The 100,812-nt window shown below is 54.2% G+C and carries 87 protein-coding genes, 2 pseudogenes and 1 riboswitch; of the genes and pseudogenes, 42 read left to right on the forward strand and 47 right to left on the reverse strand.

The annotated features are described in order from the left end of the window. Positions 1-111: pseudogene (locus H6F67_RS07590) on the reverse strand (photosystem II D2 protein (photosystem q(a) protein)); the annotation flags it as partial. Between the two features lie 389 nt (positions 112-500). Between H6F67_RS07590 and H6F67_RS07595 the strand changes: the two are divergent. From H6F67_RS07595 to H6F67_RS07610, 4 genes are all read left to right on the forward strand, one after another. Beyond that, entirely contained in the window at positions 501-1,091 is a 591-nt protein-coding gene (locus H6F67_RS07595; protein ID WP_190764948.1) for a photosystem I assembly protein Ycf4, read from the forward strand. 181 nt (positions 1,092-1,272) lie between these two features. After that, entirely contained in the window at positions 1,273-2,028 is a 756-nt protein-coding gene (locus H6F67_RS07600; protein ID WP_190765108.1) for a peptidylprolyl isomerase, read from the forward strand. Next, positions 2,015-3,583, forward strand: coding sequence for an FAD-binding oxidoreductase (locus tag H6F67_RS07605; RefSeq protein WP_190764950.1), 1,569 nt, complete (start codon positions 2,015-2,017; stop codon positions 3,581-3,583). The genes H6F67_RS07600 and H6F67_RS07605 overlap by 14 nt, the downstream gene beginning before the upstream one ends. 2 nt (positions 3,584-3,585) lie before the next feature. Continuing rightward, complete coding sequence (locus H6F67_RS07610; protein WP_190764952.1) at positions 3,586-4,401, forward strand: SirB1 family protein; 816 nt, start codon at positions 3,586-3,588, stop codon at positions 4,399-4,401. Here the strand turns inward: H6F67_RS07610 and H6F67_RS07615 are convergent. Together H6F67_RS07615 and H6F67_RS07620 are read right to left on the reverse strand one after the other, a co-directional pair. Next, positions 4,398-6,023 carry a glycosyltransferase family 39 protein gene (locus H6F67_RS07615; RefSeq protein ID WP_190764954.1) on the reverse strand — a complete coding sequence of 542 codons (1,626 nt, stop codon included), beginning with the start codon at positions 6,021-6,023 and terminating at the stop codon, positions 4,398-4,400. The genes H6F67_RS07610 and H6F67_RS07615 overlap by 4 nt on opposite strands. A gap of 23 nt (positions 6,024-6,046) precedes the next feature. Next, positions 6,047-6,904 carry a carbohydrate ABC transporter permease gene (locus H6F67_RS07620; protein ID WP_190764956.1) on the reverse strand — a complete coding sequence of 286 codons (858 nt, stop codon included), beginning with the start codon at positions 6,902-6,904 and terminating at the stop codon, positions 6,047-6,049. A gap of 101 nt (positions 6,905-7,005) precedes the next feature. Here H6F67_RS07620 and purN point away from each other — a divergent pair, with 101 nt between their 5' ends. The 3 genes from purN to crtB all read left to right on the forward strand — a co-directional run bounded on the left by purN (position 7,006) and on the right by crtB (position 10,196). Continuing rightward, positions 7,006-7,644, forward strand: a complete 639-nt coding sequence (purN, locus tag H6F67_RS07625) for a phosphoribosylglycinamide formyltransferase (protein ID WP_190764958.1) — start codon at positions 7,006-7,008, stop codon at positions 7,642-7,644. Positions 7,645-7,762: 118 nt separating this feature from the next. Continuing rightward, positions 7,763-9,187 carry a 15-cis-phytoene desaturase gene (pds, locus tag H6F67_RS07630; protein WP_190764960.1) on the forward strand — a complete coding sequence of 475 codons (1,425 nt, stop codon included), beginning with the start codon at positions 7,763-7,765 and terminating at the stop codon, positions 9,185-9,187. An 85-nt stretch (positions 9,188-9,272) separates the two neighbouring features. Further along, a complete protein-coding gene (crtB, locus tag H6F67_RS07635) occupies positions 9,273-10,196 on the forward strand; it encodes a 15-cis-phytoene synthase CrtB (protein ID WP_190764962.1) in 924 nt (307 codons plus the stop codon). 182 nt (positions 10,197-10,378) lie between these two features. Here the strand turns inward: crtB and chrA are convergent, their stop codons facing one another. The 8 genes from chrA to H6F67_RS07675 all read right to left on the reverse strand — a co-directional run bounded on the left by chrA (position 10,379) and on the right by H6F67_RS07675 (position 16,642). After that, positions 10,379-11,566, reverse strand: a complete 1,188-nt coding sequence (gene chrA / locus H6F67_RS07640; RefSeq protein ID WP_190764964.1) for a chromate efflux transporter — start codon at positions 11,564-11,566, stop codon at positions 10,379-10,381. Positions 11,567-11,797: 231 nt separating this feature from the next. Next, on the reverse strand, positions 11,798-11,992 hold the full coding sequence (locus H6F67_RS07645; protein ID WP_190764966.1) for a hypothetical protein: 195 nt from the start codon (positions 11,990-11,992) through the stop codon (positions 11,798-11,800). A gap of 262 nt (positions 11,993-12,254) precedes the next feature. Continuing rightward, entirely contained in the window at positions 12,255-12,677 is a 423-nt protein-coding gene (locus tag H6F67_RS07650; RefSeq protein WP_190764968.1) for a M48 family metallopeptidase, read from the reverse strand. 61 nt (positions 12,678-12,738) lie between these two features. Beyond that, positions 12,739-13,641, reverse strand: coding sequence for a DMT family transporter (locus H6F67_RS07655; protein WP_190764970.1), 903 nt, complete (start codon positions 13,639-13,641; stop codon positions 12,739-12,741). Positions 13,642-13,705: 64 nt separating this feature from the next. Continuing rightward, positions 13,706-14,059, reverse strand: coding sequence for an iron-sulfur cluster assembly accessory protein (locus H6F67_RS07660; protein WP_190764972.1), 354 nt, complete (start codon positions 14,057-14,059; stop codon positions 13,706-13,708). Positions 14,060-14,158: 99 nt separating this feature from the next. Continuing rightward, the gene (gene glmM / locus H6F67_RS07665; protein ID WP_190764974.1) at positions 14,159-15,613 is read right to left on the reverse strand and encodes a phosphoglucosamine mutase; all 1,455 of its coding nucleotides are present in this window, start codon (positions 15,611-15,613) and stop codon (positions 14,159-14,161) included. A 129-nt stretch (positions 15,614-15,742) separates the two neighbouring features. Beyond that, entirely contained in the window at positions 15,743-16,039 is a 297-nt protein-coding gene (locus H6F67_RS07670; RefSeq protein WP_190764975.1) for a hypothetical protein, read from the reverse strand. A gap of 9 nt (positions 16,040-16,048) precedes the next feature. Further along, positions 16,049-16,642 carry a DUF3177 family protein gene (locus H6F67_RS07675; protein WP_190764977.1) on the reverse strand — a complete coding sequence of 198 codons (594 nt, stop codon included), beginning with the start codon at positions 16,640-16,642 and terminating at the stop codon, positions 16,049-16,051. A gap of 501 nt (positions 16,643-17,143) precedes the next feature. Between H6F67_RS07675 and H6F67_RS27625 the strand changes: the two genes are divergently transcribed. The 3 genes from H6F67_RS27625 (at position 17,144) to H6F67_RS07690 (ending at position 20,791) form a co-directional block, all read left to right on the forward strand. Next, positions 17,144-18,670, forward strand: a complete 1,527-nt coding sequence (locus H6F67_RS27625) for an FAD-dependent oxidoreductase (RefSeq protein ID WP_190764979.1) — start codon at positions 17,144-17,146, stop codon at positions 18,668-18,670. Between the two features lie 33 nt (positions 18,671-18,703). Further along, complete coding sequence (locus tag H6F67_RS07685) at positions 18,704-19,741, forward strand: two-component regulator propeller domain-containing protein (RefSeq protein WP_190764981.1); 1,038 nt, start codon at positions 18,704-18,706, stop codon at positions 19,739-19,741. Between the two features lie 126 nt (positions 19,742-19,867). After that, complete coding sequence (locus H6F67_RS07690; RefSeq protein WP_190764983.1) at positions 19,868-20,791, forward strand: nucleoside hydrolase; 924 nt, start codon at positions 19,868-19,870, stop codon at positions 20,789-20,791. A 3-nt stretch (positions 20,792-20,794) separates the two neighbouring features. On the opposite strand, the gene H6F67_RS07695 is transcribed toward H6F67_RS07690, so the two are convergent. Next, positions 20,795-21,598, reverse strand: coding sequence for an SH3 domain-containing protein (locus H6F67_RS07695; protein ID WP_190764985.1), 804 nt, complete (start codon positions 21,596-21,598; stop codon positions 20,795-20,797). Between the two features lie 403 nt (positions 21,599-22,001). Between H6F67_RS07695 and H6F67_RS07700 the strand changes: the two genes are divergently transcribed. After that, on the forward strand, positions 22,002-23,522 hold the full coding sequence (locus tag H6F67_RS07700; RefSeq protein ID WP_190764987.1) for a DUF3370 domain-containing protein: 1,521 nt from the start codon (positions 22,002-22,004) through the stop codon (positions 23,520-23,522). Between the two features lie 80 nt (positions 23,523-23,602). Here the strand turns inward: H6F67_RS07700 and H6F67_RS07705 are convergent, their stop codons facing one another. The 9 genes from H6F67_RS07705 to H6F67_RS07745 all read right to left on the reverse strand — a co-directional run bounded on the left by H6F67_RS07705 (position 23,603) and on the right by H6F67_RS07745 (position 31,316). Beyond that, on the reverse strand, positions 23,603-23,980 hold the full coding sequence (locus H6F67_RS07705) for a DUF760 domain-containing protein (protein ID WP_190764989.1): 378 nt from the start codon (positions 23,978-23,980) through the stop codon (positions 23,603-23,605). A 205-nt stretch (positions 23,981-24,185) separates the two neighbouring features. After that, the gene (locus tag H6F67_RS07710) at positions 24,186-24,623 is read right to left on the reverse strand and encodes a peroxiredoxin (protein ID WP_190764991.1); all 438 of its coding nucleotides are present in this window, start codon (positions 24,621-24,623) and stop codon (positions 24,186-24,188) included. 34 nt (positions 24,624-24,657) lie between these two features. Next, positions 24,658-25,431, reverse strand: coding sequence for an ABC transporter ATP-binding protein (locus H6F67_RS07715; RefSeq protein WP_190764993.1), 774 nt, complete (start codon positions 25,429-25,431; stop codon positions 24,658-24,660). Between the two features lie 164 nt (positions 25,432-25,595). Continuing rightward, complete coding sequence (locus H6F67_RS07720) at positions 25,596-26,441, reverse strand: ABC transporter permease (protein ID WP_190764995.1); 846 nt, start codon at positions 26,439-26,441, stop codon at positions 25,596-25,598. A gap of 9 nt (positions 26,442-26,450) precedes the next feature. Continuing rightward, complete coding sequence (locus H6F67_RS07725; protein WP_190764997.1) at positions 26,451-27,476, reverse strand: ABC transporter substrate-binding protein; 1,026 nt, start codon at positions 27,474-27,476, stop codon at positions 26,451-26,453. A gap of 57 nt (positions 27,477-27,533) precedes the next feature. Next, the gene (hypB, locus tag H6F67_RS07730; RefSeq protein WP_190764999.1) at positions 27,534-28,241 is read right to left on the reverse strand and encodes a hydrogenase nickel incorporation protein HypB; all 708 of its coding nucleotides are present in this window, start codon (positions 28,239-28,241) and stop codon (positions 27,534-27,536) included. Positions 28,242-28,278: 37 nt separating this feature from the next. Beyond that, a complete protein-coding gene (locus H6F67_RS07735; RefSeq protein WP_190765001.1) occupies positions 28,279-29,745 on the reverse strand; it encodes a WD40 repeat domain-containing protein in 1,467 nt (488 codons plus the stop codon). Between the two features lie 2 nt (positions 29,746-29,747). Then, positions 29,748-30,122: a hydrogenase maturation nickel metallochaperone HypA gene (gene hypA, locus H6F67_RS07740; protein WP_190765003.1), complete on the reverse strand. Its 375-nt coding sequence runs from the start codon at positions 30,120-30,122 to the stop codon at positions 29,748-29,750. Positions 30,123-30,125: 3 nt separating this feature from the next. Beyond that, complete coding sequence (locus H6F67_RS07745; protein ID WP_190765005.1) at positions 30,126-31,316, reverse strand: agmatinase family protein; 1,191 nt, start codon at positions 31,314-31,316, stop codon at positions 30,126-30,128. An 87-nt stretch (positions 31,317-31,403) separates the two neighbouring features. Continuing rightward, a riboswitch (guanidine-I (ykkC/yxkD leader) is annotated at positions 31,404-31,503 on the reverse strand. A 318-nt stretch (positions 31,504-31,821) separates the two neighbouring features. Here H6F67_RS07745 and H6F67_RS07750 point away from each other — a divergent pair. The 6 genes from H6F67_RS07750 to H6F67_RS07775 all read left to right on the forward strand — a co-directional run bounded on the left by H6F67_RS07750 (position 31,822) and on the right by H6F67_RS07775 (position 35,963). Continuing rightward, positions 31,822-32,211, forward strand: a complete 390-nt coding sequence (locus H6F67_RS07750) for an Npun_F0494 family protein (protein WP_242020553.1) — start codon at positions 31,822-31,824, stop codon at positions 32,209-32,211. Positions 32,212-32,244: 33 nt separating this feature from the next. Then, on the forward strand, positions 32,245-33,762 hold the full coding sequence (gene cobQ / locus H6F67_RS07755; RefSeq protein ID WP_190765009.1) for a cobyric acid synthase CobQ: 1,518 nt from the start codon (positions 32,245-32,247) through the stop codon (positions 33,760-33,762). Positions 33,763-34,119: 357 nt separating this feature from the next. Beyond that, positions 34,120-34,359, forward strand: coding sequence for a 2Fe-2S iron-sulfur cluster binding domain-containing protein (locus tag H6F67_RS07760; protein ID WP_190765011.1), 240 nt, complete (start codon positions 34,120-34,122; stop codon positions 34,357-34,359). Between the two features lie 5 nt (positions 34,360-34,364). Then, positions 34,365-34,886 carry a 2-amino-4-hydroxy-6-hydroxymethyldihydropteridine diphosphokinase gene (gene folK / locus H6F67_RS07765; RefSeq protein ID WP_199304297.1) on the forward strand — a complete coding sequence of 174 codons (522 nt, stop codon included), beginning with the start codon at positions 34,365-34,367 and terminating at the stop codon, positions 34,884-34,886. Between the two features lie 4 nt (positions 34,887-34,890). Beyond that, entirely contained in the window at positions 34,891-35,439 is a 549-nt protein-coding gene (locus tag H6F67_RS07770; RefSeq protein WP_190765013.1) for an NUDIX hydrolase, read from the forward strand. Next, positions 35,436-35,963: a GNAT family N-acetyltransferase gene (locus H6F67_RS07775; RefSeq protein WP_190765015.1), complete on the forward strand. Its 528-nt coding sequence runs from the start codon at positions 35,436-35,438 to the stop codon at positions 35,961-35,963. Before H6F67_RS07770 ends, H6F67_RS07775 begins: the two co-directional genes overlap by 4 nt. A gap of 16 nt (positions 35,964-35,979) precedes the next feature. Here H6F67_RS07775 and H6F67_RS07780 read toward each other — a convergent pair whose 3' ends face one another. Then, complete coding sequence (locus H6F67_RS07780; RefSeq protein ID WP_190765017.1) at positions 35,980-37,590, reverse strand: radical SAM protein; 1,611 nt, start codon at positions 37,588-37,590, stop codon at positions 35,980-35,982. Between the two features lie 133 nt (positions 37,591-37,723). Between H6F67_RS07780 and H6F67_RS07785 the strand changes: the two genes are divergently transcribed. Beyond that, positions 37,724-38,506: a hypothetical protein gene (locus tag H6F67_RS07785; protein ID WP_190765019.1), complete on the forward strand. Its 783-nt coding sequence runs from the start codon at positions 37,724-37,726 to the stop codon at positions 38,504-38,506. A gap of 9 nt (positions 38,507-38,515) precedes the next feature. Here H6F67_RS07785 and gorA read toward each other — a convergent pair whose 3' ends face one another. Both gorA and H6F67_RS07795 read right to left on the reverse strand, forming a co-directional pair. After that, positions 38,516-39,862 carry a glutathione-disulfide reductase gene (gene gorA, locus H6F67_RS07790; protein WP_190765021.1) on the reverse strand — a complete coding sequence of 449 codons (1,347 nt, stop codon included), beginning with the start codon at positions 39,860-39,862 and terminating at the stop codon, positions 38,516-38,518. A gap of 84 nt (positions 39,863-39,946) precedes the next feature. Beyond that, complete coding sequence (locus H6F67_RS07795) at positions 39,947-40,501, reverse strand: Dps family protein (RefSeq protein ID WP_190765023.1); 555 nt, start codon at positions 40,499-40,501, stop codon at positions 39,947-39,949. Positions 40,502-40,863: 362 nt separating this feature from the next. Here H6F67_RS07795 and H6F67_RS07800 point away from each other — a divergent pair, with 362 nt between their 5' ends. Together H6F67_RS07800 and H6F67_RS07805 are read left to right on the forward strand one after the other, a co-directional pair. Then, positions 40,864-41,220, forward strand: a complete 357-nt coding sequence (locus H6F67_RS07800) for a hypothetical protein (protein WP_190765024.1) — start codon at positions 40,864-40,866, stop codon at positions 41,218-41,220. Positions 41,221-41,289: 69 nt separating this feature from the next. Beyond that, positions 41,290-42,342: a spore photoproduct lyase family protein gene (locus H6F67_RS07805; protein ID WP_190765026.1), complete on the forward strand. Its 1,053-nt coding sequence runs from the start codon at positions 41,290-41,292 to the stop codon at positions 42,340-42,342. 57 nt (positions 42,343-42,399) lie between these two features. Here the strand turns inward: H6F67_RS07805 and H6F67_RS07810 are convergent, their stop codons facing one another. Together H6F67_RS07810 and H6F67_RS07815 are read right to left on the reverse strand one after the other, a co-directional pair. Further along, positions 42,400-43,860 carry a tetratricopeptide repeat protein gene (locus H6F67_RS07810; protein ID WP_190765028.1) on the reverse strand — a complete coding sequence of 487 codons (1,461 nt, stop codon included), beginning with the start codon at positions 43,858-43,860 and terminating at the stop codon, positions 42,400-42,402. Between the two features lie 72 nt (positions 43,861-43,932). Then, on the reverse strand, positions 43,933-44,607 hold the full coding sequence (locus H6F67_RS07815) for a phosphoribosyltransferase (RefSeq protein WP_190765030.1): 675 nt from the start codon (positions 44,605-44,607) through the stop codon (positions 43,933-43,935). 185 nt (positions 44,608-44,792) lie between these two features. Between H6F67_RS07815 and H6F67_RS07820 the strand changes: the two genes are divergently transcribed. Beyond that, a complete protein-coding gene (locus tag H6F67_RS07820) occupies positions 44,793-45,494 on the forward strand; it encodes a uracil-DNA glycosylase family protein (RefSeq protein WP_190765032.1) in 702 nt (233 codons plus the stop codon). Here the strand turns inward: H6F67_RS07820 and H6F67_RS07825 are convergent. The 3 genes from H6F67_RS07825 to H6F67_RS07835 form a co-directional block, all read right to left on the reverse strand. Then, a complete protein-coding gene (locus H6F67_RS07825) occupies positions 45,491-46,264 on the reverse strand; it encodes an exosortase-dependent surface protein XDP2 (RefSeq protein WP_190765034.1) in 774 nt (257 codons plus the stop codon). The two genes, H6F67_RS07820 and H6F67_RS07825, sit on opposite strands and share 4 nt — an antisense overlap. A 146-nt stretch (positions 46,265-46,410) precedes the next feature. Further along, complete coding sequence (locus H6F67_RS07830) at positions 46,411-47,838, reverse strand: NCS2 family permease (RefSeq protein ID WP_190765036.1); 1,428 nt, start codon at positions 47,836-47,838, stop codon at positions 46,411-46,413. Between the two features lie 84 nt (positions 47,839-47,922). Further along, complete coding sequence (locus H6F67_RS07835; RefSeq protein ID WP_313926782.1) at positions 47,923-48,696, reverse strand: DUF429 domain-containing protein; 774 nt, start codon at positions 48,694-48,696, stop codon at positions 47,923-47,925. A gap of 213 nt (positions 48,697-48,909) precedes the next feature. On the opposite strand from H6F67_RS07835, the gene H6F67_RS07840 reads away from it, so the two are divergent. Then, positions 48,910-51,015 carry a hypothetical protein gene (locus H6F67_RS07840; RefSeq protein ID WP_190765038.1) on the forward strand — a complete coding sequence of 702 codons (2,106 nt, stop codon included), beginning with the start codon at positions 48,910-48,912 and terminating at the stop codon, positions 51,013-51,015. A gap of 91 nt (positions 51,016-51,106) precedes the next feature. Here the strand turns inward: H6F67_RS07840 and H6F67_RS07845 are convergent, their stop codons facing one another. The 3 genes from H6F67_RS07845 to cobA all read right to left on the reverse strand — a co-directional run bounded on the left by H6F67_RS07845 (position 51,107) and on the right by cobA (position 53,918). Next, positions 51,107-51,667 (reverse strand): hypothetical protein, encoded by a 561-nt coding sequence (locus tag H6F67_RS07845; protein WP_190765040.1) that lies wholly within the window; start codon positions 51,665-51,667, stop codon positions 51,107-51,109. A gap of 94 nt (positions 51,668-51,761) precedes the next feature. After that, positions 51,762-52,385, reverse strand: a complete 624-nt coding sequence (gene coaE / locus H6F67_RS07850; RefSeq protein ID WP_190765042.1) for a dephospho-CoA kinase — start codon at positions 52,383-52,385, stop codon at positions 51,762-51,764. A 24-nt stretch (positions 52,386-52,409) separates the two neighbouring features. Further along, positions 52,410-53,918, reverse strand: coding sequence for a uroporphyrinogen-III C-methyltransferase (gene cobA / locus H6F67_RS07855; RefSeq protein ID WP_190765044.1), 1,509 nt, complete (start codon positions 53,916-53,918; stop codon positions 52,410-52,412). Between cobA and H6F67_RS28475 the strand changes: the two genes are divergently transcribed. From H6F67_RS28475 to H6F67_RS07870, 3 genes are all read left to right on the forward strand, one after another. After that, positions 53,917-57,543 (forward strand): DUF4912 domain-containing protein, encoded by a 3,627-nt coding sequence (locus tag H6F67_RS28475; RefSeq protein ID WP_190765046.1) that lies wholly within the window; start codon positions 53,917-53,919, stop codon positions 57,541-57,543. The genes cobA and H6F67_RS28475 overlap by 2 nt on opposite strands. 69 nt (positions 57,544-57,612) lie before the next feature. Next, complete coding sequence (locus H6F67_RS07865) at positions 57,613-58,002, forward strand: ChuX/HutX family heme-like substrate-binding protein (RefSeq protein WP_190765048.1); 390 nt, start codon at positions 57,613-57,615, stop codon at positions 58,000-58,002. Continuing rightward, the gene (locus H6F67_RS07870; RefSeq protein WP_396797742.1) at positions 57,954-58,721 is read left to right on the forward strand and encodes a DUF6816 family protein; all 768 of its coding nucleotides are present in this window, start codon (positions 57,954-57,956) and stop codon (positions 58,719-58,721) included. Before H6F67_RS07865 ends, H6F67_RS07870 begins: the two co-directional genes overlap by 49 nt. On the opposite strand, the gene tsaB is transcribed toward H6F67_RS07870, so the two are convergent. From tsaB to miaB, 5 genes are all read right to left on the reverse strand, one after another. Beyond that, a complete protein-coding gene (gene tsaB / locus H6F67_RS07875) occupies positions 58,718-59,353 on the reverse strand; it encodes a tRNA (adenosine(37)-N6)-threonylcarbamoyltransferase complex dimerization subunit type 1 TsaB (RefSeq protein WP_313926783.1) in 636 nt (211 codons plus the stop codon). The two genes, H6F67_RS07870 and tsaB, sit on opposite strands and share 4 nt — an antisense overlap. A gap of 8 nt (positions 59,354-59,361) precedes the next feature. Beyond that, the gene (locus H6F67_RS07880; protein WP_190765052.1) at positions 59,362-61,080 is read right to left on the reverse strand and encodes a WD40 repeat domain-containing serine/threonine-protein kinase; all 1,719 of its coding nucleotides are present in this window, start codon (positions 61,078-61,080) and stop codon (positions 59,362-59,364) included. A 5-nt stretch (positions 61,081-61,085) separates the two neighbouring features. Then, complete coding sequence (gene ychF, locus H6F67_RS07885) at positions 61,086-62,177, reverse strand: redox-regulated ATPase YchF (RefSeq protein ID WP_190765054.1); 1,092 nt, start codon at positions 62,175-62,177, stop codon at positions 61,086-61,088. An 87-nt stretch (positions 62,178-62,264) separates the two neighbouring features. Next, positions 62,265-62,489 (reverse strand): hypothetical protein, encoded by a 225-nt coding sequence (locus tag H6F67_RS07890; protein WP_190765056.1) that lies wholly within the window; start codon positions 62,487-62,489, stop codon positions 62,265-62,267. A gap of 57 nt (positions 62,490-62,546) precedes the next feature. Further along, positions 62,547-63,932, reverse strand: a complete 1,386-nt coding sequence (gene miaB, locus H6F67_RS07895) for a tRNA (N6-isopentenyl adenosine(37)-C2)-methylthiotransferase MiaB (RefSeq protein ID WP_190765058.1) — start codon at positions 63,930-63,932, stop codon at positions 62,547-62,549. Positions 63,933-64,437: 505 nt separating this feature from the next. Here miaB and H6F67_RS07900 point away from each other — a divergent pair. The 6 genes from H6F67_RS07900 to H6F67_RS07925 all read left to right on the forward strand — a co-directional run bounded on the left by H6F67_RS07900 (position 64,438) and on the right by H6F67_RS07925 (position 72,966). Beyond that, positions 64,438-65,334 (forward strand): PEP-CTERM sorting domain-containing protein, encoded by an 897-nt coding sequence (locus tag H6F67_RS07900; protein WP_190765060.1) that lies wholly within the window; start codon positions 64,438-64,440, stop codon positions 65,332-65,334. 199 nt (positions 65,335-65,533) lie between these two features. Beyond that, on the forward strand, positions 65,534-66,991 hold the full coding sequence (gene atpD, locus H6F67_RS07905) for a F0F1 ATP synthase subunit beta (RefSeq protein ID WP_190765062.1): 1,458 nt from the start codon (positions 65,534-65,536) through the stop codon (positions 66,989-66,991). A 70-nt stretch (positions 66,992-67,061) separates the two neighbouring features. After that, positions 67,062-67,469 carry an ATP synthase F1 subunit epsilon gene (gene atpC, locus H6F67_RS07910; RefSeq protein ID WP_190765064.1) on the forward strand — a complete coding sequence of 136 codons (408 nt, stop codon included), beginning with the start codon at positions 67,062-67,064 and terminating at the stop codon, positions 67,467-67,469. 143 nt (positions 67,470-67,612) lie between these two features. Beyond that, positions 67,613-69,997, forward strand: a complete 2,385-nt coding sequence (locus H6F67_RS07915) for a serine/threonine-protein kinase (RefSeq protein WP_190765066.1) — start codon at positions 67,613-67,615, stop codon at positions 69,995-69,997. Positions 69,998-70,325: 328 nt separating this feature from the next. Next, entirely contained in the window at positions 70,326-71,696 is a 1,371-nt protein-coding gene (locus H6F67_RS27305) for a FecR domain-containing protein (protein WP_199304299.1), read from the forward strand. A 76-nt stretch (positions 71,697-71,772) separates the two neighbouring features. Continuing rightward, a complete protein-coding gene (locus H6F67_RS07925; RefSeq protein ID WP_190765068.1) occupies positions 71,773-72,966 on the forward strand; it encodes an outer membrane beta-barrel protein in 1,194 nt (397 codons plus the stop codon). A gap of 57 nt (positions 72,967-73,023) precedes the next feature. Here the strand turns inward: H6F67_RS07925 and H6F67_RS07930 are convergent, their stop codons facing one another. From H6F67_RS07930 to glnA, 3 genes and pseudogenes are all read right to left on the reverse strand, one after another. Beyond that, a complete protein-coding gene (locus H6F67_RS07930; RefSeq protein ID WP_190765070.1) occupies positions 73,024-75,498 on the reverse strand; it encodes an ATP-dependent Clp protease ATP-binding subunit in 2,475 nt (824 codons plus the stop codon). A 549-nt stretch (positions 75,499-76,047) separates the two neighbouring features. Next, positions 76,048-76,158, reverse strand: a pseudogene (locus H6F67_RS07935) (IS5/IS1182 family transposase); the annotation flags it as partial. A gap of 214 nt (positions 76,159-76,372) precedes the next feature. Beyond that, positions 76,373-77,800 carry a type I glutamate--ammonia ligase gene (glnA, locus tag H6F67_RS07940; protein WP_190765072.1) on the reverse strand — a complete coding sequence of 476 codons (1,428 nt, stop codon included), beginning with the start codon at positions 77,798-77,800 and terminating at the stop codon, positions 76,373-76,375. 480 nt (positions 77,801-78,280) lie between these two features. Between glnA and apcB the strand changes: the two genes are divergently transcribed. Further along, positions 78,281-78,790 carry an allophycocyanin subunit beta gene (apcB, locus tag H6F67_RS07945; protein ID WP_190765074.1) on the forward strand — a complete coding sequence of 170 codons (510 nt, stop codon included), beginning with the start codon at positions 78,281-78,283 and terminating at the stop codon, positions 78,788-78,790. 74 nt (positions 78,791-78,864) lie between these two features. On the opposite strand, the gene H6F67_RS07950 is transcribed toward apcB, so the two are convergent. After that, the gene (locus tag H6F67_RS07950; protein WP_190765076.1) at positions 78,865-80,862 is read right to left on the reverse strand and encodes an AarF/ABC1/UbiB kinase family protein; all 1,998 of its coding nucleotides are present in this window, start codon (positions 80,860-80,862) and stop codon (positions 78,865-78,867) included. A gap of 230 nt (positions 80,863-81,092) precedes the next feature. Here H6F67_RS07950 and recN point away from each other — a divergent pair, with 230 nt between their 5' ends. Further along, the gene (recN, locus tag H6F67_RS07955) at positions 81,093-82,919 is read left to right on the forward strand and encodes a DNA repair protein RecN (protein ID WP_190765078.1); all 1,827 of its coding nucleotides are present in this window, start codon (positions 81,093-81,095) and stop codon (positions 82,917-82,919) included. 11 nt (positions 82,920-82,930) lie between these two features. Beyond that, positions 82,931-83,620: a pentapeptide repeat-containing protein gene (locus tag H6F67_RS07960; RefSeq protein WP_190765080.1), complete on the forward strand. Its 690-nt coding sequence runs from the start codon at positions 82,931-82,933 to the stop codon at positions 83,618-83,620. Positions 83,621-83,690: 70 nt separating this feature from the next. Here the strand turns inward: H6F67_RS07960 and cysH are convergent, their stop codons facing one another. Further along, positions 83,691-84,437: a phosphoadenosine phosphosulfate reductase gene (gene cysH, locus H6F67_RS07965; RefSeq protein WP_190765082.1), complete on the reverse strand. Its 747-nt coding sequence runs from the start codon at positions 84,435-84,437 to the stop codon at positions 83,691-83,693. 107 nt (positions 84,438-84,544) lie between these two features. Here cysH and H6F67_RS07970 point away from each other — a divergent pair, with 107 nt between their 5' ends. The 3 genes from H6F67_RS07970 (at position 84,545) to H6F67_RS07980 (ending at position 87,871) form a co-directional block, all read left to right on the forward strand. Next, positions 84,545-84,814, forward strand: coding sequence for a glutaredoxin family protein (locus H6F67_RS07970; protein WP_190765084.1), 270 nt, complete (start codon positions 84,545-84,547; stop codon positions 84,812-84,814). A 24-nt stretch (positions 84,815-84,838) separates the two neighbouring features. Then, positions 84,839-86,329 carry a UDP-N-acetylmuramoyl-L-alanyl-D-glutamate--2,6-diaminopimelate ligase gene (locus tag H6F67_RS07975; protein ID WP_190765086.1) on the forward strand — a complete coding sequence of 497 codons (1,491 nt, stop codon included), beginning with the start codon at positions 84,839-84,841 and terminating at the stop codon, positions 86,327-86,329. Between the two features lie 177 nt (positions 86,330-86,506). Beyond that, positions 86,507-87,871, forward strand: a complete 1,365-nt coding sequence (locus tag H6F67_RS07980; RefSeq protein ID WP_190765088.1) for an ATP-binding protein — start codon at positions 86,507-86,509, stop codon at positions 87,869-87,871. Between the two features lie 38 nt (positions 87,872-87,909). Here H6F67_RS07980 and H6F67_RS07985 read toward each other — a convergent pair whose 3' ends face one another. Then, positions 87,910-88,107: a DUF2949 domain-containing protein gene (locus H6F67_RS07985; RefSeq protein ID WP_190765090.1), complete on the reverse strand. Its 198-nt coding sequence runs from the start codon at positions 88,105-88,107 to the stop codon at positions 87,910-87,912. Between the two features lie 263 nt (positions 88,108-88,370). On the opposite strand from H6F67_RS07985, the gene H6F67_RS07990 reads away from it, so the two are divergent. From H6F67_RS07990 to map, 5 genes are all read left to right on the forward strand, one after another. After that, entirely contained in the window at positions 88,371-88,964 is a 594-nt protein-coding gene (locus H6F67_RS07990; RefSeq protein ID WP_190765092.1) for a L,D-transpeptidase, read from the forward strand. A gap of 65 nt (positions 88,965-89,029) precedes the next feature. Next, a complete protein-coding gene (locus H6F67_RS07995; RefSeq protein ID WP_190765094.1) occupies positions 89,030-89,824 on the forward strand; it encodes a cobyrinic acid a,c-diamide synthase in 795 nt (264 codons plus the stop codon). Between the two features lie 365 nt (positions 89,825-90,189). Beyond that, positions 90,190-93,189 (forward strand): PAS domain S-box protein, encoded by a 3,000-nt coding sequence (locus H6F67_RS08000; RefSeq protein ID WP_190765096.1) that lies wholly within the window; start codon positions 90,190-90,192, stop codon positions 93,187-93,189. Between the two features lie 79 nt (positions 93,190-93,268). Next, a complete protein-coding gene (locus H6F67_RS08005) occupies positions 93,269-95,854 on the forward strand; it encodes a family 10 glycosylhydrolase (RefSeq protein WP_190765098.1) in 2,586 nt (861 codons plus the stop codon). 74 nt (positions 95,855-95,928) lie between these two features. Continuing rightward, positions 95,929-96,720, forward strand: coding sequence for a type I methionyl aminopeptidase (gene map, locus H6F67_RS08010; RefSeq protein WP_190765100.1), 792 nt, complete (start codon positions 95,929-95,931; stop codon positions 96,718-96,720). Here the strand turns inward: map and H6F67_RS08015 are convergent. The 4 genes from H6F67_RS08015 to H6F67_RS08030 all read right to left on the reverse strand — a co-directional run bounded on the left by H6F67_RS08015 (position 96,717) and on the right by H6F67_RS08030 (position 100,484). Next, on the reverse strand, positions 96,717-97,616 hold the full coding sequence (locus H6F67_RS08015; RefSeq protein ID WP_190765102.1) for a DMT family transporter: 900 nt from the start codon (positions 97,614-97,616) through the stop codon (positions 96,717-96,719). The genes map and H6F67_RS08015 overlap by 4 nt on opposite strands. Positions 97,617-97,651: 35 nt before the next feature. Continuing rightward, positions 97,652-99,175 carry an NAD(P)/FAD-dependent oxidoreductase gene (locus tag H6F67_RS08020; protein ID WP_190765117.1) on the reverse strand — a complete coding sequence of 508 codons (1,524 nt, stop codon included), beginning with the start codon at positions 99,173-99,175 and terminating at the stop codon, positions 97,652-97,654. 312 nt (positions 99,176-99,487) lie between these two features. Next, complete coding sequence (locus H6F67_RS08025; protein ID WP_190765104.1) at positions 99,488-99,838, reverse strand: hypothetical protein; 351 nt, start codon at positions 99,836-99,838, stop codon at positions 99,488-99,490. A 97-nt stretch (positions 99,839-99,935) separates the two neighbouring features. Beyond that, positions 99,936-100,484: an HPP family protein gene (locus tag H6F67_RS08030; RefSeq protein ID WP_190765106.1), complete on the reverse strand. Its 549-nt coding sequence runs from the start codon at positions 100,482-100,484 to the stop codon at positions 99,936-99,938. Positions 100,485-100,812 lie beyond the last annotated feature (328 nt).

Consider the following 100,812-nt stretch of genomic DNA (forward strand, 5'->3'; position numbering starts at 1 on the left):
CAGCAAAAGGCCGCTCCAGCCGATGAAGACGAATCTGTCGCGCTTGAGCCAGTCGTCGAGGGCGTCGAACCACCCGCGACCCGCTGCCGCGCGTCCCATTGCTATGGTCATTTCACAACCTCTTAATATTGCATTAAACCCAAACGGGTTCGGTTGTACGGCGATTTCTGAGGAAGTCAGAGCGCCGTGATGGATGAGAGCGAGTTTTAAGTTTAGCGTCGGCGCGATCGCCACCTTTGGCAGAAGCCTCTAGCGGTTGATCTCTCTCGCTTGTCTGATGTAGACAACCGACGGTTCCGTTACCGAGAAGGATTCAACGTTTTTACATGATAGAGAGAGACGCAAAATTTTACAATCCGCAACTTTACTCTCAGGCAAGAATTTCGCCAAATTCGATCGCGATCGCTCCGCTAGCAGTCCGTCCAAACGACGGAGAAGATTGGATAATGGGAGATTGAAGGCATTGCCCTCGATCGTCGTTGCGTTTCACTTTTAACCTCATGGCTGCGTCAACAGCATCTGTTCCTCAAAGCGATGGCTTCGCCTCCTCTGGGCGTGTCCTGCGTCAACCCGTACTCGGTTCGCGCCGATTTAGTAACTACTGGTGGGCATCCGTGATTCTGATTGGTTCGCTCGGATTTGTCCTGTCGAGCATTTCGAGCTACACCAAAATCAATTTGCTGCCATTTTCCAACCCGACTGAACTGCTGTTTTTGCCGCAAGGTGCAGTCATGGGTTTCTACGGCACAGCAGGACTGCTGCTGTCAATCTATCTGTGGCTGCTCATCCTGTGGAATGTAGGAGGTGGCTACAACGAGTTCAATGCGGAAACCGGAATGCTGAAAATTTTCCGATGGGGCTATCCTGGCAAGAATCGCCGCGTGGAAGTGACCAATCGGCTTGACGAAGTGCAGTCGGTTCGTGTCGATATCAAAGAAGGCCTAAATCCGCGTCGTGCTTTGTATCTACGCATCAAAGGCAAAGGTGATATTCCCCTGACCCGTGTTGGACAGCCGCTTTCGTTGACTGCGTTAGAAAGCCAGGGTGCAGAACTCGCCCGCTTTTTGAATGTGCCGCTCGAAGGACTCTAGGCCGTGTGTTAGAAGGCAGTGATCCTCCCCAACCCTCCTTGGCAAGGAGGGAGCCGAGCCGCTCCTCAAAGTCCCTCTTTTCAAGGGGGATTTGGGGGGATCGGTCACACAATTCACTCATTCCATAGCTTTGAAAACACGCACTAGACGGTCTTGTCCCATTTTTAGAAACGAAAACATGATGCAGATTAAGATTTCACGCTGGTTTGCAGCGCTTTTGCTGGTGGGTACGATCGCGCTAACAAGCTGCACAGGCTCCAATACAGGCACGGCGACTTCAGACACGGCAACTGCACCCACTCCAGCCGCGACTGCTTCTGCGCCCAGTGCGATCGCCAGTTTGCCGCGCTTGAACGGAGAAGCCACCGTTGAAATCACTGTCAAAGGTTCGCCAATTCGCATCCGCGTCGATGGAGCAAACGCTCCGATTACCGCAGGTAATTTTGTGGATTTGGTGAATCGCAAAGTTTATGACGGAACATTGTTTCATCGCGTCGTCAGGACACCGCAGCCTTTTGTGGTGCAGGGAGGCGATCCCTTGAGTAAAGACGCGAATGTGCCAGCTCAACTTCTGGGAACAGGTAGTTTTGTCGATCCCAAGACTGAGCAGCCGCGCTATGTGCCTTTGGAAATTAAGCCCGTCGGAGCGCAAGAACCTGTTTATAGTCAAACGCTGGGTCAAGCCGGAATCACGCAGCCGCCCGTGCTGAAGCATACACGCGGAGCAGTGGCAATGGCGCGATCGCAGTTTCCCGATTCGGCTTCGTCCCAGTTCTACTTTGCCCTTGCTGACCTTGCCCCGCTCGATGGTGACTATGCTGTCTTCGGCTATGTAACAGAAGGGATGGATGTGGTAGACCAAATTGAACAGGGAGATGCGATCGAATCGGCCAAAGTTACCAGCGGACTCGATCGACTTGAAAATGGCGGCCAGTAGCAGCGTCGAATCCGTCTTGGCACAAATTTCCAGTAACGCACTGGGCAGTTTGCGCCGTGCGGATGATCTATGGCAGCGTCATCGGACAGGTGAAATTCCCGCAGCGATCGCCGTTCAAACCAGTTCCGAACTCTTGAGCGCGATCGATCTCGATGTCGTAATCTGTGGCGGCACGTTGGGCATTCTCGTCGGCTGCGTTCTGGTTCAGCGCGGCTGGCGAGTTGCGGTTTTGGAGCGAGGTCAGCTTCGCGGGCGCGATCAGGAATGGAATATTTCGCGATCGGAACTCGATGTGCTGCTCGATCTTGATCTGCTGACCGTAGAGGAATTAGAGCAGGCGATCGCCACTCGGTTCGATGCTGCCCGAATCTGCTTTGAGGGCAGTTCGGAATTTTGGGTGAAAGATGTCCTCAATCTCGGTGTTGATCCGGTTTTTCTACTCGACAGGCTGAAGGCGAAATTTCTGCAAGCGGGCGGGCGATTGCTGGAGCAAACGGCGTTTGAGGAGGCGATCGTGCATCCAAACGGCGTCACGATTCAAGCAGGTGAAACCTTGACGGCGCGATTGCTGATTGATGCAATGGGCTATTTCTCGCCGATTGTTCAGCAGATTCGGCAAGGCAAAAAGCCCGATTCGGTTTGTCTTGTCGTCGGAACTTGCGCCCAAGGATTTCCTGAAAGTCAGACGGGCGATTTGTTCGCCACATTTACGCCCTTGCAAAATCAGTGTCAGTATTTCTGGGAAGCATTTCCCGCCCGTGACGGTCGAACAACCTACCTGTTTACCTACCTCGACGCGCATCCCGATCGCCCCAGCCTCGAAGATCTGTTCGCCGATTACCTGCGTCTTCTACCGGAATATCAAGGTGTGGCAATCGATCAACTCACCTTCAAGCGTGCTCTGTTTGGCTTGTTTCCCGGATATCGATCGCGCCTGCGAGTTCCCTGGAATCGAATTTTGCCGATCGGAGACAGCAGCGGCCAGCAGTCGCCGTTAAGCTTTGGTGGATTTGGGGCGATAATGCGGCATTTACGCAGGCTGAGTCAGGGAATTGATGAAGCACTGAGAGTGGATTTGCTCGATCGATCTGCCCTCGCTCTCCTTCAGCCTTACCAGCCGAATCTCGCCGTCACCTGGCTATTTCAGCGGGCGATGAGTGTGCGGATGGATCAGCGTGTGGCGAACGATCAAATTAACGCGCTGCTGGCGGCTGTGTTCCAAGAAATGAGTCAGCTCGGCGATCCGGTCTTGAAGCCGTTTTTGCAAGATGTCGTCCAGTTTTCGGGGCTGTCGCAGACAATGATGTGGACGGCGTTGCGGCATTTCGATCGCGTCCTTCCCGTCATTCCACAAGTTGGTTTGCCGATGCTGATCGACTGGCTGAGACACTATGCAAATTTGGGGATCTACAGTGGATTAGATGCGGTTGCTGGAGCGATCGTCGCGTCCCAGAACGGTATCGCGCCTCGACTGACAAATTCTCAACATCAGTATTACGTTCATCGCTGGCTCGACGCTTGGCACTATGGCGCGGGCGGCGACTATCACGGTTAGATATGGACTTTCCTCGCGCTCGTCAGCAGTTTTTACAGGAAATTCAGCAGCCCGAAATCGATTTGGCGCGGGCAGCACTGTTTTTGGCGCAAGAGGAATATCCCGACCTTGACCCGGACGTGTATCTGAGCCGGATTGATGCGATCGCTGCTCAAATCCGCGATCGTCTCCCTGCCGAACGCTATCCGATGCGAATGATTCAAACGATCAACGGCTATCTGTATGAAGAACTGCTGTTTTCGGGGAATCAGGCGGACTATTACGATCCGCGCAACAGCTATTTGAACGAGGTGATCGATCGCCGCACCGGAATTCCGATTACGCTTTCGCTACTTTATTTGGAAGTGGCGAAGCGGCTCGATTTTCCGATGGAAGGCGTGGGACTGCCGGGACACTTCATCATTCGGCCTGCTCTAGCGGAAATGGAAATTTTTGTCGATCCGTTTCATCGCGGCGAAGTGCTGTTTCCCGAAGACGCACAAGAGCGATTGAGTCAAATTTATGGGCGATCGATTCCCATGCAGCCCGAATTTCTCGAAGCCACCAGCCCGCGCCAATTTCTCGCTCGAATGCTGAACAACCTCAAGGTCATTTACCTGAATGGCGGCGATTTGCAGCGCGGACTGGCGCAGGTCGATCGCATCTTGCTGTTGTTTCCCGATGCGGCTTATGAACGGCGCGATCGCGGCCTGATCGCTTATCAGCAGGGCAACTGGGCACAGGCACGAATCGACCTACAGCAGTACGTGGAACAGATGCCGACCGCATCCGATGCGAATACAATTCGGCAACTGCTCGATCGCATCAACGAAGGTTAGGACGCAGGCTGGCGCGTTACCAATGTCCAGCCGTCGGTTGAACCGAGCTTCTGGGTGCGATCGAGGTTGAGCGACTTGAGCGTTTCAGCATCCAGCAGCAGGTAGGGCTGTTTGGGACGCTGCCACTGTCGCTGAATCTTTTGTCGGGAGGCTGGTTCGACCGAGCGATCGCTATAGAAATTGAGTGACGGTCGGTAGTTGGGATAGGAAGTCAAAATCGTCGCATTGGCGGGCGTATGCTTGTTGATCAGCGCGGCGACAGGCTTGACCGGATAAGTTTCAGATAATTCCCAAATCCAGTGCGGCGAGAGCATCAGCAGCAACAGCGTCACGAACGTTCCCCAAGTCAGGACGGCCAGAAATTCCGGGTCTTGTCGCACGACGAGAATCGCCGTCACGCTGAGGGTCAACGCCATTGCTGCCAAAAGTGATGCCAGCGCAAAATCAGGCTGAGTGCGCGTTCCAAAATAGAAGCTGGCCGCCCAAGCTGCGATCGCAAACAGGCCAAACACAACCACCCACGATCGCGAATAGCCTGGCTCTTTCTGTCGAATACCTGGATGCAATCCTCGCTGCCACAGGGAAGACAGTTGCCAACCGATCGCCAACGCCAAAGCCGGATACAGCGGCAAAGCGTACCAAGGCAGTTTCGTTCCCATCAGCGAAATTGCTGTGAAGTACAAGCCTGCCCAGACGAGCACGAGCTTTGCCCAACTGAGGTTGCGATTTTCCCACGTAAGCTTGAGGGCGATCGGCACAAACAGCACCCAGGGAAATCCATTTTTCGCCACTTCCAGCAGGTAGTACCAGGGTGGGCCACTGTTGCTTTCAACGGATGACCAGATGCGGCTGAACGATTGTTCGACGAGATTGCGATCGAAAAACGCCAAACCGTACTCCTGCCACTGCGCGACATACCACAAGGCGATCGGCACGACTCCCAAAATCATGCCGCCCCACAGATAAGGCAGCTTCAGCAAGCGCGGCGTATCCCAAGCGAGGAAGGCGATCGCGATCGTCCCAAACAGCACACCGAGCATGATTCCCTTCGTCAAGCAAATCAGGCCGAGGCCGATACCGATGCCGATCGCAAAGCGGCTGTTGCGGCGCGATCGCAGCAAACACCAAATCGTCATCAGCAAAAAGCACAAGATCGCTCCGTCCAGCATTGCCAGCCGTCCCTGCCGCACGACCGGAAGCCAGGTAAGATAGACCAGCGCGGCAAACGCTGCCGGAGTGCGACGGTGAAACAGTTCGCGCCCCAAGCCATACAGCAGCGGCACGGAAAGCGCTGTTAGGAGCGCTCCAGGAAGGCGGGCTGTCCACTCGTTGATGCCGCCGAAGTGAAAGGCATTGGCGATCAAGACATGGACGAGCGGCGGCTTGTTGAGATAGGGCTGGCCTGCGATCGAGGGAAACAGCCATGAATCGGTCGATCGAGCAATTTCGCGGGCAACCTGGGCGACGAGTCCTTCATCCCAATCGCGCAAGGGCAGTTCGCCCAAATTGACGCAGTAGAGTACAAGAGCGGCCAGCAGCAGCGATAAGCCCCACAGCCAATCGATCGAACTGATGGATTGCACAATCCAGCCTTGTCTGAAAATAAATGCTTTTTGACTCATGGGTAGAAGGAAGCGAGGAGCGGTCAATCTTCGGGGACAATTTTGAACTGGAGATAGACGAGTCCAAAGGTGAAGGCAAGCAGGACGATCGCCATTGCCGCAGCATAGCCAAAGTCAAACTGAGCAAATGCCTGAGTGTAGATGTAATACACCAGCAGGTTTGTCGAGCCAAGCGGTCCGCCCCCGGTCATGACGTAGGGCTGCTCGAAGCTACGCAGGGTAAAAATGGCCGTTGTGACGATCGCAAAAATCAGGGTAGGCCGCAATCCGGGTAAAGTAATATGCCAAAACTGCTGCCACTGATTTGCACCGTCCAGTTCAGCCGCCTCATAGCGACTGGCTGGGATTGTTTGCAGTCCGGCCAGGAAGACTACTAAGTTAAATCCTAGCTGCTTCCAGATGGAGAGCAAGATCAAAACGGGCATTGCCCAAATCGTGCTGCCCAGCCAGGGGATCGCAGGAAGACCGAGCGAACTGAGCCAGCCATTGACAACGCCCTCAGTTTGAAACAGCCAGCGAAACCCCAGCCCGACCGCAACCAGCGAAGTAATTGAGGGAATGAAATAGGCCGTTCGCAGAAAATCGCGTCCGACGATCGCCCCGTTCAGCCAAACCGCCAGAGCTAGCGGAATCGCGAGACTCGGTAGGACAGTGGCGATCGTAAAATATGCCGTATTGCCGATCACCTGCCAAAAATCCGCATCCAGCAGCAAGCGCCAGTAGTTTCGCACTCCGACCCAGACGGCTCCCGATCGCGTAAAGCTGCCTGCCGTGAAGCTGAGCCAGAACAGGTAGGCGATCGGCCACAGCAAAAAAATCCCCAGCAGCAGCAGGGCGGGCGCGAGAAACAGCCAGGGCGTGAGCGGACGCAGCGATTTCATGAAAGTAAGAAATAATCCCTCATCTACCGTAGGGCATAGCTTCGAGTCATGGTAGGGTAGCTGCGGGAAAATATCGGTATCGGCTGAACAATTTTGACTTTATGAATGCGGAAGCGATCGATAAAACCAGCTTAATTTCGCCACAACTGCCGATGCCGCGCTTTCAGACTCCGCTCAAGTTGGGCGTTCTCGCATCGGGAAGCGGCAGTAATTTTGCAGCCATTGCCGATGCGATCGCCACAGGTGAACTGAACGCGCAAATTCAAGTGTTGATCTATAACAATCCGGACGCGATCGCCGCTCAACGTGCCCAAGCCCGCAACATTCCAACTGTTCTGCTGAATCATCGCGAGTTCGCCACGCGAGAAGATTTGGATGCGGCGATCGCTCAAACGCTGCGCCAGCATTCGGTGGACTGGGTGATCATGGCAGGCTGGATGCGGCGCGTAACTAAAGTATTAATTGGTGCCTTTCCCGATCGCATTCTCAACATTCATCCCAGCCTGTTACCCAGTTTTCCGGGTATTCGAGCGATCGAGCAGGCTTTAGCGGCAGGCGTAAAAATCACAGGCTGCACCGTGCATTTTGTGGAGCTTGAAGTGGACAGTGGGCCGATCGTCCTGCAAGCCGCTGTGCCCGTTTTGCCGGATGACACGGCGGAAACGCTGCATCAGCGAGTGCAGGTGCAAGAGCATCGGATTTTTCCATTGGGAATTGCGATCGCCGCTAGCCAAACCTAGCCTTCTCTGTTGCTGAATCCCTGAATTTGCAACGATTTTGATGTCAGAGTGTAACGGTTTGAAACATATAATGAGGGCAGATCCCATCCTTTCGTGTTTGAGAAGGTAGAACCCCGACATGCGCGTTGCAATCGCCGGAGGCGGCTTAGCAGGTTTGGCCTGCGCCAAGTATCTCGTTGATGCCGGACACACCCCGATCGTCCTTGAAAGCCGAGATGTATTAGGCGGTTTGGTCGCCGCTTGGAAAGACGAAGACGGCGACTGGTACGAAACCGGACTGCACGCCTTTTTCGGCGCATATCCCAACATGCTGCAACTGATGAACGAGTTGGGCATCTCCGATCGCTTGCAGTGGAAGCAGCACACCTTGATTTTTAACCAGCCGGAGAAACCCGGAACCTATTCGCGCTTTGACGTGCCGGATATTCCCGCGCCGATTAACGTGATCATGTCGATTTTGAAGAATAACGACATGCTGACCTGGGAGCAGAAGATTCGGTTTGCGATCGGTCTGACTCCCGCTATTGTCCGAGGCCAAAAGTACGTCGAGGAAATGGACAAGTATTCGTTCCTCGAATGGCTGAAGCGGCAGGGAATTGGCGAAGACATCACCAGCGACGTGTTCATTGCCGCGACGAAAGCGCTGACGTTCATCAATCCGGATGAAGTTTCTTCGACAATTTTGCTGACCGCTCTGAATCGTTTTTTGCAAGAGCGCTACGGATCGAAGATTGCGTTTCTCGATGGTTCACCCACAGAACGGTTATGCCAGCCGATCGTCGATTACGTGATCGATCGCGGCGGCGAAGTTCACCTCAATTCGCCCCTGAAAGAAATTGTGCTGAACGAAGACGGTACGGTGAAATATTTCGCGATTCGCGGCGTGAACGGACAGAGCGATCGCACCCTCACAGCCGATGCTTACGTTTCCGCGATGTCCGTTGATGTGATGAAAGTCCTCCGTCCTGAAGCCTGGAAAAAAATGGAATTTTTCCAAAAGCTCGACGGGCTGGAAGGCGTTCCCGTCATCAACCTGCATCTGTGGTTCGATCGCAAGCTCACCGACATCGATCAGCTTTTGTTCTCGCGATCGCCGCTGCTCAGCGTTTATGCGGACATGAGCATCACCTGCAAAGAATATGAAGACCCGGATCGATCGATGCTTGAACTAGTTCTTGCACCTGCAAAAGACTGGATCGACAAGTCGGATGACGAGATTATTGCGGCGACGATGGAAGAGTTGAAAAAACTGTTTCCGCAGCACTTGACCGGGGAAAATCCGGCAAAATTGCGGAAATTTAAGGTCGTCAAGACGCCGCGATCGGTCTACACGGCTTCTCCGGGACGGCAGGCGTATCGACCGACACAAATTACGCCCATTTCAAATTTCTTCCTTTCGGGCAGCTATACGATGCAGCGGTATCTCGGCAGTATGGAGGGAGCCGTACTTTCTGGTAAGCTGACAGCGCAGGCCATTTGCGATCAGCCGCCAGTCCTTCGGGATCAGCCCGCAGCCAGCAGCCAACCCGTAGCCGCTTCCTAAGCGCGATCGACTTGACTGTTGACTTGGCGGACTCTTTCATTGTGAAATTTTTGCCGATCGTGCCCTCAATTTTGCCTGCGACGCAATGCTGCAACTGCCTGAAACCCCTCGCATGACCACATTGGCCTCTCTGGAGGACGCTTACGAGCTTTGCCGCCAAATCACCGCAAAGTACTCCAAAACTTTCTATCTGGGTACGATGCTGATGCCAGAAGCCAAGCGTCGCGCAATCTGGGCGATCTACGTTTGGTGTCGCCGCACCGATGAACTGGTGGACGGCCCCAGAGCCGAACTGACGACCGAAGACACACTCGACCAGTGGGAACGCAACGTCGAAACGATTTTCTCCGGAGAACCGATCGACAGCTACGATGTTGCCCTGGTTGACACGCTCAATCGGTTTCCGATCGACATTCAGCCGTTCCGCGACATGATCGAAGGTCAGCGCATGGATTTGTATCGATCGCGCTACCAAACGTTCGACGAGCTAAATCTCTACTGCTATCGTGTCGCCGGAACAGTTGGCCTGATGTCTACTGCCGTCATGGGCGTGGATGGCGATCCGACCACGCCTTGGCAATGCAACAAAAGCGGCGATCCGCAGGAAGAAGCGATCGCCCTTGGAGTCGCCAATCAACTGACCAACATTCTGCGCGATGTGGGAGAAGATGCGAGGCGCGGCAGAATTTACATCCCCTTGGAAGAACTGGCGTTGTTTGACTACACCGAAGCAGATTTGATGAAGGGCGTGGTGGACGATCGCTGGCGCGAACTGATGCGCTTTCAGATTGGCCGCGCCCGCAAATTTTTCGCCACAGCCGAAAGTGGAATCAGCCGCCTCAGCCCGGATGCCCGCTTTCCTGTTTGGGCAGCCTTGATGCTCTATCGCCAAATTCTTGACGTGATTGAGCGCAACGATTACGACGTGTTCACCAAACGCGCCTACGTGCCCGGACTGCGGAAGATGCTGTGTCTGCCGATCGCCCGCATCCGAGCCGAAGTTCTCTAGCTGAGTTGCACCAATTTCAACAACGCCCTGAAATCAAGTTCGGGCTGAAAGCTGAAACCCCAGAACGAGTTAAAGCTCCGGCGCACCTGCTGTTCAGTCAGTTTCAACTGACTTGAGCGATTAGCCCAAATTTTAATTCAGGGCGGGTCAGGCAACTGGTGCAAGACCTTAGCTAGCTCAGGCTAGACTAGCGAGGTAAACTGCGCGACAAAGCCGACGATCGCACCTGCCAAAACCAGCCAAGCCGAGTTGACGCGCAGCCGGAAGACGACGATCGCACTAACGATCGCCACAATCGCCGTTAGCCAATCAACCAGAGCCGCCCGACCGAGTTCAAACGTCACAGCAGCCATCAGTCCCAGCGAGGCAGCGTTGACGCCGTTGAGAAAGCTGCTCAGCCAGCGCGATCGCCGCAGACGCGGAACCCAAGGATTTACAATCCCAACTAGCAAAAAGGCGGGCAGAAAAATGCCGATCGTTCCCGCAATTGCCCCCGCATTTCCGGCTAGCAGGTAGCCGATAAACGTGGCAGTGGTGAAAACGGGACCCGGCGTAAGCTGACCGATCGCGATCGCATCCAAAAGCTGCTGAGAAGTCAGCCAAGCGTTGCGATCGACCAGTTCGCGCTGCAAAAACGCCAGCAGCACATAGCCACTGCCATACAGAACCGAGCCGATTTTGAGAAAGATCAAAAAGACGCTCAGCCAGTTGGCTTCAGTGGTGGAAGTGGGTGCAGGGGCGACGGTGGCGATCGTCAGGGGCAGCATTCCCGCCGCTGCCAATCGTCTCGCCTGCTGCGCCAGCATCACCAAACCGCCCGCCAGCAGCAGCAACAGCAGTTCATTGATGCCAAAAAAGTACAGCGCAATTACAGCCGCAGCCGCGATCGCCGTCCAATAATCTTTAATGGCCGATTTACCCAGCTTCCACAAGGCTTGCAGCACGATCGCGATGATCACAGGCTTGATGCCGTAGAGCAGCCACTCAAATTGGGGAATCGCTTGCGATCGCACATACAGCGCGGCGAGTGCCCAAACAATCAGCATGGCAGGCAAAATAAAGCAGCTTCCCGCCACCAATAAACCGCGCCATCCGGCTCGCTCATAGCCAATGTGGATCGCCAGTTCGGTCGAGTTGGGACCCGGAAGCAAATTGGTGATGCCCAGCAAATCCATTAGTTTCTCATTGCTGAACCACTGCCTGCGCTGCACAACTTCATCATTCATCATGGCGATGTGCGCGGCAGGGCCACCAAAGGCGATCGTGCCCAATTTCAGAAAAACGCTGGCGAGTTCTTTGAGGCGATGATTTTGTTCAGCAGGCGGCAGCGATCGAAAATCAGTTTCAACGGGGCGATCGTCTAAAGACACAGTAAGAAATTTCCTTTTGACAAAATACGCAGCGGCTTGACTTTACTCGATCGCAGCAAAAGCTGTCAGGACTAAAGCGATACATTTTCCAGCCGTCTTTTGTATTTTTTCAGGTCGAGATTAGCAAAACATTAAGAATGATAAAAAGCAAAAAATAAGGCCGTTCTCGCATAAAGAACAGCCTTAATTCTTCAATTGCAAAAAGCTTGAAGACCAGTGTTAATGTTCAGCCTAAATCAAATCGTTGATCTGCTCGGTGAGTTCCTGCAAGTTGTCCGGATCGACGTAATGGCAAGTTGCATCATCAATGCAGATTAGCGCCCAGCCCGATCGATCCACACCCATGAATTTATAGTTCGCTTCTTGAACAAAGCAGCCTCTGTGGTTACGAGTATCCGGCTTGACTACGACTTGATTAGTCAACATGGTTCCAACTCCTTGAATTTTAAAAAGACTGAATCGATGGGCGACGATTAGCAACACTAATCATCTAATAAAGAAAATATTATCACCCACTTCACAGGAGAATCATTAAATATCTTGAGTAATCATTACGAACTCTCAATACCAAGACAACAGTACGAAATTACTATCAAAAGCGCGATCGCACTCTATGCAAGCCATTGAAGTTTTGCGGCTGCTTGCCAAAGATCGATCGCGCTTTTAGAGATTTGTTAATTTTTACAAATTAGCTTTCAAACAGCCAAGCCTGCACACGCTGCAACGCCTTCCAGTCTGGTTTGCGCTTCAAGCCTTCTTCAAAATTGCGCTGCACTTCTTCGCGCAGTTCCGGCACGGCCATCACAAGTTGCTGAGCCAGTTCCACATGCTGCCGGACGCCTTTTTGCGCGGTTTCCAGCATAGCGATCGACAAATTCACCCGCGCCTGAGCATCTTGCGGATTCAGCTTCACGGCTTTTTGTCCGGCTTTCATTGCCTGCGTCGGCTTGTTGTCGAGCAGGTAGAGCCACGCGAGGCAAGTCCAAGCTGCACTGCTTTTGCCCGATCGATCGCACACCTGCTTAAAAAGCGGAATTAATTCTGCTGGAGGTTCACCCGCCTGATAGCGCTCGACACCTTGATCAAATAATGCTTCTACCGTTTCCACCATGACCGCGATCGGGGCGATAACTCAACTTCAAAACTATAGCAAATTGGCGATCGACGATCGGCTAGCTGCTGGATTCGAGGCGCGAGATTGCAGTCATGGCAGCGAGGATTAGTGCGGCTCCGATCCACTGAACGAGCGTGAGCTGTTCATGGAGAAATAGAAATGCGCCGCCAATTGTGAAGAGGGGAATGAGTGTGAGAAAGAGGGCAGCGAGACCAGCGGGAAGCGATCGGAGGACGATCGTATGCAGCCAAAAGGGAAGGCCGTGCAGCAAAATTCCAGACAGAGCGGCGAGCAGCCAGATTTGCCAAGGAATTTGCGTCAGGTTTAGCGTAGCTTGCCAGCGCAAACTGAGAAGCCAGATGACGAAAACGCCTGCTAGTCCGATCGCCTGATTGAGCGCAACGAGCAGCAGCGAATTGGTTTTCGGCGCGTGACGCCGCACCAGCACGGTGTAGAGCGCCGCGCAGAAGGTCGCCGCCAAAATCAGCACATTGCCCAAGAGTGAGCTATCTGCGGTCTCTGCGCCTGCGGTGTTGACGAGAACGACACCGACAACGGCGAGACTGGCGAGACTAACGATCGCCGCGCTCACCCGTTCTCCCAACAGGAACCACGCCAGCCCAATAATAAACAAGGTCTCAGTAGACCAAATCAGCGCTTCCACACTGGCGGAAGTCATCGACAAACCAATGAGTCCGAGCGTAAAGGACAATCCGGGCTGAATGAATCCGGGCAGTCCCAACCGCAGCATTTGACGAGGGTTGGGAAGGGAAATCTTTTGGCAAAGGGCGATCGACCACAACAAAAGATTGCTGCACAACAGTTGCACCACCAACAGCGTTAGCGGCGGAAAAAACGCTAATGCTCCTTTGCTCATCACGGTGGAAATGCCCCAGCAGGCAGCGGCTCCGACTCCGGCTAGAAGAGTTTGAGGCGCAAGGAATTTTGCGGGATTTGACAATTTTACAATAAAAATAGCGGCAAACTTTGAGCTTACCGCAAGTGCAACTGAAGAGGCGATCGATTTACGAGAACGATTTGCCGCAGCCGCAGGTTTGATTCGCGTTCGGATTGGTGAACTGAAAGCCACCACCGATCATCGCGTCGCTGTAGTCCAGCACCAAGCCGTAGAGATACAGCATACTTTTGGGGTCACACACAACGCGGAACCCGTCATATTCAAACACTTCGTCGTTCTCGCGAATGTTGCTGGGATCTTCAAAATCCATCATGTAGGACATGCCAGAGCAGCCGCCCTGCCGAACGCCAACGCGCAGACACAAATCTTTGCCTTGCTTGTCGCGGAGAAACAGCACATGCTTCATCGCTGCCTCAGTCATTTGAATGCCGCGAGCTTGAGCTTGAGTTGCTTGAGTCATGAGTGGGATCTCTCGGTCGATCGATTTGCTTCTAGTGTATCAAACGGGTGTCGGCAACTGCCGCAGCCTGCTCGATCGTGCGATCGAGCAGGCTAAAAACTAGCTGGCAGCGTACTCATGGACAGCGGCAACCAGTCGATCCGTCCAATGATTTACCAAATCGGCATTGGCGGCTTCCACCATGACGCGAATCAGCGGTTCTGTGCCAGATGCTCGCACAAGGACGCGGCCTTGATCGCCCATTGCAGCTTCGGCCTGTGCGATCGCACTCGTCAGCAATGCGTCTTGCTGCCAGTTGAGGCGGCGATCGCGATCGTCCACGCGCACATTCTTCAATAGCTGCGGATAAGTTTGGAAGCTGGCATCGACCAGTTCCGTCAGAGGAACGCCTGCTTGCTGCACCAAAGCGGCAAGGTGCAAAGCCGTCAGCAGGCCGTCACCAGAAACGCCGTAGTGCCGACACAAGATGTGGCCGGACTGTTCGCCACCAAGCATCGAGCCGAGCCTGAGCATTTCGGCATGGACGTATTGATCGCCGACTGCCGTGCGAATCAGTTTGCCGCCTTGCTGCTGCCACGCCCGCTCAAAACCAAGGTTTGCCATCACGGTTGAGATGATTGTGTCACCGGGAAGCTGGTCAGCTTGGCGCAGGGCTTGACCCCAAAAATACAAAATGTAGTCACCATCCACGACGCGACCTTGAGCATCAACGGCCATGACGCGATCGGCATCGCCATCAAACGCAAACCCCATATCGGCTTGATGTTCAGCAACGGCAGCTTGCAGCGCGGCCAAGTGAGTCGAACCGCAGTTGACGTTGATCCGATCGCCATCCGGTCGATCGTGCAGACAAATCACAGTTGCGCCAAGCTGCTCAAAGGCGATCGGCGCAACGTTGGCAGCCGCTCCCCAAGCGAGATCCAGCACGATTTTCATGCCTTGCAAATTCCCAGGCAGCAGCGGATTGGCGAGGCTGGCAAGATAAGTTTCAACCAGTTCCGGACGATGGTGATAGCGGCCTTGGCGGGCGGGGACAGGCATCTCGCCCCAGCCATTTTCGCCGCGCAGGGCGGCTTCGATTTGCTGCTGCACCTCGATCGACAGCTTCGAGCCGTTGCCGCCAAAAAACTTGATGCCGTTGTCTTCCGGCGGATTGTGGCTGGCCGAAATCATCACGCCGCCGATCGCCTCTGATGCGTTGGCGAGGTAGGCAACGGTCGGAGTCGGACACAAGCCGAGATTCCATACTTCCAGTCCGGCAGCGGTCAAGCCCGCAGACAACGCGAGCGACAGCATATCGCTGGAGTTGCGCGAATCTTGCCCTAGCACGATCGCTCCTGTCTTGGGTGCGTTGGCCTGCAAGACTTGCCCCGCCCAAAATCCGACTTGCAGGGCAAGCGGTGCGGTCAGCAGTTCTCCGACATGGCCGCGAATGCCGTCAGTGCCAAACAAGCGCGGCGGCAAAATGGGATTAGGGCTGAAGCGATCGCGGCGGACAGGCAGTTGAATCGGTGCATTACTGACCACTCGATCGGACGGAAAAGACAAAACCATAAGACGATTCACTCCACACATCACACTCAAGTGGAGAATAGCACCAATATCAAGAATTTTTATGTCTCTCTAGCGATGGATCATAAGCTTGGTGATAAGATGCCACAGATTTAGCTCGACAGTTGCGGCTTAAACGCCGACTGCTGCCAGCAGCATTTGCATCGCATCCCAATCGATCGCCTGTTGAATGTAGCGCGGATCAGCCGGATTAAACGGCGCTTCTAGCCGATCGATCGTCAAAATCTTGGCGGATTCCGGCAAAACGGGCACATCCGGATCGAAGGCAGTCGATCGTACCAGCGAACTTGAAAATCCTTTGAAAATAGCAATTTGATCCGGTTCGCCGTCAATTTCGGCATTAACTAGCAGCACTTCACCCGGACGCTTGAGCGTGTACTGCTCTAGCCGTTGCGCGATCGATACCATTGGTTACTCCTACTGCTCCAAGGCCGATCGTCCCTGCTTGCCCAGTCGGAAAATGACGAAATACAACAGGCACAGCACATAAACGCCCAGCCCCAAAATTCCCAAAAATCCAAGAAACTGCGGCGTCGATCCGGCATGGAAAAATTGCTTATACAGCAGCGGTGGCTCTGCCCAAACTTGGCAGAACGGCGTGCTGAACGTGGCGCGGGAAAAAGCACACTGCAAAAAGGGCAGCGTTCCCAGCACACCCAACACGCAATAGACCGAAACGGCCCAGCGCCATGCGGTGAAGGCAAGCTTGAGAGGCGATCGCCGCTGTTCCGAAATTTCTTCGTTTAGATCAACCCAAAACCACAGGCTAATCGGAATCAGCACGCGAGCCAACGGGCCAGAGAGAAAACTGACAAGCGCACCGCCAATCAGCAAATACACCGTCACGGCTAGCAGACTGGAAACGCGCCAGTAAATGATCAAAAGCCGCTGTATCGCTTCGTTTTTTTGCACAAATGCCCAGATCAGCAGGACAAGCGGCAAAAGGACGGTGAACAAAACGGCAAGGCGAAAGTCTAGCCACACAAGCGATCGCAGTAGTGCTTCTGACATAAATTCGGCGCGGGTTCAGCCCTAGGATTACTGCTAGCTTATCACTCCCGCTTTGGTTAGAGGCTGTAGCGATCGATCGCCGTTTAGCTTGGGGCAATTTCTTGAACTGTGGACTAGTCGATCGAGATTCGCGGCCACACGGATTCAAAGGGCGAGGATTATCTAATCAGGCACTATCTAAACGACGGGCAACTGCGATTCAGCAGTAGTTCAGTAGGCAAAGTGACATTTCCCTTGCTCAAATGACGACTCAAGGATTCGGTGAAGCAAATCCAATTGCGCCGAATACAAATAACAGATGGCTCGGATAATCCGCAGGGCAGACAGCAGAATCGTCGCGTCGAAATTGTGATGCGCTGAAGCTACTTCGCAAACTTCCTTTGAGCAGATGGCGAATTGATTTTGCCTGCGCTATTCCAAAAGGGTACGACTGCGGCAGTTGTCCAGCACTCAAGTTCTAGTGGATTGGGCAACGTGGCGGCAAAATTAGGAGAATTCACTGTGGTTGGAACTTCAACATCAATTTGGCAGGCGATCGCAGCCCCGACCACTTATCCACCGCTGGCTCGCGATTTGGCTGTGGACGTGGCGATCGTCGGTGGCGGCATTACCGGATTGACAACGGCTCTGTTGCTGAAGCGGGCGGGACTGTCGGTTGCCGTTTTGGAAGCGCTGGAAATCGAAACAAGCGCGACGAGCCACACCACCGGACATATCAGCGAAGTTCCCGACATCGGCTATCGAGAACTGATCGCGAATTTTGGTGAAGATGCTGCACGGCTGGCCGTTCAGTCGAGACGAGCCGCGATCGATCGCATCGCCAGCATTGTGCAGGAAGAACAAATCGACTGCGGCTTCGAGTATCTTCCCGGCTATCTCTACAGCGAATCCTATTCGGATCTTGACTCGATCGACGCAGAAGCCAAAGCCGCCCGCAAGCTGGGCGTTCAGGTCAACACAACCACCAGCCTGCCGCTGCCGTTTCCCACCACCAAAGGCATTGTGTTTCCCAATCAGGCACAGTTTGACGGCGTCGCCTATGTGCAGGCGCTGGCGCGATCGATCGATGGCGGCGGCAGCTATGTTTTCGAGCAAACTCGTGTGGTGGATATCTCCGGCGATTCCCCGACTCGCGTTTACACTCGGCAGGGCACGATCGCCGCGCAAAAAGTTGTCCTCGCCACGCACACGCCGATTCACGACATCACTAAGTTGCAAGATGTCTACCTTGCTGCCGTTCGCGCCATTCCCTATCAGTCCTATGTGCTGGGCGTGAAAACGACTTCGCCACTTGCCGCCGGACTGTTTTGGGACACGGCAGACCCGTACCACTACACGCGCCGATACAACCATCCCGAACTCGGTGAACTGCTGATCGTCGGCGGCGCAGACCACCGAACGGGCGCAGCAGAAAATACGCTCAAGCCTTATGAACAGCTTGAGGACTATGTGCGATCGCGCTATCACGTCGAGTCGATTCCGTTTCGCTGGTCGTCGCAGTGGTTTGAGCCGACGGACGGACTGCCGTTTATCGGCACCGCCGCGCTGCATCCTCACATCTACTTGGCAACTGGATTTTCCGGTAACGGCATCAGCTACGGCACGATCGCCGCGATCACGATTTCTGACAGCATCCTCAACCGCAGCAATCCCTGGATCGATTTGTACAGTCCTGGTCGCATCAAACCAATCGCCACTGCCGCCCGCTTCATCGCCCAAAACCTAAATATTTCCAGCCATTTTGTGCTCGATCGCTTTAAGCGCGATGTCAAAACGGCGGCAGAGATTCCTCCGGGTTCTGGCAAAGTGCTGGAAATCAAAGGCGAACAGATCGCTGCCTATCGCGATGAATCGGGCACGCTGCACGCGCGATCGGCGGTTTGCACCCACTTGGGCTGCATCGTCAACTGGAACGCTGCCGAAAAAAGCTGGGATTGTCCGTGTCATGGCGGACGCTTTACCTGCACGGGCGAAGTGTTGACCGGGCCACAGGTGAAAGATTTAGACGTGAAATCGATTTCCCAATAAGGACAGATTGACGCGATCGCCCCTTCCAAAGCTATGCTGATGCTCAGCTTTTTGGAGGCAGTAGCGGTGCAAGCGTGGCAACTGGGATTCATCGGATTTTTGCTGATGGCAACGCCTGTCTGGGCGCAAGTGCCAAGTGCCGCTCCGGGCGGCTTTGAAGCGCAACCGCCCCCGCCCGCCGTTCCACCCTCGACGCAGCTAGAGCAGGACTACCGCGTCCCTGCCCTTCAGCGCAACGTTCAGGGAAATCTGTGGGTCGGCTCGTGGCAGGGCTTGGCGCAAATTGACCCGAATACTGGACGAGTCCTCAGCCGAATTAATCTGCCCAATCGCTTGATTGGCGCGTTAGCCGAAGATCGAGTCGGACGCATCTGGGTTGGAACCTATCAGGGTCTTCAGCGCGTTGATCCACGCAGCAACGAGATTACCGCCCAAAACTTCGCCTTGCCGTCAAATCGCGTCCTTTCGCTTCTGGTAGACAATCGCGGCTACCTGTGGGTCGGTTCCGATCGCGGCCTTGCCCTGATCAGTCCCGACCAAGGCTTGCTGATGACCACGCTGCAAGACCTTCCCGGCATCAGCGCGAACGCAATGGCACTGGATGCCTTCGGCCAGCTTTGGGTCGGCACGCTCGAAGGCTTGGTGCAGATTGATACGGCGAGCGCTTTGATTCTTCGCCGCGTTGTTGATCTGCCGGGAAGCACCGTGCAGGCCATGACGCGATCGCCCGAAGGGGATTTGTGGATTGGCACTCCGGGGGGATTGCTGGTGGTGGATTCGCTTTCTGGGCAGGTGCAGCGATCGGTCACGGAGTTTCGTGGGCGCAATGTGACCGCTGTGAGCTTCGATCGCTTGGGCAATCTTTGGGTTGGCACGTCCGACGGTCTATTCGTCGTCAACCGCTACAACGGTGCAGTTCTCCGCAGCATTCCGGGTTTACCTTCTAGTCGCGTCCTCGCCATCTCGCCCGATACTGGAAACAAAGTTTGGGTTGGCACATCCGAAGGCTTGGGCTGGGTCAGCCTGACAACAGGCGTAGCGCGATCGAGCCAAGCGTTTAGTCGTCCTTGATTGAGGGTTGGCAAACCGGATTAAGTGTTGACAAACAGCCTTGTGCGATCGCTTCAGTTCTCAGTTTTGAGCAGAACGCGCGATCGAATTGGTGCTATGTTGATTGGCTGAAAATGGAGCACAGCCATGTCAAAACTTTTGATCTTGATGGATCACGATGGCGCGGTGGATGACTACCTTGCGGTGTTGCTGTTGACCACGATGGATCACGTCGAGATATTAGGGATCACGGTGACGCCTGCCGACTGCTACATTGAACCTGCGATCGGCATCACGCGCAAAATTCTCGATCTGGTTGGACAGACGCAAATCCCCGTTGCAGAAAGCCGAGTGCGCGGCATCAATCCGTTTCCACAGCTTTATCGCCGCGATTCGCTTGTGATCGACTGCTTTCCAATTTTGAACGAGCCAGATCAAATCACCACGCCGCTGCTGGAAGCATCGGGACAGGAGTTGATGGTGCGCGTTTTGAGGGAGGCGATCGAACCTGTCACGCTGCTGATGACTGGTCCCTTGACGACGCTGGCGGTTGCGCTCGACATGGCTCCCGACATCGAAGCGAAAGTTAAGGAACTCGTTTGGATGGGCGGAGCGCTGAACGTTCCGGGCAACATCGCGATCGACCTGGAAGCGGGGCAGGACGGTACGGCGGAATGGAATGCCTACTGGGATGCCGAAGCGATCGATCGCGTTTGGAGAACTGGAATTTCGATCGTCATGTGCCCGCTCGATATCACCAACAACGTTCCCGTCACGCCCAACTTTATTCGCAAGCTGGCAAAACAGCGACGCTATCCACTGTCTGACTTGGCCGGACAGTGCTACTCGCTGGTGATTCCGCAAGACTATTATTTTTGGGATGTGCTGGCAACTTCGTATCTCGCGCATCCCGAATTTTTTCAACTGCGCGAATGGGAAACGGAAATTATTACCAAAGGCCGCGCTCAGGGTCGCACGAAAGTTGCGGCGGGTGGACGTAAAGTTTTAGCGTTAGACACTGTGGATGTCGATCGATTTTACGCCTACATTTTGCAGCAGTGGGCACGTTGAAAACTAATCGCCTCCGGGCATATCGAGAAGCTGCCACTGACCATCGACTTTGCCAAAAACTGCACGGGTTCCAAGCGGAAAATAAGCATAGCGATTCGAGACATATCCAGATTTGTCATCTGGCAAAATTACGGGCGTCCAGCCTTCGGGCATTTCAAAAAGCGCCATTCGTTCTTCTTCTGAAAGATTTTCCAGTGTGGCGCGATCGAGTTCCACAATTTCATTTGAGAGCGTATTGATTACGGCGCTATTGCTGTCCGCCTGCTCGTGAACATTAACATTTTCGCCCACAACAATCACACGGCTCATTTCATAAGAAACGCCTTCTGCATCTTTTGGTGGGGGATACTGTCGATAGAATTCACTAGTTGTATTTGGGCAGGTATAAACCAAAGTATTTTCATCAACCGTTGGGTAGTCCTGCGGTACTGAAACGTCGCAGCCGATCGCGATCGCATGTTCTAATAAACTCCACACCGTTTTGCCCACGCCCGTATCAATGTCATCGAATGCCTCTCTTGAAATTGGCGCTCCAAAGCCCAAAGCAACTCCTTGATCTGGAATCAACGCTTTCACAAATTCGACATCCCGATCGCGAACTGCTTGCCGCAAACGCGATCGAAACGCATCAAATTCACTGCCCGGTTCAACGCGATCGGGCAGTGAAATCCGCTGGCGGGGAAACTGATTGTCTGGAGAAGCAATTGGCTGAGGTGTTTCACTAGGCGACTGCGGCGATCGCACACAAGCCAAATTGATTGTTGAAAGAGCAACAATTACCAGCGCTGCAAAATAGTATTTCTTCATGACAAGCCTCACTGCCAAAAACGAGCAATTCACTTCAGTGAATGACGACAAGAAGCAATAGGCAGTTTCCCTAGCGGATTTCATATCGAACAAATGCCCGAAGGGAACAGATCCTCGTGGGAACGCAGCAATGCCATGCCTCAACCGTTTATGCATCTGACTTGTGTTCTCAGGCAAGCGGTATCAAAACGAGCGACGATCGCCGCTTGAGTGACATACTTGGTGCGGTGCAATGACTCAACATTGGTGCAATTATTTGTGCAAAAGTGTCCTGATGGCGTTGCCTGGTTGCGGATCATGCTGGCAATGGTATGGTAAAGGACGGCACATCCGGTTGAAGCCGTGATTCACCCGCCAAACTTCGATCGCTCCTGTCCACTTTGATGTTGATGCGCTTGTCCTGATGTCGCTGCTGTCGCTGTTCTCGATCGCTCAAATTACCCTTCCGATTCCAATTCCGGTTACGCCACCGCCCGCTCCGGCACCGCCACCTGCCCGCGTTCAACGACAAATCGTGCAGCCTCAGCAGGTGCGACCGCTCCCCGGTGGGCTAGACAACATTCCGGTCGTCAACAGCAACAGTCCCGAACTTGTGCTAAACGAAGGAATTTTGCTGTCCACCTTTCCGCCGGACGGAATGCTGGTTCCCAATGCACACCTGAACTATCCACTGTCGGGACGGTTCGACTTTTTTGCTCATCACATCGCCAGAGGTCGCACGCCCGACGATAGCCGTCCGCTGTATCAAGGTGTGATTGTCTACAATCCCGGTCAGCGAACGGTGAATCTCGATGTTTTGCAGGGCGCAAGCTATCTGAGCCAGGAAGCACCGTTCAATAATTTGCCAGCCTATGTCGCCAATCCGCTTGGTACGGTTTTTGCGGGACCGGGAAGTCGCGTCATGGATGACTTGCTGCGCGGCGAACGCCAAAGCTCGTTTCCAGCCAGAATTGTGATTCCACCCCGTCGAGCGCAACTGCTGATGAACGCGCCGATTCCGCTGCGGCGATCGCTGCCCAACGTTACGCTTGCCCCGCCCGAAGCGCTGACGCCTCCGGGTGTGACGCCTGCACCGATTACCGGGCCACTGCCCCTAAATGGGCGATCGACGCTTTTACACCTCAACAGCAGCGGCCCCGTCTATGTGGCAAGCTTGGCGCTGTTCGGTCAACCTGTGCCGAGTCTAAATCCGCTCAATCCCATTCCAACCTTTCGCGCTCCCACACCCCAAGAATGGGTGACGCTGCTCAATCGTGGCGGTTTGGCTGGCCCTCGCGACATCGCACCGACGCCGCCCGATCGCATTAATGCCCGCCCTTTCTATTACGGTCGCGTGGCTGGTGTGTCTCAGGGGTCGCAGTGGGTAGCACGGCTGACCGATGAACCGAATGGCGATCGCCTCAGCATTCCCGCAGCGGGACAAGCGTTTTCTTATGCGCTCAGCACCCTGGATAATGGCACGCTGGGCACAAGGCAAATTCAAAGCGCTCCAATGCTAGCTCGCTATCCGGATACGGCATTTCGGGCGCACGGCAACTACGGCACGCTGTATGACCTGACGATGCCGCTCCATAACAATACGAATGCGGTACAGAATGTCGTGGTGATGTTTCAAACGCCGCTCAAAGAAGACACGCTGACATCCGGCGGATTGCGCTTTCTCGATCCGCCTGCCGATCAAATTTTCTTTCGCGGCACGATTCGCATTCGCTATACCGACGACTTTGGCATTCCAGAAACACGGTACCTGCATTTGATCCAGCGACGCGGACAAGCCGGACAGCCCTTGATTCGCCTCAGAATGCCTGCGGGCGATCGCCGCTTGGTGCAGGTGCAGTTCCTCTACCCGCCCGATTCCACACCGCCGCAGGTGTTGACCGTGCAAACAATTCCGCAGGCCACACCGCTTTTACCACCACGATAGGCGTGTTTAAAAGTGTTGAGGACTGAGGGCTGAGTTCATCATGAAAGCTCAGCCCTCAGTCCTGATGCGTGAGTGAAGCACTAAAAGGAAGCGTCATCGCTATCTTCAGATCGATCGGCTTCACGATAGAGCGAGAGCGATCCCGCCATGTTGTCTTCTAGCTCCATCCGCTGCTCCATCCGCCGCAGAAAATACCCGGTCATCATGGCGGAGGCCAACAACCCTGCAAGATTTTCGCGATCGGTTGTGATCTGCACGTTAAAGGCTTCGTTGGGCAGCACGCCCACCAAACCCTGAACGTTTTGCGAAATGATCTGCTTAATCTCTGGGCTGACCGATTTGGCAACCCGCGCCAAAACTTCAGGGGATTGGTGCTGGAGATATTTCAGCAACGGGTTGGGCTGGTCGTCCTCGGCATTGCCACTAAAGAACTGGGCATTGTCTGGATTGAAGACCATAAGAAAGATAAAGAAATTGTTGACAGAGTTTGATCTATTGTGGCATCTCTCGCCGCAAATGTGCCTAGTAGTCTTGCGGTAGAAATCGCCGTAATTGGAGGTCGGCTGAAAGCAGCGAAAGGCAGTTGAGTGGCGCGATCGCCCCGCTTAAAAAAATTCCCCCAATCGGGGGAGAATCGACCAATCTCTTCAAAATTGCACCACTCTAGCGTGCGAGTTCTGCCAAGAGTTCGCTGGCGTGGGTGTCGGTTTTGATGTTTTCGTAGACTTTGACGATCGTGCCGTCTGGGTCAATCACATAGGTGACGCGCTTGGCATAGCCGCCGCCATCGACATCGTAAGCTTTGGCGATCGCGCCGTCCGTGTCAGCCAGGAGGGGAAAGGGCAAGCTGTATTTTTCAGTGAAAGCTTGGTGAGAAGCTTCGTCGTCGCGGCTGATGCCAAAGATTTTGATTTCTTGGCCGAGGTAGTCATCGTAGTGGTCGCGAAAGCCGCAAGCCTGCTTGGTGCATCCGGGCGTGTCGTCTTTGGGGTAGAAATACAAGATCACCACTTGGCCTGCTTGGTCAGAAAGTTTGACCGTGTTGCCGTTCGTGTCTTTGACGGTGAAATCAGGAGCGGTTGTGCCAACTGAAAGCGCCATTGCAAAAATTTCCTTGAATTCGCCGTGATCGATCCTAGCGTGGCGTGACGGGTTCCGCTTCGCCTCGCAGCAGCGACATAATTTCCTCGCGGCAATCTTGAAAGGCCGAATTGCGCTTGAAGGTGTAGGTGCGATCGATCGGCCAGTCCAAATTCACTTCGCGCTGCACTCTGCCGGGATGCGCGGTCAAAACATAAATTCGCTGCGCCAGAAAAACCGCTTCCTCAACATCATGCGTAATCATCAAAATCGACGTTTGCGTCCGCCGCCACAGATCGAGCATAAATTCCTGCATCGTTTCTTTTGTCTGCACATCCAGCGCTCCAAACGGCTCGTCCATCAGCAAAATTTTGGGACGCGAGGCGAGGGCACGGGCGATCGCGACGCGCTGCTTCATCCCGCCTGACAGTTCTTTTGGTAGGGACTGCGCGAATTTTGTCAGACCAACGACATCAAGATAGTAAGCGACGGTTTGCTGACGCTCTTGCGGACTAATGCCGCGCAGCTTGAGGCCAAAGCCGACATTTTGCGCCACGCTCATCCAGGGATAGAGCGTGTAGTTTTGAAAGACCATGCCGCGATCGGCTCCTGGTCCCGTAACGCGCATTCCATCTACCAAGATTTCACCGGATGTCGGCGTTTCCAGCCCAGCTACGAGGCGCAATAGAGTCGATTTTCCGGAACCGGACGCGCCGACCGCACACACGAATTCACCCGTTTCGACATGCAAACTGATGTCTTCGAGGGCGACGATCGAACGGGGACGCGCCGCAAACGACTTGTAGAGATGATTGACTTCGAGGTGCATTTTGAATGTTGAAAGTGAGCTAGGGTGAGTTTTAAGCTAAGATCCTCCCCAACCCTCCTTGTCAAGGAGGGAGCCAAACCACCCCTCAAAGTCCCCCTTGTTATGGGGATTTAGGGGGATCAACCAACGGCCATGCGATTCACCAGAAGGGTTTAAAGCACACCCTAGCGTGCCCAGCGGCAGGTGAGGCGCAGGAGCAGGCGAAAGAACAAATCGATCGCCAACCCAATCAGCCCAATCACAATCAATCCCACAAAAATTTCATCCGTCTTCAAAAACCGCTGGGCGACGCTAATGCGCTTCCCCAACCCTTCCGTCGCCGCCACCAGTTCCGCCACAATCACCAGGTTCCACGAAGCCGCCATATTTACCCGAAAGGCATCGATAATGCTCGGCACAATATAGGGCAAAATCACCTGTAAGACGACCTGCGATCGACTGCCGCCCAAGGTGTAGGTCGCCTCGATCAAATCCTTGGGGACGAACTTGACCGCATCCATGATCATCAGCGTGTTGAAAAACAGCGTGCCGATGAAAATCAGCAGAATTTTCGGTTCTTCGCCCAGGCCAAAGTAGAGAATCAAAAGCGGAATGAAGGCAGGAGCAGGCATGTAGCGCAGGATGCCGATGATCGGTTCCAGCAGGGATCGCACGCTCGCAAACGTTCCCATCAACATGCCCAATGGCACGGAAATCACAGCGGCCAGCAAAAAGCCACTCAGAACGCGAAACAAGCTGAAGCCAATATCAACGGGCAAAGTACCATCCGTCCACATTCGCCCCAGCGCACCAAAAACAGCGGCAGGAGTCGGTAAAAACATCGGCTGCACGATGCCCGACTGCGCGATCGCCCACCACAAAATCAGCGGCACGGCGATCGACAGCACCATTAAGATCAACGCAACCCGACGGGGAATGTCGTCTGCGATTCGCCAAAAGACAGTTGGCGGCAACATTCGGGGGCGATCGTCACTCAGCTTGGAATCGATCGGGTCTAATGTTTGGCTCATGGTTTCCACCTAGGCGGGATTGGCGGCGGCGTAGGCTTTGATGAAGCGATCGTCAAACAAACGGCTGTAGTCGGGCGGTTGCTGAGCAAGACCCGCTTCCACAAGGAAGTCGCTGATCGAACTAGCGGCATATTGCAGCGAGGTCATATCGTTTCCGGGCTGCATCGCCTTGAGGTTTTCCTCGATGTGAAAAATTTTGGTTCCGGCTTCGTATTCTTTGTAGTCTTCAACCGAAACGGCGGCGCGTTTTGCCATGATTTCCAAAGATCGATCGCGATTTTCCTCGATGTGATCGATCGTGTTGAACCAGGTGTTGACGATCGCCTGCACGTCATCGGGACGCTCATCAACGAGCTTGCGCTGCACAACCAGGTGATCGGAAATTGCCCCCGGAAAATCCTTGGAGCTAAACAGTTCTTTGCTGCCTGGACGTTCTAGTGCTTTTGTTGTGAACGGGGCAAACACGCCAACCGCATCCACCTGACCCGCGACAAATGCCGCTGCTGCCGCTCCGGTTTCAAGCGGCTGAAATTCAATATCAGCCTGAGTCATTCCCGCTTTCTCTAATCCCAGTAAGAGCAGGAAATGATCGACCGTGCCTTCTTCTGCCGCAACTTTTTTGCCCCACAGATCTTCAACGCTGTTGATTTCTTCTGCCGCAATAATTTTGTCATTTCCAGTTGAGTTGTCGTTCGTTAGCACAACCACCAGATCAGCGCCAGCAGAAATGGAACTGAGTGTATCGTTGAGCGTTTGACTGTTGCCGTCAAGCTGTCTCGCTGTAAGGGCGTTAATTGAGTCGAGGTAGCCGTCAAACCACTTCATCTCAACGTTGACGTTGTTTTTAGCAAACAAGCCTTCCTCGGTTGCCACCTGCCAGGGAAACCATCCCGGCCACGCGCTAAACCCGATCGAAATCGGCGCACCACCCACAGAAGCCGCACCACCAGTAGGCGCAGTTTGAGCGCAGCCAACGCTAACAAATAAGCTCAGGAGAAATACGGCTCCGAGCAACGGCCAACGACGGAGTTTCATGAAGTTCTAATGGTGAGGAAAATTAATGCGATCTGCTTGACTTTAATAAAGGCGCAATTACTGAGATGAAGCAGTAGCGATCGCAACAGAATTCCGCTGACGTAGATTCGATCGCACCCAGTCAAACCATTGATCCAATCCTTCGCCCGTCTTGGCTGAAACCGGAATGATCGTGACGTGTGGATTCATCTGGCGAACGTTGGCGGCAATTCGATCGATCTCGACATCCAAATACGGCGCAAGGTCAGTTTTGGTAATTAACAAACAGTCCGCCGCCTGAAACATGACCGGATATTTCAGCGGTTTATCTTCACCTTCCGTCACGCTGAGCAAAGCAACTTTCGCATGTTCCCCGACTTCAAACTCTGCCGGACACACGAGATTGCCCACGTTTTCAACCAGCATCAGATCAAACTTATTTGGGTTGTAATTCTGTTCAAACTGGTGAATGCCGCCTGCGACCATTTTGGAATCGAGATGGCACGATCGACCCGTGTTAATCGCGATGACGGGAACGCCATACTGTCGGAGGCGATCGGCATCCAATTCAGTCGTCATGTCGCCTTCGATCACGGCGATTTGCAGTTCGGAACTGAGGGCAGCAAGAGTGCGTTCCAGCAAAACGGTTTTTCCGGCTCCCGGACTGCTCATGATGTTGAGGCAGGTGATTCCCCATTCGTCAAAGTGAGCGCGATTGTGGTCTGCGCCTTGCTGGTTAGCGTGGAGCAGGTTGATTTCGAGAGCGGCGTCAAAAGTTTGGTGCATAGGAGTCGATCGAAATAGAAGTGGACAAATCGTTTGGTTAGGGGCTACACCATTCCGTGTTGTTGTACGGACAACCCTCAACGTATTCTGGCGAAGGGGGGACGGTAACGGGTGTGTCGATATCGGGACGATCCAGATTCAATGGGCGATACCCTTCGGGGAGCGCTTCGCGATCGGGCATCGGCAGTTCGTCGCGACTGAGGACATATCGGTAGTAGCCACGCTGTTCCACTCGCTTGATCCGGCGGCGCAATTCGTCAACGGCGATCGTCAATCCATATTCCGCCGCCCGCTGAAGAATGTTTCGCACCGTGCCTTCTTCGGTGTAGCCCGCCATCTGAAAGCGCGGATCAAAATGCTGCCGTCGGTTCGTCAGCCAAAACAGCCGATCGAAATCGCTCATCGTCGATTCAGATAGCAGAACTGCTCGACGGTTGCGATGCACATAGATTTTGCTGTTGCTCACAACGAGGCTGTAGCTGTCGGGGCTAAGGGCGATCGGTTGAAAATAGGGCGTGTCTTTATCCACCACGCCCAACAGCTCCCCGGTGGCAAGACTGCGAATTTTGACAAATCCGCAATTGAGGACAACCACTTGTCCATCCGCACTCACCACCAAACTCGAGATTGAATTTTTCTCTTCAAACTGATGCAGCAGTTCTCCCGTTTGCACCTGCCAGACTTGCACCTGATGAGCAGTGCAAGTCACAATCGTCTGACTGTCTGGCATAAACGCCATTCTGCTACCGGGCAGCGATCGTAACCAGTTGCCTTGCGTATCCCAAAGCGACACCGATACACCGCTGCAAGTGGCGATCGCAGATCCATCTGGCGCGATCGCCACTTCTTGAGCCATCTGCTTGAAATGCGCCTGCACGGTATTCGTGGTCAAATTCCAAAGATCGACTCCTGCTTCTACCAAGTTGCCGCCGACTAACAGCAGTTGTCCGGCAGCATCGATCGCCATCGATCGCATATGTTTGATGCCTTGCAGGGTGCGAACCGACTCGCCCGTTGTCAAACTGCGCTGTTCGATCGTGCCGTTTGCGGTGGCGATCCAGATCGTCTGACCGTCGGGGTGGATGGCGATCGCACCCAACGTTTTCGAGGCAACGTAGGGATTTTTGCTGAAGCCGAAACTGCCGTCTCCGGGCAAGCTGCCAACCAGTTCTCCAGATTTCAAATTCCAAACTTGAATTGTGCCGTGAAAATCCACAACGACTAATTCTTGGCTATCGGGCGCGATCGCAAAAAGATTGTCGTTCCCAGCAGTTCTGCCTTCCACCTGAAATTGGGGACGGAGCGCATGGTAGGGTGCGTCCCACAATCGCGCAAATTGAATGCTAGGTTCTGGACGATCACTGAGCAGATGATAAGCCGCTGTCTGAATGGCAACATTCGGATGATGAAGCGACTGCACGACCAGATCTAAGCCTGCCTCCCCTAGCTGTAGTGCTTGGGTGAGCAGTTGAGTTGCTTGTGAAGATTCAGCCAGTGATGCCATACTTAACTGCACGTTGAGGACGAGTCTAATCTGGCACACTCGACGCGATCGATCTTCAACTCCCGTCCCGATCGAATATCCTCCATCGGTGCATGGCAGGTCGGGCACGCATATTGAATGCCAATTTCCGGACGATACTCTTGCTGGCAGGTGTGGCAAAAGGCGATTAAGGGCGTTTCGGAAATCACGAGTTCTGCGCCTTCCAGGAATGTGCCGCGAGTTTGTACTTCAAAGGCGAATTGCAGGCTGACAGGTTCGACGCAGGTGAACTGGCCGATCGTCAGGTGGACGCGATCGATCTGTGGGCGATCGGGCTGCTCGTTCCACCAGTTGCGGACGGTGACGATCAGCGCTTTGGTCATGTCGGTTTCGTGCATGGCTCACGTCCAAGCTGCGTCAACGTTCATGTTTGCTTCGGCGTGAATGTAGGCGGGCTTTTCACGGCGCGGCAATTGACCGGACAGCACCAAATTCGCCATCGTGTCGCAAACGAGCCGCGTTGCCATCAAAGCGGTGATGTCGCTGATGTCGTAGGGCGGGGAAACTTCGACAATTTCCAGTCCGCAAACCGGAGCGCGACGAATGATTTTTGCCAGCAGTGCCAAAGCCTCGCGAGGCAAAAGTCCGCCGGGTTCTGGCCAGCCTGTGCCGGGGACAAATCCCGCGTCGATGCAGTCGATGTCGAAGCTGATGTAGACGCAATCGGTTCCGTCTAGAGCGCGATCGAGGGCGAAATCAACGGCGGCATCGATGCCGCGCTCCACGATGTCCGTGACTGTCAGAATGTTGGTTTCGCGTTCGCGGCAAACCTTGACGCCATCGCGAGGAACCTGCCAGCCACCGATGCCAAGCTGGACAAGATTTTTGGCGGGTGCGTTCGCCATGTTGGTGGCATGGAACCAGGGGCAGGTGTGCATCCGCTCGTCAAGGTCGGTTTCCTGTGTGTCGGCGTGGCGATCGAAGTGAATAATTCCGACTTTCTTATCGCCCAGATGCCGACACACGCCGCGCACAGTTGGAAATCCGATCGAATGATCGCCACCCAAAATAATCGGAAATGCGCCAGAACTGAAGATATGCGCGATGCCTTTTGAGATTTGGTCGAACGACTTCTCGTTGTTGGCGGGAATCGTGAAGATGTCGCCCACGTCGCACAGGGTAATCTGTTCGCGCAAGTCGATTCCCAGCTCGAAGTTGTAGGGTGTGTAGAGCGCGGAAATCCGGCGAATTCCCTGTGGCCCAAAGCGCGTTCCGGGTCGGTAGGTCGTACCGGAATCGTGCGGAACGCCGACGATCGCCACATCGTACTCACCCACCCGCCGCACATCTTCTAGATACGGCGCTTTGAGAAACGTGTTGATTCCGGCAAAGTGCGGCAGTTCGCCCCGCGAAAAGGTGGGGATGCGGCGGTCTTTGATGCTGTGAGCGCCTTCTAAGCCGTATTCGAGTCCTTTGGCGACTTCCTGCTGCCATCCGGTGAACGGCAAGCGGGCTTCGGCTTCAACGGCGCGTTGGGCTTCCGATCGCCCGTCGTTGCCGTCTGGACTTTGGAATAAAGGAGTTTCTGTCATAAATCTCGCTCGTTTTAGGTGTCTATGCTTGGGGGCTGACTCCTAAACCAAACGCAAGAGATCAGCCACAGCCATTGCGACTGCTGCATCTCCCGGGCTTTTGTCCCGCCGTGTAGCTGGCTTGTCACCAGCTTCGCTTCTCTTGGACCAGTCGATCGCCAGATCCGGAACCCTAGAAGCTAAAGTTCTTCAGTTTTTCGGTGTTCTCCCGGTGGGGAATTGCCAATAGTTAATGAAATATCAGCGAACCAGCAGAGGAATTGTGTAGGACGCTACGAAATCTTGAATTTCAGTAGTGCCGCGATTGCACTGTAATTTGTCAATCTGTAATCTCTCGATCGGGCGAAATTTCCTGAGAAACGCCTAAGATAGACGAGAAGAGATAAAGGCTTCATCATTTCTTTGCATTTGTTCGATGCCAACCGTAAATCTACGGAAGCGATCGAACCAGTGCGCCACTCCAGAAACGTGAACTTCTCTTGATCAATTCATGAACTTTGCCTCGATGCAATCGATCTCTTATCCGCGCCGCACGATCGAACGGGCAGAACGCGCCGTTCGCTGTACGCCATTTTTGCTGCCGCTGTTTGATACGATGCGCTACCAAAGCGTTGACCTGCGGTCGATCGCCGGAAGTGCCGGAGTTGCCAATCGCTATACCCGCCGTCCCATTGCAGAACTAGCGGCGGAAGTCGATTTGCTGTGGCTGATCGAAGTGGGACTGTTGCGGCGCGAAGTGGATGGGCAAGGCTTGACCGACAGCTTTCGGCTGACGCCCTTGGGTCGGCAACTGGTAGAGAAGTGGCAGCACGGCGGCTGGACAAAACCAAGCTTGATCGATCGCTTGCTGAACCTGCTAAATCGCTGGGTTCGCCTACCAAGCTGGCTGCAATAAACATCGATGCCTGAGCAAGAGGGGAGATTTCAAATGAAAGCAATCATGGTGGTGGGCACAACATCCAACGCAGGTAAATCGCTGCTGACAGCGGCGATTTGCCGAATTTTAAGCCGCCGCAGTTGGCGCGTTGCCCCGTTCAAAGGGCAAAACATGGCGCTCAACGCCTATGTGACCGGAAACGGTGGTGAAATCGGTCACGCGCAGGCAGTGCAGGCTTGGGCGGCAGGGGTCGCGCCGAAAGTTGAAATGAATCCGATTTTGCTCAAGCCGCAGGGCGACGCAACTTCGCAAGTCATTCTCAAAGGTCGTCCGATCGGGCGGATCAACGCTGCCGATTACTACGAGCAGTTTTTTGACACGGGCTGGCAGGCGATCGAAGAATCGCTCAGCCGACTCAGCGAAGAATTTGATCTGCTGGTTTGCGAGGGCGCAGGCAGTCCGGCAGAAATCAACCTCAAGCATCGCGACCTCACCAACATGCGCGTCGCCAAACACCTCAACGCTCCGACCATTTTGGTGGTGGATATCGATCGCGGCGGCGCATTTGCTCATGTTGTCGGCACGCTGGAACTGCTTGATCCAGACGAGCGCGATTTGGTGAAAGGCGTGGTGATCAACAAGTTTCGGGGGCAGCGATCGCTCCTGCAACCGGGAATCGACTGGCTGCAAGAGCGCACAGGAATTCCGGTCATCGGTGTGATTCCCTATCTCGATCAGTCCTTTCCCGCTGAAGATTCGCTGGCGTTGCTTGACCGACAAACCAGCAGCACGACAAAGGATTTGACGATCGCCGTCATCCGTCTGCCCCGCATTTCCAACTTCACGGATTTCGACCCGCTCGAAGCGGAGCCAACCGTCAACGTCCGCTATGTCGGCCCCAAAGATTCGCTCGGCTATCCGGACGCGGTGATTATTCCCGGATCAAAAACGACGATCGCAGATTTGATCGCCCTTCAGCGGACAGGACTGGCGGAAGCGATTCAAAACTATGCGACCGCAGGCGGCACGGTTTTGGGCATCTGCGGCGGCTATCAGATCATGGGCAAAATGCTGGCCGATCCGGAAGGCATCGAAGGGCAAGAAGGCCGCTATCGCGGCTTGAGCCTGCTGCCCCTACGGACGGTGATCACCGGACAGAAAATTGCGCGTCAGCGCTTGGTTAGCTCGAATTTTCCGCAGGCAGGGTTGCCCGTGTCGGGCTACGAAATTCATCAGGGACGCAGCCATCTAGAGCCGAGCGATGCAGAAGGTGGCATTGCCTACCGACCGATGTTCGACGATCAAAATTTGGGCGTTGTGGATGTCACGCAGTCGATTTGGGGAACGTATCTGCACGGCATTTTTGATAACGGTCCTTGGCGGCGAGCTTGGCTGAATCGGCTGAGGCAGCAGCGCGGTTTGAAGTCGTTGCCGACCGGAATTTCTAACTATCGCGATCAGCGCGAAGCAATGCTAGAAGCTTTGGCCGATGCGATCGATCCGCATCTCGACCTGACGCCGATTATGAAAGCGATCGATGCCGCACAAACCAGCGAAGCAAAAAAATAAGCGCACTGGTCAATTCCAAATGCGCTTACTATCCCTAACCCTTTCGGTGCAACGTACCGATCTGTCTGAAGAAACAACAGTTGCTGATGCACAGGCGGCTTGACTTGGAATTTCAAGCAAGGCTCGATCGAACCGCTTGAATTCAAGAAAAGCCTAAGTTTTTCTACCTATTGCCTGAGCGTAAAATATTACTCATTGGCTGCTGTTTGTTCAAAATCTTACCATTCTTGAAAACGCGATCGCGCTTCGTTCTGATCAACTTTTTGGTGTCAAAATGATTGAGCGATCGACCTTTTTGGCGATCAAACTTTTATTTCGCAGCCGCGAACAAATTCCAGAAGTTTTTAGAATTGAGTTATGAGTGTTCACATTCACTTTTTGCCGGATGACGTTTCGATCGAAGCCGAAGTCGGGGAACCGCTGTTGCGCGTTGCCAGTCGTGCCGGACTGACTATTCCCACTGGATGCCTGATGGGGTCTTGCCACGCTTGCGAAGTCGAAATCAACGAAGGTGAATTGATCTGCGCCTGCATTTCTGCCGTTCCTGCCGGACAAGCGCAGTTGACGATTAATCTATTTGTTGACCCTACCTGGTAGAACGCTTGAGCATTTTTGTTTCCGCCACTCCCGTCGCGATCGCCATTGGCAGCAACTTAGGAGATTCAAAGGCGATCGTAGACGCGGCGATCGAGCGACTGGCAAGAACGCCAAAGATTCGCCTCGACGCTTATTCTCATCAATATCAAACGGTTGCCGTTGGCCCACCACAGCCGGACTATATCAACGCCTGCGCCCTGCTGACCACGACGCTTGAGCCGCTGGAACTTTTGCAAACGCTGCTGACGATCGAAGCGCAATTTGGTCGCATCCGCCGCGAACGCTGGGGCGCTCGATCGCTCGACCTCGACTTGTTGCTGTATGGCGACGTGATCCTTGACCTGCCGCAACTGCAAATTCCCCATCCCCGCATGATCGATCGCGCCTTTGTCCTCGTCCCGCTTGCAGAAATCGCTCCGGACTGGATCGAACCCGTCTCCGGGCAATCGATCGCTACCCTTGCCCAAGCAGTAGACTGTTCTGGCGTTCACCTCGCGCAGCCCCAACCCCTCACCCCGAATTCTTAACTCTATGCCTACAGGCTCCGAACCGCCCCAACTCCTCAAGCAGCGCTTGTTCTATCAAGGCCGCAAGTTCAACTTTGAAGTCAATCGGCTGCGCTTGCCGAATCGATCGGAAGGCGAATGGGAATGCGTTCGGCATCCGGGCGGCGCACTGGCCGTACCCGTCACGCCTGAGGGCAAACTCGTGTTGGTGCGGCAATATCGCTTTGCTGCTCAGGGCAGACTGCTCGAATTTCCCGCAGGCACGATCGAAAAACACGAAGACCCCGAAACCACCATTCGCCGCGAAATCGAAGAAGAAACCGGATATCGCGCTCAAACCTGGCAGAAATTAGGCGAATTCTTTCTGGCTCCAGGCTACTCGGATGAAATTATCTACGCCTACCTTGCCACCGATTTAGAAAAGCTTGAAGCGCCACCCAATCAAGATGATGACGAAGATCTTGAACCGATTTTGATGACACCAGAAGAACTCGAAAAAGCGATCGCCCAAGGTGAATCGATCGATGCCAAATCAATCTGTAGTTTCTTCCTCGCCCGCCCCTTTCTAAAATGATTGTTGCTGAAACGTCCCGATTAATTTTGCGCCACTTTCAGCCAGACGATGCTGAAGATCTGCAAGCCGTTTTTGGCGATGCGGAGGTGATGCGATTTTCAACGACGGGTGCATTTAACCTTGATCAAATTCGAGCATGGCTGGATCGCGCCCCGATTGCTTACGAGAAAAATGGCTATGGCCTCAATGCCGTAATCGAAAAAACGAGCAATCAGTTAATTGGCCTATGCGGACTGCTCGTTTGGGAAGATTTAGACGGTCAGCACGAAGATGAAATTGGCTATCGATTTGCTCGTGCTTGGTGGGGCAAAGGATTGGCAACTGAAGCCGCCTGCGCCACACGAGATTTTGGCTTCGGGCAGTTAGGACGGAATCGACTAATCAGCATTATTGAGCCGGAAAATGTGCGATCGATTCGTGTTGCTCAGCGAGTCGGAATGCAATACGAACGATCGACAAAATTTAAGAATTTGGATGTGGGAATTTACGCGATGAATCGATCGAGTTGGGAGAATTTGAGGTGAGCAATTTCGTCTTTTTCTATAGAAGAACCGCTTGCGCCGATTCCCGATGTTTAACTAAAGTTGCAGCGGGCAACGCGCCTTGAATGTGGCTCCAGGGCAGAACGCGATCGATTTTCCAGTCATCATGCACGTAGAATTCGATCGGCGGCAACTGTCCCCGCAGTTCCTTGAAAGCGCGGCGATAGCTGCCTAAAGTATCTCCGTAGTGGCGCACTAATTCGAGTAGTTTGGCAATGCGGCGATCGCCTCGTGAAATCAAAGCTTGAATCACCGACCAGCTATAGCTTTCGGGGCGAAAATCAATGCCGTGTGGACGCAATTGCTTCTGCAAAGATTTCAACCGCTTTTCCGCTTCCAAATTCACGCCATACCACTGAAATGGCGTATGCGCCTTGGGAACGAACGTGCTGCATCCTAATGTTAACCGCAGTCCCGGCGCGGCTTTTTTGACATCACGCATCATTGCGACTGTGCGATCGAGATCGTCAGAAGTTTCTCCAGGCAAGCCCACCATGCCGTAAAGTTTTAGCGCTTTGAGTCCGCCTGCTTTGGCGTTGATTGCCGCCTGAATAATTTCGTCATTCGTTAGCTTTTTGTTAATCGATTCGCGCAGGCGATCGCTTCCCGTTTCGACGGCGATCGTAATCGAATTCGTGTCATGTTTGACCAGCGTTTTCGTAAGTTTCGGCGTCACAGTATTCGTGCGAACCGAGGCAAGACTGAGGCGAACATCATCAAACTGTGGCTGATTGAGATAGTCCAAAAGCGCATCAAATTCTGGATGCTGCGTAACGGATGCACCCAACAAACCGAGGCGATTGGTGACAGCAAGGCCGCGATCGATCGCTGGAATTAATGATTCTTCCAAACTCGCCGTCCGAAACGGTAGCGTCAAATAGCTCGCCAAACAAAAGCGGCACATCTCCGGGCAGCTTCGCACAACCTCGACCATGTAAATATTTTCCCAGGCCGCTTTTTCCGTCACAACGGTTGAAGCAGACAGCACATTTCCGCGATAGGTTTGCTTCATCACCTGAGTTGGAATGTCTGGACGAACGGGAGCGATCGATCGGATTTCGCCATCCGCTCCTTCGTATATCACCTCATACAAACTGGGAACATAAACGCCCGGAACTTGTGCGAGATGTCGAAGCTGTTCAGCGCGATCGACAAAGCGAACCTGTCCGTAAGCTGCAATCAATTCACCCAGTAAATTTTCACCATCACCAAGCAGAATGACATCAAAAAAATCGGCAAACGGCTCAGGATTTGCAGTCAAAACCGGACCGCCGCCAAACACAATTGGATGTGCCTCAGTGCGATCGCGACTGGCGATCGGAATGTCGTTCGACTCCAGCAAATTCAAGACATTGACGTAATCGAGTTCCCAAGACAGCGAAAAGCCAAACAGTTCCGGTTCAGTCGGCAGCGGTTCATGCAAATCGGTAAACAGGCGACTCACCTGCACATCCGATCGCATTGCCAACGTCGCCCAAACAATTTGATAGCCCAAGCTAGTAATGCCGACGCTGTATTCATTTGGAAACGCAAAAATCACCGGAATTGCATCCGGCGCGGCAACAGCAGGCGTAAACAAAAGCTGCTCAGCAGCGAAAACAGAAGACACAGGCGATCGCAAAACACTATCTTCAGGCTAACACTTGGCCGAGAAATTCGTCCGACATCAGGATTTCAAAGCGCCTGCTGTGAAGAGTAAATGAGACGATGGTGAAATCGGTCTGAAATTGAGCCAAACAAAAATGCAAAACTATCCGAGAGACCACTTCGAGCATTTTATTGAAATCACAAATTATTTTACTGGTTTAGAGGCGACCTTTTTCTATTACAGTCCAGGTCTTCGTGATTTGTATGTGGGTGTACAGAGCGAATCTAAATATTTTCTGATAAAGTGCACAGGAGTTAAGTACGCTCAAACCTCGGCAAGCTGGACGTTCAATAACCTCAGCGTCAGCTATGTAGAAGGTATTAATGGAGAATATAAAATTTCTGACCGAGATTGCTTCGAGGTAATGTGTAGAACTGCTTTTGTTATTGAACTGTTTAATTATCAAGAGGTCATTGGAATTGAATCGCTTCTTAAGAAGATGTTGATTACTTCTCATCTAGATTCCGCCAGCAGGAAAAAACTGAGTGAAGTAAGCCTGCTCGATGACATTCCTTTGCTGGCAAATGGAACGGTTTACCCTTTCCGTTACGATCGAGGGAAGGGCATGTTTTTTCTGGAAGTGATTACGATTCTCAAGCGAAGATTTTTCTTGGCCTGTTACGACTGCAAATTTCTGAAATTTCCTCAATTCGTTCCTGTCGAGCAACTTCGGTTAATTAGAGAAGCTGGAAGCTTATTGCTTGTTCAAGAAGCGCATGAATTCTTGCTCAAGTTCGCTTCGATCGAGCTATACAGTGACTCCGAGTTCTGGAGCTACGACCTTGAGCGCTTTAAGCAATTTAGCGATCGAGAAATGTTCATTGGAAAGTCAATTCTTTCTGTCGATGAGTTTCAAGCTTCACGTTTACTGGAATAGAAGCGATCGCTACAGCGCGTAAATTTCTTCAGCCTCAGTTGGATGAATCCCGATCGTCTGCTGCAACTGTTCATGAGTCACGCCTAACTTAATCGCAGCCGTCAAGGTTTGAATAATTTCGGCAGCGCGATCGCCCACCATGTGAGCGCCCAAAACTTTGTCAGAATGGCGATCGACAATCAGCTTAATTTGTGCCGTTTCATCGGCAGCAAGGGCGTGAAATAGCGGTTCAAATGAAGTACGATAACACTCGATCGCATCGCCAAACTTTTCGCGAGCGGCGTCTTCCGTCATGCCGATCGAAGCGGCTTCGGGACGGGCACAAATTGCAAATGGAACCATGTTGTAATCGACGGTTTGTCGTTTGCCAAACATTGTGTCGATCGCGGCTTTTCCTTCCGCTTTGGCGACCGGAGTTAGCTGCAATCGATCGGTGCAGTCGCCAACTGCAAAGATATTGGATTGAGAAGTGCGGCTGAGAGCATCAACTGCGATCGCGCCTTCTTTCACTTCCACGCCAGCCGATTCTAAGCCAAGATTTTCAAGATTGGGTTGGCGACCGATCGCGCACAAAACAAGGTCAGCGGTTATTGTTTTAGATCCGTCGTTGCCATCGATCGACAGGCGAATCGCATTGCCATCTTTTTCTAATCCTTTGACTTTTGATCCGGTGATGAACTGAACACCGCGATCGCTCATGCCCTGCTGTACTGCGATTTGAATATCGAAATCAAAGCCATCTAGAATGCGATCGTTTGCTTCAATGATCGTGACTTCACAGTTTAAATTGCGAAGAACACTACCAAACTCAACGCCAATATAGCCACCGCCCATAATTGCAATGTGGCGAGGCAATTTTTCCAGATCAAACATTTGATCGGAGATTAACGCGAGTTCAATGCCAGGAATTTTGGGGCGGGTGGGTTTGCCGCCAACGGCAATCAGAATTTTGTCAGTTGTGACCTGTCGATCGCTCAACTTCACCGTATGCGAATCGACGAGCGTGGCGCGATCGACAAAAATTTCAATTCCGTTTTTCTTCAGGTTTTCGAGCGAAGATTGACTCAATTTCTGCAAATATTCGCGCATTGCTTTCGAGAAATTTTGCCAGTCAAAATCTGCTTGACATTCGCTCCAGCCATAGCGTTTGGCAGCGGCAAAATGACGGGGAAAATCTGAAGCATAAACCATCAATCGCTTCGCGATACAGCCGCGATTAACGCAGGTTCCGCCAAAATCTTTTGATTCTGCAATTGCTACTTTCGCGCCGTAAGCCGCCGCTCGTTTCGCCGCTGCAACGCCACCGGAGCCGCCACCAATGATGAAGAGATCGTAGTCAAATTGTGCGCTGGTCATCGCTCTAGCTGTGAATTGGACATACAGCAACAGGGGCGTAGCCTATACGCCCCTGTCAGTTCAATCAAGGCATCAAGTTAATTCCTATTTGGAATTGGTCGTCGAGCCGACGGGAGTTTTGCTTTCTTCGTAGGGGTTGCTGTGCACGGTTTCGATCGGCTCACCATCCACAAACGATCGCAGCATCCACGCCATTTCTTCGTGTGCTTCCATCAGTCCGGTGAGGAAGTCAGCCGTACCTTCATCATGGAAATCATCCGAGCAGGTGTCGATGTGCTGGCGCAGCGTGCGGATGATGTGTTCGTGGTCGCTTTGCAGACGTTGAATCATTTCAGTCGCCATTGGGATATCGCCCGGATGTTCCTTGAGCGAACCGACTTCAACAAATTCACGAGCCGTTCCCAAGGGGAAGAAACCAAGGGCGCGGGTACGTTCGGCGATCGCATCAATGTTTTGCGACAGCGCTTGATATTGCTCTTCTAACAAGGTATGAACCGATTGGAACTGCGGCCCGGTCACATCCCAGTGATATTTCTTGGTTTTAATTTGCAGCAAATAGGAATTTGCCAAATTTTCGTTCAGCAATTTGCAAACGCCTTCGCGCTGCTCGTCGCTCAAACCGATATTTACACGTCGCATGGGCATCGCTGAAATTCCCGTTTCGTTAACTAACTTCATTTATTAGTTGACCGAATTTTCCCTACTTCCGCCATCTATCAACTGAGAGATCATCGAGCGTGGATTTTTTGATGGATTAACCCCTTTGGAAAGAGGCAAGCCAGGCGATCGACCCTCAGTCAAACTTATGCGGCTCGTTCCCGTAGTTTTTGGATTGATGAGTGTATAGAAGAACACAAAAATGACAGGCGATCGCCCTACCGAAACGGTGAAGTTTGCCGTACTCAAACCCTACCTTAAAATGGCGGAAATCCGCTTGCCGTGCGCCTTTCAAACCTTTTGCGATCGGTCACAATAGAACTATAGAAGAGCTTTCCAGCAGTATGAGAATTCAGTCATCGGTACTCGTTCATCTCGGTTACGGTAAGTATGTGCGATCGGATCAGGTGACTTCCGTGCTTCCCATTGACGAAGATCGCGGCCCCGGTCGTCGGACGTTTGTGCATGTGCAGGGTCAGCAAGATCCGCTGGTGGCTTCGCGGGCGGAAGATTCGATCGTGCGCGATCTCGTCCAAGAGCCGCGCGAGGTTACGCAGTCACGCCAGCAGCAAGAGATTCTCAGCGATTTGCTCACTGAGTTAAACAACGTCAATGCCACTGTTCGCCGCATTGCTCGCGACGAGGGCGGACTTGACCTAGAGCGCCTAGAGCGTCGTATCCGCACCGTTCTCGAAGAGTAGTTTGATTGTGGGCTGAAGCATTTTCCGCCTTCAGCCCAATCGCTTCACTCGTCCTTTATCGATTTTTTCATGCAAGCTTCTACGATCGATCGCTCGTCCACTCGTCCGACTCGTCTCTGGATGCCGGAGCGCGTCGTATTCACCCCCGCCGCCCTGGAGCAGCCCTGGGGTCAGCAGATTTTGGAGCGCGTTCAGGCGTTGAATTTGCCTGTTGAGGAGTTGCCGCGCAACCGCTTGACCGGAGTGCGGGGCGAAGATGAGCGCGAGACTTATGCGATCGCCAAGCGTACCTTTGCCGTTGTGACGGCTCCACCGAGCCAGTTGAAGCTCAGCCCAATTCCGCCGTCTGCCGACTGGCAGTTTCACCTGGCGGAGGGCTGTCCCGCCCACTGTCAGTATTGCTATTTGGCCGGAAGTTTGTCTGGCCCGCCTGTGATTCGCGCTTATGCGAATCTGCCACAGATTCTTGAGAATTTAGGCGGCTACGAGAACAAAGCGCAGACGAGCTTTGAGGTAAGCTGCTACACCGATCCGCTGGGAATCGAACATTTGACCGGAAGTTTGGCCGAGTGCATTCGCTATTTTGGCACGCGCGATCGCGCTCAACTGCGCTGGGTGTCGAAGTTCGATGCGGTTGATGGTCTGCTCGACCTGCCGCACAACGGGCGGACGCGCTGTCGAGTCAGCGTTAATGCTGCCCCCATTTCGACCAAGCTTGAAGGCGGCACGGCCACTGTTGCCAATCGGCTGCAAGGACTGCGGAAGCTGGCTCAGGCGGACTATCCGATCGGTTTGGTGATTGCGCCGATTATGCCTGTGGAAGATTGGGAGCAGCACTACCGCGATTTGTTTGACGCGATCGAGTCTGCTTTAGACTTCGATTGCGATCTCACCTTTGAGCTGATTTCACACCGCTTCACGCCCGGATCAAAGGAAGTCTTACAGTCCTGGTATCCCAACAGCAAGCTTGATCTGGACGAGGCAGGCCGCGTAATCAAGCGCAACAAGTTCGGCGGCGTCAAGTATGTGTATGACGGCGAGACGATGAAGACGCTAAAGGCGTTCTTTGAGCGCGAGATCGATCGCCGCTTCCCGCAAGCCAAGATTTTGTATTGGACGTGATGCATTAATCTCCGTAGGGGCACGGCCTTGTCATGCCCTTACTCATCCTTCAGCCTGCTATCGATAAAACTCGACTTCATTTGGCAACAGACGGACGTGATAGCCGCTTAAGAAGTCTTGTCCGAGCAGCGCTTCCACCTCGGACGGCGCGATCATCACCTCAATGTCTTTGGCGATCGCGCCGCCAACCGCGATCGATCGTACCCAGCCCGAATCAAACTCGACATATCGCCCATCGGCCAGTCGTCCCCACGCGCGTCCGGTGGGCTGAATGTTGAGGGCATACGCCATTTTTTGCGAAATGAGCGATCGCCCCGCCCCGGTATCTAGCACGACATCAAAGGTATATTGACCGTTGAACACAGCTTCAATTACGGGAATGCCGCCGATGCGATATTTGATTGGGACGCGAATGATCGCGGCTTCTGCGGCTGCTTTTGCTTTTTGGGTGTCTCGCAGTGAATTCGCTTGCGCCAAGGCTTTTTGATGCATCGCCGCATCGCTGCGATCGAACCAGATCGAAGCGGCCTGCTGATAGTCGGCAATGCTGCCGTCCAGTTCGCCCATTTCTTGCTGAACAGAAGCTCGCGCAAAGTAAGCAGCGGCATTTTGGGGCGCAATTCCGATCGCATTGGAGTAGTCCTTAAAGGCGTTTTCCCAATCGCCTGCTCGTCCATGCGCCTGAGCGCGTTGCAGGTACAGTTCGGCGTTGCTGCTGTCCTCGCGAATCAGCGTGGTGAAGTCAGCGATCGCGCCTGCCGCATCACCGATCAGCGATCGCACAATTGCCCGCTGCATTTGAATGTCGCGATTTTTGGCATCGAGCTTTTGCGCTTTGGTGATCGTGGCGATCGCCGCTGCTGCATCACCCAATTTGGCCTGAACTTGACTGAGCAAGCAAAGTGCTTCAATGTGATGCGGCTCCAGGTTCAGCAGCCAGGTTAAATCAAACTGAGCCTCTTGATAGTTTCCCTGCTCAATTTTCGATCGAATTTTCTCCAAGAAATCCGGTATGGAAACGGGATCAAACGTGAATTGGCGCGGAGCAGGCAGAACGATTTGAGTCGATTGCCGCTGAGATTCCAACCGCTGCAACGTCTGAATTTGATCGAGGCAAAGTCGCGCATGGTCTTTGTTGGCTCGATCGAGATGAAGCTGGGCGGCTTGCTTGTAGGCAGCGATCGCGTCGGCGAATTTTTCCTGCTGAGCGTAGGCTTTGCCCAAAAGCTGATAGGCCGCAGCGGATTTTTCAAGCTGAAGGGCGCGTTGAGCATCCGCGATCGCCTGTCCGGGATTGCCCTCGATCAAATACAGCATTCCGCGCTGCAAAAACGCTGCCGCTGTCGGCTTAAATCGAATCGATTTGCTGTAGTCGGCGATCGCATCGGCAACGCGATTCAGCTTGGCGTGAATGCGACCGCGCTGATAGAACGCATCCGGGTCTGGAGTTTGGCGCAGCTTTTGATCGAGCGCGTTCAAGGCTGCCACCAAATCGATCGAAGGTTCCGATAAGCTCATAGGCCGAACTCCACATCTTTTTGAAGTCTCAGCGATGACTTCAGGGATTGTCAATGATTTTTCGCACAGCGGTCAGGGAGCAGACAGTCCAGCATTTTGACGAGTCAAACACGCGATCGCTTCTTCCATGCTCACTTGCGGAAACGCCGTATAGAAGCGGCTGACGCTGCTAAATTGACTGGGTGCGGTGAGAACAACGACGCGATCGCCCCACTGCTGCAACAAATTCAGCATCCGCAGCGGCGCAACCGGAGCGCAAATCAGCAGGGCAGCAGGATGTTTGTGGCGCAGGGCGCGGGCAGCAACAGCGATCGTCAAACCCGTAGCAATGCCGTCATCTACCAAAATGGCGATCGTCCCTGCCAGATCAATTTGCGGGCGCAGCGGGGCGAACTGCTCAAGCTGATCTTTGGCTTTGGCTTGTGCCTCAGTCAATGCGGTGCGCCACGACCCGGACTGCCAAAGTGTGAAGGTCTCCTGACGCGATCGCAAAATATGTCCATCAGCGGTGACGGCTCCGATCGCCAATTCCGGATTTTCGGGGCGCGTTACTTTTTTGGCAACGATCACATCTAGCGGACAGTTCAAGGCTTGGGCGATCGGGGCGGCAACGGGCAAACCGCCTCTGGGCAAGGCACAGACGATCGAACGCGCCACAATGCCCAGCTTGTCCACTTCGGCGCGAACTGCCTCGGCAAGCTGCACCCCAGCATCATGTCGGTCGTCAAATCGCAGCGATCGAGCCATTGCACTTCCTGTCAGATACTTCCGATCATGCCTGATTCGCGATCGAACGGTATCTCTCTGTAACAATCCGTCTTGCGGAGCGCGATCGCGCAGGCAACCCAGGTTCTAGAATGGATAAGCTCTACCGTAGCGCGATCGGTTTGATAGACTGCCGACACTCAACACCCGTAGTTTTTGCGATCTCTATGCCTCCTTCCAACGAAGCGAACCAAATCGATTTATTTAACCTGGCAGAAGTTGCAACCCCGACTCCTGCTGTCGATTTCGATGCGATTCCGACCAGTGCTGCTGTGCCGATTCCGCCAGGAACATATGAAACGTTGGAACCGATCGTGACGCACTGCAATCAGTGTCATCGCTGCCGACTGGGTGAGACGCGCACTCATGCGGTTGTGGGTCGCGGCAATCCCAAAGCGCCGATTATGGTCGTGGGTGAAGGGCCAGGGCAAAATGAAGACGAAACCGGACTGCCGTTTGTGGGACGCGCTGGACAACTGCTCACCAAAATTCTTGAATCGGTTCGGCTTGGCGATGACGACATCTACGTCACCAACATTGTCAAGTGCCGCCCGCCCGGAAACCGCACGCCAGAAGCAGATGAACTCGCGGCCTGCCGTCCCTATTTGATCGAACAGATTCGCCTGGTAGACCCCAAGATCATTCTGTTGACGGGAGCCTCTGCCGTGCGCGGCTTGACCGGAGACAAGCGCGGAATCACGAAAATTCGCGGCCAGTGGATCGAGTGGGAAGGACGACTGTGTATGCCTGTGCTGCATCCGGCTTATCTGCTGCGGAATCCTTCGCGTGAGCAGGGAAGCCCGAAATGGCTGATGTGGCAGGATATTCAGCTTGTGCGACAAAAGCTTGACGAAATTCGATCGAGCTAGACCGATCGCCCCCGTCCCCGTCGCGATCGCAGCAGCAATCCGCCCGCGATCGCTAAACCTGCAATCATTCCCGGTTCTGGAACCGAAGCCGTTCCCACCACTTTGAAATCTGCACCGTTGTAGTCGGCATTGCTGGTGACGCGAATGCTCGAAATTGGAGCGGAAACGCCCAAGTCGCTGAGCCGAATGCCGATCGATCGAACAGGCTGGGCGCTGTCAATCTCTGTTGTGTCGAGCGTGAAGTTGGCTGGTTGCCAGGTGTCGGAGGAAAGCGTTATCAACTGACCGATCGGATTGCCCGCCGAGTCGATCGCCTGCAAATCCAGCTTGCTGTTGCCGCCGCGCTCCCAAAACAGCAAATTGGAGACAGGCGAATCAAAGCCAAGATCGATCGAAAATTTGCCGAAATCTTCGCTGTCCAAAATGCTGCTGAGATAGCGATTTCCCAAAGATGCGACAACATCAGCATTGTCGATCGCCTGCTCAGCCAGTCCGACCGTCGCCTGGTCGCCCAAATCGGAACTTGCCCCGCCTGTATCTCCGCCAGTGTAGCGGTCGTTAAACAAAATGTTGGCGCGGTTCACCAGGGAAAAATTGCCGATCGTTCTGTTATTGTCCAGCGCGATCGAATCGAGAAAAATATCTTCAGTCGGCAGATTGCCGCTGTAGCGAGTGGTGAAAGAAAACTCAGCCGCTTGTGCCGAACCGATCGCCGCAGCCAGCAGGCCAGCGGTGCAGAGCGCGATCGAAACGGTCGGATGCAGCTTCATCAGTTCTTAACAGGTTGCCTGACGATTTTACTGAAGCATTTGACCGTCATGCTAGCGAATTCGACTGACAAAAACAACCGCGATCGCAATGGCTGCAACATTGGGAGGCGAGGAAATCATGCCTCCCAATGTTTGTGATGCTTAAGCTATGCCTGCCCAAATCGCAGCGTCATAAACACAAAGCGAGCCACGAAAATTGCAGCGATGACCCAAGTGGCGATCGGCACTTCGCGAGCTTTGCCCTGAAAAGCTTTGACAACCGGATAGAAGATAAAGCCGATCGCCAGTCCTTCTGCGATCGAGTAGGTGAGCGGAATCATGAACACGGTCAAAAAGGCAGGAATCACTTCGGCCATGTCGCCCCAGCGAATTTCGCGCACCTCGGCCAGCATCATTGCGCCGACGATTACCAAGGTGGGCGTCGTGGCAAAGGCAGGAATGGCGCTGAACAGCGGAATGAAAAACAGCGAAATCAGGAACAGCAGCCCGATCACGACAGCCGTAAATCCAGTGCGTCCGCCTTCTGTCACGCCCGCTACCGATTCGACGTAGGCCGTGACGCTGGACGTGCCGAACAAGGGTCCGACCGTGCTGCCCACTGCATCCGACATTAAGGCGCGATTGGCGCGGGGCAGTTCGCCATCTGCGCCGATGTATCCCGCTCGCATTCCGACTCCGGTGAGTGTCCCGATCGTGTCAAAAATGTCTACAAACAAAAACACCAGCAGCACAGCAAACCAGTCGAGGAAGTTTCCGGCGTTGAGATTTTGCAGGCCAGCGATCGCCTGGCCTGCAATGTCAGTGGGCAGCGGCGGCACCGCAAATAACCCGGTCGGCCAAGGCGAAACGCCCAAGATCCAAGCGAGTAGCGCGGTGGCAAAAATGCCGATCAGCAGTGCGCCTCGCACCTGCCGGACGATCAGGGCGGCGGTGATGAACAATCCAGCGATCGCCATCAGGGTATTTGGCTGCGTTAAACTGCCAAGTGCAGTTTTGGTGGCTTCATCCGCAACAATCAGTCCGGCTCCACCCGCCTGCACATCTCCAGACAAGCCAATGTAAGCGATGAATAATCCGATGCCGCCCGCTGTGGCGTGTTTGAGCGAGGCAGGAATCGCCAAGATCAGCAGGCGGCGAATGTCGGTGAAGGTCAAAATGATAAAGATGATTCCCTGCACGAAGACGCAGGACAGGGCGAGTCGCCAATCGATTCCCAGTCCCAACACAACTCCGTAGGCAAAGAAAGCATTCGTGCCCATGCCCGGAGCAAGACCAAACGGATAGTTGGCAAAAAGCGCCATCACAAACGTGCCGATCGCCGCCGAAATCGCCGTTGCAAAGGCAATTTGCGGAAATAGATCGCCCGACTCATTCAAGAAAATGGCGTTGGACAAAATCAGCGGGTTGACGACGAGAATGTATCCCATCGTCATAAAAGTTGTCACTCCGGCTAGAATTTCGGTTTTGAGGTTGGTTTGGTAAAAATCAAACTGAAACCGACGGGCGATCGCGCCCTGCCAACCGCTCTGCTCCGGTTCCGGTGGCCTCGGTTGAACGTCTAAATTACTGCTCATTCAAAATTTCCTTCGAGTCGATGCGGACTGCACCAGCGATTACCAGCGTTTGATTTTACAGAAATGCTGTTTGAAACACTGCGTTCAAAACAACATTTTGGGGGTTGGCGCAGAGCTAGGAGCGATCGCCAGCGGCACGACGATATAGCCTTCGGTGGCATCGCCCAAAACCAGATTTCGATTGAGTCCCCAATACCACCAGTGCGCTGCCACATACGCGCAAATCAAGCTGTCAAGTCGATCTTCCAAATTTTTCAAGGCTGTGCCCGTGCGGGGAATTTCGGGTAGGTCGGCCTCTGTGATTTGCAGGCTTGGCTCAAGCTGCGGCAGCACGTCGAGAATGAGCGATCGCAGCTTCAAAAGTTCAGCAGCGCGATCGGCCAAGCGGCCTTTTTTGTATTTGAGAATGCGATCGAGGCCAAACAAATTCACGGTCGCCGGATGGGGAAACACTTCGATTTGATAGCGTCCGAGCGTTTGCGGAGCGATCGTCGGAGCATGAAGAAAGCCGCGAGCCTCTAGGCTGAGTCCCAGCCCGACCGTGCGATCGGCAAACGGACGATTGAGATTGGCCGGATAGCAGCCTGCATGATATTTGCCAAAATGCTGATGCGTGAGGCGATCGGGCAGCCGCATTCCCGTTGCGTTTGGAATCAAGGTCGGCGCATCAACGGCAATTAAAGCAGGCGCATCGCTTTCGGTTTGCGCGTCCACCCAGGCAAGAATGTCAGCCACCGCATCGAGCCGCCGCAGATCCTGAAGATGCAGCTTATTCTCCTGCCAGCGCAGGCAGCAAAGGCCGCTCGGTTGCGATCGCCAGCCAAAATCAATCCCCAAAAACTGCATTGTCGCTTTCATTCCGTTCACTGCATCCTCGCATTTTGTGCTTTATCAAATTCTCATGTTGATACGATTGCAATCTCGGCAAGGCTGAGATAGTTTATTGAGGACTTTCACCAGTCGCACCATTCAAGTGGCGATCACGCAACCGCCGAAATTGCAGCGGCAGGCGCATTTGAAGCTCAAGTGGTGCAGTTGGGTTCGCGCTGCAAGGTTTCGATCGAGGTTGACATGCGAGATTGGGAATTTCTGCTGCAAAAAGAAGGCGATCGATCGTGGCTGCCGCTAGAGTCTCCGACCGTTGAGATTTTGGAAGGCCGCTATCGCGTGGTGGCACAATCGCGTCGCGAGAATGCCACTGTTGAAATTCGGATTGTGCATCAATCGCTCGATGACAATCCGTCTCGACGTCGCCTGCAAATGCGATCGGCACAAACCAACGATCGCGGCTTGGTCGTAGTCATGCCCTACACGCACCTTCAGCCTGGACGCTGGGAGCTGCGCGCCCAAGGCGACTTGATGGCCGATATGCTGGGCGAAAGCTGGCAGGCCACTGTGGAACTTCAAGTGTTTGCCCAAGAAGCCGATTGGGAATGGCCGCAGACGAATCAACCCGCTGCAAATACCGCGCAGCCTTCGGAGTTGGTGGCGGTTGCTGCCGCTGAAGCGCTGCCGCTGCCGATCGAATCTGCGGTTGCCCGATCGTCTGGGGAGCGCGCTGCGGCGCTACAGTCTGACGCCCGCATGCCAGAACCAGAAGCGATTCCGGCAACCGTTGCTGAAGCGGTTCAGCGGTTTGATGAACGCTCGGTCGAACCCGATCGCCTTTGGGAAGCGGCGGATGCTGTGAATCAAGCGATCGCGCCACAGGCTGAACCAGCCGCACCTCAACCCAGCTTCAATCCATCGCCAGAACCAACTGATCTCGCCAGCCTGAGCGAACTGCGGCTGCTGCTGACGCAAACCAGCTTTGTGGCGCGACCTGGTGAACTGCTCAAGCTGCACGGACAGATTGCAGCCTCCACCTCGGCAATTCCTCCTGGCCTGACGATGGAAGTGGTGTTGCGCGATCCGCAGCAGTCGCAGGTGTTGGCTGAAGTGCGCGAACCGCTTCCGGTGCAGTCGTTGCCGCTGCCGTTTGAATGCGAAATTGAAATTCCAAACAACGCACAGACGCATCTGCTGCTGGGTGAACTGACGATCGCCACCGCAACTGGAGCGATCGTGGCGCGGTTCTCGTTCACCGTCACGATCGCGCTAGAGCAACTGCTGGCAACGCTCAACGGCAACTTACCGGAAGCCGACTGGCTCCAGCCGCCGCTTCAGTTTGCCGAGCCAGAAACGCCCGATTTAAATTTGTCGCTGCTCGATCTGGTTGGAACGCCGAAACCAACGCAGTTCCAAGCACTCCAGCCGACGAATTCGCCTGCCATTCCGCCGCAACTGGTTCAGCCCGAACCGACTCGCGCCCCCAAACCGCTTCAGCTTCCGTTTGCCGATCGCACTCGTCCTCGTCCTGTCGAAGCTGCTGAAATTCAAGAAGCCCAGCGATCGACTGACCCCAATCCGCTGCCTGCTCTTGAACCAGAGGTCGCCCAATCGACTGCAATCGAGCCAGCTACCCCAGAACCGCTGGCGATCGAACCTGTAGATCTGCCGATGGAGCTGCCGATGGAGCTGATGATGCCGTCTGACCCGATTCGATCGCCGCTCGCGCCGCCTGCTCGCTGTGAAGATGCGGCTTTTCGATCGCTCAATCTTCAGCAGCGCTTTTGGTCGCGGCTCAATTCGCTTGCCTCGGATGATGAGCTTTCCGGCTGGCTGGGCAAAGCTTCTCCAGAGCAATCGGGAGCAAACCACTTGCCCGAAGCGGATGCTGAAGTTGCCGCGCAAGAATTTGTGGTCGAAGATGAATACCCGATGCGCTCTGCACCGTCCGCTCCGATCGAGCCGTCATCAATGGTGGTTCCTGAAGAAGAAGCAATTCCACTGCCGGAGCTTGAACTGCCACCCGGAGAATTAACGGCGGGTGCAGCCCTGTTGCTGCGCGTCAAACTGCCAGATGTTGCGCCGCGCATCTACGTGAAGCTGTGGCTGCGCGATGCTCAATCGCGATCGCTGCTCGATGGCCCCCGCTGGCTTGTCGATTTTGCTCCGGATGGACACGGTAATTTGGAAGCGCGGCTGTCGCTCAAGGTTCCGTTTGGCTGCGTTGAGTTGCAGTTTGAGGCGATCGCCGTTGAAATGGCAACGCAGCGCGAAAGTCACAAATCGATCGCGCTGCGTCCGGTTGTGCCGCCGGATTTGTCGGTGATGTCGGTCGATCTCGATTTTTAGCACGCAGATCCCCTGTGTCCCCCTTAGCAAGGGGGAGAGTGCCTGGTTTGGCTCCCTGGCGGGGGAGGATCAGTGCCTGTTGAAGCACACGCTAGCTTGATTCGCCAAATCGTCCCCGCCGCTTGCGAGCTTCCATTGCTTTTTCCAGCAGATCGAGCAGTCCGGGCGCTTCTTCTTGCAGCGTCAGCAGCAGGCGTTCGCCCGTGTCAATGTCGCCCGGATCTTTGCCCGTTTCCATCACGGTTTGCAAACGAGGCATCGCCATTTCATCAACAATTTGCACCAAACCTTGCAAGCAGCGATTGAACTGTCGCTGTGTCAGGTCAGCATCTTCGAGCGGAAATTCGATAATGGCACGGATTTCGCCATCGGTCGGATCATATTCCCATTGCAGCATTTTGGTTTCCCAGGAAATGCTGAGCATCGTTTGCAAAATCGCTTCTTTGTACTCGTGGTCTTTGACGCCGCTGAGGACGCGAGGCGCAAACAGCTTGAAAAATTCGCCGTCCTCGTCAAGCTGCACCACGATTAAAAAATCGTCAACATTTTCAACATAAGCCGTTGTGACGATGCGCGATTTGTCTTCGTCGATGCGATAGTCCCAGCCGAGATCATCAAGGTAGAGCGCAATTTGGTTTAGCGTTGCAGCCATTCCCGTTTCCCTTCCAAATTTCCTAGATCAGAGTGGCATATTTGACGCGATCGCGGTAGAGGTGCGGAGTGTGGAAGAGCGACGGTTCAACTGGTCACCTGTCCGCCACGATCGCGCGATCGACCTGCTCAAACAGCGCTTCGAGCGTGAAGCGATTGTCCAAAATTACATCTGCACGATCGAGCTTTTTTTCGATCGGCATTTGGCTGTCGATGCGGGCGATGATTTGACTGAGATCGAGTTGATCTCGTTCTTGCAGGCGAGCGATTTGCTGCTGAGGAGTCGATCGCACCACCCAAATTTCGGTGACTAAATCGGTCATGCGAGCTTCAAATAAAAGCGGCACGACAAGAACGGCAACGGGTTTTCCTTCGGCAGCCAGCGATTTGAGTTTGCAAACGAAGCGATCGCGCACAAACGGGTGGATTTGCTGCTCGACCCACAATCGTTCGGCACTGCTGCTGAAAATGACTTGGGCAAGGCGGGCGCGATCCAGGCTGCGATCGGGCTGGAGAATGCTGGCCCCATAGCGTTCGACGATTTCCGCCAGAATGGGTGAATGAGGAGCGACGGCTTCGCGAGCAAAAATGTCGGCGTCAAGAATCGGTAGATTGTAAGCAGTGGCAAGGTAGTTAGAGATTGTTGTTTTACCCATCCCGACGCCACCTGTCAGGCCAATGATGCGGCGGAGTGGATCGGGAGGAAACCGATTGACCATAGCGATGCAAAAAAAGAAACACGATCAAAAGCTTCTTTCATCTTGCCTGACTGAATCAATATCGATCTGCTGGGCGATCGCCTCCGTCAAGCCTGCCAGCGTGTAAGTGGTCGCCTCAACATCCACGCGCCCCAAACAGCGCTGACAATCAGCGGAAGTTTGCGGCCCGATCGAAGCTACGATCGGCAATTTCGGTAAATTTGCCCAGTCCACCAGCTTCGCAAAGCACTTCACCGTCTTGGAACTGGCAAACGTCACAATATCGATTTGGCCGGACATCAGCGCATCGGCAACGGCAGGATCGATCGATCGCGGACAAGCTGACTGATAGGCTGGAACTTCCGTGACGATCGCGCCCGCTGCCGAAAATTCCTGCATCAGCACTTCGCGGCCACCCGACTCGACACGCGGAAACAGCACTTTCAATTCAGTCAGCGGATCGGGAAAATGCGCGATCAGCGAATCGGCCACGAAATCCGGTGGAATAAAATCTGGCTGAAGTCCGCGCTGCTGAAGGCTGGCAGCAGTTTTTTGGCCGACAACGGCAATTTTGAGACCAGCCAGAGCGCGGACATCTTGACCGGACTGGAAGAGGCGATCGAAAAAATAATCCACACCGTTTGTCGAGGTGAGAATTAGCCAGTCAAAGCGGCTCAAATCAGCCAGTGCGCGATCGAGCGGCTCCCAGCTTGACGGCGGCTGAATTTCGATCGCAGGCATTTCAATTACGGTTGCGCCCTGCGCCTCCAGCAGCGTCGTAAACTGGCTGGACTGGCTTGCCGCACGAGTCACCAAAATTGTTTTGCCGCTTAGCGGTCGAGGAGCAGGCATCAGATAAGGCCGCAGATTCACCACTTCTCCGATGATAATCACGGCGGGTGAAAGCGATTGGCCTGCGGTCGTTCGAGCGATCGCCCCCAGCGTTCCCGTCCAAATTTGCTGCTGCGGCTGCGATGCCCACTGCACGATTGCCACAGGCGTTTCCGACGATCGGCCTTGAGCTTGCAGGCGATCGGTGATGTCTCCCAGATGCTTTGCGCCCATCAAAATCACGATCGTATCGAGGCGGGCGAGGGCTGACCAGTCGATCGCGTCCAAGTCATGAGCACTCAACACGGCAAAGCAGCGGCTCAAGACCGGATCGGTCAGCGGAATACTAGCTAAGAGTGGTGCGGCCAAGGCTGAGGAAATTCCTGGCACAACTTCAAATCGACAGCCCGCCTGCTGAAGCGCTTCAATTTCGGCACTCGCCCGTCCAAAAATGAAGGGATCGCCGCTTTTGAGCCGGACGACTTGGCGATCGCGGCCATGCTCGACCAGCAGCCGATTAATCTCTGCTTGCGAAGCGCTGGGTTGGCCGCCTCGCTTGCCCACGTCGAGCTTGAGGCAATTGGGTGGCACGAGTGCAAGCAGAGCGCTATCTACCAGCGCATCGTAAATGAGCACTTCGGCCTGTGCGAGAAGTTGCTGAGCGCGAACGGTGAGGTAGTGCGGATGGCCGGGACCAGAGCCGACGAGAGCAACGAATCCCATGAAGGCGTTGGGGGGTTGGGCGATCGAACCGGATGCGATTCAAGATACAGCGATTTGGGCATTAAAATATGAGCGATCGCCGCTCGATAAAAATCAGGATGGTACACTCTTCGTAGCCATCCTACGGTTGAAACTCAAGCCTTGTGCAAAAGCTTTGTACGAAACCGTGTTTTGCCGTTCGATTCGAGTTGCCCCTTGCGTTGAGTTCCCGACTATGGTTTCTAAGAAAGACGCTTCGGTCGTCCTCCTGGCATTACTGGTTGCTTTATCTGCCGCACCTCGATCTGCCGAGGGGCAAAATGCCGCTTTGTCAACTTCACCTGTGTTCGCGTCTGCACCTTCCAGTTTTCCTTTGCCGAGCGCTGTGCCAAGCGGAACCACCGTGCGCGTGGATGGCTCAGACAGCATGAGCGCGATCAATCAATCGCTCAAGCAAGCCTTCGAGCAGCAATACACAGGCACAACGGTAAATTTAGCGGCGACAGGAACCGATGCTGCTTTGCGATCGCTGCTGGCCGAGGAAATTGATTTGGCCGCTGTGGGGCGATCGCTGACGCCTCAAGAAAAAGCGCAAGGTTTGGTCGAAACGATTCTGAGCCGCGAAAAAATCGCGATGATCGTCGGGGCAGACAATCCCTTTGCCAAAGGCTTGACTTCAGAACAGTTTGCCCGCATCTTCCGAGGCGAAATCACCAACTGGTCGCAGGTCGGCGGCGAAAATTTGCCAATTCGCTTTCTCGATCGCCCCGACAGCAGCGACACGCGATCGGCACTGGGCAACTATCCGGTCTTTCAATCGGCTCCCTTCCAAACGGGTCGAACGGCCACACAGCTTGACCAAGACAGCACAGCGGCGATCGTCGATCAGCTTGGACGCGACGGCATCAGCTATGCGCTTGTCTCGCAGGTGCAAAATTTGCCCAACGTTCGCATCTTGCCGATGCACAACACGCCACCGACCGATCCGCGCTATCCGTTTTCGCAACCGCGTGGCTATGTCTATCAACAGTCTGCCTCGCCTGCTGTCGCAGCGTTCTTGGGCTTTGCGGGTTCTGCGGCAGGTCAAGCGGCGATCGCGGCTGCCAACACCGCTGAAACCGCTTCTGGTGCGGTGACGGCATCGCCGACGGACACTGCGGCAGGTGGCGCGATCGCCCCGACGGACACTGCAACCGCACCTGCAACCAGCGAAACGACTGCCGCCGCACCTGCTGAGGCTGCTCCGCCACCCACTGGACTAGCAACCGATACGGCTACTCAGACGACAGGATTACCTGGCTGGCTGTGGCTGCTGCCCTTGATATTGCTGGGGGGTGGCCTTTGGTGGCTGTTGCGGCAGCGTCGGCAAACTGAAGCGGATCCGCCTCCGGTCGTGCGTTCCACCACTCCGCCGCCCACCCCGCCGCCTGCACCCATCCCAGCAGTTGACGATTCACCCAGCCTCGCCGCTCGCACCGAATCGATTATTGCGTCTGACCGTGCCGCACGATCGCCGCTCGCGAACGAACCCGATGCGTCTTCACCCGCCGCGATCGATCCTCCTCCGCCAGCAGTCAATCCGCTGGGTGCAGCGGCACTGGCAGGCGGAGCAATTTTTGGGGCAGGCGCGATCGCTGATGCCATGCACGAAGCTGATGAAGAAACCGAACCTGTCTTGGATGTGACGCCCGACAGCGATGTGAGCGGTGATGCTTGGGCAGATGCGCCCGGTGAAAATTTCAACACGGTTCCGCTAGCTGCCTCGGACGATCGCCTGGTTGATTCGGCTGTGCCCGAAGCGATCGCTGACGATCCGCTAGTTCCGCCTGCTGTTGAGCCGATCGCCGCTGATTTAGCCGCTGACTCAGTTGAGATGGAATCGACTGAAGTGCCGATCGATCCGGTGATTGCGGCTTCGCTGACGAATGCGATCGCTGCGACGGAAGAACCTAATGTTGCTGCTGCACCCGAAACGGCAGAGCTGGACGCTGCCAATTTTGCCGCTGTCGAACTGCCCGAAGAACCGCTGATCGCTCCGGAAATTCCGCCTGCGATCGCAGACGAAGCCATTGCCGCCAGCGAACCAGAAATACTTGAGCCATCCGGTGATGCTGCGACGCTTGCCGCAGTGAGTGGATTGGGCGCAGTCGCAGCAGCAAATCTAGCCAACCAATCTGCTGAACCTCTGGAAGCGATCGAACCTGTAGAGGCGATCGAAGAGGAAGCGATCCTGCTTGACCCGCTGCCGATCGAATCGGTCGGAGATGTGGACGAACTGACGCTTGCCCCAGAGCCGATCATTGACTCGATCGATCCGGTTGCGCCAGAGCCAGATATTGTGCTGATTTCAACGGCTGATCAGGTTGCGATCGATCCGCCTGCCGAGCCTGAATCTGAACTAACGCTGGATGAAACGGCGATGCTCGATGCGATCGAAGATGAAGTCGAAGCGCTGCCGCTGCCCGAAGAAGTTGCCGCTAGCGAATCGGAACCGTCGATCGATTTGTCGGAACAGATGATCTTGGCAGGCGGTGCGGCCTTAGCAATGGGCGGAATGCGAATGGTCGGCGGCGATCGTGAGCAGTCGGCGATCGAAGCCGCTCGGTTTGACGTGGGAACGACTGAAGATGACGCGCTCGATTTGTCTGCCGTTGATGCTGACCTGCCCGATCTGCCAGAAGGCTACGGCGAAAGCCGCATTGTGCTGATGCCCCGCGATCCGCAATGGGCATATGCCTATTGGGATGTGCCCAACGATCACAAAGCGGCTTTACGCAGTCAGGGCGGCACACGGTTGGCGGTGCGGCTGTATGACGTGACCGATTTGGATTTGGCAACGCAGCGACCGCACAGCTTGCAGCAGTATGAATGTGACGAACTGGCTCGCGATTGGTATTTGGCCGTTCCGGTCAGCGATCGCGACTACATTGCCGAAATTGGCTACGTGACCGAAGATGGCCGCTGGCTGATGCTGGCGCGATCGGCTCCGGTTCGCATTCCACCCGTCTATCCGTCTGACTGGTTTGAAGATCAGTTCTTGACGATCGAATGGGAAGAAGACTTGCAGGGCAAGACGTTCCTGGAACTGATTCCGCCAGAGCAAAAAGCCGCCAGAGCCGTCAGCAGTCCGGTCTACAGCCAGATTTTTGATTTGGCGCAGTCGATCGAAATGCAGCGGATCGCCGGATCGCTGTTCGGCTCGATGCAGCAAGTTCCCCAATCCGTAATTAGCTCGTTCATCTTCCCCTCTGGCGTCGGTCAGTGGGCGGCTCCGTTTGAACTGCTGCCGCTACCGACTCCATCCGGCATGGGAATGTCGGGAATCGGCATGTCGGGCGTTGGCTTCTCTGCGTCGATGCCGCCAATTCGTCCGCGCCAGTTCTGGCTAGTTGCCGATGCGGAACTGATTGTCTATGGGGCAACGGAACCGGATGCCACCGTGACGATCGGCGGACGCCCGATCAAGCTCAACCCGGACGGCACGTTCCGCTTCCAAATGTCCTTCCAAGATGGCCTGATTGACTTTCCGATCATGGCCGTTGCCGCCGATGGCGAACAAACGCGATCGATTCACATGGAATTCACCCGCGAAACGCCAGAGCGGAATACGAATACAAAGGATGAAGCGATCGACGAGTGGCCTTAGTTCCGGCGTTTGGGGTTAGTCAGCAGCCTGCTTCTAACCCCCAGGTAACTTTTTTATCTCAAACTTTCCATGTCCCAACTGTCAGAATTTCTCGAAGCCTGCGAAACCCTTGGCCTGCTGCGGATGATCGTGACGAGCAACGCGGCTGTGCTGGAAGTGCGCGGCTCGATCGAAAAGCTCTTCTATGCCGAACTGCCGAAAGGCCACTACGCCAACATGCATCAGGAAGGCTTTGAATTTCACCTCAACATGGATCGCATTACGCAGGTGAAATTTGAAACCGGAGAAGCCAAGCGCGGCAACTTCACCACCTACGCGATTCGCTTTTTGGACGATTCGGGCGAACCTGCGCTGAGCTTGTTTTTGCAGTGGGGCAAGCCCGGAGAATATGCGCCCGGACAGGTCGAGGCGTGGCACAGTCTGCGCGATCGCTACGGCGAACAGTGGCAACCCGCATGATCCGCAAAGCGTTACTGAGCCTGATTTGTAGTGCGATCGTGCTGTTCTGGAGTGGAATTGCTGTTGCCAGTCCACTCAGCGATCGACTTGCTCAATTTCCCGACTGGCAAACCAAACCGCCTGTGCAAGCGGCAAAAGGCGATCTTGGCTATCCTGACTGGTTTGCAGGTGATTGGCAGGTGACAACGACGCTGATCGATTTGGCTGCGCCGATCGCCCCGGATGTCGTTACGCCCGGATTCGAGAGCAATCGCGCTTACCTAGATCAGCCCATTCCGTTTGCTGTCCGATTTGTCAAAGCTGGCCGACAGTTGGTCTCCGATCGCGCCTACAACGGCTTGAATTTGGCAAAGGCCTATCTGGGCGATCGCTCGGTTCTTGCTGTGAAAGTTGATCCGAGCAATCCGAATCGGCAAATTACGATTCTCAGGGGCGATCGTCAACTCGTTTCTACCGTGACGGGACGCGCTACCGAGTCACCCAACGCCGAAACGTTTCTCACCAGCGAAGTGTTTCAGCAGGAATTTCGCGGCGCACCGCAGCTTTATTTCAACACGGTCGAAACTACCACCGCCTATCAGCACTTGGTCGGAACGCCGGAAATCACCGCCGATCAGGTGACGGCGATCTATCTCTCGCCCCAAGACCCCGATTATTTTAAGGCAGGCGATCGCCCCGTCGCCCTCTACCGCTATCGACTCGAATTTCAGCGCGGTTAGGTAACGGGATGCTGACCGTAGAACGGCAGAGCGATCGACCAGTCAGGCCGCTCTCCGGCTTGGAATTGGGCGTGGGCGATCGCTAACAAATCCGTCACCGTTCCGCCTTGATTTTCCGGTGCGGAAATTAGCTTAAGCGGGCGCGACCAGTTTTTCTGACGCTCCTCCCATTCCGCAGCACTCATCACCGCATCAGGCAGCAGCGCAACAGGTTGGTTGTCTTCAATCGAATAGATCGCCGCAAACAGTTCGCCACGACTGGCAGGCATTTGGACGGCAATCTCGCGATCGCGAAGCGCTCCCCGAAGGGTATCGATCGCCAGATGCGGATACGCAATGGCCGCCAAACTCGACACCGCAAACAGCGGAATTTCCAACTGCTGCGCTAATGTCCGCGCCGTCACCATGCCGATGCGCGTTCCCGTAAAGCTGCCTGGCCCCTTGGAAACTGCAAGAAAGGCGAGGTCTTGCCACGATCGCGGCGCAAGAAATTCCTGCAAATGCACATGCAATTCGGTTGAAAGCGCCAGCCCTAAATTCCAAGTTTGCTGCCGCTGATCGCCTGCAAAATTGCTCAAGGCCAATCCGAGTTGTGGGCTGCTGGTGTGGAGGGCAAAACCGTAAATAGACATTGCTTTCATCAATTCTCGATAGGTTGCCAAAGTCGGATCGTGCTGTCTTGGCTACCGCTGAGCAGTCCGGTTTCGTGAAAAGCGATCGCGCTCACTGTGGCCGCATGACCTTTCAACACATCTTGAAGCTGACCGTCGCGCCAAAGTCGGATCGTGCTGTCATGACTGCCACTCGCGCACAAATTTTTCTGGACTGCAAGCGCCACAACAGGCAACAAATGACCTGTGAGCGATTGCCGCAAGCCGCCCGTATGCAGATGGCGCACTTGCAGCGATCGATCCCAACTGCTGCTAATCAAGGTATCGCCTGAGATGGCAATCGCTTCGACAGCGGCAGTATGAGGCATCAAAGTTCTGAGTGATTCCAACGTTTCGCTGTGCCAAATCGCGATGCTGCCGTTGGCAAAACCGCAGGCGATCGACTGATTTGCCCAAGCGATCGACTCGATCGGCTGTTCACAATCAAACGTGTGCAGCAGTTTTCTCGCGGCGAGATCCCAGAGTTTGAGTTGCCGATCGCGTCCACCGCTCACCAACCGCAGGCGATCGGGACTCAGCGCAATTGCCGTTACAGGTGCAGATTCGATCGTGAGAGTTTGCGATCGATCGTCTTGCCACACCAAAATTTTGCCGTCCAAACTGCTGCTGATTAGTAAATCATCCGCGAAGGCAAGTGCGGTAATCGGCTGCGTATAATTTTTGAGGGGCGATCGTTCCTCAAAATTTGGCAAACTCCAGCGGTGAATTGTGCCTTGACTATCGCCCGCTGCAAGCTGATTGGATTGAGTGGCGATCGCGGCGATCGGAGCTTTGGTTGAAATCCTGCGGACACAATCCCATAGTTGCGGCGGCAGTGGGGCGGGCTGCGACTGAACGATCGTTGCGCCAAAAGCCGAGATGCTCAACACCTGCATCACTTTGTTCGCGGACTGATAGCGCTGGCTGGCTGAATTTTGCAAAAGTCGATCGAGCGTGTCGGCCAAATTATCGCTGAGGTCGATCGCTGCGCTGCGCCAAATCCACGTGCCGATCGCGCTGTTGTACAAATCGAACGGCGCAAGTCCGGTCAAAAGCTGGATGCAAGAAACAGCGAGGCTGTAGAGATCGCTGGCGGGAATTGCTTTGCCGACAAGCTGTTCGGGTGCGGCATATTCGGCACTGCCCAGCACGGTTCCGGTTTTGGCAAGCGCAGATTTGGTCGCGTGTTTGGCCGTTCCAAAATCAACCAGCATCAGCGTGTGATCGCGGCGCAGGAAGTTGGCGGGCTTGATGTCGCGATGAACGACTTGGCGATCGTGCAGAAATTGCAAGAGCGGCAAAACCTCCTGCAACACTTCGCGCACCTGTTTCTCGCTGAAGGTTCCGGTTGCTTGCAGTTCGGTGAGGAGCGATTGCCCTTCGACAAATTCCTGCACGACGTACTGCTGCGACTCGCGCTCAAAGTAGGCTAGCAAATTTGGAATCTGCGGATGTTCGCCTAGCTGATTGAGTCGGGCGACATCTTGGCGAAACGTTGCCAGTTTTTCACCGACTGCGTACTGTTTGAAGACGACGCGATCGCCTGTTTGCAAATCAATTCCCCGGAGGGTGCTGCCAGATTCGGAGGTGAGGCGATTGCCAGCGAGGTAGCGATCGCCCAGTCGCAACCGAGTTCCGCAGGTTTGACAAAAGCGGGCATTGTCGGGATTTTGCGGCCTCGGACAGGTTCGATTCAGGCAAAAGCTCATTGCGCTTAGACGTTGAAGCGGAACAGCAGCACATCGCCTTCTTGCACAACATATTCCTTGCCTTCACTCCGCACCAAGCCTTTTTCTTTCGCCGCGCCCATCGAGCCTGTTGCCACCAAATCTTGATAGGCAACGGTTTCAGCTCGAATAAAGCCGCGCTCGAAATCCGTGTGAATGACGCCTGCGGCTTGTGGCGCGAGCATTCCCGCCCGAATCGTCCAGGCGCGAGTTTCCTTGGGGCCACTGGTGAAGTAGGTTCTCAGTCCCAATAATTCATAAGTAGCGCGAATCAGCGACTTCAAGCCGCCTTCTTCCACGCCCAGCGATTCGAGAAAATCTTTGACTTCTTCGGGTGAAAGCTCGATTAGTTCTGATTCCACCTGAGCCGACACGACAACCACTTGCGCGTCTTCCTGAGCGGCAACGCCGCGAACCTGCTCCACCCAGTCATTGCCCGTCGCCAAATCATCTTCCGAAACATTGGCGGCGTAAATAATCGGCTTGCGCGTCAGCAGTCCGAGCGGCTTAATCAAAATTTCTTCGTCTTCAGTCAGACTGACCGATCGCGCCTGCTTGCCTGCATCCAAAACCGCTTGCAGCTTTTCCAGGGCGGTCAGTTCTGCCTGTGCGTCTTTGCTGGTGCGGGCTTGCTTGCGGGTGCGATCGATTCGCTTTTCAATCTGCGACAAATCCGCCAGCGCTAACTCCAAGTTAATCACTTCGATATCGCGAACCGGATCGACCGATCCCGCCACGTGAATAATGTCGTCATCATCGAAGCAGCGAACGACATGCACGATCGCATCGACTTCGCGAATGTTGGCAAGAAACTGGTTGCCCAATCCTTCGCCTTGACTTGCACCCTTGACGAGTCCGGCAATATCGACAAATTCGACTCGCGCCGGAACGATTTCGGCTGAACTGGAAATGTCGGCCAAGACCTGCAAGCGCTCATCGGGAACGGCCACGACGCCCGTGTTGGGTTCGATCGTGCAGAACGGAAAATTGGCCGCTTGCGCTTTTGCGTTCGCCACCAAAGCATTAAATAACGTAGATTTCCCGACGTTGGGCAGTCCGACAATTCCGGCTCTTAACATTGCAGTTTCACTGACAGTAGATTCTCGGACGATCGACTCGCAATCGCCCCCCTCCCAGTTTGCCAGTTTTTAACGGCGATCGACTATTCACGCTTCCGGCGGCAGCGTCGTCGGTGTGGGAATCGGTTCGGGCGTTGGGGCGGGCGGCGTGGGATTCGGAGCCGGATCAGGATTGGGAATCGGCTCTGGCTGCGGGGCAGGATTCGGCAGCGGATCAGGGCTTGGCTCAGGTGGATTGGGAATGGCCGGAGGCTGCTCTGGTGGCTGAATTCCGGGAATCTGCGGTTCTGGAACGGCGATCGCAACCAACATGATCAATCTCCACAAACAGCAGATCTATCATCCAGGGCGATCGCGCCTTTCACATCCTCAGCAGGGCACAGAAACGAGCGGTTCCCCCGTCAAGCTAAACGGTCGCACAGTTGTAATCCGGACTTTCACCAGTTCACCTTTCAAAGTGGCAAAATCACCCGTGAAAAACGTCAGCCGATTGCCGCGAGTTCGTCCCATCACCTGCGTCGGGTCTTTCGGATTTTGGCCTTCCACCAAAACTTCTTCAATTCGGCCTTGATAGCGCTGCGATCGATCTGCTGCACTCACCGAGACGAGATGATTGAGTCGCTGGAGGCGATCGCGCTTCACGTCTTCACTCAGTTGATTGTCCCAAATCGCAGCGGGCGTATTCGGACGCGGCGAATAGGCGGCAGTGTTTACCAAATCGAAACCAATGTCTTCCACGAGTTTCAGCGTGTTCTCGAACTGCGCTTCGGTTTCTCCGGGAAAGCCGACGATCGCATCGGCGCTAATCGACGCATCCGGCATGTAGCGGCGGATCGTGTCGATGATGCGGCGATATTTCTCGTGCGTATAGCCTCTGCTCATTGCCTTGAGAATTTCGTTGTCGCCGGACTGAAAGGGAATGTGGAAATGCTCACAGACTTTCGGCAGTTCGGCACAAGCGCGAATTAGACGTTCAGTGAAATAGCGCGGGTGGCTGGTGGCGAAGCGGATGCGATCGATCCCTTCCACATCATGCACAAAATGCAGCAAATCCGTCAGCGTGTGCAGATGCCGACCTTCCGCTGTGGTTCCGGGTAGATCGCGGCCATACGCATCGATATTTTGCCCCAGCAGCGTAATTTCCCGGTAGCCTTGCTGCGCCAACTGCTCAATTTCCGCCCGAATTGCTTCTGGCGATCGCGATTGTTCCACACCCCGCACATTCGGCACGACGCAATAGGTACAGCGCTCATTGCAGCCGTAAATTACGTTTACCCAAGCGCTCACCGTACTATCACGGCGCGGCTGCGTAATATCCTCAACAATGTGAATCGGGTCAGTCGCCACGACCTGAGCGCCCTCAAACACCTGCTCAAGCAGATCGCGCAGGCGATTGGCGTGCTGTGGCCCCATGACCAGATCGAGTTCGGGTACGCGGCGCAGAAGAGCTTCGCCTTCTTGCTGAGCGACGCAGCCTGCAACAATCAGCGTCAAATTCGGTTGAGTGCGCTTGCGATCGGCCTGTCTGCCGAGATACGAATACACCTTCTGTTCGGCGTTGTCGCGAATCGTGCAGGTGTTGTAGAGCACCAAATCGGCGCTTTCGGGTTCGGCTGACCACTCGAAGCCCATTTCTTCGAGAATGCCAGCCATGCGCTCAGAGTCGGCTTTGTTCATTTGACAGCCGAACGTGGTGATGTGATAGCGGCGAGCAGGCGTAGATTCGCAAACAGCCGTAGATTCGCTAGCAGCCATAGATTCGCAAGAGATAAATGAATAAGCGCAGTTTTCTATTATAAGTTTTGCGATCGCTCAGTTGATGGCGTCTGGTCGATCGCCTTTCGTTCAAATTTCTCTCGCTTCATCAAAATTTGATTTGCCCTTCACAAAATCTACGCAAACTTCCGCAGATTCCGTGATCCTGGAACAAAAAAATCTTCTAATATCAGGTAGTGAAGTCACTCAATGACCGCGTTTTCCCTGTTGCTAAATTGATCGCCTGCATCGCGCCTAGCCAAACATTGCGCCTAGCCAAAGAAATAGGCGGATGCATGATGCGACTTTAGAGAATATGACGTAGGTAAGCGCTTTAAAGCCGTCAGGGTCAGATTCGAGCAGCCGTCGCTTCCATCAAGGACATTGCTGCGATCGCGTTTGTAATGCATCACGCTTGTCAAGGTTGAATGACTCGCAATTTTGCTGATTCATTCTGGCTTGTCGATCGCCTGGTTCGGTTTGGTTCTTCCTGAAAATCTCAATTATGAATACTTCATCTACCTGGAAACTCGTTGCGCTTGCAAGCGTAAGCGCGGTTTTCGCGATCGCAGGGCATCCTGCCGCTTTTGCCGTCAGCATTGTGTTTGATGAAAACGATAGCGGCAGCGATGCAGGTAGTTCACTCGATCGTGCCGCACGTGTGTCTCGTCAGGGCGTGGCTGACTTCACCCCGGTTGAAGCGATTACTGGACGGCTTGGCTCTCGTGCCGATTTGTTTCGCGTGTATCTCGACGGCTCAACTTTCCTCGCAACGACCGAAACCGTCATCGGTAACTATCCAGACACACAGCTTTATCTGCTCGACAACAGCGGCGTTGGTTTGTATTTCAACGACAATACGCCCAGAGACGATTTGCGCTATGACGATGCCTCGCAGCGATCGACCATTCGCCTTGCCCCTGGCACGATCGCCCCTGGCGTTTACTATTTGGGCATCTCCGCTTTCAACTGGGATCCGATCGATACAAGCGGCAACTTTATGTTTCCCGATCGACCCCGTCGCGCTTTGTTCACGCCATCCAACTCTTCTAATCTGCCGCTTGGCGGCTGGAGCGAACGCGAAGGCAGCACGGCTCCAAGCGGCCTGAGAGACTACCGAATCTTGCTCAAAGGCGTCACCACCGTTTCTCCCGAAACGCCAACCCCCACACCTAGCCCGACACCAACTCCAGCCCCCAGCCCCACACCCAGTCCGACGCCGACTCCAGCCCCCAGTCCCACACCCAGCCCGACGCCGACACCAATTCCAACCCCCAACCCGACGCCGACGCCAATTCCCACACCGACGCCCAGCCCTGGAACGTCAATTCCTGAGCCGAGCGCGATCGCAGGCATTGCCTTAGGTGCAATCAGTTTGCGGTTGCTCAAACGGAAGCGCTAGGAGGTTGTTTAACAATTGCGCTGCGAGTGAAGGCTGGCTTTCGCGTGGCTGCGTGATCCCCAGGATCGATCGCCCCGCAAATAGAGAGTGCGTCAAATTTCGTAACAAGTGCTGCTTGAGTGATAATCTGAGAATTGAAAACAGCAATGTTTAAGACAGTCTTCAGATTTGCAACGCTGATCACCCGATAGACGCAAGCATGGTCACTACAGCAGAAAAAACCAACGTCGGCTACGTCACCCAGATCATTGGCCCGATCCTGGACGCTAAATTTCCGCCCGGCCAGATGCCCCGCATCTACAACGCCATCATTGTGAAGGGCACGAATTCCAACGGCCAAGAAGTTTCCGTTACCTGCGAAGTGCAGCAGCTATTGGGAGACAACCAGATTCGCGCTGTGTCAATGAGTTCGACCGATGGCTTGGTGCGCGGCATGGAAGTCACCGACACGGGCGCACCGATTAGCGTTCCGGTCGGAACCTCAACGCTCGGTCGCATCTTCAACGTTTTGGGCGAACCCGTAGACAACAAGGGACCTGTTGATAACCAGGAAACCCTGCCGATTCACCGTCCCGCTCCGAAACTGACCGACTTGGAAACCAAGCCTTCCGTGTTTGAAACCGGAATCAAGGTGGTTGACCTGCTCACCCCCTACCGTCGCGGCGGCAAAATCGGTCTGTTCGGCGGTGCAGGTGTCGGCAAAACCGTCATCATGATGGAACTGATCAATAACATCGCCACCCAGCACGGCGGCGTGTCGGTCTTCGGCGGCGTGGGCGAACGCACCCGCGAAGGCAACGACCTCTACAACGAAATGATCGAATCCGGGGTGATCAACAAAGACAACCCCAGCGAATCGAAAATCGCACTCGTCTATGGTCAGATGAACGAGCCGCCCGGAGCGAGAATGCGCGTCGGTTTGTCGGCTTTGACGATGGCCGAATACTTCCGCGACGTGAACAAGCAAGACGTGCTGCTGTTCATCGACAACATCTTCCGATTCGTTCAAGCAGGTTCAGAAGTGTCTGCCCTTCTCGGACGGATGCCTTCCGCTGTGGGCTATCAGCCGACACTGGGAACGGACGTGGGCGATTTGCAAGAGCGTATTACATCCACAACTGAGGGATCGATCACCTCGATTCAAGCGGTCTACGTGCCTGCGGACGATTTGACCGACCCCGCTCCGGCCACAACGTTTGCTCACTTGGACGGAACGACCGTGCTATCTCGCGGTTTGGCCTCGAAAGGAATCTACCCTGCTGTAGACCCGCTCGATTCGACCTCGACCATGCTTCAGCCGAGCATTGTCGGCGACGAACACTACAACACTGCCCGCTCAGTGCAGGCGACCTTGCAGCGCTACAAAGAACTGCAAGACATCATCGCCATTCTCGGTCTTGATGAACTGTCGGAAGACGATCGCCTCACGGTCGCCCGCGCCCGCAAAATCGAGCGCTTCTTGTCGCAGCCGTTCTTCGTCGCAGAAGTGTTCACCGGATCGCCCGGCAAATACGTGACGCTGGAAAAAACGATTAAAGGCTTCCAGCGCATTCTTGCAGGCGAACTCGACGACCTGCCAGAGCAAGCCTTTTACCTCGTCGGTGACATCGACGAAGCGATCGCCAAAGCCGAAAAGATGAAGGCTGAAGGCAAGTAGGGACGATGGGAAGTGAAAATTCGATCTCACTTCCCATCCCCTAACCCCTAATCCCTAACTCCTAACTCCTATGCCCTTAACTGTTCGCGTCGTTGCCCCAGACCGCACCGTCTGGGATGCCAGCGCAGAAGAAGTCATTTTACCAAGTACGACTGGACAGCTTGGCATCTTGAGTGGTCACGCACCACTGTTGACTGCCCTTGATACCGGAGTGCTGCGCGTCCGCGAAAGCCGCGACTGGGTGACGATCGCCCTGCAAGGCGGCTTTGCCGAAGTCGAAGCAGATGAAGTTACGATTCTCGTCAACGGTGCAGAGCGTGGCGACAGCATCGATCGCGCCGAGGCGGAAGCCGAGTACAGCGCTGCACAAGCACGGCTGAACAATGTTTCCGCAGACGATCGCGCCGAGCAAAACCGCGCAACTCAAGCGTTTAAGCGTGCCCGCGCTCGATTGCAGGCGGCGGGTGGATCGGTTTAATCTCGGTCTAACGTTGCTCAAAAATTGAAAAAGCAAGCGGTTTCGATCGCTTGCCTTTTTGCTGCTTTCTGAAGGTTCCGGATATTGGTTACGATCGAGCGTAGAAAGCAGAATGAGGCAGCGTTGGGCAACCCGTTGAAATCATGAGTAAAGAACATCCACAGGTTGCAACTCCAGCGAATCGTGATTCTTCTGGACGCAGCGGCACGAGTGCCAGCCAGCAGCGACGGCGCAACGCTTGGGAAGCAATTTGCCTGGGTGGATGGGCAGTGACGGCTACGATCGCAACGATGCTGAATCCAGCTTGGGTGCAGTTGCTTGAACGGCAGACGCAGGCATTCTTTTTTGAGGCGAGAGGAGCGGTTGTACCGCCTAAAGACATTGTCATTGTGGCGATCGACGAGTCCTCGTTGTCGCAAGGCGAATTTTTTCAGGCTGACCCGCAGCGCTATAGCGATCTTGAACCGATTCAGGCTTGGCCTTGGCAGCGCAGCGCTTATGCCACCGTTGTCGATCGATTGGTGGCGGCAGGCGCAAAGGCAGTGGCGATCGATTTGATCTTCTCAACACCCAGCAGCTATGGCGAAGCGGACGATCGCCGCTTGGCGCAAACGTTGCAGCAGCACTCGTCACAAATTGTTCTTGCTTCTCAATATGCCCAGCTTGATACGCCGCAGGGCTTCATGACGCAAATTGAAATGCCGCTGCTGGAATTTTGTGAAACCGATCGCTGCCTCGGATTTATTAACTTTTTGCTGGAACCTGATGGACGAATTCATCAGTTTGGTGAGCAATTTCTAGCGCATCTAATGCACCATGCGCCGCCGGAACAAGCTGAAGTTTTAGAGCAGTTGCCGACTTTTGCGGAATCCACATTAAAAGCAGCACAAATCGATCATCCACCGCGATCGGGCAATTCAATTTTCTTTTATGGCCCAGCTCAAACATTTAATCAAATTCCTTTTTGGCAGGTTTTGGATTCAACAACTTGGAAAAACAATCTCCAGTCGGGCGCTTTTTTCAAAGACAAAATTGTGCTGATTGGATCAACTGCACTGGCGCATCAAGATTTTCACTTCGCTCCATTTTCGGGAAGCTGGCTATATCCACAGCGCATGTCTGGCGTCGAAATTCATGCTAATGCGATCGCGACGCTGCAAGAAGGAAAAGCAATTGGTGAAGCAATTCCCAACGTGCCTTTGCGCGGACTGCTAGTGTTGGCGGGGGTGGCTGCAAGCGGCTGGCTGCTAAGTCGGCCAAAGCAGCCATTCAAGCGGTTGGCAGGTGGAATTGGGCTGGCGATCGCTTGGACGGGTGTGAGCTATGCGCTGTTTACGCAAGCTCGGCTGATCGTACCTGTGGCGATTCCGGCAACGGCGATCGCGTTTAGCGGCGTGTCTTTGTTGGTGACGGGATCGATTCATGAACAGCTTAGAAAGCAAAAGCTCAGAGATACGCTCAAACACTACGTCACGTCTCCGATCGTTCAAGAAATTATTAGCCAGCAAGAGGATTTTGAAGATTTGCGGCGCGAGCGAGAACTTGCCCTGGCTGGAAAAGTATTGGGTGGGCGCTATCAGATTGTGAAAGTGTTAGGGTCGGGTGGATTTAGTGAAACTTATGTTGCGGAAGATAGCCAGCGTCCCGGAAATCCATATTGCGTGGTGAAACAGTTGCGAGTCATCAGCGATGACCCGAATACGCTGAAGCTGGCGCGACGATTATTTGCAACCGAAGCAGAAACCCTAGAGCGATTGGGACAGCATGATCAAATTCCTCAACTGCTCGCTTCGTTTGAAGAAAACAATGAATTCTATCTTGTTCAGGAATTCATTCAAGGCCATCCGCTCAACTACGAAATTCTGCCGAATCGATCGCTACCAGAAGCAAAAGTTATCCACATTCTCTTCGATTTGCTCGAAGTTTTAGCGTTCGTTCATGCCCAGGGCGTGATCCATCGCGACCTCAAACCCGCCAACATCATGCGACGCTTGCGAGATAGCCGACTCGTCATCATCGACTTTGGCATCGCCCGCAAAATCACGACACAACTGGCCGAAAGCAGTCCAGAAACGAAATACACGGTTTCGGTTGGCACTCCTGGCTATATGCCCAGTGAGCAATCTTCGGGTCGCCCGCAGTTCAACAGCGATATCTACGCGCTGGGCATGACGGCGATCTATGCGCTAACGGGAAAATCGCCACACACGCTGATTCACGATGCAGATACGGGCGCGGTGCTTTGGCGAACCGAGGCGGTTGTCAGCGATGAATTTGCCGCAATTCTCGATCGCATGGTGCATCATGACTTCACCCAGCGCTATCGATCGGTGCTTGAGGTGCGGATAGCGCTGACCCCGCTGATTCTGCCGTCCGCTGCGATCGACGGGTCTGTTGTGCCTGCTGACGATTTGGTTGCGACCGAAGCCAACACGATCGCAGCCAATACGATTGCAGCCGCTGATCGATCGGTGACTGCTGATGCAGAGGCCACGATTGATCTACCAGAAGATTGGATGAATCAGTAAGTTCGCTCTGCTACGATCGAAGCATCAGGGTAGCGCTTGTCTAGCTGTTTGTCAGTAGATTTCAGAATTTCATCGAAGCAGCTAAAAACTCGCAATTGGAATGGAGTCAGCTTGATTGAATGGTACAGCCATGCTCGGAAGCTGCGCTTCTCCAATCGCTCAATCTACCTATAAATTGCATCTCGCCTCGTTGTTTTCCTTTGCTGAATTGGCAGCAGCGATCGATACGCTGATTGCGCTTTTTGCCTGAATCAGCCAGTCAAGCTGTGGATATCACTGTGCAAGCTTAGCGCACGGTACTTGTTCTCTCGTCGCTCAGGAACTCTTCATGTTTCGCCGTACAGCCACTTTGATTGCAGTTGTTTTGGCAAGCAATCTACTGCTTGCCGCAGAAGTTGTGGCTCAGACAGCACTCAACCGCGCCGTCGTGCAAACGGTTCGCAATCGCGTTCAAGTGCTGCGCCAAAATCAATCGCCGCGTGCAGCGCGTGTTTCTGACGTTCTGACGCCGGGAAATGGCGTGTCTACGGCGCGAAGCTCGTTTGCTGAATTGCGCTTTAACGATGGTTCGCTGGGGCGGCTGGGCGAACAGGTTGTCTTTTGGTTTAGTGCCGGAACGCGCAACTTTCGCTTGTCAAATGGAACCGTGCTGATGCTGATTCCACCCGGACAAGGCCGCACGCAAATTCGCACACCCAATGCCGCAGCGGGTATTCAAGGTTCTGCTTTGTTTGTGCGCTACATTCCCGAAACCGACACGACGATCGTGGGCGCACTGACCGACAGCGGCATTGAAGTTTTCAATCGCAACGGATCGCAGCGGCAAGCGCTCCGAGGCGGCCAGATGGTTGTGGCGGTGGGCGATCGCATCGAGCGCATCTACGATTTTGATCTCAATGTGTTTTACGAAACGAGCGAACTGGTGCGCGGCCTCGCTCCGACTGAGGAATCCAACACTGGGGGATCTTCTGATCCGGCGATCGCTCAGGTGCAAGTTGAAATGCAAACGGCGATCGCCCAGCAGCAGCCGTTGCCAGCCGATCAGATTATCGAAACGCCCAATTTCGTCAGACGACCCGCAAACTCTTCTGATCCCGCTGCAACGGATCTCGCGCCTCCGGACGGGCAAGAGGTGTTTGATGGGCAAGACGGCTTCTCTAGCGGCGAATTAGAAGTTCCGGCGCTTGAAGACCGCTTGGATCAAGTGATCACCGATCCTCGAATCGACGAGCGACGTTCACCCAGCGATCGCCCGATCGAGGAATATCCAGACGAATCGCCTCCGATCGATCGGCCTGATAATGGAGGGGAGACTCCGATCGATCGTCCTGACGATGGCGGCGAGACTCCTATTGAGATTCCGGACGATGGCGGTGAAAGTCCGATCGATCGTCCCGACGATGGCGGCGAGACTCCTGTTGAGATTCCGGATGATGATGACGGCGAAAGTCCGATCGATCGTCCTGACGATGGCGGTGAGACTCCTGTTGAGATTCCGGACGATGATGACGGTGAGCAGCCGAGCGACGGTCCCGGCAACAGCGATGGCGTGCCTGGCGGCGGCAACACGAACGGTCCCGGCAACAGCGATGGTGTGCCTGGCGGCGGTAACAGCAATAATAATCCAGCGAATCGCAACGATCGTTCCAACATCGATCGCGATCGCGCCAGAAACAGCAATGGCCGTTCTCGCCTCTAGCGCAGAACAATCTGCCAAAGTCATCACGTGCTTTTGCGCCTGCCTACCCTGCTAACTTCAAAAGTGAACCGGAAGCGTGACTAAGAAATATTGGTTTGGACATTCGCTAGTTTGGCTCGGTGTTTTGGGCAACAGCCCGGAGGCGATCGCTGAAACGATTTCTCCACCAACTCCAGCGCCGCCAAGTCAAGCAGCACCAAGTTCTTTCGCGAATGTTGAACCCACGATCGCTGCAATGTCAACACCCGAAACATGGGTTTCGATCGAGCGATCGCTGAAAGTTGCCCAGGCAGGTAGCAAAATTGCGGCGGGCACGACAGTAACGGCAGAACAAGCAGCCCCGATTGTTGAAGAAAATTGCAGGGATTGCACAAGCTCTGCGGATGCTGCGGCAGCGATCGATCCGGCGTTAGAAGAAATGCCTGAAAGCGATTTACCGATCGAATCTGAGCCGATTGAACCGCCCCAAACCAGTCAGGAAGCAGATTCCACAGCAAGCGGCGATCCGGAACTTGGACAACTGCGGCTGCGAGAAAATGAGCTGGCGATCGAGCAAGAAGATATCGATACTGTTTTTCTAAGAGGACAGTTCGACTATTTTAGAAGCGATAATATTTTGCTGGATGATATTGATCCGGTTTCCGATCAGTTTGGTCGTGCTGGCCTTGCGATCGTGGCGATTCCTCAAATCGGGCCGGATACGCAACTGTTCGCTTCGATCGGTGGCAATTTCGCCTTCTATGGCGATCTTTCAGAACTGAACTATTACAATCTAGAGCTGCGAGCTGAAGTTCAGCAAACGATTTTTCCAAATACCTACGCGACGATCGGTTGGCGCAATCGACAGTTTTTTTCGTCAGAGGATGGCGATCGATTTTTGAACGATCATGCACTTCGATTGGGTCTATCCCGTCGCGATGCGCTGGCTGAACGATTGACGCTCGATAGCTACTATCACCTGAGATTCAACTTTGCTGATCCTAGCGATCGCAGCCGTCTCACCAACACGCTTGGCGCATCGCTGAACTATGCGCTTCAGCCGAATCTTGATCTGGGATTGAGCTATGAGCTTGATTTCGTTGACTTTACGCAGCAAGACCGCGCTGATGCCTACCATCAGGTGACGGCTCAGCTCAGCTATGACCTGACGCGCAATAGTCGGGTGAGTCTATATGGTGGATTTAGCTTTGGGCGATCGTCCGAGTCGGATGTGGATTTCGACAGTTCGATCGTGGGTGTTTCCTTCAGCACCTACCTACCGCTCTTCTAGCTCACAAAAAAGCGGTGAGATTCACATCCCACCGCTTCAAACTGTTTAGCCTAGCTGTTACTCAGCCGCTTGCGGCAGCAGTTCGCGCTTTTCACCAGCGGCAACCTGCACCTGTCCATCTTCACCCACATCGACAACAGCAACGTCGCCGTTCTTGATGCGGCCAGAGAGGATTTCTTCGGCCAAGCTGTCTTCGAGCAGACGCATGATCGCTCGACGCAGCGGACGCGCACCATAGGCGGGATTGTAGCCTTCTTCGACCAGACGGTCTTTGAAGCGCTCGGTGACTTCCAGCGTGATGTCTTGTTCGCTCAGGCGTCCGAAGACTTCCTTGAGTAGAATGTCGGCAATTTCCTTCACCTCGTCCTTCGATAGCTGACGGAAGACAATGATCTCATCAAGACGGTTGAGGAATTCCGGCTTGAAGTAGTTCTTCATGTCTTCCTGAACCAGGTTGCGAATTCGGTTGTAGCTCGCTTCCTCAGCATTGCCCGTCGAGAACTCAAAACCAAGTCCACCGCCGCCTTTCTCAATCACCTTAGAACCAATGTTTGAGGTCATAATGATCAAGGTATTTTTAAAGTCAACTGTGCGGCCTTTGGCATCGGTCAAGCGACCATCTTCCAAAATTTGCAGCAGCATGTTGAACACGTCGGGGTGTGCTTTCTCGATTTCGTCGAACAGCACGACCGTGTAGGGGCGACGACGCACGGCTTCCGTTAGCTGACCGCCTTCGTTGTAGCCGACGTAGCCAGGAGGCGAACCGATCAGCTTCGAGACGGTGTGCCGCTCCATGTATTCGGACATATCCAGCCGGATCATCGCGTCTTCCGAGCCGAAGAAGTAGGCCGCGAGTGCCTTCGTCAGTTCGGTCTTACCAACTCCAGTGGGGCCGGAGAAGATGAAGCTGGCGATCGGTCGGTTGGGATTCTTCAGACCGACGCGGGCGCGACGAATGGCGCGAGAGACAGCTTTCACCGCTTCGTCTTGACCGATCAGGCGGCTGTGCAGCGTGTCTTCCATGTGCAGCAGCTTTTCCGATTCGGATTCGGTGAGCTTGTTGACCGGAACACCCGTCCAGGAAGCGACAATCTGAGCGATATCGTCTTCATCCACAACGGGCGAGAAGTCTTCGCCATCGGCAGATTCGGACTTTTTGGTTTGCGCGATCGCCCGAATTTCTGCCTTAATCTCCATCTCGCGATCGCGCAGTTCACCCGCTCGATCGAAATCTTGCGATCGGACTGCATCATCTTTGTCTTTGAGGACTTGGCGCAATTCCTTGTCGAGTTCCTTCGCGGCAGGGGGAAGCTGAGAGTTAATCAACCGCACCCGCGATCCGGCTTCGTCGATCAAGTCGATCGCCTTGTCGGGCAGATAGCGATCGGAGATGTAGCGATCGGACAGCTTGGCGGCGGCTTCAAGCGCTTCATCGGAGATTTTCAGCTTGTGGTGCTGTTCGTAGCGATCGCGCAGACCGTGCAGAATTTCGATCGTTTCGGTCACGCTTGGTTCGCCGACCATGACGGGCTGGAAGCGGCGTTCCAAAGCGGCGTCGCGTTCGATGTGCTTGCGGTATTCATCGAGCGTGGTTGCGCCGATGCACTGAAGTTCGCCGCGAGCGAGGGCAGGCTTGAGGATGTTGGCGGCATCGATCGCGCCTTCTGCTGCGCCTGCACCGATCAGCGTGTGAACTTCGTCAATCACCAGAATCACGTTTCCAGCTTGACGAATTTCGTCCATGATCTTCTTGAGGCGTTCTTCAAATTCGCCTCGGTACTTCGTACCTGCCACCAGCAAACCGATGTCTAAGGTGACGACCCGCTTATCTTCGAGGATGTCGGGGATGTCGTTGTTGGAGATGCGCTGGGCGAGACCTTCGGCGATCGCGGTCTTACCAACGCCCGGTTCCCCAATCAGAACGGGATTATTTTTCGTGCGGCGTCCGAGAATTTGGATGACGCGCTCGATTTCTTTTTGGCGACCAACGACCGGATCGAGCTTGCCGTCGGCGGCCATCTGCGTCAGGTTCGAGCCAAATTCATCCAGGGTCGGCGTTTTGGTGCGACCTTGAGTTCCGCCTGCCGACACTTCTGCGGTTTCGCCCAGCATTCGGATGACCTGTGTGCGGACTTTCGACAAGTCAACGCCGAGGTTTTCCAAAACGCGAGCAGCCACGCCTTCGCCTTCGCGAATCAAGCCCAAAAGCAAATGCTCTGTGCCGATGTAGTTGTGTCCGAGCTGGCGGGCTTCTTCAAGCGAGAGTTCGAGGACGCGCTTGGCGCGGGGGGTGAACGGAATTTCAACCGCAACAAAGCCCGATCCACGTCCGATGATTTTTTCGACTTCAATCCGAGCGTCTTTGAGGTTGACGCCCATTGATTTCAGCACTTTGGCGGCGACGCCGGTCCCTTCTCCAATCAGACCCAGGAGGATCTGTTCTGTGCCCACGAAGTTGTGGCCCAAGCGACGGGCCTCTTCCTGGGCGAGCATGATCACCTTAATGGCTTTTTCTGTGAAGCGTTCAAACATGGCGGTTTTCCATCACCTGCTGTGCGTGCCGGTACGCTGATTTTAGCATAGAGAAATTGTCCCACCGCGATCGCACCACAACGGGGCAATGGTAGGAATCTAATGTAGCGAATGCACGCCAAAAAAGCAGGGGATCAACGATATGAACTGCTAATGATCCGCCCGAAGACAGATTTTCAACCCAAGTTCTGTTTTCGTCAAGCAGTTTGGAAAAATTTAGGGCGATCGCGTTTGAAAAGCTCGAAGTGAACAGAAATACCTTGGAGTTTGTACGTGCCGTAAGCTGAATTTAGTCTTGCAAGATGAACTAATCACGATTACAGAGTGGCTGTTTGTTCGAGATGACTGGATGATGAATTGCGCTAGAGCAATTTTACTAATCTCAAGCAATCTGAAGAAAACTGTTGATTTTATTTAGGCTTGAGCAGTCGATTTAAGCAGTGGTCAATTCGCAATGTTTGTTTTACGCTGTACCATTTTCAAAACGACCTTCAAGTCAAATTATACCGAGAGCTTGATCCTGCGTTTAATTTGGTTTGAACTGAGAGCTTATGCGAAAACTTTTGCTGAGCGAAACGTGATGAGAGCACAGGCAAGGTGAAGCATTGCGAAGTAGTTATCCCGCTTCTTTTCCCGCCGAATCAGCAAACGGCGAAACCGAAGTCGTTTCTACACCTCATCGGAAATTTGATACCTGTTGGTTTTTGATCAACACTCATCAACGGATTGATGGACATCCGAACTCACGCTTTTCACACATTACCAAAGGTCTTCGCATTGGCTCTTGGTTTGACGATCGATACTGATTGATCAGCAATGAAAAAAGGAGGTGAAAACACCTCCTTACTGTTGCAATGGTTGAGAAGCGATCGCCTTAGCAGTCGTAGTAAAGCTCGAACTCATACGGATGAGGCAGCTTGCTGAGCGGCTTCACTTCCGAATCCATTTTCATCGACACCCAGTTTTGGATGAAGTCTTCGGGGAAGACGCCACCTGCGGTCAAGAATTCGTGGTCTTTTTCGAGATTTTCCAGGGCTTCGGCGAGGTTGGCGGGTGCTTTGGGCACTTTTGCCAGTTCTTCCGGCGACATTTCGTAGATGTCCACATCCAAAGAGCTACCGGGATCAATTTGGTTTTTGATGCCGTCCAGTCCGGCGCAGAGCATCGCGGAGAACGTTAGGTACGGGTTGCTCGAAGCGTCGGGACAGCGGAATTCGAGGCGCTTGGCTTTCGGGTTGGAGGCGATCGGAATCCGCACTGAGGCCGATCGATTACCTGCCGAGTAAGCCAAATTCACCGGAGCTTCAAAGCCCGGAACCAGTCGCTTGTAAGAGTTCGTGGTCGGATTGGTGAAGGCCAGAATTGACGGGGCGTGCTTCAGCAGACCGCCGATGAAGAACAAAGCGGTTTCGCTCAGGCCAGCGTATTTGTCTCCGGCAAACAGCGGTTGACCGTCCTTCCAGATCGACATGTGGCTGTGCATCCCTGTGCCGTTGTCGTCGTGGATCGGCTTGGGCATGAAGGTCGCGGTTTTGCCGTATTTGCGGGCGACGTTCTTGACGACGTATTTGTAGGTCATCACGTAGTCGGCTGCGTGGACGAGATCGGCAAACTTGATGCCCAGTTCGCACTGGCCACCGCCTGCGACTTCGTGGTGGTGCTTTTCGATCGGCACACCGCACTTTGCCATTGTCAAGAGCATCTCAGTCCGAATGTCTTGCAGCATGTCGGACGGGGCGACCGGGAAGTAGCCGCGCTTTTTGTTAATTTTGTAGCCCAGGTTGCCGCCTTCTTTTCCGGTCGCTCCGGCGTTCCAGATGCCTTCGTCCGAGTCGATGAAGTAGTAGCCTTGGTGTCCACTCTGACCGAAGCGGACATCATCAAAGATGAAAAATTCCGGCTCGGGACCGCAATACACTTTGTCACCGACACCGCTGGCGATCAGGTAGTCAACGGCTTTTTCCGCGATCGAGCGGGGATCGCGCTCATAGCGTTCGCCCGTGCGGGGGTCAGCGATCGTGCAGACCATGCTCAGCGTCGGCACTTCCATGAACGGGTCGATCCAGGCGGTGGTCGGGTCAGGAACCATCGCCATGTCCGAGTTGTTGATGGCTTTCCAGCCGCGAATGCTCGATCCGTCGAAGGGAACGCCGCCGGAAATTGAGAACGATTCTTCTTCGATCAGGCTCTTGTGAAAGGTGCAGTGCTGCCAGATGCCGTAAAGATCAACGAATTTGAGGTCGATCAGTTCAATGCCCTGATCGTCAATCATCTTCAAAATTTCTTGTGCGGTCTCAGCCATGAAAAACTCCTTAGTCCTTGTGAATCTGCTGCGCTGACCTGAGCCAGTGAAAAATTGGGGCGAGGTTGTAGAGGTGAGTTGCGGTTCAAGAATCTGGGTGTGAGTCGCGTTACGCGCTGCGATCGGCAAAACCGCTCCCAAGATTTGACTCGATACGAAAAATGCACTAAGCAAATTTCTGTATCAAACTTCGTAACACCTGAATCATGTTAAAGACAGGCTTAAGCAGAATTTTGTATCACAAAATACAAAACATAAATTGAATCGATCGACTTTTGCGGGAATTAATCATCTCTTTACGCCTGAGGCGATTCGCAGATGGTGGATGACAGAGTGTGACAAAGTGTTACAAAAAGCGCGATCGCTTCTCAGACTCGCCCATCCCTCCGTGATAAACTGGACGCGAATAGCAAGTGCTGGCACGGCCAAGTCGAAGCCGAGGCAGCCGCGATATCAAACGCTGTTTATTGGGGATTGGAAATGCGAGACGCGGTAACAAGCTTAATTGAAAACTACGACATCGCTGGGCGCTACCTCGATCGCAACGCCCTCGACACGCTCAAATCTTATTTTTCGTCGGGAACCGATCGCGTCCAAGCTGCCGCTGTAATCAACGGAAACGCTGCGGCGATCGTCAAGCAGGCCGGAGGCAAGCTGTTTGAAGACGTGCCGGAATTGATTCGTCCGGGCGGCAATGCCTACACGACTCGCCGCTATGCCGCCTGTCTGCGCGACATGGACTACTACCTCCGCTATGCGAGCTATGCACTCGTCGCGGGCAACATGGACGTTTTGGATGAGCGCGTTTTGCAAGGTCTGCGCGAGACTTATAACTCGCTGGGTGTGCCGATCGGTCCCACCGTCAAAGGCATTCAAATCATGAAAGATATCGTGCGAGAGCAGGTTGCCGCTTCGGGTGTGCAAGATGCCTCGGTGGTCGATCAGCCGTTTGACTACATGACTCGCGAACTGGCTGAGAAAGATATCTAAGCAAAATTCAAGCAAACGACAAGAAAGCGATCGCGCCAGAAACGCAAATTTCTGACGCGATTTTTGTTTGGAAGTTAATTCCCCATCGGTAGCGATCGCCGCCCCGCACTCGATGGCATGGGCTGATAGACAGGTCGATCGGGTTCGCGCAAAATCACTTCGCGGACAAATCGAGCGATCGCCCGCTGCGCCAATCCGGTCGCGATTTTCTGTCCCATTTGCTGTGTTTCTGGTTTTGCCAAAATGCGCGGCAAAATTGAGGCGAATTTAACTGGATCGAAGCCGCGTGTCCCTCTGAGGATGTCGAGAATTCTCAGCAGGTGATCGAGGTTTTTCCGCTCTTCCGGTGAAACGGCGGGCGTGTTGACGGGTGATTGTAGACCAAGCCATCCCCAGAAGGTGTGCGTGGCATTTTCGATCGCCAATCGTGAATAAACATCGATCGCCTTGACGATTTCGTTGACGAGATATTCGCGAATGAATTGGCCGCGATCGGAAAATAGAAATTCCAGCGTTTGATCGGCCACGAGGCTCATATCGTATTCCTCGCTGCCTCTGGCATTTCTTAACAGATTCTCCAGGCGATTCCAGCGGAAGCTGCCATCTTTGAACAGGAGATCGCGCAGAGAGTCGCGCAGTTCGGGTGATTGGTCTGTCAGTAATCGTTTGGCGACGTAGGGATAGGCTTGGCTTAATACTTTGAAGTCGGGATCGGCGTTGATGGCGATGCCTTCCAGCGTCACGAGCGATCGAATAATCAAGGCATAGTAGGCCGGAACGCGAAACGGATATTCATACATCAAAGCTGATAGCTGATCGGTCATGCTTTTGATGTTGATTTCGGCAACGCTGGCGCTTAAGGCATCGTTGAAAACGGCGGCGAAAGCAGGCACGATCGGTGTCAGATCCGTGTCCGGCGTGAGGAATTCTAGCTTGACGTAATCTTGCGCTAAGCCTTCAAAATCGCGGTTGACTAAGTGGACGATCGCCTCGATCAATCCATAGCGCTGATACGGTTTGATTTCGCTCATCATCCCGAAGTCGAGATAGGCGAGTTTGCCGTCCGGCGTGGCGAGCAAATTACCCGGATGCGGGTCGGCGTGGAAGAAGCCGTGTTCGAGCAATTGGCGGAGGGAACACTGAACGCCGACATCGATCAGGTGGGTGGCATCGATGCCCATCGATCGAATCTGGTCTAGCTGCGTCAATTTCACGCCTGTAATCCACTCCATCGTCAGGACGCGACGAGCCGTGTATTCCCAGTAGATGCGCGGCACGTAGACATCTTGCAGGTGGCCGTAAAGCTGGGCGAATCGCTCGGCATTGTGGCCTTCTTGCGTGTAGTCCATTTCCTCGAAAATTCGCGCTCCGAATTCGTCCGTGATGCCCACGAGATCGCTGCGGACTTGCTTGAAGGTGTGCGTTGCCCATTTCGACAGCCGCCGCAGAATATAAATGTCGAGCGTGATCAGTTGCGCCAGTCCGGGACGCTGCACCTTGACGGCGACGGTTTCTCCGGTTTTCAGCTTGCCTTTGTAGACTTGGCCGAGACTGGCTGCGGCGATCGGCATCGGGGACAATTCCGCGTAGATATTTTCGGGTCGATCGCCCAACGCTTCTTCGATGAACCGAAACGCCACTTCGTTCGGAAACGGCGGTAGCTGGTCTTGCAGCTTCGTCAATTCTTCCAGATACGAAGGCGGCACGAGATCCGGTCGAGTGGAAAGCGCCTGCCCGATTTTGATGAAAGCAGGTCCCAATTTGGTAACGATTTTGCGAACCTGTTCTGCCCGTTTGGGCTGCTTTTCGATCGCCTGCCCCGTCCGCCGATCCCACCACAGATTCAGCGCGAGCAATGCGAACGGCATCGCGATCGCCCACAGCCGACCCCATACCTGAAACGGACGACGACGATAGAAAGCTTCGATCGCGTCCGGGTCATAGCGCAAGGCGGGCGTGTTGGAACTGCCGATGTTGGCGGGTTTGAGCGCGTCCGGCAGCGGATCGGCCAGAATCTCAGCGGGCAGCGATCGATCGATCGATTCGGTTTCGGGCGCGGTAACAAGGGTCATAAGATAGGGGCGAACGTAAACAGTTCTGTTAAGTATTGTATCGGTTGAATCGGTGTGAATCGGAAATTTGAAAATCGCAATTTCCGTATGCAAATCGATCGGGCGATCATTCCCGACCGGACTGGACATCAGCCACTAAACTGAAGGTTATACACATCAGTAAAATCACTTCTTTTAGTTTCTTTGGCGTCGCTGCAAACGGCATCCTTCATATAGATCAACCTTCATTCATGCTGATCTCTCTTCAGATTGAGAACTTCGCCCTGATCGATCGCCTGGAACTCGACTTCAGCGCGGGTCTAAACGTTTTGACGGGAGAAACCGGAGCCGGAAAATCAATTATTCTCGATGCGCTCGATGCGGCTTTGGGCGGCAAAGTCGGGTCGCGATCGATCCGCACAGGAGCCGATCGCGCCTCGATCGAAGCGACCTTTAAGCTCGCTCCCGATTTGCGATTGTGGCTGGAATCTGAAGAAATCGATTTGCTAGATGAAGAGGCGATCGTCTGTAGCCGCGAGTTGACGGCGGGAAAGAGCGTCAGGAGTCGATCGCGGGTCAACGGTGTGCTGGTCAACAAACAGCAGATGGACGCGCTGTATGAAAAACTGGTCGAGATCACTGCTCAAGGCCAAACCGTCCAGCTTGGTCAACCGGGATTGCAGCGCAGTTGGCTCGATGGCTTTGGCGGCGCGGATTTGATTGCCCAGCGCGAAAAGGTTGCCACTGCTTTTGCCAGTGCCCAACAAGCCCTACAAGCGTTAGAAAAACGTCGCCAGTTTGAGCAGCAAAGGTTACAGCAGCTTGATCTATTTGAATATCAGGCGAAAGAACTGTCTGAAGCGGATTTGAGCGATCCTGACGAACTGACGAATCTGGAGCAGGAACGCCAGCGGCTCAGCCACAGCGTCGAACTTCAGCAGCAGAGCTACGAAGTGTTTCAGGCACTTTATCAAAATGACAGCGGCAAAGCGGCCTCCGATCTACTCGGTCAAGCAGAAAATGTCCTGACGGACATGCTGCGCTTTGACGAGCAGGTACAGCCAATTCTCGATATGGTCAGCAGCGCGTTGGCGGATATTCAAGAGGCGAGCCGCGAAATCAGCGCGTATGGCGACGGGCTGGAAACTGACCCGGAACGCTTGCAGGAAGTCGAAGCGCGAATCGTGCAGCTTAAGCAGATTATTCGCAAATATGGACCGACTTTGGCGGATGCGATCGCCTTTAACGAAAAAGTCCAGCGCGAACTGGCCGAACTGAGTGGCACAGGGCAATCGATCGAAGTCTTGGAAGAACAGTACGACAAGCGACAGGCCGAACTCGTTGCCCAGTGTGCCAAATTGACCAAACTGCGGCGGGAAGCAGCCCGATCGCTCGAAGCTCTGCTGATTCGCGAACTGAAACCGCTGGCAATGGAAAAAGTCCAGTTTGAAGTGCAAATCGATCCGATCGCGCCTGCCGCACATGGAGCCGATCGAATTACGTTCGTCTTCAGCCCGAATCCGGGTGAACCGCTTCAGCCGCTCAACGCGATCGCATCGGGTGGCGAAATGAGCCGTTTTCTGCTTGCCCTGAAAGCCTGTCTGTCTCAAGTCGATGCGATCGGCACAATGGTATTTGACGAAATTGACGTGGGCGTGTCGGGTCGGGTAGCGCAGGCGATCGCGGAAAAGCTCTATCAGCTTAGCCTCAGCCATCAAGTCTTATGCGTCACGCACCAGCCGATCGTCGCGGCAATGGCCGATTCGCATTTCCACGTTGATAAGCAGGTGATCGACCAGCCTCGCAACGGATCACAGGCAAACGGGTCAAAAGCGGATGATGTGCGAACGGTCGTAAGAGTCCGTCAGCTTGACGAATCCGATCGCCGCGAAGAACTCGCCCAGATTGCCGGAGGCCGATCGGCACAAGAAGCGATCGCCTTTGCCGAAAGCCTGCTGACGCAAGCCGCCAATGCTCGATTGACAACTGCACCCGCCGCGAATACAGTAGGCCAATCTGCCAGCCAATCCGCGCCGCCTGCTGCTACCAAGAAGACCAAGGCGCGATCGAAAAAGTAATCGGAGGAGTTATGCTGCGATCGATCGAAATTGCGTCATTGGCTGCGATCGTGGTTTTGCTGCCCAGCGCGATCGCTCAGGCTGCCGATCCGAATGACCTCGCTCAGCTTTCGCGATACGGCTTTTGTTCAGCTTGCGATCTATCCGGTGCAGACTTGAGCGGCATGAATCTTGAAGGCGCAGTGTTGACCGGATCGATCTTCACGGGCGCGAACCTCAGCGGCGCAAATTTGCAGCATACCGACTTGAGCCACGCCATTTTCAACGCTGCCAACCTCAGCGGCGCAAACTTCAGCTTTGCCAACTTGAGCAACGCCAGCCTTGCTGGAGCTAGAATGAACTCCCCAGCCAACTTCACAGGGGCGGATTTGCGCGGAGCCGTCATGCCCGGAGGTGTGATTCGTTCGGAAACCGAAGCACCCCAAATTCCTCAGATTGGCGACATGATGCAGTTTCCGACGACGAATCCGGCTGTGCCGACCGATCGCCTACAGGTTCATCCGCTGGGTGAAGCGCCGCCCCTGCCGACCACCGATCCGCGACTGCCCGAACCCGCCAACCCAACCGAGGTGCTGCGAATCCCAACCACCAATCCGGCAGTTCCCGCGCCGCAAAATGCGATCGATCCCTTTCAGGCCAATCCGCTGCCGCGACCCACAACGGATCTAGGTGGTTCAGATCCGTTGACTGTCGAGCCGTAGTGCTGAAAGGCTGGCAAAAAAATCGCCTGCCTTCCGACAGAGAAAGCAGGCGGAGAATCAAATCAACGGGTTAGATGTGAATGCCGCACTCGGTTTTGTTGGAGCCGCGCCAGCGTCCTGCCCGTTCGTCTTCACCGTCGCGAACCGGCGTGGTAATCGGTTCATCTCCGATGCTGGGATAGCCTTGATCGTGCAGCGGATTGTAGATCATTTTGTGTTCGGCCACGTATTCCCACGATCGCTGGCGCGTCCAGTTGGCGAGCGGATTGACTTTGAGACGCTGCTGCGAATCGAGTTCGAGGACGGGCATATCGGCACGGGTGACGGCTTGGTCGCGGCGGCGTCCGGTGATCCAGGCGATCGCGCCCAGTTCGTTCAAACCGCGCTGGAGCGGCTCAATTTTCGTCAGGTGGTGAAACTGAGCGATGTCGCGATCCCACAGGGCATCGCCGTACCGAGCGGCGAATTCGTCGCGGGAGTTGACATCGGGAATTTTGTAGACTTGCAGATTCAGGTTATAAATCTGCTTGGCTTTCTCGACGAGTTCCAGCGTTTGTGGAAAGTGGTAGAGCGTGTCGAGAAACAGCACGGGAACCGAGGGATTCGGCTGAAGCTGACGATAGAGAATATCGGTAATCAGGACATCATCCACGTTGAACGCGCTTGTTTGCACCAGCCCAGTCGTGATATTGGCCGTGCACCAAGCGAGGATTTCGGCAGGATGGGCAGTTTCAAATCTTTGATTTAGTTCGGCTAAATCGAGATTTTGGATGACAGTAGCGGCTGCGGTCGAAGCGGGCGTGAAGCTTGTCGTCATACCTGGATTACTCGAACTTCTGTAGTCTAGACTTCATGAATCATCATATCTCGAAATGGCACTAAGCCGATCGACGAATGTGTTTTAGGAAGAATTACTTAACGTAGATGCACCTCATCCTTTACAGTAAACCAGGCTGCCATTTGTGTGAAGGTCTGCAAGAAAAGCTCGATCAGGTTCGCCGATCGATCGATCTGGAAGTGCGCGACATCACGACGCGATCGGATTGGTTCAACGCCTATCAATATGAAATTCCCGTTTTGGTCGCCGTCAGCGATCGCGGCGAAATGCAAACCCTGCCTCGACTTTCGCCCCGCGCCAGCGTTGCCCAAGTGGAGCAGATGCTACAGAAATACCTTCAAAATGATTCACAATAAGCCCAGATGTGAGGAGGTGCTGACATGAAACTGCGCGACTTGCTGGCAAATCTGCCTAATCTAACCCTGCCCAACCATCCTGCTTTGGAAGCAGAGGTCAAAGGGCTGACGACGAATTCGCACGCAGTTCAGCCTGGAGATTTGTTTTTGGGACTGCCGGGAACGCGAGTCGATGGTGGCGAGTTTTGGCCGAGTGCGATCGGGGCAGGCGCGATCGCCGCTGTCATCTCCCCTAGTGCCGCTCAAAAGCCGTCGCTGCCAGAGGTCGATCCCTGCCTGATCACCAGCCCGGACATGATCCGCACCAGTGCCGAAATTGCCGCTGCTTTTTACGGCCAGCCAACGCAGAAACTCCAGCTTGTCGGCGTCACGGGCACGAACGGCAAAACCACAACGACGCACCTGATCGAATTTCTGTTGACTGAGGCAAAACGACCCACTGCCCTGCTGGGAACGCTCTACACTCGCTGGCCGGGACACCAGCAAACCGCTTTGCACACCACGCCGTTTGCCGTTGAGCTTCAGCAGCAATTTTCCCAAGCGGTGCAGGCCGGATGCACGACAGCCGTGATGGAAGTCAGTTCCCACGCTTTGGCGCAGGGTCGCGTCTGGGGCTGCCAGTTTGAAGTTGCGGTTTTCACTAATTTGACGCAAGACCACTTGGACTTTCATCGCGACATGGACGATTATTTCGCGGCGAAAGCTTTGATGTTTGACGCCGACTATCTGCGCGGCAGGGCGATCGTCAACCTTGATGATTCCTATGGACGCAAGCTGCTCGCCCAACTCGGCGAAAAAGCCTGGTCGTATAGTACGCAAGAGTCGACCGCCAATTTGTGGACAAGCAACCTCGCCTACAATCCCGATGGCGTGACGGGAACGCTGCACACGCCCAAAGGTGAAATTGAATTTCGATCGCCGCTCGTCGGCCAGTTCAATCTCTCAAATCTCCTTGCTGCCGTCGGAGCCGCCCTGCATCTCGGACTGGAACTCGACGAAATTGCTAGGGCGCTGCCGATGTTCAGCGGCGTTCCCGGACGGATGGAGCAGGTGCAGGTGCAGCCCGATCAGGACATCAGCGTGATTGTCGATTATGCCCACACGCCGGACAGCCTGGAAAATCTGCTGAAGGCGGCGCGTCCGTTTATTTCAGGCCGAATGATCTGCGTGTTCGGCTGTGGCGGCGATCGCGACCGCACCAAACGTCCCCAAATGGGTAAAATCGCCGCAGAACTGGCAGACTGGGCAATCGTCACGTCCGACAATCCGCGCACCGAAGATCCGCAGCGGATTTTGCAGGACATTCTGGCCGGAATTCCCGCTACGGTTGAGCCGCTCGTGCAGGTCGATCGCGCCCAAGCCATTCGCACCGCGATCTTGGAAGCACAACCGGGAGACGGCGTTTTAATTGCCGGAAAAGGCCATGAAGACTATCAGATTTTGGGAACCGAAAAAGTCCACTTTGACGATCGTGAACAGGCACGCGCGGCGATCGCAGAGCGGACTGGAAAGTAGGAGCTAGCGCGTGGTTGCAAAGCGAACAGCCAGCCTCAACGCTGACCTAGCAATTTTGACCAACCCTCTGTAAATTCGGTTGCAGGAGCAGACTAAATTTCGCTTCTTGCGGATGCAACTTTCTTCGCAAACGCGGGCAAACTTGCATTCGATCGAGTCATTCACGCCGATATGATCATGAACCCTTTGCGCCTCGACGCATCGCTGTACGAGTTGGCGACGACTGCCGAGGCGGTGCCGCTCCAAGTTAGTCCCACAATTTTTAAGTCGATGGTCGCAACGCTAATTGACGTTGTGATCGATCGACAGATCAACGCAACGCTATGGCTCAAGCTGCCGCGCGGTGAAGCGTGGTACTCGGAATTCGATCGCCTGACTGCTTCAGCGCAGTCTGTCTATGTTTTGGGCGACAAGCCGCCAACCGCAAAGTCGATTGTGTCGCTAGATGGTGCAGTGCGGCTGCGGCGCGAATATTTTCTGCTGGTGCAGTCACCGCAGTTCACCGCGCTGGTATTGGCACATCGCCTGCGAGTAAGTCGATCGCCTTCGGAATTTCCCGATTCAAGTGAAGAAGAATTGGAGCGCAAGCAGTCGCTGATGGCGATCGCCACCTGCGACCGTGCTGTAATCGATCGCGTCGTGGGCGGACTGGCTCAGGTCATTGCAGGAACCGAAGCACAAGCGGCATTGCAGACCACAGGCGAGATTGATTTGGCACTGGTGAGCGCTTGGCTTGCCAAGCAGATTCAGCGGCAAGCAGAAATTTGGCACAGCAGCACGAGCAGTCGTCGGCAGGCCGAAACCGCAATGCAACTGCGGCAGGAAAATACGGCCATGCTCGAATCGCTGCGCCACAAAGACGAATTTTTGAAAACGCTGGGGCAAGAACTGCGAACGCCGCTGACCACGATGAAAACAGCTTTGTCGCTGCTTGGTTCGCCGACGCTGAAGCCGCCGCAGCGACAGCGGTATATGGATATGCTGACGCAAGCGATCGATCGCCAAAGCTCTTTGATTACGAGTGTCCTCGATCTGGTGCAGCTTGAGGACACTCGCAATCAGCCTTCGCTTCAGCCGTTGCGTTTGGCCGATGTGGTTCCGGGTGTGGTCAGCACCTATCAGCCCTTGGCGCAGGAAAAAGGCGTGATGCTGGCCTACACCATTTCCGAAGAATTGCCGCCTGTTGCGTGCCTCAATCCTTGGCTGCGGCAAATTGTGATCAACCTGCTGCACAACGGCATCAAGTTCACTTCGGCAGGTGGGCAGGTTTGGGTAAAAGCGCGTCAGCAAGATGACTTTGTTGAACTGGAGATTAGTGATACGGGCGTTGGCATTGCGTCAAGCGACCTGCATCGCATCTTCGATCGCTTCTATAGCGTTCGTCAGAGCAGCGATGATTCTGGTGCGGGCTTGGGTTTGTCGATCGTGCAGCAGTTGCTCGATCGCTGCGGCGGCTCAATTTCGGTGAAAAGTAAACCTGCTGAAGGTGCGGCCTTTAGGGTGCTGCTGCCGATTCATTCTGCTTCCGGCCATTCCAGCTAATTGCCAGCCGTCCTACCGCAGTGGGGAAAGCGATCGACCTACTGGGAAGCGGTTTCCAGCCAGTCGAAAATTTTGTCAAGCTGATCGATCGTGACAAGGCCATATTGCCACAGCACCATCGGCAGCAGGTTGGGCGTTTGGCCTTCGTGACGCAGGGCAACGGCGATCGATTCTTTGGGAATCAACAGTTCTTCTTGGAGGTAGCGAATTAAGCGCTGCTGCAATGTGGGTTTCATCAGAGTTGGAGGGTGAAACGGTAGATTCATAGCTGCTAAAACGAAGAACGTTGAAGCAGTGTAGCACGGCAATAGTACAGGTGATCTAATTTCACAAAACGATAAATCGGCAGCGATTTCAGCCATTGCAGCGCTCGATGTCAGACCTAATGCAGTTGCTTATAGTTCCCAAACTGGATTGATTGGCAAAATTTGACAAAAATTAACCTCTTGCGGGCAAAATCAGTTCAAAATCAAAGACGGTTGATTGACCGATGAGGAGTATGTACCGCTATTTCAAACTTCTGCTGTCGATCGGGCTGTTTGTCCTGCCCGTTTCACCTGCGATCGCCCAAGACGAATCGGTCATCCTCGATCAAAGCCTTTTTCCGCACGATGAACCGCCGATCGATGCTGACACGCCTGCTCGTCCTGAAGCTTCTCCTGAGACCAACGCTTCTGAAGCCACCACTTCTGAAACAGCTAGTGGAATACGGCTGCAAATCGATTTGAGCAGTCGGCGGCTGACGCTGTATCAAGGTGAGATGGAGCTGAGCCATTTTCCGATCGCGGTCGGGCGTGAAGGCTGGCAAACGCCGATCGGCGAGTGGGAAGTGCGCCAAATGATTCATGACCCTGCTTGGCGCAATCCGTTTACGGGCAGAGTAATTCCCGGTGGCGATCCAGAAAATCCGCTGGGCGACTACTGGATCGGCTTTTGGACAGACGGCGAAAACTGGATTGGAATGCACGGCACACCCAATCCTGAATCGGTGGGGCGAGCGGCGTCTCACGGCTGCATTCGCCTGTACAACCACGATATTGCGGCGCTATTTGCCCTTGTGAGAGTGGGAACACCCGTGATCGTTGTGCCTTAAATCCGGATTCAACGGTTGAAATTGGGAATCATAAAGGCAGAATCTCCGCGTTGCCGCCAGCTTGAATGAATTCTGATTTTCGATCGCCCCAACCCATCAATTCGCTCATCGCAACAGTCAATCATGTCCTCAACAAATTGCCTGCGGAAGCGCGAGCTTGGTTTGAAAGTTTGCCTTGGCATCAGCGTCGCTATCTATTATCACTTTGCCATCTAATTTGTGTTGCTTCACCCGAAGTTCAAGCGGAATTTTTGGACGACTATACGGCAGATGGACTCGTCTCGCGCAAGCTTGAAGACCGAGACACAAAACAGCGTGTTAAGTATTATCTAGAACAGTTTCAAATCGGCACTGAATTAACAGAATCCGTTCTGCGTAGCTATATTCGCCAGTTTTATGTTCACACCGCTCAAGATGCAAGACGACAGCCAGATTTATATCTTGAATCTGCGTTGAAATTGGTTTTCAGCACCGAAGAACATAATAGTGTATTTTGCTATGTTTTGGGTTTTGAACTGTTAAAAATGATGTTTCGAATGAGCTGGCTTCAGCATGAACGGCTCTATCGCCTTCAGCGCAATCAAGAAGATTTCATCAACACTTATATCAAACCAATTCAACACGCACATCGCATCAACGGCATTATTACACCCAAGGACGCCAGCTTGTTCTTTGCCAAGCGCAGCTATTTTGTGCAGCAGCCAGAAATGTCTGAGAAGAAACTAGTGGAGTTGGTAATGGCGACCTTTACAACGGATGTCACGTCTTATTTTGGCTTTTCGATAATTCGGCACGCCAATTCGATCGCGTTTGACTATGACTACATTTTTCAGGCGGAAGCAGAAGAGTTTTTTCTGTAGACGCGATCGCAACGGGCGATCACGCTAGGTAGAATTGCTGCTACTTGCTTGAGGTAACTGCAAAATCTAGCGAAAAGATTAAATTCTCCGATCGATCGCTCGGATTTCTGCAAAAATGCACTTGAATAAAAATTTAAGCAGCTTGCTTGAGCGATGCACGGATGAGCATTTTGAACGTGTTCAATTCGAGCTTGTTTGAATTAAGGGGTGCAATGGTTCCGCTGATCCCAAGGTGCGCTCGATCGATTTTGCCGATAATGGCTCGCAAGAATTTCTGAAAGAACAATAGCTAGATGTGAGCCGCTGTGCGTAGTGATTAGCGATCGCGCTGCCCAATGTCCATTTCCGCCTTAATCCCAGAAACAATGAGTGCTGCTTTAATTGAAGAAATCAATCAGCTCCAGTTTGAATTACGTCGCAGCAATGCTTTATTGGAAGCAATTCAAGAAACCTCGCTTGACGGTATTTTAATTGTGGATCGCGATCGCCGTGTCGTGTCGTGGAATCAGCAGTTCTGCCAAATTTGGAATATTTCAGAAGCGATTTCTGCGGATGACCGTCAGTTGCTACAGCAAGCGATAAAGCAGCTTGCCCAACCAGAAGCATTTTTAGCAAGAGTCGAGCAGCTATATGAGCAAATCAATGAAATTAGTCGCGACGAAATTGTGTTTAGAGATGGACGAACGCTCGATCGCTATTCGGTTCCCATCCACCTACCTGATAAAGGCTATTTTGGCAGAATTTGGTATTACCGAGATATCACCGCTGCGAAGCACCTCGAAGAGAATCGCAAGCAAACTGAGCGGATTTTGCAAGCAAGGGAATTGCAGTATCGCGACTTGGTTGAAACATCAAACAGCGTGATTGTGCGCTGGGATATTGATGGCAATATTCGATTTATGAATGATTATGGACAGCAGTTTTTAGGCTTTCAACCCGGTGAGCTAATTGGTCGAAACATCGTTGAAACGATCGTGCCGCAGATTGAATCATCGGGTCGAGATCTACATCAGCTCATCACCGGAATCTGTCAACATCCAGAGCAGAATTTGCTGAGCGAGAATGAAAACATTTGCAAGAATGGCGATCGCGTTTGGATTTCTTGGTCAAACAAACCGATCTTCGATCTTGATGGCAATCTTGTCGAACTTCTCTCAGTTGGAACTGATGCGACCGAGCGCAAACAAACGCAGCTCGCACTGCAAAAAAGCGACGCTCAACTTCAAGCGATCTTGAGCAATGCAAATGCTGGCATCTTCGCAAAAGATTTAGAAGGCCGATACTTGTTTGCCAATCGAGCATTAGCACAAGAGCTAAATCTTACGCCTGAAGAACTAATCGGCAAGACCGATTATGAAATTCTGCCGTCAGAGCTTGCTGATCGATATCGCAACACCGATCGTAAAGCTTTGGCTGCGGGAACAGCGATCAATTTTGACAATTATACGCCTGATTTAGATGAGCAAAAGGCGTTTGTCACGGTAAAATTTCCGCTGCTGAATGCAGATGACATACCGTATGCAATCTGCGGCATTTCAACTGACATTAGCGATCGTGTCCGTGCAGAAAATGCTTTACGCAATAGTGAATTAAAATATCGCAGTATTTTTGAGAATTCGCAAATTGGCATTGGACGATCGTGTCTGACCGGAAATGGGCGATTTCTTGATGCCAATCAGCGCTGTGCCGAAATTTTGGGGCATCAATCGGCAGTAGAATTAATTGACCGACAGTTTGCTCACGATTACTTTGTTAATCTTACCGATCGCCAATGGATAATTGATGAGCTAGAGCGATATGGGGAAGTCCGCAATTTTGAGGTAGCGCTGCGTCGTCCGGATAATTCCATTGTTTGGGTGCTGCTTTCGCTGCGGAAAAACTATCAGGAAGATTGCACTGATTTTGTGATTACAGACATTAGCGATCGCAAACGTGCTGAGCAAGAACTGCAAAATGCCAAAGAAGCTGCCGAAGCTGCTAATCACGCCAAAAGCGCTTTTCTAGCAAACATGAGTCACGAACTGCGGACACCGCTCAATGCAATTCTTGGGTTTGCACAACTGATGGAGCGCGACTTGAGCCTTAGCGATCGCCAGCGAGATGCGCTTGCCACAATTAACCGCAGCGGCGAACATCTGCTGAATTTGATCAACGATGTGCTGGAGATGTCGAAGATTGAAGCCGGACGGATTGTGCTGAATCCAGTGCCGTTCGATCTGCATCGGCTTTTGCAAACCTTGCAGGAAATGTTTAATGGGCGGGCGCCGACCAAGCGGTTGTCGTTGGAATTTGATTTGGCGGTGGATTTGCCGCGCTATGTGCGATCGGATGAAGGCAAACTGCGACAGGTGTTGATTAACCTGCTGGGGAATGCGGTGAAATTTACGGATGCAGGCGGCGTCCGGCTGTCTGTGAAAAGTGAGGAGTGCGATCGACTCACCCTCCAGTTTGAAATTACTGATACCGGATGCGGCATTGCTGCCGAAGAACAAGAAAGCTTGTTTCAGCCGTTTGTGCAGACAACCAGCGGTACAAGAGCGCGAGAAGGAACCGGATTGGGCTTGACGATTAGCCGCCAGTTCATTCATCTGATGGGCGGCGAAATTAAATTCACCAGCACGATCGCGCAGGGTTCAACCTTTCGCTTTCAGATTCCGGTGCAGCGGGTGGAGGCGATCGCCCTGCCCACGCCCACGCTCCAGCGGCGCGTGCTGCGATTGGCCGACGATCAGCCGAGCTATCGCATTTTGATTGTGGACGATCGCTCGGAAAATCGCGATTTGATGACGCAACTGCTGGAGATGGTCGGCTTTGAGACGCGCATTGCGATCGACGGACAAGCAGCGATCGCACAGTGGCAAGCGTGGCAGCCGCACTTGATCTGGATGGATATGCGAATGCCCGTGATGGACGGCTATGAAGCGACACGCCGCATTCGACAAGCGCAAACGCCAGCCACCACGCCGACGATCATCGCTTTGACTGCCAGCGCGTTTGAAGAACAGCAGGCCAGCATTTTGGCGGCGGGCTGTGATGATTTTGTGCGTAAGCCATTTCGCGAGGCGGTGCTCTTTGAGAAAATGACGCAGTATCTCGGAGCGCAATATGTCTACGAGGATGCCAGCGAATCGAGCAGCGATGAAGCGCCCGTTCACTTTTCGCTGCTGCCCGCCTCACTGCTCATCATGCCTGCTGAGTGGCTGGGCGAACTGCGGCAAGCAGCGTTTACCGTTGATGGCGATCGCATTTTCCAACTGATTGAAAAAATTCCCGCTGAAGAACAATCGATCGCCGATCAGTTAACCGAACTGGTGCGCCGCTTCTGCTTTGATGAAATTCTAGAGCTAGTTCCAGAAGAAATTTAATCCCGTGCAATCGAGGGTGCGGCTTGGCTGCCACAGTCAAAAAAGCTACGATCAATCGCGGAGTCTTTTCGCAAATTGCTTGAGCGTATTTTCTCACCGCCACTCGATCGCCCGCCTGGGCTATCTGCTGATCGTCACGTTGCTTGCGCCTGCGATCGCTCTGCCCGTTGCCGCCACTTCTCCGCCTGTGATTCAAGGTGTGCGTCAAGCGCCTGTGGTGCTGGGCGTGGTACGCAGTGCCGACAATGCGGCGCTGTGGCCGAATATTTCTGCTCGGTTGCAAGGCAGCGAATATCGCGTCATCGATTGGGATCAGGTGCGATCGCCACAGGATCTCGCCTCGGTAACCGTCCTGTTTTTGCCCAGCGTTGAAACGATCAATTCCGCGCAACTGCTCGCCCTTGAAGCCTGGATGGGACAAGGTGGACGAGTGATTGTGACCGGAGCGATCGGCACGCAGTCGAGCTATGGCGTGCAGCAAGCGTTGCGATCGATCTTGGGTGCCTATTGGCAGCAGCCGATCGAGCAGCCAACTGTGTTGACGCTGCCGCGCCGCCGCACCGAACTTTGGGTGCAGCAGGGCGATACGCGATCGGCAATCGTGGGCGGCGTCTTGGGACAAAGCGGCGTGGCTAGCGAGTCGATCGCCACTTGGGGCAGTGCGAATCAAGCGGCGATCGTTGTGACAGGGCGCAGCGTTTTTCTCGGCTGGGAATGGGGCGAAACATCGAGCGAGTTCGATCGCACCTGGTTTCGAGCGGCGATCGGACGCTATGGCAGTTTGCAGGCAGGACGCGCGATCGAACCGACTCCCACTGCTCCCACCGCTGCGATCGCCCAGCCCGTGCAGCCGACACCTGCTCAACCCACACAAGATCCAGCAGAGCAGGTTGCGCCCGCTCAAATGCAAGTGCAGCCGAGCGGCCAGCCCATTTCTGCGGCGGAAGCGATCGCCATGCAGCAAGAACTCGCCAGCCTGATCGGACGCTTCGAGAGTGCGCTGTTGGCGGGTGCGTCGGCGGAGAGTGCGATCGATCTGGCGGCGACCGAAGAAAAATCGCCGGACGCAAATGTCACGCCTGTCGGTCATTCTGCCCTGACGCAAGCGCGAGAGATTTTGGCGAATTTTCCACAACTGGTGCGCGATCGCAACTACAGCACCGCTCGTCAGCAGTGGATTTTGGCGCGGCGAACGCTGTGGGACAACTTTCCGACCGATCGATTGATCGCGCAGCCGGAAATTCGAGCGATCTGGCTCGATCGCGGCACGATCGTCGAGGCGGGATCGCCGGAAGGGTTGGCGCAAGTGTTCGATCGACTGGCCGCAGCCGGAATCAATACGGTTTTCTTTGAAACGATTAACGCCGGATATCCGATTTATCCCAGTCAAATTGCGCCTCAGCAAAATCCGCTGGTGCGCGGCTGGGATCCGCTGGCAGCAGCGGTGGAACTGGCACATGCCCGCAACATGGAGCTTCACGCCTGGGTGTGGACGTTTGCAGCGGGAAATCAACTGCACAATCGGCTGGTGAGTCAGCCCAGCAGCTATCCTGGCCCGATTCTGGCCGCGCATCCCGACTGGGCAAACTACGACAATGCGGGCAACATGATTCCGGCAGGGCAAACCAAGCCGTTTCTCGATCCGGCGAATCCGCAAGCACGGCAATATTTGCTGAATTTGTTTGAGGAGATCGTGACGCGCTACAACGTCGATGGCTTGCAGTTAGACTACATTCGCTATCCGTTTCAAGATCTAAGCGCCAACCGCACTTATGGCTATGGAATCGCTGCACGACAGCAGTTTCAGCAGCTTACAGGCACAGACCCGATCGCTCTGACGCCGCGCAGTCCGCTGTGGTCGCGCTGGACGCAATTTCGGATCGAGCAGGTCAATTCGTTTGTGGCGCAAACAGCGCAACTGCTCAGATCGCGAAGCGCTCCCGGAACGGTATCGCGGCGATCGAATTTGATTCTTTCCACTGCGGTTTTTCCCCTGCCGACAAGCGATCGCCTCAACCGCATTCAGCAGAACTGGGAGCTGTGGGCACAGCGGGGCGATGTTGATTTGATTGTGCCGATGAGCTACGCGATGGATACGAACGGACTGCTGCGATTGGCAAGTCCCTGGTTGACACGGGCGGATGTCGGGTCGGCTTTGGTGTTGCCCTCGATTCGGCTGCTGAACTTGCCAGAGGCAACCGCGATCGATCAAATTCAAGCCCTACGCGATCTGCCCGCAGGCGGCTACTCGCTGTTTGCAGCGGAAAACCTCAGTGCCGGACTGCAAATTGTGTTCGATCGCACGCAGGGGCAAGCGGCTTCACCGATTCCCTACCGTCAACCGTTTCAAGCAGCAGCGTTGCGATATGCGGCTCTGACTCGCGAATGGAGCTATTTGCTGGGACAAAATCAACTGGTAATTTCGCCCGATCAGCAGCAGGTGTGGCGATCGCAAGCTGCCGCGCTGGGCGAAGCGCTCGATCAACTGGCGGCTGATCCGTCTGAGGCGAATTTAGATTTGGCGCAGTCGCGATTGCGTCGCTTTCAGATTGCGTTTCCGGGCTGGATGCCAACATCAGACAGCTATCGAGTCCGCACCTGGCAAAATCGACTAGGGGCGATCGCCGATTTGCTGGCCTATGGCGATCGCCGACGTGAAGAGTAGCGCCTGTGTCACGGCTGCTCGCTAAGGTACGGCTGCCCGCTAAAGTAAAGATAAGTCATACCCTAAACATCGGCATGGATAACGAACGCATCGAATTACTGTCGCGCCGTGAAATTGAGAAAATGCGCGAAGCAGGTCAGTTCGCCGCTCAACTGCTGGCGCACCTAGAGCCAATGGTGAAGCCCGGAGTCAGCACGCTGGAACTGAACGATGAGGCAGAACGCTGGACGCAGGCAAGAGGTGCGAAAAGTGCGCCTTTGGGCTATCACGGCTTTCCCAAATCAATTTGCACCAGCGTCAATGAAGTTGTGTGTCACGGCGTTCCGAGTGCGAAAGACATTCTCAAGGACGGTGACATTATCAATATTGACGTGACGCCGCTGGTGGACGGCTATCACGGTGATACATCCAGAACGTTCATCGTTGGTGAGGCAAGTCCGATCGCCCGCAAGCTGGTCGAAGTCACCGAGGAATGCATGATGCGCGGCATTGCCGCTGTCAAGCCCGGAGGCAGAATTGGCGATATTGGTGCGGCAATTCAAGAATATGCCGAAGCAAACGGCTTTTCGGTCGTGCGTGATTTTGTCGGACATGGTGTCAGTCGCGTTTTTCACACCGCGCCGCAAATTCCTCACTACGGCACGCGCGGCAAAGGGAAAAAGCTGCGTCCCGGCATGGTTTTTACGATCGAACCGATGATCAACGAAGGCGGCTGGGAAGTGGTCAACACGCCGATTCCCGGTACAGAAATTACGCTGGGTGTCACCAAAGACGGCAAGCTGTCGGCGCAGTTTGAGCATACGATCGCCGTTACTGAAGAAGGCGTCGAAATCCTGACAATGCTGCCGCAGCTTGTCACCGTCTAGGCAGAAAACAGCAGCCAAACTCCCACTATCGCCACAACTGCCCCCAGAATCGCTCTGGGGCTGACGCGATCTCCGGTGGCGATCGCCACTGGCAGCACAAACAGCGGACTTGTCGCGTTGAGCGACTGCGCGATTCCCGCTGCGGTGAATTTGAGCGCGATCTGCTGAAGCCAGATGCCCAAATATGTGCTGAAAAACGCAGTGATGGCGACAATGCTGAGCACGCGACGATTTCGCAATGGCTGCAATGCCTGCGCGGTTTGCCGCTGAGCCATCAGCCAGATCACCAAAATCAGCATTCCCGCCGTCAGCCGAATCAGCGTGCTCCACAGCGGGGAAATGCTCGTTTGAGAAAAAGCAGCTCTCGATAGAACCGCGCCGCCTGCCTGCCCGATCGCCGCCAAAATGCCAAACCCAATGCCGCGCCAAGGTCGCAGAATCTTTTGCTCGCTGTTTGGCGTGCGCTCGATCACAACCCAGGTCACACCCGCGATCGTCAGCGCAATTCCGACCCACGCCTGCCAGCCCAGCGTCTCCTGCAAAAAAATCAGTGCCAACACTGCCGTCAAGGGTGGAGCGAGAGCTTCTAGCAGCAGGGCGCGTCTCGCTCCCAGGCAGTAGAGCGCTTCAAAATAAGCCGTATCGCCCATGCCGATGCCGATCGCTCCGCTGACCATCAGCAGCAGAACCGCGATCGGCGTTGTATTCGGGGCAAGATCGCCGCTGAGCAAAATCGTCAGCAGTAGCAGCGCGATCGAAATCACGCCTTTTGCCAAATTGATCATCAAGGGACTGAGCGATCGCGCAATGCCGACATAAACGACGGCAGCGATCGCCCAAATCAAAGCAGAAGAAAGAGCAGCGAGTTCGCCGCGAAAATGAAGGAGATCGGACATGGGGTGTCGGGAAGCGAATATCGGCAGAAGAAACGTTAGACGCTGGGCTGAAGGCGATTCCAGTCTTCCAGCAGGGCGATCGAGCGATCTAGGGAAACCAGCGAATTGGCGCAGAGAATGCCAGAAGCGGCAACAGCGGGAACACCAATTCCAGGCAGAGTGCTATCGCCAACGCGAAATAGATTGGCGATCGGCATCCGCTGACTCGGAAATAAACCGTCTTTCGCGGCAATTCCGGCTCCATAGGTTCCCTGATGGCGGCGCAAATAGCGGGCATGAGTGAGCGGCGTGCCAATCAGTTCGAGGACGATGCGATCGCGCAAATCGGGAATCACTCGCTCCAAAGCGCGGTAGAGAGATTGGGCGCGATCGCGCTTGCGTTCTGCATAGGAAGCGTCGCGCTGCCAGTCAGCAAACGGTTCGAGCGTGTAGGCATGGACGACATGATGTCCGGAAGGGGCAAGATCGGCATCCCAAACGGAGGGAATCGAAATCATGCAGGTGTTTCCGGGTGTTGTCAGGTCGCAATCGTCTGAGTGAACGACGACGTGATGTCCCGTGAGATGTTCGAGACCGTCCGATCGAATGCCCAAATGCAGATGCATGAAGCTGTCGATCGCCGGAGTTTCCAGCGATTTTTGGCGAAAGCGATCGGGCAAATCATCAGGCTGCAAAAGCTGCGAATAGGTATCCCAAATCGACGCATTCGAGATGACGACATTCGCCTTGAGAACTTCACCATTCCGCAGGCGGACGCCGATCGCTTTTCCATCTTTCAGCAAAATTCGATCGACATGAGCATTCAGCCGCAGCCTGCCGCCCCAGCGTTCCAATCCTCGGACGAGGGCTTGCACGATCGCACCGCTGCCCCCAATTGGATAGTCGATCACCGAGTTCGATCGCTCGCCAAACATAAACGCCACTTCGGGGGCGATCGTGCCATCCGCCTTCAGCCCTGAAAGCAAAAAGCACTCCAAATCGATCAGGCGACGCACCCACGAATCGCGAATTGTGCGATCGAGCAAATCCCCGACCGAGCCTTGAATCGCGCCAATTTGCGGCAGCAGCTTCAGCAGCGAACCCGGATAGCGACTCAGCAGTGTGGGGATCAACTGCCAGTCCAGCCGCAGAGCGATCGTCGGAATATCGCGCATCGCCGCATACAGTTCCAGCAATCGCTGATTGAATCGCGCCAGTTCAATCGCCCCTTGCGGCGTGATCTCGCGCACCGCAGCCAAATAGCGATCGGCATTGCCATAAACCGGAAGCGTTCGATCGGGAAAATGATAGTGTCCAAACGGATCGTAGGCGATGGCCTCGATCGATTCACCTAGCACATCCAGCACCTGCCGCAGCGGATTGAGCGATCGCCGATCACTCAACCCACAGTAAAAAGACGGCCCCGAATCAAAGCAAAACCCTTGTCGCTCAAAGCTGTGTGCTGCCCCACCCGCGATCGAATGACTTTCACAAACCGTCACCCCCCAGCCATACCGCGCCAGCAAACCACCCGCCACCAGCCCACCAATTCCACTGCCAATTACGATCGCCGTTTCCATCACCGCCTCCCGCCAGTCCTTTGCGATTGTAGCGAGGGGATGAGGTGTCGGGTGTTGGGGATTGGGGGTCGGGGGTCGGCAAAAGGCAGACGAGCAGCAGGCAACGGTTCGGAAGCGAGGGTCGCGGTCGGCACAGCCAATGCGAAGCGCCACATTGACACCCACGAGTCGCCCCTTGCGTAGGGTGCAGGGAAATGCAATCTCCCTGCTGGGGTTGGAGGTTTGGAGGAGGGGTGAAACCCCTAACCTCCAATGGTTCGGAAACCGGAAGTAATTTGAAAGGCGATCGATCCTGCCACTTCCAAAAATCCCCTACCGAATCGCTCCGTTATAGTCCACACTCACCGCAAAATCGCCCTTCATCACCGTCACAACCGTTTCGATCGTCGGCACAGCCGCAGGCGCACCCCCCACAAACCGAAACACCCAGCGATCGCCCTGATCCGTCACAGGCAAAGTTCCCATTCCATGCATCGCCGCCTCCGCCCGATAGCGACTCAATCCCCCATTCGTCCGCTCCGCCGCCTGCCGCGCCAAATTTCTCGCTCGCAGCAAATCCCCTGGCTGCGATGGAACCACCTGCGCCACACTCGGCAACGGCTCAGACACAGGCGCAACCGACACAGGCATCAGCGCGATCGCCACTTCCAACAATCCAATCATTCAGTCTTGCCTAAATTCAACGCTCCCAGCTTGCCTAATTTCTTGGCAAATCGCCAAGCCTACGTGACAGAAAATCGCGATCGCTACAGTTCGATCGCTACAGCCAATGCTGCGGATAGCGGCGTCCGGGCAGCAAATTATTCAAAACCAGCGTACAGAGAATAATCACGATCGAGCCTGCCAAAACCGGAGTCCACAAAAAATCCCACGAAACGCCGCTCATCACTCCGACCAGCGCCACCGCCCCACCCGGCGGATGTAGCGTCCGCGTTAGCTGCATCAGCTTGATTGCCGTTGCCACCGCGATCGCCATCACCCAAGGCTCCGTGCCAAAAAGCTGCACAAACGCAATACACACGATCGCCCCCAAACAATTGCCACCGATGACATTGCGCGGCTGAGCCAAAGGGCTTTCGGGAATGGCAAACAGCAACACTGCCGATGCCCCAAATGGCGCAGCAATCAGCGGATAGCGTGTGTGAACCGAAAGATAAGCCAGTGCCGCAATCCCCAAAAAACTACCAATCCAGGAAAACAGCATTTGAGCGAACGAAAAGCGCGGCTGATAGGCAGCAGAAAATCCAGCCTGCAAATGAGCTACTGGCAGATTATGCAGCCGCTCTCGCAAAGGACTTGCCTTTTTCATATGAAAAAATTGGTTGAAGCTTGTTTGTGAAATGTTAATTAATGTCAGGATACCGTGACAATTCAGCCAAAAACAGAAAAATAGTATTTTCAAACACAGAATTTTCCTATATGTTTCCTTTAATTTCGCTTATGCCGTTTACGGCGTGAGATCGATCGCCCCCAGCCGACAGCCGCTCCTCAACGCCCGCCCCCTCAGGGCAAACGCATCTAAATTGAGGTTGGAGTAATTGGGGTAGGATGCAGGCTTACGCTAAATCTGCTCCATGTCATGGATGAATTGACGATTGCTCCGACCATTCTCAACCATTTTGCCAGCCTGGAAGATC

Origin of the sequence: Microcoleus sp. FACHB-1515 (assembly GCF_014696105.1) — a bacterium.
Taxonomy (GTDB): Bacteria; Cyanobacteriota; Cyanobacteriia; order Elainellales; family Elainellaceae; genus JAAUTJ01.

Bases quoted from the DNA above. Each gene is read 5' to 3' on its own strand.
- H6F67_RS07700 (WP_190764987.1), top strand. From the start codon at position 22,002: ATGTCGCTGCTGTCGCTGTTCTCGATCGCTCAAATTACCCTTCCGATT.
- H6F67_RS07825 (WP_190765034.1), bottom strand. From the start codon at position 46,264: ATGAAGCTGCATCCGACCGTTTCGATCGCGCTCTGCACCGCTGGCCTG.
- H6F67_RS07890 (WP_190765056.1), bottom strand. From the start codon at position 62,489: ATGTTGGTTGCGATCGCCGTTCCAGAACCGCAGATTCCCGGAATTCAG.
- cobA (WP_190765044.1), bottom strand. From the start codon at position 53,918: ATGGGATTCGTTGCTCTCGTCGGCTCTGGTCCCGGCCATCCGCACTAC.
- H6F67_RS07720 (WP_190764995.1), bottom strand. From the start codon at position 26,441: ATGAGCCAAACATTAGACCCGATCGATTCCAAGCTGAGTGACGATCGC.
- coaE (WP_190765042.1), bottom strand. From the start codon at position 52,385: ATGGTCAATCGGTTTCCTCCCGATCCACTCCGCCGCATCATTGGCCTG.
- H6F67_RS07710 (WP_190764991.1), bottom strand. From the start codon at position 24,623: ATGGCGCTTTCAGTTGGCACAACCGCTCCTGATTTCACCGTCAAAGAC.
- purN (WP_190764958.1), top strand. From the start codon at position 7,006: ATGAATGCGGAAGCGATCGATAAAACCAGCTTAATTTCGCCACAACTG.
- glnA (WP_190765072.1), bottom strand. From the start codon at position 77,800: ATGGCTGAGACCGCACAAGAAATTTTGAAGATGATTGACGATCAGGGC.
- H6F67_RS07880 (WP_190765052.1), bottom strand. From the start codon at position 61,080: ATGAGCTTTTGCCTGAATCGAACCTGTCCGAGGCCGCAAAATCCCGAC.
- H6F67_RS07985 (WP_190765090.1), bottom strand. From the start codon at position 88,107: ATGAAACCCACATTGCAGCAGCGCTTAATTCGCTACCTCCAAGAAGAA.
- H6F67_RS07600 (WP_190765108.1), top strand. From the start codon at position 1,273: ATGCAGATTAAGATTTCACGCTGGTTTGCAGCGCTTTTGCTGGTGGGT.
- crtB (WP_190764962.1), top strand. From the start codon at position 9,273: ATGCTGCAACTGCCTGAAACCCCTCGCATGACCACATTGGCCTCTCTG.
- H6F67_RS07830 (WP_190765036.1), bottom strand. From the start codon at position 47,838: ATGAGCAGTAATTTAGACGTTCAACCGAGGCCACCGGAACCGGAGCAG.
- hypA (WP_190765003.1), bottom strand. From the start codon at position 30,122: ATGCACGAAACCGACATGACCAAAGCGCTGATCGTCACCGTCCGCAAC.
- H6F67_RS07990 (WP_190765092.1), top strand. From the start codon at position 88,371: ATGTACCGCTATTTCAAACTTCTGCTGTCGATCGGGCTGTTTGTCCTG.
- H6F67_RS27305 (WP_199304299.1), top strand. From the start codon at position 70,326: ATGTTTCGCCGTACAGCCACTTTGATTGCAGTTGTTTTGGCAAGCAAT.
- cobQ (WP_190765009.1), top strand. From the start codon at position 32,245: ATGAAAGCAATCATGGTGGTGGGCACAACATCCAACGCAGGTAAATCG.
- H6F67_RS07820 (WP_190765032.1), top strand. From the start codon at position 44,793: ATGCCTCCTTCCAACGAAGCGAACCAAATCGATTTATTTAACCTGGCA.
- H6F67_RS07995 (WP_190765094.1), top strand. From the start codon at position 89,030: ATGAATTCTGATTTTCGATCGCCCCAACCCATCAATTCGCTCATCGCA.
- H6F67_RS07760 (WP_190765011.1), top strand. From the start codon at position 34,120: ATGAGTGTTCACATTCACTTTTTGCCGGATGACGTTTCGATCGAAGCC.
- H6F67_RS07970 (WP_190765084.1), top strand. From the start codon at position 84,545: ATGCACCTCATCCTTTACAGTAAACCAGGCTGCCATTTGTGTGAAGGT.
- H6F67_RS07785 (WP_190765019.1), top strand. From the start codon at position 37,724: ATGCAAAACTATCCGAGAGACCACTTCGAGCATTTTATTGAAATCACA.
- H6F67_RS08030 (WP_190765106.1), bottom strand. From the start codon at position 100,484: ATGAAAAAGGCAAGTCCTTTGCGAGAGCGGCTGCATAATCTGCCAGTA.
- H6F67_RS07980 (WP_190765088.1), top strand. From the start codon at position 86,507: ATGAACCCTTTGCGCCTCGACGCATCGCTGTACGAGTTGGCGACGACT.
- H6F67_RS07620 (WP_190764956.1), bottom strand. From the start codon at position 6,904: ATGAAATCGCTGCGTCCGCTCACGCCCTGGCTGTTTCTCGCGCCCGCC.
- H6F67_RS07840 (WP_190765038.1), top strand. From the start codon at position 48,910: ATGCGAGATTGGGAATTTCTGCTGCAAAAAGAAGGCGATCGATCGTGG.
- H6F67_RS07900 (WP_190765060.1), top strand. From the start codon at position 64,438: ATGAATACTTCATCTACCTGGAAACTCGTTGCGCTTGCAAGCGTAAGC.
- recN (WP_190765078.1), top strand. From the start codon at position 81,093: ATGCTGATCTCTCTTCAGATTGAGAACTTCGCCCTGATCGATCGCCTG.
- H6F67_RS07645 (WP_190764966.1), bottom strand. From the start codon at position 11,992: ATGTTGACTAATCAAGTCGTAGTCAAGCCGGATACTCGTAACCACAGA.
- H6F67_RS07845 (WP_190765040.1), bottom strand. From the start codon at position 51,667: ATGGCTGCAACGCTAAACCAAATTGCGCTCTACCTTGATGATCTCGGC.
- H6F67_RS07865 (WP_190765048.1), top strand. From the start codon at position 57,613: ATGTCCCAACTGTCAGAATTTCTCGAAGCCTGCGAAACCCTTGGCCTG.
- H6F67_RS08025 (WP_190765104.1), bottom strand. From the start codon at position 99,838: ATGATTGGATTGTTGGAAGTGGCGATCGCGCTGATGCCTGTGTCGGTT.
- H6F67_RS07800 (WP_190765024.1), top strand. From the start codon at position 40,864: ATGAGAATTCAGTCATCGGTACTCGTTCATCTCGGTTACGGTAAGTAT.
- H6F67_RS07595 (WP_190764948.1), top strand. From the start codon at position 501: ATGGCTGCGTCAACAGCATCTGTTCCTCAAAGCGATGGCTTCGCCTCC.
- H6F67_RS07950 (WP_190765076.1), bottom strand. From the start codon at position 80,862: ATGACCCTTGTTACCGCGCCCGAAACCGAATCGATCGATCGATCGCTG.
- H6F67_RS07685 (WP_190764981.1), top strand. From the start codon at position 18,704: ATGCTGATGCTCAGCTTTTTGGAGGCAGTAGCGGTGCAAGCGTGGCAA.
- H6F67_RS07775 (WP_190765015.1), top strand. From the start codon at position 35,436: ATGATTGTTGCTGAAACGTCCCGATTAATTTTGCGCCACTTTCAGCCA.
- gorA (WP_190765021.1), bottom strand. From the start codon at position 39,862: ATGACCAGCGCACAATTTGACTACGATCTCTTCATCATTGGTGGCGGC.
- H6F67_RS07695 (WP_190764985.1), bottom strand. From the start codon at position 21,598: ATGAAGAAATACTATTTTGCAGCGCTGGTAATTGTTGCTCTTTCAACA.
- H6F67_RS07770 (WP_190765013.1), top strand. From the start codon at position 34,891: ATGCCTACAGGCTCCGAACCGCCCCAACTCCTCAAGCAGCGCTTGTTC.
- atpD (WP_190765062.1), top strand. From the start codon at position 65,534: ATGGTCACTACAGCAGAAAAAACCAACGTCGGCTACGTCACCCAGATC.
- ychF (WP_190765054.1), bottom strand. From the start codon at position 62,177: ATGTTAAGAGCCGGAATTGTCGGACTGCCCAACGTCGGGAAATCTACG.
- H6F67_RS07610 (WP_190764952.1), top strand. From the start codon at position 3,586: ATGGACTTTCCTCGCGCTCGTCAGCAGTTTTTACAGGAAATTCAGCAG.
- H6F67_RS07750 (WP_242020553.1), top strand. From the start codon at position 31,822: ATGCAATCGATCTCTTATCCGCGCCGCACGATCGAACGGGCAGAACGC.
- H6F67_RS07725 (WP_190764997.1), bottom strand. From the start codon at position 27,476: ATGAAACTCCGTCGTTGGCCGTTGCTCGGAGCCGTATTTCTCCTGAGC.
- H6F67_RS07915 (WP_190765066.1), top strand. From the start codon at position 67,613: ATGAGTAAAGAACATCCACAGGTTGCAACTCCAGCGAATCGTGATTCT.
- H6F67_RS07650 (WP_190764968.1), bottom strand. From the start codon at position 12,677: ATGGTGGAAACGGTAGAAGCATTATTTGATCAAGGTGTCGAGCGCTAT.
- H6F67_RS07745 (WP_190765005.1), bottom strand. From the start codon at position 31,316: ATGACAGAAACTCCTTTATTCCAAAGTCCAGACGGCAACGACGGGCGA.
- tsaB (WP_313926783.1), bottom strand. From the start codon at position 59,353: ATGTCTATTTACGGTTTTGCCCTCCACACCAGCAGCCCACAACTCGGA.
- H6F67_RS07960 (WP_190765080.1), top strand. From the start codon at position 82,931: ATGCTGCGATCGATCGAAATTGCGTCATTGGCTGCGATCGTGGTTTTG.
- H6F67_RS08020 (WP_190765117.1), bottom strand. From the start codon at position 99,175: ATGGAAACGGCGATCGTAATTGGCAGTGGAATTGGTGGGCTGGTGGCG.
- hypB (WP_190764999.1), bottom strand. From the start codon at position 28,241: ATGCACCAAACTTTTGACGCCGCTCTCGAAATCAACCTGCTCCACGCT.
- H6F67_RS07705 (WP_190764989.1), bottom strand. From the start codon at position 23,980: ATGGTCTTCAATCCAGACAATGCCCAGTTCTTTAGTGGCAATGCCGAG.
- H6F67_RS07795 (WP_190765023.1), bottom strand. From the start codon at position 40,501: ATGCGACGTGTAAATATCGGTTTGAGCGACGAGCAGCGCGAAGGCGTT.
- H6F67_RS07815 (WP_190765030.1), bottom strand. From the start codon at position 44,607: ATGGCTCGATCGCTGCGATTTGACGACCGACATGATGCTGGGGTGCAG.
- H6F67_RS07805 (WP_190765026.1), top strand. From the start codon at position 41,290: ATGCAAGCTTCTACGATCGATCGCTCGTCCACTCGTCCGACTCGTCTC.
- H6F67_RS07810 (WP_190765028.1), bottom strand. From the start codon at position 43,860: ATGAGCTTATCGGAACCTTCGATCGATTTGGTGGCAGCCTTGAACGCG.
- apcB (WP_190765074.1), top strand. From the start codon at position 78,281: ATGCGAGACGCGGTAACAAGCTTAATTGAAAACTACGACATCGCTGGG.
- H6F67_RS07615 (WP_190764954.1), bottom strand. From the start codon at position 6,023: ATGAGTCAAAAAGCATTTATTTTCAGACAAGGCTGGATTGTGCAATCC.
- H6F67_RS07715 (WP_190764993.1), bottom strand. From the start codon at position 25,431: ATGCACCTCGAAGTCAATCATCTCTACAAGTCGTTTGCGGCGCGTCCC.
- H6F67_RS07670 (WP_190764975.1), bottom strand. From the start codon at position 16,039: ATGGTATCGATCGCGCAACGGCTAGAGCAGTACACGCTCAAGCGTCCG.
- pds (WP_190764960.1), top strand. From the start codon at position 7,763: ATGCGCGTTGCAATCGCCGGAGGCGGCTTAGCAGGTTTGGCCTGCGCC.
- glmM (WP_190764974.1), bottom strand. From the start codon at position 15,613: ATGGTTTTGTCTTTTCCGTCCGATCGAGTGGTCAGTAATGCACCGATT.
- atpC (WP_190765064.1), top strand. From the start codon at position 67,062: ATGCCCTTAACTGTTCGCGTCGTTGCCCCAGACCGCACCGTCTGGGAT.
- miaB (WP_190765058.1), bottom strand. From the start codon at position 63,932: ATGGCTGCTAGCGAATCTACGGCTGTTTGCGAATCTACGCCTGCTCGC.
- H6F67_RS07675 (WP_190764977.1), bottom strand. From the start codon at position 16,642: ATGTCAGAAGCACTACTGCGATCGCTTGTGTGGCTAGACTTTCGCCTT.
- H6F67_RS08000 (WP_190765096.1), top strand. From the start codon at position 90,190: ATGAGTGCTGCTTTAATTGAAGAAATCAATCAGCTCCAGTTTGAATTA.
- H6F67_RS07975 (WP_190765086.1), top strand. From the start codon at position 84,839: ATGAAACTGCGCGACTTGCTGGCAAATCTGCCTAATCTAACCCTGCCC.
- H6F67_RS07735 (WP_190765001.1), bottom strand. From the start codon at position 29,745: ATGGCATCACTGGCTGAATCTTCACAAGCAACTCAACTGCTCACCCAA.
- H6F67_RS28475 (WP_190765046.1), top strand. From the start codon at position 53,917: ATGAAGGCGTTGGGGGGTTGGGCGATCGAACCGGATGCGATTCAAGAT.
- H6F67_RS07605 (WP_190764950.1), top strand. From the start codon at position 2,015: ATGGCGGCCAGTAGCAGCGTCGAATCCGTCTTGGCACAAATTTCCAGT.
- H6F67_RS07660 (WP_190764972.1), bottom strand. From the start codon at position 14,059: ATGACTCAAGCAACTCAAGCTCAAGCTCGCGGCATTCAAATGACTGAG.
- H6F67_RS08015 (WP_190765102.1), bottom strand. From the start codon at position 97,616: ATGTCCGATCTCCTTCATTTTCGCGGCGAACTCGCTGCTCTTTCTTCT.
- H6F67_RS07835 (WP_313926782.1), bottom strand. From the start codon at position 48,696: ATGAAAGCGACAATGCAGTTTTTGGGGATTGATTTTGGCTGGCGATCG.
- cysH (WP_190765082.1), bottom strand. From the start codon at position 84,437: ATGACGACAAGCTTCACGCCCGCTTCGACCGCAGCCGCTACTGTCATC.
- H6F67_RS07930 (WP_190765070.1), bottom strand. From the start codon at position 75,498: ATGTTTGAACGCTTCACAGAAAAAGCCATTAAGGTGATCATGCTCGCC.
- H6F67_RS07690 (WP_190764983.1), top strand. From the start codon at position 19,868: ATGTCAAAACTTTTGATCTTGATGGATCACGATGGCGCGGTGGATGAC.
- map (WP_190765100.1), top strand. From the start codon at position 95,929: ATGGATAACGAACGCATCGAATTACTGTCGCGCCGTGAAATTGAGAAA.